Raw genomic sequence first — 112,543 nt, forward strand, 5'->3', positions numbered from 1 at the left:
ATGCGGGCATGCGCACGGTCGTCCTCCCGGCCTTCCTGCACAAGGAGGTGAAGCGGCACCTGTCTTGGTACGCGGAGAAGGGACCCGAAGGCCTGTTATTCGTGGGGGAGAAGGGTGCACCCTTCCGGCGTACCTCCTTCGGTCGGAAGTGGCGTCGGGCTCGCGCGGTCGTGGGTCTCCCGGAGGGCTTCCGCTTCTACGATCTCCGCCACACCGGACACACCCTGTCGACCCGCTCAGGCGCCACCCTCAAGGACACGATGGTGCGTGCCGGGCAGTCCTCCGAGAAGGCGGCGCTGATCTACCAGCACTCCGACGAGGAGCGGCAGCGGGAGGTGGCTGCCGGTCTCGACGACCTGGTGCGCGCCGAGCGTGCGAAGTGCCACACGGACGACCCCGCGCACCACAGCGAGGAGGCTGCCGAGAGCTAATGGTGCGCTTGTGGTGCGCGACCGGCTCACCGGTCTAGACAATAAAGAACCCCCGGGTCTCTGACCTGGGGGTTTCACATGGAGCGGGTGACGAGAATCGAACTCGCGCTCTCAGCTTGGGAAGCTGATGTTCTACCATTAAACTACACCCGCGTAAGACGCCGACCCGGTCGGTGTCCGAATGCTCGCTCACTGTACCTCATCTCAGGCCTCCGGCGTTTCGCGCCGTGAGGCCTGAGGGCGTCTCAGGGATGGGATGCGGCTGCGGGGGAACGGAGTTGGGGCGTACGGTGGAGGCGCGTAAGAGGGCCCGGGCGGGACCGGAGTGCCGCCTGTAAGGCCGTCCCTTTGATCCCGTACTGTGGCTTTTGTCGTCAGGCAAGCAACAGCCAGACGCGGCTCTTGGGGAAGGGACTCTTGGACTTGATGGAGCGCACCGTCGTCCGTTGTGCCGATGGGCACGTGTTCAGCACCGCTTCGTTCCCGATGCAGCAGGCCGATCGGCTCGGCCCCGGGCGGCTGCTTCGGTGCCCGCGATGTGCGCGGCTCCGGAGCGTGGTGCCCGTCAGCTATCAGAAGCGGTAGCGGCGGCAGCACCTGCGGCGGCGGCAGCCGTGGCGGCAGGTGACGGACACAGCAGACAGCAACAGGCACAAGGCGCGCGGAGACGTCCGGTTGTGGTCGCTCCGCGCGCCTTGCGTATCCTCGGGGCGTGCTTCTCTCAGACAAGGACATCCGGGCCGAGATCGACGCCGGACGGGTGCGGATCGATCCGTATGACGACGCGATGGTGCAGCCGTCGAGCATCGATGTGCGGCTGGACCGCTACTTCCGGGTGTTCGAGAATCACCGGTACCCGCACATCGACCCCGCCATCGAGCAGGCCGACCTGACCAGGCTCGTGGAGCCGGAGGGCGACGAGCCGTTCATCCTGCACCCTGGCGAGTTCGTCCTCGCCAGCACCTACGAGGTCATCACGCTGCCCGACGATCTCGCCTCCCGGCTGGAGGGCAAGAGTTCGCTGGGGCGGCTGGGGCTGGTCACGCACTCGACGGCCGGCTTCATCGACCCCGGCTTCAGCGGGCACGTGACCCTGGAGCTGTCCAACCTCGCCACCCTGCCCATCAAGCTCTGGCCGGGCATGAAGATCGGCCAGCTGTGCATGTTCAAGCTGAGCTCGCCCGCCGACTTCCCGTACGGCAGTGAGCGGTACGGGTCCCGGTACCAGGGGCAGCGCGGGCCGACCGCCTCCCGGTCGTTCCTCAACTTTCACCGGACCCAGGTGTGAGCGACCCGAACGTGAGTGACCCGAACGGGAGCGAAGCAGGCGTGAGCGAAGCAGGCATGAGTGACGTGCGGGAGAACCTGACCTACGAGAGGTTCGGCGTCGCCGTGCGCGAACTCGCGCAGACCGTCGCCGACGACGGCTACGAGCCCGACATAGTCCTCAGCATCGCCCGCGGCGGCGTCTTCGTGGCAGGAGGGCTCGCCTACGCCCTCGACTGCAAGAACATCCACCTGGTGAACGTGGAGTTCTACACCGGCGTGGGGACGACCCTCGAGATGCCGGTCATGCTCGCGCCCGTGCCGAACGTGATCGACTTCTCGCAGAAGAAGGTGCTGATCACCGACGACGTCGCCGACACCGGCAAGACGCTCAAGCTGGTCCGCGACTTCTGCCTCGACACCGTCGCCGAGGTGCGCAGCGCCGTCGTCTACGAGAAGTCGCAGTCGCTCGTGAAGTGCGAGTACGTGTGGAAGCGGACCGATCAGTGGATCAACTTCCCGTGGTCCGTCGAGAAGCCCGTGGTGCGGCGCGCCGGGCAGGTGCTGGACGCCTGATCGCAGGCAGCAGAAAAGGGGCTCCCCAGGGAGCCCCTTTCTCGTGCGCGCAGAGACTCAGACCGTGCCCAGCTTCACGATCGACAGCAGTGCGATCAGCTGGATCGCCGACGCGCCCAGCGCCTTCGGCCAGGGCAGGTCGTGGGAGCGGCCGACCATGAGGGTCAGCAGGACGCCGCCCGCGACCCAGGTGGCCCAGCCCAGCATCTGGACGAACGTCGCGTCGCCGCCCGCGAACATCGCGAAGACCAGGCGGGGCGCGTCCGTGAGGGACATGATCAGCATGGACAGGCCGACCGTGGGCTGCCAGGCGCCGTCACCGCCGAGCTGGCGGGCCAGGGTGTGGGTGACCACGCCCAGGACGAACGCGCTGAGCACCATCGCCACGGCCGTCGTCAGGACGATCGGCACCGCGTTCGACAGTGTGGCGTTTATCGCATCCGCGCGGGCGCCGTCGAAGCCGAAGACGGCGAGCAGGCCGTAAAAGAACGTGACGATGAGGGCCGGGCCCCACATCGAGTAGTCCCGCATCTGGAGGAACGTCTGGTTGGGGGCGAGGACGATCCCCCGGAGCAGGGCCTTCCAGTGCAGACGCGGGCCGACCGGGCCGGGCGCCGGGGCCGCCGAGCCGGCGCGGTAGGTGTCGCCCTGGGTGTAGGGGTCGTCGCCGACCGAGAAGGCCTGGGTGTGGCCCGGGTTGTTCGCGGCGTACGGGTCGGCCGGGCCCTGCGGGCCGGGCGGGTACGCGCCGTCGCCGAAGTACTCCGGCTCGCCCTGCCCGCCGTGGCCGCCGCCGTGTCCGGCGTTCGGCTGCGGCCACGTGGGGCCGCCGCCGTTGCCGTACGGCTGCTGCTGCGGGTACGGCTGCGGCGCCGGCGGGGAGCCGTACGGCGGTCCCTGCGGCGTCTGCTGCCCGTACGGAGGGTTGTGCGGTCGCGTCTGAGGAGCGCCGTTGTTACGGCCGCGTCCGATCCTGAATCCAGCCACGTCTTCGAACGTACCTGGTCCCCGGCGGTGGTGTGCCGGGCCCGGGCTTCCGGGCCCGGCTTTGCGGCCGAGCTGTGACATCCCTTAAGGGGAAGGGGCTTTGGGCGTCCGTGGGGTGTCGGGGTTCGGCCTTACGGGCCTCGCCCCGGGTCCGCGGGAGTCCGCGGGAGTGGGCCCGGCGGATTTCGCCCCCGGCCGAGTGGGCCCGGCGGAGTGGCCCGGCGGATCCGCCCGGCCCCGGCCGAGTAGCCCGGCGGATCCGCCCGGCGCCCCGGCCGAGTGGCCCCCGGCGAAGTGTTTCCCCGGCGGATTCGCCCGGGCCCGTTCGGCCGACGTCAGTCGGGAAGGGTGCCGCCCAGTTCCGGCAGGACGATCGCGCCGGTCTTCGTCGGGACCGTGCTCGTGCCGCGCATGAGCAGCCCGCCGCTCGCCGCGCCCACGGCCAGGTCCGCCTTGCCGTCGGCGGTCAGGTCGCGCAGGCGGACCGTGTAGCCGAAGACGGTGCCGGAGTCGGCCGGGCCCAGCACCGTCTGGGCGATCCACGAGGAGCGCGCGCCGACGAGGCCGCCGGAGCCGCCGCGGAAGACGTGGACGCCGCCCTGGTCCTGGTCGCCCGCGACGTCCTCGTGCGGAACGCCGACCGCGAGGTCCGCATAGCCGTCGCCGTTGGTGTCGGCGGCCGAGATCGCGTAGCCGAAGTTGTCGTCGGCCTCGGGGCTGCCGGAGACGCCGGAGGTGGCCTGGGTGAGGGTGACCGACGTGCCCGGCCCCGACGACGTGCCGCGCCAGATGGTGACCGCGCCCTTGCCGTTGTCCTTGTCGGGCACGCCGAGGGCGATGTCGCCGTAGCCGTTCTTGTCGAAGTCGCCGATCACGGGGCTCGGGTAGAGGCCCTCCTGCCGGTCGCTGAGGGTCCTGGAGGCTCCCGAGGCGAGACCGGAGGAGGTGCCCTTCAGGTACCAGGCACGCTCGCGGATCCGGCTGTCGTCGATCTCCGTGCCGATCACCACCAGGTCGGTCCTGCCGTCCCCGTCGACCTTTCCGGCCGCGAGGGCGGTGGAATACCAGCCGCCGGACCCCTTGTCGACCTTGCTGACCTTGCCGGTGGTGCCCGACTTGGTGAACGGGCCGCGGTACAGCCACGCCTCCTCGCCGCCGATCACGGCCAGGTCGGGGGAGCCGTCGCCGGTGAAGTCGCCGGTCGCCAGGTCGCGGCCGAAGTGGCCGCCCGCGCCGCCGGCGGGGGCGATGGTGGTGCCGCCGGACAGGCCGGACTTCGAACCCCACAGGACGGTGACGGTGCCGCGGTAGTCGTCGCTGCCCACGTGCTCGGTGGGGTTGCCGACGACGAGGTCCGCGTAGCCGTCCTTGTTGAGGTCCGCGCTCGCGAGGGACGCGCCGAACTGGTCGTCCTCCTCGCCGGCGCCGGGCACGCCGGCGCTGTCCTGGTGGAGGTACTTCGGGTGGGCGGTGTCGAGGCCGGTGGCGGTGCCGTACACGACGGTGATCGTGCCGCCCTCGCGGTCGACGTCGTTGTAGCCGCCGTAGGCGAGGTCGCGGCGGCCGTCGCCGTTGAAGTCGTCGTAGTGCTTGGCGACGGCCGCGGCGGCCGGGCCGGTGAGGAGCACGGGGGTGATGCCGGTCGCCAGCAGGGCGGCGACCAGGGCGGTCGTGGTGGATCTGCGCATGGGGATCTCCTGGTTCGTCAGCCGATGAGGCCGGCGCCGAACGCGCCGTAGGAGCGGGTCTGGGCGAGGCTGCCGGGGCCGAAGGTGCGGGCGCCGTCGGTGACGGGGCCGGTGGACGAGCCGCGCAGGGCCGTGATCGCGCCGATGCCCTCGTCCTCGAAAGTGGCGGTGACGGTGAACTCGGCGTGGCCGTCCTTGGAGACGTCCGCCAGCAGGGCGTCGGAGCCGAAGTAGTCGATGGCCTCGGCCGTGCCCGGGACGCCTGCGGTGTTCTGGGTGACGGTGCGGGCGCCGGTGCGCGAGACGCCGGTGGCCGAGCCGTTCATGAGGATCGCGGCGCCGGCGTCCTCGGTGGTGCCGAGGTCCTCGAAGGGGACGCCGATGGCGAGGTCGCCGTAGCCGTCGCCGTTGGTGTCACCGATGGACACGGAGCCGCCGAAGCCGTCGTTGGCCTCGTCGGCGCCGGGGACGCCCTCGGAGTCCTGGGTGAGCTGGGCCATGGGCGCGTCACCGTTGACGGGGCCGCCCTCGGAGCCGCGGATGACGACGACCTTGCCGCCGAGGCTGCCGGTGTGGTCGCTCCCCTTGCCGAAGACGTTGCCGAGGGCGATCTCGTCGTAGCCGTCGCCGTCGATGTCGCCGAGGGCGAGGGTGGTGCCGCCGTTCAGGGCGCGGGGGGCCGAGGTGTCCGGGCCGGTCGAGGAGCCGAGGTAGGCGACGCCCTTGGACCAGCTGCTCGCCTCCTCCCCGCTGGTGAAGACCCGGTAGGTGAGGACCAGGTCCGACCTGCCGTCGGCGTCGGTGTCGCCCGCGCCCAAGGCGTCGACGATCCACGCCGGCTCGGGGGTGGAGATCTTCTGTATGGCACCCGTGGTGCCGGTGGGGGTGAACGGGCCGCGGACGACGTAGACGTCGTCGGTGTCGGTGCCGACGGCCAGGTCCGCCTTGCCGTCGCCGTCGAAGTCGCCCGCGGTCAGCAGGTTGCCCCAGCTGTTGTGGGCGGAGACGGCCGGGTCCTTGACCGTCGTGCCGCTTCGCAGACCGTTCGCCGAGCCCCACAGGACGGTGACGGTGCCGCCGTCGGTGTCGGTGCCGTCGCGGTCGCCCGGAGCGCCGACCGCGAGGTCGGTGTAGCCGTCGCCGTTGAAGTCGGCCGTGGCGAGCGCGTGGCCGAAGGTGTCGTCGGCGCCGGCGTCGCCGGGCACACCGTCGGTGTTCTGGCTGACGACGGTGTGCTCGGCCGGGTCGAGGCCGGTGGCGCCGCCGTGGATCACGGCGACGTAGCCGGCCATGCCCCGGCCGTCGACCTTGGCGTAGGGGGCGGCGAAGGCGATGTCACCGTAGCCGTCGCCGTTGAAGTCGGCGGTCGGGCCGGTGGCGGGTGCGGCGGTGGCCGCCGTCGCGGGCAGGGCCGTGAGCAGGCCGGTGGTCAGGGCCGTGGCCAGGAGGAGGGTGCGCTTGCGCATCGGGATCCCCGTCGGGTCGTCGGGTCGTCGGGTGTTCGGTCATGAGGTCGCCGGTCGTCGCCGGTCGTCGCCGGTCGTCGCCAGTGGCCGTCGGTGGCCTTCGGGCCGCCGCCCGGTGGGTCGTCGTCGGGCGCCGGCCGTCGGGACGGACGTGGGGCGTGGTCAGGAGTTGAGCGCGGTGCCGTAGCCGGGCGTGCCGGACGTCGAGATGCCCGTCGTGCCGGGGCCGAAGCTCGTCGAGCCGGACGCCGTCGGGCCGGTCGTCGTGGAGCGCAGGGACCAGACGGCGCCGTCGCCGGCGTTCTCGCCCGGCGCGGAGACGGACAGGTCGGCGCGGCGGTCGCCGGTGTGGTCGGTGAGCGTGACGCGCTCGCCGAACCGGTCGCCGTTCTCCGAGGTGCCGGGGACCCCCGCTGTGTTCTGCGTGTACGACGTCGCGCCCTTGGTGGTCAGGCCGGACGCCGAGCCGTACAGCACGGTGACAGCGCCGGCGGAGCCGTTCTCGCCCGCGGTGCCGATCGCCAGGTCGGCGTATCCGTCGCCGTTGACATCGCCGAGCGAGACGTCGCTGCCGAAGCGGTCGCCCTTCTCGGAGGCCCCGGGCACACCGGCGGTGTCCTGGGTGAGGGCGAGCGGGGCGCGGCCCGGTGCCGGGCCCTCGGGCCCGCCGTAGACGACGGTGACCTTGCCGCCGAGGGCGCCCCCGGGGTCGGCGGACGCCTCCCGGTCGTTGCCGACGGCGATGTCGTCGTGGCCGTCGCCGTCGATGTCGCCGACGGCGGAGACGAACCCGGCGGGCAGCTTCTGCAGCCAGTCGTTGTAGTTGTCGATCTCCATGTCGGCCAGGGCGGTGGTGGCGGCGCCGTCGTGCGTGGTCCGGCCGTGCAGGACCACGCGGGGGTGGCCGTCGCCGGTGACGTCGCCGGCGGAGAGGTGGGTGACGCCGTTCGCGGTCGCCCACCCGTCGTTGCGCGAGCCCGAACCGCCGTTGGAGGCGCCGGCCCTGGTGATCGGGCCGTCCACGAGGGAGAGGGTGATGGGGCCGGTGGAGCCGACCGCGACGTCCACGTCCCCGTCGTTGTCGAAGTCGCCCGCGGCCAGGGCCTGGCCGTAGCGGTCGTAGTCGGTGCTGAAGAAGCTGAACAGCGTACGGGCCCCGGACAGGCCGGACACCGAGCCCCAGACGATGGTGACCGTGCCGTCGTTGCTGTCGCTGCCGTCCTCGCCGGGCGTGCCGATCAGCAGGTCGGCGTAGCCGTCGGTGTTCAGGTCGGCGGAGGCGAGGGCGGAACCGAAGGCGTCGTCGGCCTCGGCGGCCCCCGGCATCCCGGCCGTGTTCTGGGTCAGCAGGGTCCGCGTGGAGCTCTTCGGGCCGCTCGTACTGCCGTAGACCACCGACACGGCACCGGCCCGCGCCTGCCCGGCGACCGTGGCGCCCGGTGCGCCGATCGCCAGGTCGGTGCGGCCGTCGCCGTTGAAGTCGTAGGGGACGGCGGCCGGCGCTGCGTGCGCGGCGGGGGCGGTCAGGGTGAGGGCGAGCGGGGTCAGGGCCGCGGCGAGGACGGCGGCGGTGATACGGGTGTGCATGGGTGTACGTGCCTCACAGGGGAGTCGGCGGGGCGTCACTGGGCAACGGTCGAGCCGCATCACTGGGCCACGGTCGAGCCGAGGCCGACGGTGCCCTTGAGGGAGACGGCGGTGGTCGTGATGCCCTGCGCGCCGCTCGTGGTCAGTCCGGTGGCGGAACCGCGCAGGGTCCACAGGCCGCCGGTGGAGTTCTCGCCGTGGACGCCGATGACCAGGTCGGCCCTGCCGTCCTTGGTGACGTCGGTCAGGCCGACCGCGGAACCGAACCGGTCCCCGGCCTCGGCGGCCCCGGGCACCCCGGCGGTGTCCTGGGTGTACGACTTCACGCCGGTGCCGGTCCTCAGGCCGGAGGCGGAGCCGAACAGCACGGTCACCGAGCCCGCGTCCTCCGCCGAGCCGATGTCCTCACCCGGGGCGGAGACCACGACGTCGGCGTACCCGTCACCGTTGATGTCGCCGGTGCTCACCGCGCTGCCGAAGCTGTCCTCGGCCTCGGCGGCGCCGGGCACGCCCGCGGTGTCCTGGTGGACGACGGTCGGCTGCTGCGCCGGGTCGGGACCGTTCGGGCCGCCGTACCAGACGGTGATCTGGCCGCCCTTGTGGCCGCCGGGCTTGAGATCGTAGGGGTCCGTGGGGTCGCCGAGGACGAGGTCGCCGTAGCCGTCGTGGTTGATGTCGCCGATGGAACCGGGGTAGCCGTCCGCGTTCGGCAGATCGGCCATCTTGTACGTGGTGCCGGTCCACCGGAAGTAGTCGATCTCGCCGCCGGTGTCGCCGTCCACGTTGAAGGGGTAGACGCGCTCGGCCGCGCCGTCGCCGGTGAGATCGCCCGCGAACACCTCGAACGTGGTGCCGACCTCACCGACGCGGAGGTTGTTCAGCGGGCCGCCGGTGCGGGTGAAGGGGCCGTTGTAGATGCGGGTGTGGCTCTGGCCGGTGAGCGTGACGTCGGTGTCGCCGTCGCCGTCGAAGTCGCCGGTGGCGATGCCCCGGGAGAAGTTGCCGTACTCGGAGAGCGTCGACGGCTGCGGCAGGCCCTTGCCGCCGGACAGGCCTGACTTGCCGCCCCACAGGACGGTGCCGGAGCCGACACCGTCCCGGTCGCCGATGCTCTCGTTGGAGGCGCCGACGACGAGGTCGGAGTAGCCGTCCCGGTCCAGGTCTCCGGCGGCGAGGGCGGAGCCGAACAGGTCGCTCGACTCGGCGGTGCCGGGCACGCCCGCGGAGTTCTGGGTGATGACGGCCCTGCGTGCGGCCGAGACACCGGACGCCGAGCCGTACAGCACGACGACGGCACCGGCGCAGGAGGCAGAGCCGACGTCGGCGCACGCGGCGCCCGCCGCGATGTCCCGGTAACCGTCGCCGTTGAAGTCCCCGGCGAGACCGGAGGGGGCGGCGGTGGCCGGGGTGGCGGAGAGGAGGCCGGTGGTGAGGGCGGCGGCCAGCAGGAGGGTGCGCTTGCGCAAGGCGGGGCTCCGGGAGGGGAGGGGGCCGGACCTGGGAGGCCCGGTCTTGGAAGGGGTGCGGGGTGGATCGGCACTCCGCGGGGGTGGGTCGTTCGCCGGGGGCCTCAGCCGGCGGTGTTCGCGCCGACCGGCACGCGGGGGCGCGGGGACGGGTGTGCGGGCGCGGGACGGCGCCCGGCAGGGCGCTCGTGGTGCTGCATGCGGGGTCTCCTGCTGCACGCGGGGGATGCCTGGCGGACATCCACAGTCGATGGGCGGCCGGACTGTCCGTGTTCGCCGGGAGTTGTCCGGAGGTTCACGGCCGGTCGGCGATCAAGAGACCTGCGGAGGGGCGTAAGGGTTGTACGTGAGTTCGGTTAATTTCCGGGTTGCGCAGGTGCAGTACCCGGTCGGCCTGTACAGGGCATGCGGGTCGTCGGGCAGGTGCCGGGCGTCGACCGGCCGTACCAGTCGAAGGGGGGCCGGACGTCGTCGCCCGGGTCGGCGGTGAAGCCGTCGGCGGAGTCGACGCTGTGCAGGACGACGGTGGTCATGGGAGCTCCTGGGGCCCGGACCGCGAACGGCCTCGCTGGAGGGGAGACCCCTCGCCCCGGAACTCATCGCACGACCGTGTCCGGCGGGACGACGCCCCGCCGGACACGGTCGTGCTGTGGGCACAACGGCTGTTCGGTGCTCAGAACAGGTGAGGTGCCAGACCGGCGGTCGCGCCTCCGACGACGGGCACGAGCAGGACCGGCCAGCCGCGGGCGCTGCGCAGCGGCGACTCCTCCTGGCGGATGATCAGCGCCAGAGCCATGCCGGCCATGGCCGGGAGGACGATCCCGAGGATGGCGAGCACGAGCAGGTTGGGCACCTCGTGGCGGGTGACGGCCCACCCCGCGCCGAGGCTGAGCGCCGCGGCGGTGATCAGCTCGCCGGTCGGCTGGATGAGGCCCAGGCGGGGACGATCGGCCCCGGCGACCCGCGCCCGGGTGCGGACGACCGTGAGCATCCAGACGATGCCCGTGACGACCAGCAGGGTCTCGCAGGCGAAGACGATGTTCGCTGCCAGCATGTCGATGCCTCCGATCACTGTTAGTGGCAGGCTGCCTTGACGCCTTCGAGTCCCAGGAGCTGGGCGCCGACCCACTGGAGGTCGTTGGCGAGCGTGTGTCCCTTGCCCTTGCGGATGGCCTTGATCGCGCTCACGATCCGCTTGACCCCGACGCGCTTGGCCACCCTCACGATCTTCACCATCTTGGCGGCGGGCAGGAGGTTGGTCCCGATGGCGACGGCGACCGCGCCCATGCAGCCGAAGCTGGGCCAGCCGAAGCCGACCAGTGGCTGCCCCGGCTTCCGGTTCTGCTGCTGCTTGAGGTAGGCGGCGGTCGCCTCGTCGCCCTGCGCGAGCACGTCCTCGGGTACGGACAGCATCGAGTTGAGCAGGGCTTCCCACTGGGCGTCGTCGGCGGTTTCGTCGTCGGCGGTGGAGACCGGAGCGGTGATGCCGGCGGAGACCGGAGCGGTGGTGCGAGGGGTGGCCTCGGCGGCGTGCGCACCGGTGCTCGCGGTGAAGATCGCGCCCGCGGTGAGGGCGGATACGAGCATGGCGGTACCGCGCGTGAAGAGGGTCCGGTCGGTCGTTCTGGTGAACATCTGTCCCCGTTGTTTCTCAAGGGTGGTGCGCGCACGCGCAACTGCCCGCCCTGGCAAGGCGGGTGAGACGCGCGTGCGTGTGTGGTCGATATCAACAGAAGCAGACCGACATCGGGCAGGCTGTGATGGAAGCCATGATTCCGGCCCCGATGTCCGGTAATTGTGCGGATGTCACGCCCCGATAACCATCCGATCCCAGGCTCGGCACCGATGGAACCTTCAAAACTCAACTAGCGCTGCTACAGGGCGAGACCTGCCGTTCCGCCCGCCTCCGCCGAGCCGGGCTTGGGCAGCGCCGTCTTCGCCGTGTGCTGCCAGGTTCATGCTCACCCACCTATGGCCAGGGGCGGATCCGAAAGCCGCACACGAAACAGCCGCCCAGGCCTTCCGTCGCGACTCCTGCCAACTCCATGCGATAGAAAGGGTGTTCGCCTATGGAGGCGGCCTAGAAGCATTCCTGTGGGGGGACCATGTTCAGAACTCGGGCGGCTTCGGCCGCCATCGGTGTCGTGACGCTCCTGGCGACCGGCACTCCGGCGGCGAACGCCGCGGAGGCGCAGGCTCCGGATGTGCGGTACGCACACAGCGCCTCGGGCGATCTCGGCACCCTGGAGGTCGGCATCAGCTCCGACAGTGCCATCACCGGCATCAGGGCCCATCTCGTCTCCGCGGCCACCCAGCAGGAAGTCGCCGTCGTGGAGAACGATGCGTTCGACCTCGTCTCCGGCACCGCGGACAACGGCGTGTGGCGCACGACGAAGCCCCTCGACCTTCCCGACCTGGGCAGCTACGACGTCCGCATCGAGGCCACGGACGCCGACGGCGACCGCGGCACCGACAACAACGCGGGCACCCTCGCCTACTACGTCGCCGCGGTGTTCGAGGACGTACACCCTGACCGCACGGAGATCGACACCGACCACCGCCAGGTGCGCATCGACGGCACCCTGAAGGGTCGCTGGCCGGCGACCCGGGAGCTGAAGCCCCTGGCCGACCACCGGGTCGACCTCGACGTGGACAACTGGACGGAGAACACCGTCCGCACCGACGCGCAAGGCCACTTCTCCGGCACGGTCAGCGTGAACGACGCGGTGCCGATCCAGGCCGTCTTCAGGCACGACAACGCCAACCCGTACGTGCTGTACGGCGAGTCCGAGTCGACGCGGATCGACATCCGTCAGGTGGCCACCCGCTGGACCTTCCAGGCCCCGGCGGAAGCCCGGACGATCGATTACGGACAGGAGGTCACCGTCACAGCGACGCTCGAGCGCGAGACCCGGCAGGGCTGGGTCCCCTTCGAGGGCCAGAGCGGTGGCGTCCTCTACGAGGCCTCCTCAGGCAATGACTGGAACAGCGTCGGCTACTTCACCACCGACAAGGACGGCAGGTCCGCCACCTTCACCCACACCCCGGACCAGACCGGCACCTTCCGCGTGGCCTCGAACAGCGACGACCCGTTCATCGCCGAGGCCTCGGCGAACAGCCCCGAGATCACCGTTCTGCGCGCCTCGGTGTTCACCTCGTTCTCGGCCACCCGCACGCAGGACCGAGGCGTGCACGTCGAGGGCGCGATGGACTTCCCCGACGGCTGGACACCCGCGGACATCCCGGTGCACATCCAGTACTCGCGAGACGGCAAGCGCTGGACGGACCTGGTGACGGCGCAGGCCACCTGGTCCGGAGAGGGTCACGCCTTCTCGGCGGACATCGCCGAGGGTCGGCGGGGTCACTACCGCGCCCACTTCGACAAGACGGAATCGTTCCGCTCGGCGACGTCAGAGGTCGTGCGGCTGGGCCGCTGATGTCCATGGGGTGCCGGCACTCACAGCGTCGGCACTGCCCACTCAAGGCCGCTCGGCGACCGGCACCGGAAGGTTCACCTTGCGCGTGCCCCAATGGGTGGTGCGGGCCTGGGTCAGGGCCCAGTACATGGCAGGGCGGACTATGAGCAGGTTCAGCAAGGTGACGAGGGGCGTGAGGAAGATCCAGGCGATGACCTTCTGACGAGCCGACAGCTCAGGACGAAGTGCCGCGTACATTCCGGTCTGGGCGTAGGTCATGATCAGCCAGTAGCCGAGACCCTGCAGGAAGAGCAGCTTGTAGTCGGTGTGGTAGGGCAGCACGAACAGAACCCACACGTAGAGGATCGGCATCGTGGCGGTGACGACCAGGCCGTAAAGCCGGAAGAACAACGGGGCAGCCGAGAAGTTGGTGAGCTCCCAGCCGACGTAGCGCCAGTACGACTTGAACCATCGCACGCGCTGGGTGAACAGCTCGTTGATGTCGGTGGGCATGCTGCTGTAGACCCATGCCTCGTTCACGGCGACCACCTGGCCCCGCTGGAGCGCGTAGTGCGTCAAACGCCGGTCGTCTCCCGCCGTCCCGGAGGCGACGTAGTCGTCCAGGTTCTCCAGGACGAGCTCCTTGCGGTAGACGGCGAGGATGCCGGAGGTAGGCGCGACCGCGCCCACCTGCGAGCGGGCCATCCTGGTGACCAGACACCAGGTGACGATCTCGAGGTCGATCACGCGGGTGAGCAGGTTGTGGGCGTAGTTGGAGACCAGTGTCAGACCGGTGCAGGCCTGGACACGGACGTCCGACATGGCTTTCAGGCAGTGCCACAGCCCCATTCGGTGGACGACCGAATCGGAGTCGACGGTCATGATGAGGTCGTACGTCGACGGCTCGACGGTGCGCAGCACGTTCGCCTGCGCCTCACGCTTACCGGCGTTGTCCTGGCGGTGCCAGGTGACCAGCGGGTGGTCGAAGGGGACCACGGGGATCCTGGAACCATCATCGACGACGTGGATCGCATCGGGCGGACGCACCTGGTCGATGAGCGCCCACACGGTCTTGTGCAGAGCCTCGGCGGGTTCGTTGTACGCGGGGACGATGGCGAGTACCCGGCCCTCGTGGGCGGGCAGGTGGGCGAAGCTTCGGCCCTTGATCACCGCGGCCAGCGAGTAGATGAGGACGGCGGTGACGGCGCAGTAGAAGACCAGTGCGGTCCCCCAGGGCTGGGTGCTCCAGTAGAAGTGGTAGATGAGGGTCCAGGCAGTGGCCGCCAGAGTGGCGGCCACACAGACCCAGGTCTGCCACGGTGCCCGACGGCCCCGCTTGGACGTGCGGTTGGGCATATCAGGCACGCCCTCGCTGGCGGCGGGTGACTGCCCGGTAGGTGAAGGCGCCCAGCAGGACAAGTGTCACCGCGACGGCCAGGACCCAGTTGAGCGAGACGCTGGCGCCGAACAGGGTGAAGGCTCCTACGCCGGTTCTGGCGAGTGCTCCGTCGTCGTAACCCATGTCGTTCTTCCTTCCGGTGTTTTGGGCAGCGCGAAGCAGCCCGGTGGGTGTCGTGAGGTGGAGTCGTACGCGCCCGACGCGCTCGGTGTACGGCCCGTAGGCGTGGGGGGTGGGTTGCGCCGGGTGCTTTTTTAGAGGAGCTCGATGTGAGGAGCCGCTGCCATCACGCCTCGGGTGTCCAGTACGTAGCTCGCCTCCGCCGCGAGGCGTTCGAGGTCGAACTCGCCGTGCGGGGTGAGCAGTACGACCGCGTCGAAGTCGGCGACGCACGCACCCGTCCCCACCTCCGCTGCTTCCGCTGCGAAGGGGATGGTCAGGCTGCCGCCCTCGGGCAGGTAGGGGTCCACGACGGTGACGTCCGCCCCCATCTGCCGCAGCCGCTCGGTGACTTCGACGGCCGGTGACTGACGGGCGTCCGAGGTGCCCGGCTTGTAGGCCGCCCCGAGCGCGAGGATCCGCGCCCCGTGCACGCTCCGCCGGAACCGCCGGCTGAGGGCGTCCTGGAGGCGGCGTACGACGTAGTCCGGCTGGCTCTCGTTGATGTCCTGGGCCAGCTCGATGAGCCGGAAGGTCTGCCCGTGCCGCGCCTTGACGTGGTGGCTCAGGTAGACCGGGTCGATGGGCAGGCAGTGCCCGCCGACGCCGGGCCCGGGCAGGAACTTGGTGAACCCGAAGGGCTTGGTCGCGGCCAGTTCCAGCGTGTGCCAGACGTCCACGCCGAGCGTGTGCGCCATCCGCGACAGCTCGTTGACCAGCGCGATGTTGACGTGCCGGTAGGTGTTCTCGAACACCTTGGCCAGCTCGGCCTCTTCGAGCCCCGAGGCGGGCACGGTGACGTCGGTGACGGTGTCGTAGAAGGCCTTCACGCGCTCCAGACAGCCTTCGGTGAGCCCGGCGACGATCTTCGGTGTGTTCTCCAGGCGCCAGTCGGGGTTGCCGGGATCGATGCGTTCGGGGCTGAACCCGACGTGGAAGTCCCGCCCCGCGACGAGGCCGGAGCCCTCCTCCAGCAGCGGAATGAGGACGTCACGCGTGGTGCCGGGGTGGGTCGTCGACTCGAGTACGACGGTGGCGCCCGGCTCGATCCACCCGGCGAGCGCACGGCCGGCGGCCCTTACGCAACTCAGGTCCGGGGCACGCTCGGTGAGCGGCGTGGGCACGGTGATGACGGCGACGTCGAACCCCTTGAGGTCCTGCGGGTCGGAGGTCGCGTAGTAGGCGTCCGAGTCGAGCACCGCCCGGAGCCGCTCGTCGCCGATGTCCTCGACGTACGACGATCCGGCGGCCAGCGCCTCGCAACGCGCCCGGTCGGGCTCGTAGCCGGTGACGGCGTGCCCGGCCTCGGCGGCCCTCACGGCCAGGGGCAGGCCGACATAGCCCTGCCCCAGCACACATATGTGCATGGTGGATTCCTCACCCCTGAAGTACGGCCGTCTGTTCCTGAGGCAGGCGGCCGTGGCGTGGTACTGCGTGAAAGGCGGCGTGGGAACGGCACCACCGCCGCGTCACCGGACTGCCGGGCCCCCTTGCCCGACCGTGCGCAAAGCGCAACCGGTGATCTTCACAAACCCCCCTCATTTGTGGACTTTCATAGTTCAACAAAAATTCGCTGAACGGAACCCTCTTTACTGTTTCGATACGTGTGAAGTGCGCTACCAGGCACGGCTGTTGGGGGGTGACGCTCAGTCAATTGCTCGCCGGCAAGCTTGGCAAAGCTTTGTGATCTTCACATTCCGCGGCGAGGGTGGCCCCGCGAAGGGGCCGGGCAAGTGCAGTAGCGAATATCGCACGCCCCCGAGTGCGCCCCCCAGTACCACCGCATTGCACTGCTCCCGCACGGCTCCCGGTTACCCGCGGTCAGCCCAGGTGGCAAGGGCTCTTGAGTGCGCTGTGCGTCGTGTCAACCGCAGATGAGCTGAGCCACTGCCCGGTCGAAGTCGCCGGCCGCCAGTGCCTCGGCCGGGATGGTGAAGTACAGCGTCCCGGCGTCGCCCCAGCCCCACCCCAGTTCGGTGTCCTCGGCGAGCTGGAGCAGATGGACGGCCGGCGTGCCGCCGGCGTCCTTAACCGACACCGGCAGTGTGTGCGAGGTGTCCGGCCAGCCGAAGGCGCAGTGGCTGCCCGCGGTGTTGCCGTCGAGATCCGCCAGCTCGGTGAGGATCAGCGAGGACACCGCCCAGTGCTCGTCCCGGTCGAACTCCAGGTCGCCGTCCTCGACGTCCCAGCAGTCCGGGAGCATGGTCACCTCGACCGCGTGGACGGGCACCGCCGGGTAACTCCGTGCGGGCCGGGGGGCGGTGACCGCGACCGCCCGTGCCGGGTCGGCGGGAATGACGCGCCACACCCCGGGCTGGTACACGTCCAGCTTGCGGTACTCCTCGTACGGCAGGTCCGGATCCAGGTAGAAGAAGTTCAGCAGGCCCGGCCGCACGGGCAGTTCGGCACCCAGCCAGGGGGCGAGGGCGTCCGTGTCCAGAACGGCGTGCAGGGACAGCGGGACGCCGCTCAGTTCGGGCCAGGCCGTCCCGGGTTCGAGCAGAGCGGGACCGCCGAGCCGGCACTGACCCGTCGCCCGGGTCCCACCGGTCGCTCGGTTCTCATCGGCCGCTCGGGCCCCACCCATCGCGGAGACCAGCCGGAAGCCACGACGGGCCATGGCGGCGAACTGCCGACCGGTCTTCTCACCGAGCCGCTGTGTGCACACGTCGTCGAGGGCGCCGGGGTCGTCGAACTGCATGGAAGGATCCTGCCAATCGCACAGTCGCCCCGCCAGGCCGGTCCGCCCTCGTCGTGTGTGGGCCAGGACTGCGGGTGCGTTGTCTTCGGGTGCTCTGCGCCGGATGCCGACCCGGTCGTAGGGCACCTCTCTGTTGTCGCGCTGGTCAGGAAGGTGTCGTCGCCGTGGGTCCCAGCGCGCGGATCGCGACGTCGATCGCGGTGCTCAGGCGCCTGGGATCGAGGAACTCATCGACTGGCGCAGCGCTTTAGTCTCGATGAGCGCCTTGGCACTCATCGCGCTGGCCGTACTGCCGGCCGTGCTGTCGGCACTGGCCGCTTGTTCGCATGCGGCATGGCAGGCGTGATCGGCAACTTCGTCGCCGGTGCGGCGCTGGCGCGCAGGGTGCATCGGAGCGCGCTGATCATGGCCGTGTCCGTCGCGGTTACGATGCCGCTCTTCCTGCTGCTGAGCCGGATGACAGATGGCGACGCCATCGTGCTGATCGTCTGGCGGGCTGGTCGGCGGCTTCCTTGTCGACACGCTCGCCCTCCAGGGTCTCTGGCGGGTAGCTCGGGGTTGACTCCGGGCATTGCCAACGCCGCGCGGCAGAAGGGGCGTGCGGTCATGAGTGAGGCCTCGACGCGTCCGGTGAACTTCTGCCAACAAGCGAACGAGATGGGAACTCACTCGTGGCCGAAACTTTTCTGCGTCCTGCCGCCCATAGGGTGTGCTAGATTCCGTTCGATTCCGATCAGTCACGCTTCGCGCCCAATCAAGCCAACGTGAACGGAAGTGGACTGGGTCATTCTGACCAAGTGGCCCGGTCGATCGGAGTTGAGAAACGGGGGAGGAACAGTGCGTCTGGTTCGACGATTCCGCCAGGTGATCATTTCACGTTCTTCGTGAGGGATCCTCGGCTCACCGTGATGCGCAGAGTCGAGAATTTTGATGCCGCCGCAGCATTCAATGACTGCATTGATTTCTGCTCGACCGCCCGTGTCGGACGGGCGCTCTGTGGTGTCCTCCCCGAGCCAATTTGTCGTGCACCGGAAGACTAGGGGATCTTCGTGCGCATACGCACCCTGCTGACCATTGCGGCCATCGGGTCGGTGGCGCTGACCGGCGTCACCGTCGCTCCATCCATGGCTGCCGACGAACCGGGCCCGGGGCCCGAGATCGTGTCGGACGTCCTCACGCCCGAGGAAGAGGCACAGGTTCACGCCGCGGTGGACCCAGCCGACAAGGTCGACATGTACTACAAGGGCGAGAAGGTCGACCCGGCGTCCGACTGGAAGGGCGCGAACATGTGTGTTGAGGTGTCGGAGGACGGCACGATGCAGTGCTTCGGCAGCGACACCGAGGCCAACAAGTTCCTCGCTGCCCACGCACCCACGGCGGCGGCCCGGGCCGGAGCGAAGCGGGCACTGGCGGCCAAGCCGGCGGCGACGCAGAACGTGACCATGGTGGCCCCGCAGGAAGCGGCCATCCAGAGGTACCAGGACTGCCCCAGTAGCTACGTCTGCCTCTGGCAGAACTCGAACTATTCCGGCAGGCGCCTGCAGTGGCCCACGTACGACACTGCCAAGACTCGTCACCTCGACCAGTACTCGCCGTCGTTCCGGGACAAGGCCTCGTCCGCCTTCGTCAACCGACCGCAGCGGGGAGTCGAACTCTACGACTTCCGGAGCGGCATTCCCGACCCTCACCTGTTCCTGGGAGCCGGGTACAGCCTGTATTCCAATTTCACGAGCATCGACTACACATACGGTGGCAGCTGGAACGACAAAGCTGACGCCATCAAGTTCTGATTCAGTCAACTCGCCAGTACCGGCACACCTAACTCTGGGTGCCGGTACTCTGACATCTCGCATCCAGTCCAAGCATGCGACGGAGACCTCTGTGAAGCGCACCCCCCACACCGCTGCCGTTCTCACGCTCGGTGCCGTCCTGATCGCCGGAACTGCCGCTTGCAGCACCGACAGTGCCGCGAAGCCCGACAAGATCGGAGTCGTGGAAAAGCTTCCCGCGGATCCGAATAAGGCGAAGTCGAAGGAGAACGCCCAGGAGTTCCGTTCCTGGGTCAAAGCGCATGGAACCGCCCAGGAGAAGGAAGCGGTCGGACGGGTGCAGCGCATCATCGGCGAGTGGAACGAAAAGACCGGCAACGCCTACCTCTCGACCGACATCGAGGGCGGGAAGACTCAGGTCGAGGACCCTCAGGCGGCTGCCACCGCGATCGTGAAGGCATTCGGCGACTGGAAGGACTCGGACCAGGGGTATGCCTCGGTCTATGACGTCTTCGGCAACGCAATGATCACCAACTACAAGTTCTGAGCGAAGAGTCGGCCCGACTCCGGTTGCGCCCGGAGCGTTCGGAAGTGATCTGCACCGTCCACCCGCCTTCGGAGGGTGAGGCGCCTGGGAGCCGAACGGAACGCCCGTCTGCCGTAGTTGTCTCATGCTTCACCGACGACCGTGGGGGACGCCTGTCCCGTCTGGCCGACATCACCGAAGCGTCCCAGCTGGACATGGGGGCCGGACTCCTCGCCCACGCCGAGGGCCTGCTCCCCGACGCCGCTGAGGCGCGACTCCGCTTCCGGGCCGAGCGCCTCACCGAGGCCTTGCGGGACATCCTCCGCGTTGCTGAGAGCCGGGAGCAGAGGACTCGTGGGTGAACGCCGACGCCCCCCGTCCGATGAATCAGACGGGGGGCGTCGCAACAGTCGGACGAACCGCAGGGACCGCCTACTTCACCGGCTCCGGCTCCGGCGCGCTCGTAGAGTCCGATGTGCCGGCCGGCGGCTCGCCGTCGTCGTTGGAGTCGTCGCCCTCGTCCTCCGCCGGGACCGGCGTCTTCACCGAGTCCAGCAGCAGCTGGGCCACGTCCACCACCTGGATGGACTCCTTCGCCTTGCCGTCGTTCTTCTTGCCGTTGACCGAGTCGGTCAGCATCACGAGGCAGAAGGGGCAGGCCGTCGAGACGATGTCGGGGTTGACCGACAGTGCCTCGTCGACGCGCTCGTTGTTGATGCGCTTGCCGATGCGCTCTTCCATCCACATCCGTGCGCCACCCGCGCCGCAGCAGAAGCCCCGCTCCTTGTGGCGGTGCATCTCCTCGTTGCGGACGCCGGGGACGGCGGCGATGATCTCGCGCGGCGGCGTGTAGATCTTGTTGTGACGGCCCAGGTAGCACGGGTCGTGGTACGTGATGATGCCCTCGACCGGCGTGACCGGGATCAGCTTGCCCTCGTCGACGAGGTGCTGCAGCAGCTGCGTGTGGTGGATGACCTCGTAGTCACCGCCGAGCTGCGGGTACTCGTTGCCGAGCGTGTTGAGGCAGTGCGGGCAGGTGGCGACGATCTTCTTGGCCGACTTGGGCTTCGCCGACTCGGCGACGACCTTGCCCTCGTCGTCCATCTCCTCGCCGAACGCCATGTTCAGCGCCATGACGTTCTCCATGCCGAGCTCCTGGAACAGGGGCTCGTTGCCGAGACGCCGGGCGGAGTCACCCGTGCACTTCTCGTCGCCGCCCATGATCGCGAACTTGACGCCCGCGATGTGCAGCAGCTCCGCGAAGGCCTTCGTGGTCTTCTTCGCGCGGTCCTCCAGGGCGCCGGCGCAACCGACCCAGTAGAGGTACTCGACCTCGGACAGGTCCTCGATGTCCTTGCCGACGACCGGAACCTCGAAGTCGACCTCCTTGAGCCACTCCAGGCGCTGCTTCTTCGCCAGGCCCCAGGGGTTGCCCTTCTTCTCCAGGTTCTTGAGCATCGTGCCCGCCTCGGACGGGAACGACGACTCGATCATCACCTGGTAGCGGCGCATGTCGACGATGTGGTCGACGTGCTCGATGTCGACCGGGCACTGCTCGACACAGGCGCCGCAGGTGGTGCAGGACCACAGGACGTCCGGGTCGATGACGCCGTTCTCCTCGGCCGTGCCGACCAGCGGGCGCTCGGCCTCCGCGAGGGCCGCGGCGGGGACGTCCTTCAGGGCCTCCTCGGACGCCTTCTCCTCGCCCTCCATCGTCTTGCCGCCGCCGGCCAGCAGGTACGGCGCCTTGGCGTGCGCGTGGTCGCGCAGGGACATGATCAGCAGCTTGGGGGAGAGGGGCTTGCCCGTGTTCCAGGCGGGGCACTGCGACTGGCAGCGGCCGCACTCGGTGCAGGTGGAGAAGTCCAGCAGGCCCTTCCAGGAGTACTGCTCGACCTGGGAGACACCGAAGACGTCGTCGTCGCCCGGGTCGGTGAAGTCGATGGGCTTGCCACCGGACGTCATCGGCTGCAGGGCACCCAGCGCCGTGCCGCCGCTCGCCTCGCGCTTGAACCAGATGTTCGGGAAGGCGAGGAAGCGGTGCCAGGCGACACCCATGTTGGTGTTGAGCGACACCACGATCATCCAGATGAACGAGGTGCCGATCTTGATCATCGCGACCAGGTAGACGAGGTTCTGCAGCGCCGAGACGCTCAGCCCCTTGAACGCGAGCACCAGCGGGTACGACGCGAAGTACGACGCCTCGTAGTGGTCGACGTGGTGCAGCGCGCCCTCAAGGCCCCGCAGCACGTAGATCGCCAGGCCGATGGTGAGGATGACGTACTCGACGAAGTACGCCTGGCCGGCCTTGGAACCGGCGAAGCGGGACTTGCGGCCCGGGCGGCTCGGCAGGTTCAGCAGGCGGATCGCGATGAGCACCGCGATGCCCAGGATCGTCATCACGCCGATGAACTCGATGTACAGCTCGAACGGCAGGAACTCACCGATGACCGGCAGCACCCAGTCGGCCTGGAACAGCTGGCCGAAGGCCTGGGCGAGGGTCGGCGGGAGCGTCAGGAAGCCGACGGCGACGAACCAGTGCGCGACACCGACGATCCCCCACCGGTTCATGCGCGTGTGGCCGAGGAACTCCTTCACCAGGGTCACGCTGCGCTGGTAGGGGTTGTCGGTCCGGGTGCCGGCCGGGACCGGCTGGCCCAGCTTGAAATACCGGACGAACTGGCCGATCGCGCGTGCGAGCAGCGCGACGCCGACCACGGTCAGTACCAGCGACACGATGATCGCGGCGAGTTGCATGGGGGCTCCTCGGGCCTGCGAGGGGTTTCGTCGGGGTGACCTGTCGTTTTGCAGGTTCCCCGAAATTACTAAGCGGTAACTTATGCAGTCCGTCTGAGACTACCCTCATCCTCCGCCGCACTGTAGCCGGGTGGGCAGTGATCTGAATCGCTGAGGGTTGCCTCAGGGGTGGTGCCGATCCGGTCGCGATCCGTCATGCGTTCCTGCGTGTCGCCGTGCATCCCGCCGCGCTCCCGTCGTGCCTCCCTCCGCGATCCCGCCGCGCTCCCGTCGTGCATCCCGCCGCGAGTCCGGTCGTGCATCACGTTGCGAATCTCGTCGTGCATCCCGTCGTGTTATTCATACCGAAATGTCATAGTCCCGCCTAACTTGTATCCGTGCTCTACGGGATCACCGCCGCCGCCACCGCCCTCGTCCTCACCGCCGTGCTCGCCGCCGCCCTGCGGGTCCCCGCGCTGCGGCTGCGGCTGGTCGAGCGGCGCCGGCAGCGGGACGTACCGCTGTCCGGGGGCCTGGCCGTCGTGCTCGTCACCGGGCTGGTCGCGGGGGGCGGGGAGTGGCTGGGGGTCGCGCCCTCCGCCGACGGGACGCGGGGGGTGCTCTTCGCCGCGGGGGCCGTCGCCCTGCTCGGACTCGCCGGTGACGTGTGGCGGCTGCGGCGGCGGGTGCTGGCCGCCGGAACGGCCGTGGCGGCCGCGTGTGTCGTGCCGTACGGGGAGACGGGGGTGGGGACGGGGCTGCTGGCCGTCGTGTGGGTCGTGGTCGTGGTGTTCGGGTTCCGGGGCCTCGATCACGCCGACGGGCTGGCGGGTACGGTCGGGGTGGTCGCCGCCTTCGGGGCGGCGGCCTGTGCGGCCGTCGAGGTGATGGACGGGATCGCGGGGCTGATGAGCGTGCTGGCCGCCGCGCTGACCGGTTTCCTCCTCCACAACTGGCACCCCGCGCGGGTGGCGCTGGGCGGCTGCGGGTCCATGGCCGCGGGGTTCGTGATCGCCGTGGGGACCGTGTACGCCCGGGCCGGGTTCGGGGTCGGGGAGAGTGCGGGTGTCCTGTTCGCGCTGACCGCCGTGGTGGCCGCCGACGTCGTCCTCGTGCTGGCGTCGCGACGGCTGGGCGGACGCAGTGTCACGCGCAGCGGGCCCGACCACTTGGCGCACCGGCTGCGGCGGCTCGGGCTGACCGCGCCGGGGGCGAGTCTGCTGCTGGGGATCGGGGCGTTGTCCGGGATGCTCGTCGGGGTACTCGCGCATGCCGAGTGGATCGGGGCGAGCTCCCTGTGGTGGGTGGCGGGAGGGGCGCTCGTGGTGGTGTTCACTCTCTCGCGTGTCCCTGTGTACGGCCCTCGACGCAGTGTATCGACGCAGGTCAGAGCCCCATTGCGTGTAAGGAACGGATAAGAGTTGAGCCTGCCCGACTCAGCTCTGTTGACCGGTGGGGAGCCGTCGTGCACACTTGAGTCCGTTCCACTCAAGTCAGCTGGAGGAATCAACCATGGCACGTGCGGTCGGCATCGACCTGGGCACGACTAACTCCGTCGTCAGCGTTCTGGAGGGCGGCGAGCCCACCGTCATCACCAACGCCGAGGGCGCCAGGACCACGCCGTCCGTCGTCGCCTTCGCCAAGAACGGTGAGGTGCTCGTCGGAGAGGTGGCCAAGCGTCAGGCGGTCACGAACGTGGACCGGACCATCCGCTCCGTGAAGCGTCACATGGGCACCGACTGGAAGATCGAGCTCGACGGGAAGCCCTTCAACCCGCAGCAGATCAGCGCCTTCGTGCTCCAGAAGCTCAAGCGTGACGCCGAGTCCTACCTGGGCGAGAAGGTGACCGACGCGGTCATCACCGTCCCGGCGTACTTCAACGACTCCGAGCGTCAGGCCACGAAGGAGGCCGGCGAGATCGCCGGTCTGAACGTGCTGCGCATCGTCAACGAGCCCACCGCGGCCGCCCTGGCGTACGGCCTCGACAAGGACGACCAGACCATCCTGGTCTTCGACCTCGGTGGCGGTACGTTCGACGTCTCGCTGCTGGAGATCGGCGACGGCGTCGTCGAGGTGAAGGCCACCAACGGTGACAACCACCTCGGTGGTGACGACTGGGACCAGCGCGTCGTCGACTACCTGGTCCAGCAGTTCCAGTCCGGCCACGGCGTGGACCTGGGCAAGGACAAGATGGCCCTGCAGCGTCTGCGCGAGGCCGCCGAGAAGGCGAAGATCGAGCTGTCCTCGTCCACCGAGACCTCGATCAACCTGCCCTACATCACCGCCTCCGCCGAGGGCCCCCTGCACCTCGACGAGAAGCTCACCCGCGCCCAGTTCCAGCAGCTGACCGCGGACCTCCTGGAGCGCTGCAAGACGCCGTTCCACAACGTCATCAAGGACGCCGGCATCTCCATCAGCGAGATCGACCACGTCGTCCTGGTCGGCGGCTCCACCCGTATGCCCGCCGTCGCCGAGCTCGTCAAGGAGCTGACCGGAGGCAAGGACGCCAACAAGGGCGTCAACCCGGACGAGGTCGTCGCCATCGGCGCCGCCCTGCAGGCCGGTGTCCTCAAGGGCGAGGTCAAGGACGTCCTGCTCCTCGACGTCACCCCGCTGTCCCTCGGCATCGAGACCAAGGGCGGCATCATGACCAAGCTCATCGAGCGGAACACGACGATCCCGACCAAGCGGTCCGAGATCTTCACCACCGCCGAGGACAACCAGCCGTCCGTGCAGATCCAGGTCTACCAGGGCGAGCGCGAGATCGCGGCGTACAACAAGAAGCTCGGGATGTTCGAGCTGACCGGTCTGCCGCCGGCGCCCCGCGGCGTCCCGCAGATCGAGGTGTCCTTCGACATCGACGCCAACGGCATCATGCACGTGACCGCGAAGGACCTCGGCACGGGCAAGGAGCAGAAGATGACCGTCACCGGCGGCTCCTCGCTGCCGAAGGACGAGGTCGACCGCATGCGCCAGGAGGCCGAGCAGTACGCGGAGGAGGACCACAAGCGCCGCGAGGCCGCCGAGTCCCGCAACCAGGGCGAGCAGCTCGTCTACCAGACCGAGAAGTTCCTCAAGGACAACGAGGACAAGGTCCCGGGCGACATCAAGACCGAGGTCGAGGAGGCCGTCGCCGAGCTGAAGGAGAAGCTCAAGGGCGAGGACTCCACCGAGATCCGCACCGCCACGGAGAAGGTCGCGGCCGTCTCGCAGAAGCTCGGCCAGGCCATGTACGCGGACGCGGGTGCGGCCCAGGCCGCAGGTGACGCCGGTGACGCCGGCGCCGCCGGTGGTGCCAAGGCCGCTGACGACGACGTCGTCGACGCCGAGATCGTCGACGAGGACCGGAAGGACGGTGCCGCGTGACGGAGGAGACCCCGGGCTTCGACGAGCAGCAGCCCGACGTCCCTTCCGGCGCCACCTCCGAAGACGCCGAGCCGAAGGCCGCCTCCCCCTCCGCGGAGGAGGGGGCGGCCCCGGCCGGGGACACGGGCCAGGACGTGGCTCTGGTGGCCCAGCTGGACCAGGCCCGCACCGCGCTCGGTGAGCGCACGGCGGACCTCCAGCGCCTCCAGGCCGAGTTCCAGAACTACCGCCGCCGGGTCGAGCGCGACCGGATCGCGGTCAAGGAGATCGCCATCGCGAACCTCCTGACCGAGCTCCTGCCCGTGCTCGACGACATCGGCCGCGCGCGGGAGCACGGCGAACTGGTCGGCGGCTTCAAGTCCGTCGCCGAGTCGCTGGAGAGCACCGCGGCGAAGATGGGCCTGCAGCAGTTCGGCAAGGAGGGCGAGCCCTTCGACCCGACGATCCACGAAGCCCTGATGCACAGCTACGCGCCGGACGTCACCGAGACGACGTGCGTGGCGATCCTGCAGCCCGGGTACCGGATCGGCGAGCGCACCATCCGCCCCGCGCGGGTGGCCGTGGCCGAACCCCAGCCGGGGGCGCAGACGGTCAAGGCGGACGAGTCCGCCGACGCCGACGACAAGGAGAGCGGTGGCCCGGACGAGGGCTGACGTCATAGACGAAGGGAAGGAGGGGCGTCGAGGATGAGCACCAAGGACTTCATCGAGAAGGACTACTACAAGGTCCTCGGCGTCCCCAAGGACGCCACCGAGGCCGAGATCAAGAAGGCGTACCGGAAGCTCGCCCGCGAGAACCACCCGGACGCCAACAAGGGAAACGTCAAGGCAGAGGAGCGCTTCAAGGAGATCTCCGAGGCCAACGACATCCTCGGCGACCCCAAGAAGCGCAAGGAGTACGACGACGCGCGCGCCCTCTTCGGCAACGGCGGCTTCCGCCCGGGGCCGGGCGGCGCGGGCGGCTCCTTCAACTTCGACCTGGGCGACCTCTTCGGGGGCGGCGCCCAGGGTGGCGGCCAGGGGGCCGGCGGCTTCGGCGGCGGGCTCGGTGACGTTTTCGGGGGCCTGTTCAACCGCGGCGGCGCGGGCGGTCCGGGGACGCGTACGCACCCCCGGCGCGGCCAGGACATCGAGTCCGAGGTCACGCTCAGCTTCACGGAGGCGATCGAGGGCGCGACCGTCCCGCTGCGGATGTCGTCGCAGTCTCCCTGCAAGGCCTGTTCGGGCACCGGCGACAAGAACGGCACACCGCGTGTGTGCCCGACCTGCGTCGGCACCGGGCAGGTCGCCCGGGGCAGCGGTGGCGGCTTCTCCCTGACCGACCCCTGCCCGGACTGCAAGGGCCGCGGCCTGATCGCGGAGAACGCCTGCGAGGTCTGCAAGGGCAGCGGCCGGGCCAAGTCCTCGCGGACCATGCAGGTGCGCATCCCCGCGGGCGTCAGCGACGGTCAGCGGATCCGGCTGCGCGGCAAGGGAGCACCGGGCGAGCGCGGCGGGCCGGCGGGCGACCTCTACGTGGTCGTGCACGTCGACTCCCACCCGGTGTTCGGCCGCAAGGACGACAACCTCACGGTCACCGTCCCGGTGACCTTCGCCGAGGCGGCCCTCGGCGGCGAGGTACGGGTGCCCACCCTGGGCGGCCCGCCCGTCACGCTGAAGCTGCCGCCGGGCACGCCCAACGGGCGTACCATGCGCGCCCGGGGCAAGGGCGCGGTCCGCAAGGACGGCACCCGCGGCGACCTTCTGGTCACCGTGGAGGTGAGTGTTCCGAAGGACCTGTCGGGGAATGCTCGTGACGCACTCGAGGCGTACCGAGAGGCGACCGCGGGTGAGGATCCGCGGGCGGATCTGTTCCAGGCCGCGAAGGGAGCATGAGTCAGATGGACGGTCGTCGGCGCAATCCGTATGAACTGACCGAGGAAACCCCGGTCTATGTCATCTCGGTGGCGGCCCAGCTGTCCGGCCTGCACCCGCAGACCCTGCGCCAGTACGACCGGCTGGGTCTGGTCTCCCCGGACCGCACCGCCGGCCGGGGCCGCCGCTACTCGGCTCGTGACATCGAACTGCTGCGCACCGTCCAGCAGTTGTCGCAGGACGAGGGCATCAACCTGGCCGGTATCAAGCGCATCATCGAACTGGAGAACCAGGTCGCCGCGCTCCAGGCGAGGGTGGCCGAGATGCAGGACGCGCTCGACGGCGCGGCGGCGGCGATGCGCCAGCGCGAGGCCGCGGTGCACGCGTCGTACCGCCGCGACCTGGTGCCGTACCAGGAGGTGCAGCAGACCAGCGCGCTGGTGGTGTGGCGGCCGAAGCGGCAGCAGCAGTCCGACTGACGCGTGTACGCAGGTGAAGGGGCCGGGAGTTGATCCCGGCCCCTTTCGCGTGCTTTGCGGCTCTCGCCCTGGTTTCGCTGAGCCTCCCGTGGATGACCGGGTGGTGTGCGTCACTTGAAGACGATTCCGCAGAGTCTTCACAACGCTTGCGGAGCGTGGTGTTGCCATCTCGTTAAGTGGTTCCGCTTGACGCTGAGGGCGCGTCCGCGTTGGCTTTTGAGTCACATGGGCCACAAAGCTGTGCCCACGTCCGAATCACACGCGAAGTGAGCCCCCGCATGCGTCGTCGTATCTCCATATCCGTGGCCGCCGCCACGATGTCCGTCACGCTCGCCGGCTGCGGCGTGCTCAACGCGACGGGGAGCAGTGACGACGCGAGCCCGGCCAAGGGCAACGACATCACCGTGGGACTGCTGCTGCCGGAGAAGGCGAACACGCGCTACGAGAACTTCGACTACCCGATCATCAAGCGGAAGGTCGAGTCGCTCACGAACGACAAGGGCCGCGTCGAGTACGCCAACGCCGAGGCGAGCGCGGACAAGCAGGCGGGCCAGTTGCAGCAGATGGTCGACGACAAGGTCGACGTGATCCTGCTGGACGCCGTCGACGCGAAGGCCATCGCGAGCGGCGTGGAGAAGGCCAAGGAGGCCGGCATTCCGGTCATCGCCTACGACCGGCTGGCCGAGGGCCCGATCGACGCGTACATCTCCTTCGACAACGAGCTGGTCGGCGAGGTCCAGGGTCGCTCCCTGCTGGAGGCCATCGGCGAGAAGGCGAGCCTCTCCGACAAGATCGTCATGATGAACGGCTCGTCCACCGACCCGAACGCCAAGCAGTTCAAGGCGGGCGCGATGTCCGAGCTGAACGGCAAGGTGACGATCGCCCGGTCCTTCGACACCAAGGATTGGAAGCCGGAGAACGCCCAGGCCAACATGGCCGAGGCGATCCAGGAGATCGGCAAGGGCGACATCGCGGCGGTGTACTCCGCCAACGACGGCATGGCGGGCGGCATCGTCAAGGCGCTTGAGGCCGCGGGCGTGACCGAACTGCCGCCGATCACCGGGCAGGACGCGGAGCTGCCGGCGGTGCAGCGGATCATCAGCGGCGAGCAGTACATGAGCGTGTACAAGTCCTACCCGCAGGAGGCGGAGAACGCCGCGGAGATGGCGGTCGCCAAGGTCCAGGGCCGCGACATCCAGTTCGCCGCGCTCACCCGCGACAAGGTCGACAGCCCCACCGACAAGGGCATTCCCGCGCAGCTCGTGCCGGTGGTCGCGCTCACCAGGGAGAACATCAAGGACACGGTGGTCGCGGACGACATCTACAAGCTGTCGGACATCTGCACGGCCGAGTACAGGGCCGCGTGCCGGGCCATCGGCCTGAAGTAGCCGCGCCCCGAGCCTGGTTCACCACCCCTGGCCATGCCTTGCGAACCCCTGGCCATGCCCTGCGAACCCCTGGCCTGCGTCGCGAACCCCTGCCCTGCGTCGCGAACCCCTGCCCTGCGTCGCGAACCCCTGGCCCTGCGTTGCGACCAGACCCGCGACCGGATGAACCGAGCCCGGAGATACCGGCGCGTACCGGTGGTTTCCGGTGGTCGTCGCGCGGGGAGCCGTGTTGCGGAGCACGTCCGGGCCGCGCATAGTTGCGCTGCGGCAGGACGGCGAAACCGGGGGTGGGATGGGCGATGGCCGGGCACGGGGCGGATGAGCATCCCCATGGTGCCGACCGACTGTGCGGGGCCGGGGATCGCGTGTACTCCCGGGCCGTACGGCGCGGCCGGGTGCCGCGCCAGGACGCGGAGCCGGTGCCCTGCCTGCTGGAACTCGCCCTGCTGCACCCGGACCCCGACGACATGGACTGGCTGGTGCCGACCTCCCCGCAGGAGGTCATGACCCGGCTGCTGCGCGGGATGTACGACGAGGTCAGCGCGAGCGGGCGGCGGGTGGGTTCGGCCGTCGCGGCCGTCGAGTGGTACGCGGGGCTGGGCCACCGGGTGCGGCCGGCCGCGTCGGCGGCGGAGGGCCCGGCGATCCGGGTCCTGGACGGACTCGCCCGGATCCAGGCCGCGATGGACGAGGCGACCCAGGCGTGCACGGCCGAGGTCCTCACGGTGCAGCCCGGCGGCATCCGCCGCGAGGCGGAGCTCTCCGAGGGGCTGCACCGGGCGCTGGCGCTGCGCGGCCGGGGCGTGCGGATGCGGGACCTGTACACCCATGTCGCCCGGCACGGGCAGGGGTTGCTGAACTACCTGGAGCTGATGGGCGACGCGGTTCAGGCGCGCACGCTGGACGAGGTGATCGACCGGTTGATCCTCTTCGACCGGACGGTGGCGTTCATCCCCGCCAACTCCGACCGCACGATGGCCCTGGAACTACGGCATCCGGCGATCGTCGAGTACCTCGTCACGGTCTTCGAGCGGCTGTGGCGCCTCGCCATCCCCCTCACCGCCCCGCTCCCCGACACCGGCATCGAGGGCATCTCCCACCGGGAACAGTCGATCGCGGCGCTGCTGGCGGAGGGGCATCAGGACGCCGTCATCGCGGAGCGGCTGGGCATAAGCGTCCGGACGTGCCGGGCGCACATCGCGCGGCTCTCGGAGACGCTGGGGGCGGCGAGCCGTACGCAACTGGGCGTGCGCATCGCCCAGGCGGGCCTGGACGGACCACAGCGCTCCGCCACGCCCCTCAGCGTTCCTGGTCAAGAATCCCCGAGCGTCCGATGAGGAACCCGAGCTGCGCCCTGCTCTGACTGCCCAGCGTCGCGGCGAGCTTGGCGATGTGGACGCGGGCGGTACGGATGTTCATCCCCAGCCGGTCGGCGATGACCGCGTCGGTGTGGCCTTCGACGAGGAGGGCGGCTATGGCGTGCTGGCGGGGGGTGATGCCGTCGGGGGAGGGCCGGGGGGCGGATGTCGGGTGCATGGGGGTGGCGAGGCGCCACAGGCGGTCGAACGAGGTGACCAGGTGGCCCACCAGGGCCGGGTGACGGATCTCCAGGGCGAGTTTGCCGTCCTTGTCGGCCGGGATGAAGGCCACGGCGCGGTCGATGGCGATGAGGCGGTCGGGCACCTCGTCCAGTGAGCGCACCTCGATGTCGCCCTTCAGCCGCTCGCACCGGGCGGCGATGGTCGGGAAGTGGCGCAGCGTGTGCGGGTAGAGCGTGCGTATCCGGCAGCCCCGGTCCAGCGCGGCCTGGTCGCGGCCGAGCGAGGCGGCGTCGGCGGCCTGGCCGCGTGCCCCGGTGAGTCCGGCGCGGGGCTGGACGGTGACCAGTTCCCCGGAGGCCTCGGCCATGGCGTCGGTGATGGCCCGGTTGATCTGTTCCGTGCCGGTGTGCAGCCGGATCACGGGACTCTCGGTGGCCGTGGGTCCGTGACCGGCGATCCGCATGAGGGAGCCGAACGTCTCGGCCAGCCGTGCCTCACGCTGCCGTTCGTTCGCGATGCGCTCCCCGGAGCCGCGCAGCAGCCGGTGCAGCGCGACGACCGGGGCGACGGGCTCCAGACAGGCCGGGTCGTCGAGCGCGGGATGCAGCAGGCCGAGGTCGACGAGGCAAGGGGCCGAGTGGGCCTCCCCGGCCGGTAACCGCCCCTCGCGCAGTGCCCGTTCGTACAGGTCCGTGCCCGCGGAGCACAGGTCTTCCGTGCCGTGCTCCGGATGCGGTGCGCTCACTGGGGCGCACCCGCGCGTTCCAGGATGCCGGACTGGGCGATGAGGTAGCCGAGCTGGGCGCGGCTGCCGCTGCCCAGAGCCTGCGCGAGCTTGGCGATGTGGGCCCGGCAGGTGCGGACGTTCATGCCCAGGCGGCGGGCGATGGCCTCGTCGACATGGCCCTCGACCAGGAGCTTGGCGATGGAGTGCTGGAGCTCCGTGATGCCGTCGGGGGCGGTTTCGTAGGGGGCGCCGGCGCTCAGCGGGACGGCTCGGTCCCACATGAATTCGAACACCTTGATCAGGTAGCAGACGAGACCCGGATGACGGAGTTCCAGCGCGACCTTCTGGTCGTCGCGCGTGGGGATGAACGCGACCGTCTCGTCGCAGATGATGAGCCGTTCCATCAGCCCGTCGATGGTCCGGTGTTCCACCTTGCCGTCGGAGAACTGGCCCGCGTAGGCCAGTCTTTCGGGGTTGTGCCGCGCGGTGTGGGGATACAGCGTCCGTATGCGCACACCACGTTCGATCAGCGGCCGGTCGCGTTCCAGCCCCTGGATCAGGCTGCGTTCGGGCCGGTGACCGCTCGGCTGGATCGTGAGCATCTCGGTCTGGCACTGGGCCGTGGCCAGGTTGAGCGCGGCGTTGATGCGCTCGCTGCCCTCCAGCACGGTGATGGAGTCGCTGGACGTCGTGGTCTGTGCGCTGAGCGCCATGAAAGGGGCGAAGGTGTCGGACAGTTCGATCGACACGCGCCTGCGCTGGGTGATCTCGTTCTCGATGGGATTGAGCCGCTGCGCGAGTGCCACGGCCGGGGGGATGGGACGCAGCCAGTCCGGGTCGTCGGGGTCCGGGTGGAGAAGGGCGAACTCCATCAGGCAGGGAGCCGCTTCCACGTCCGCTCGCAGAACGCGTCCCGCACGCAGGGCGTTCGCGTAAAGTCGGCCACCTTCCTCGCACATCTCGGTCACCACATGGGGATGTGTCACCTTGGTCCGATTCGTTGTCAAATCTCCACCCCCCAGGGTCCTGAACATGCAGGAACATGATGCATCGATTCTGTGGCCATGACGTGCCCGAATGAGCCATCGTCGTATTCGACGGGGGAAGAGGGGACCTTCAAGTGAGGACGAAGCCGACTATGCGTAACAGAATGCTTCGCTTGGGGCTTGTCGCCGCCTTCTCTGCCGTCGTGGCCTTCGGAACCGTGAGTGGCCTGTCGGGCGCGAACGGCGATGACCGGGCGGACAGTGTCTGGCCGGCGGCCGCCAAGAGTCATGTTCTGGCCGACAGTGTGTGGCCGGCGGCGGCCCGGTCCGTGGTGGCCACTGCAGACGGAGCCGGGAGCTGACGTGACCACTCCACCCGACGACCGCTCCTTCCGGCGTGAAATGGCGACCGCCTACCGCTCCGGCTGGCACTTCATCGACCTGGTCACCGCCATCCCCCACAGCGGTGACTCGTTGATGGTGACCGTGTTCGGCGAGCCGGTGGTCGTCACGCGGGACGACGACGAGGACGTACGGGCTTACCGGTGTCTGCGGCGGCCTCGGGGGGCGCCGCAGCCAGTGCGATGTGCCGTACGGTACGGAATGATCTTTGTGAACCTGGACCAAAGGGACCACCGGCAGGTGGAGGCCGACGCTCCCGCCCCGAGGACCATCTCTGCCACCCCCCGCAGTGCCTGACGCGATTCCCCCGTCGTAACAGATCGCTCAGGTGCTTCCCCCCGCAGCGGCGTCACCGTGACCTGAACACGGTGACGCCGCTGCAGTTTTCCGGGATATTTCCGGGTATCGGCATGATCAGGCGGTGGCCGGATCCTGTCGATCACCGGTGTGGATTTTCACTTATGTCAACCCCGTCCCATCGCCCGCGTCAGGTGAATCTCGATCACCACGCGCGACGGGTTCGGTGAGGGGGTCCTGCCGTAGCGCTCCGCGTAGCGCCGCTCCGCCTCGGCGACCCGGTCCCGCTCCTCGTGGACGAAGGCCCTGCCCTCCAGCGTCGCCCACCGGCGGCCCTCCAGCTGGCAGACGGCCACGGCCGCCCCCTGCTCCCCGGCGGCCCGCACGTACCGCACCTTCGCGCTCGCCCGGTTCGTGATCACCCGAGCCAGACGGGCCTCGGGATCGTAGGTGACCCCGACGGGTACCAGATGCGGAGTGCCGTCCGGGCGGGGAGTCGTCAGGGTGCACAGGTGCCGTTCCCGCCAGAAGTCGAGATACGTCGGGTCGGGAGCGCCCGGGTCCACGGAGTACTTGGTCGCCATGCCCCGGAACTTAGACCCTCCTAGCCTCCCGGAACCGTCCTTGAGTGCACTAGACTCAACTTTGTGCAAGCCGTTCGGGTCAGTGCAAGGAGGAGAACGCGAACGTGGACGCCGAGCTGACCAACCGGAGCCGGGACGCGATCAACGCTGCCAGCAACCGGGCCGTGACCGAGGGACACGCCGACCTCACTCCGGCCCATCTGCTGCTCGCCCTGCTCCAGGGACAGGACAACGAGAACATCACCGACCTGCTCGCCGCGGTCGACGCCGACCAGGCCGCCGTGCGCTCCGGAGCCGAACGCGTGCTCGCCGGGCTGCCGAGCGTGACCGGGTCGACCGTCGCGCCGCCCCAGCCCAACCGCGAGATGCTGGCCGTCGTCGCCGACGCGCAGGCCCGCGCCAAGGACCTGGGCGACGAGTACCTCTCCACCGAGCACCTCCTCATCGCCCTCGCCGCGAAGGGCGGCGCGGCCGGCGAGGTGCTGTCCCGGCAGGGGGCCGACGCCAAGAAGCTCCAGGCCGCATTCCAGAAGACGCGAGGGCAGCGACGCGTGACCACGGCCGACCCCGAGGGGCAGTACAAGGCACTGGAGAAGTTCGGGACCGACTTCACCGCCGCCGCGCGCGAAGGCAAGCTCGACCCCGTCATCGGGCGGGACCAGGAGATCCGGCGCGTCGTGCAGGTGCTGTCCCGGCGGACCAAGAACAACCCCGTGCTCATCGGTGAGCCCGGCGTCGGCAAGACCGCCGTCGTCGAGGGGCTCGCCCAGCGGATCGTGAAGGGCGACGTGCCCGAGTCGCTGAAGGACAAGCGGCTCGTCGCGCTCGACCTGGGCGCCATGGTCGCGGGCGCCAAGTACCGGGGCGAGTTCGAGGAGCGGCTGAAGACCGTCCTCGCCGAGATCAAGGACTCCGACGGGCAGATCATCACCTTCATCGACGAACTGCACACCGTCGTCGGGGCCGGCGCCGGCGGCGACTCCGCCATGGACGCCGGGAACATGCTGAAGCCCATGCTCGCGCGCGGTGAGCTGCGCATGGTCGGGGCGACGACCCTCGACGAGTACCGCGAGCGGATCGAGAAGGACCCCGCCCTGGAGCGGCGCTTCCAGCAGGTGCTGGTCGCCGAGCCGACCGTCGAGGACTCCATCGCGATCCTGCGCGGGCTCAAGGGCCGCTACGAGGCCCACCACAAGGTCCAGATCGCCGACAGCGCGCTCGTCGCCGCCGCGTCGCTCTCCGACCGGTACATCACCTCCCGCTTCCTGCCCGACAAGGCCATCGACCTCGTCGACGAGGCGGCCTCCCGTCTCCGCATGGAGATCGACTCCTCGCCCGTCGAGATCGACGAACTCCAGCGCGCCGTCGACCGGCTCAAGATGGAGGAGCTGGCGATCGGCAAGGAGACCGACGCCGCCTCCCGCGAGCGCCTGGAGAAGCTGCGCCGCGACCTCGCCGACAAGGAGGAGGAGCTGCGCGGCCTCACCGCCCGCTGGGAGAAGGAGAAGCAGTCCCTCAACCGCGTCGGTGAGCTGAAGGAACGCCTCGACGAGATCCGCGGCCAGGCCGAACGCGCCCAGCGCGACGGCGACTTCGACACCGCCTCCAAGCTCCTCTACGGCGAGATCCCCGCCCTGGAGAAGGAGTTGGAGGCCGCCTCCGAGGCCGAGGAGGAGGTCGCCAAGGACACCATGGTCAAGGAAGAGGTCGGCTCCGACGACATCGCCGACGTCGTCGCCTCCTGGACCGGCATCCCGGCCGGGCGCCTGCTGGAGGGCGAGACGCAGAAGCTGCTGCGCATGGAGGACGAGCTCGGCAAGCGGCTCATCGGCCAGACGGAGGCCGTGCGCGCGGTGAGCGATGCCGTACGACGGTCCCGCGCCGGGATCGCCGACCCCGACCGGCCCACCGGGTCGTTCCTCTTCCTCGGCCCGACCGGCGTCGGCAAGACCGAACTGGCCAAGGCGCTCGCCGACTTCCTCTTCGACGACGAGCGGGCGATGGTCCGCATCGACATGTCGGAGTACAGCGAGAAGCACAGCGTGGCCCGTCTGGTCGGCGCCCCGCCCGGATACGTCGGCTACGAGGAGGGCGGCCAGCTCACCGAGGCCGTGCGCCGCCGCCCGTACTCCGTCGTCCTGCTGGACGAGGTGGAGAAGGCCCACCCCGAGGTCTTCGACATCCTGCTCCAGGTGCTGGACGACGGGCGCCTGACGGACGGCCAGGGCCGCACGGTCGACTTCCGCAACACGATCCTCGTCCTGACGTCGAACCTCGGAAGCCAGTTCCTCGTCGACCCGATCACCAGTGAGGAGGAGAAGAAGGAACAGGTGCTTGAGGTGGTCCGCACCTCCTTCAAGCCGGAGTTCCTCAACCGCCTGGACGACCTGGTGGTCTTCTCCGCGCTGACCAAGCCCGAGCTGGAGCGCATCGCGAAGCTCCAGCTGGAGCGCCTGGCCAAGCGGCTCGCCGAGCGGCGGCTCACCCTCGACATCACGCCCGAGGCGCTGGCCTGGCTCGCCGAGGAGGGCATGGACCCGGCGTACGGCGCCCGGCCGCTGCGACGGCTCGTGCAGTCCGCCATCGGCGACCGGCTCGCCAAGGAGATCCTGTCCGGGGAGATCAAGGACGGTGACACGGTCCGGGTGGACCGCTTCGAGGACGGGCTCCTGGTCGGACCGGCGACGGGCAAGACGCTGTAGGACCGTGCCCGGTCACATCGTGAACGCCGAGAAGCGCACCAGCGCCGTCTCGGCGTTCACGTGCTCCACCCTCACCTGCACCACATGCGCCTCCGCCGTGCCCGGAAGGCCGTTCTCGTGGGTCACGTCGAGGCAGAGTGCCCCGCAGGCGCCGCCGCCCGTGCGGGGCTCCGGGGCGCCCGGGTACGTCTCGCGCAGCCAGTCGCGGACGTCCTCGCGGGGCATCCGCAGCACCGCCGAGTACGAGGTGTCGATGCCCCGCTGCACGGTGCAGTCGTGGGCGCGGGCGTTCGCGGGGCGCTCGGCGGCGCCGAAGGCCAGGGCCTCGGTGCAGGGGACGGTCGCCGCCGCGCCCGTACGTTTGCCGCCGCGGGCCTCGTCGTCGTCCGACCAGGCCCACAGGAACAGGCCGATGATCAGGACGCCGAGCACCACCACCGGCAGTGCCAGGAACGGCAGGACGATGCCCCACCGGGTATGACCTCTGTTCGCTGCCTGCATGGGCACGGCCCCCCTTTGTCGGCTGCTCAGGAGGACGGTTGCGGGTACTCGGAGGTTGCGGCTGACCGGATCGTGTCAGCCCAGGGCTGACAGGGTCCGTCGGGGCTTGCCACCCCCCTCCCCGCATGGGGGAGGATGGCGGAATCCGTACGAAGGGAAATTCACGGTGACCATCGACCCGTCCTCGATTCCGAACTTCGGGGGCCAGCCCGAGCCGCAGCCCGGCGGCCCGGCCGGCCCCGTCGTCCCGGATCAGGACCTCGTGAAGCAGCTCCTCGACCAGATGGAGCTCAAGTACGTCGTCGACGACGAGGGAGACCTCGCGGCGCCGTGGGAGCAGTTCCGCACCTACTTCATGTTCCGGGGAGAGGGAGACCAGCAGGTCTTCTCCGTGCGGACGTTCTACGACCGGCCCCACGAGATCGAGGCCAAGCCGCAGATCCTCGAGTCGATCGACGACTGGAACCGCCGGACCCTGTGGCCCAAGGTCTACAGCCACACCCACGACGACGGCACGGTCCGCCTGATCGGCGAGGCCCAGATGCTGATCGGCATGGGTGTCAGCCTGGAGCACTTCGTCTCCTCGACGGTCAGCTGGGTGCGCGCGGCGATCGAGTTCGACAAGTGGCTCGTCGAGCAGCTCGGTCTCGAAGAGGAGATCAACGAGGCGGAGAAGCCCGAGGACGACGAGTAGGCCCCCCGCCGGGGCCCCTGCGGCGCGTCGGCGCGTACGAACAGGTACGCGCTGTACGCGCCGTCTGCTTTTTCCGGTGGCCGGCCCCCTATGGATCGCCCCTGTCGCCCCTGTCGCCCCTGTCGCCCCTCTCGCCCGGGTCGCCGTAGAGGGCCGGGGCGGGTGCGTTCGCGCTCCGGCCCCTCAGCTCAGCCGGCCTTTTGCGTGCGCGAGCAGCGCGGCCCGTACTCGGCTGTCAACGGCGGTCGGGACGGTCGGGGCGGTCGCGGGGCGGGGCGGAGCGAGAGGGCCGCTGCAGCTTGAGGACTCCACGGGTGCAGCAAGCTGCGCGCAGAGGACCTCGTGGCGCCGCCGACGGCGTCCGCTACGGCGTGGGCGCCGCTCTCGCGGTGGCGATCGCGGCGGTGGTCGCCCGGCTCGCCGGGAGCGGCGCCTGCGACTGATGGACTCCCGCACCGGCAGGCGGGTGCTCTCGTGCGCTTTCGGACGGAAGACGCAGCTCCGCCCACACCGTCTTGCCCACCGGGCGGCGAGGCGCCGACCCCCAGCGCGCGGCCAGGGCGTCCACCAGGAGCAGCCCCCGGCCGGACTCGCCTTCGGGATGCGAGGAGGGTGCCGCTGTGGGCAGCCGCTTCGCGGAGGCGGCGTCCGCGATCTCGATGCGCAGCAGGTCCGCAGCCCGGTCGAGGGCGAGCCGGAGACCGAAGTCCCGGCCGGGGACCCGGCCGTGCCGTACGGCGTTCGCCGCGAGTTCGCCGACGACGAGGGCGACCGCGCAGGTGGCGTCCGACGCCGGAGGATAGCCCCCTTGCTCCATCCATCGGACGGCGTGACGCCGGGCGAGCTGCGCACCATGCGGGGAGGAGGGGAACCGCAGGCTGAGCGGCTTGAGTTCCTGCTCGTCCCCCGGGGTGGCGGTTTCTGTCGGCACGGCCTGTTCGTCCCTTTCCGTGGAGCGAAGGTGTGTCGCGACGCACACGAGTCGTCACGTTCTGTGCTCAAGCATCGACGGATCGTCCTACGCTCGACAGGTGGTGCAGCCTTACTTTTGAGGCGGTAAGGAACGGAAGTGATGCCTTGGCCAACGGAATTGACCCCAGTGCGTCGATGGCCGCCCTGTTCGGTGCGCGGGTGCGCAGGCTCCGGACGGCTGCGGGACTGACCCAGGCCGAGCTGGGCGATCGAACGCATGTGGTGAGCACGCGGATCACCCAGGTCGAGCGGGCGTCCGGGGCGAAGCCGACACTGGATCTGGCGCGTGCGCTGGACGCGGCCCTCGGCGCGGACGAGTTGCTGGTGGAGCTGTGGCCGCACGTGTACCGGGAGGCGTTCCCGGACTGGTCGCGGAAGTTCATGGAGTACTCGGAGCGGGCGGTGGCCGTCCGCGAGTACGCGGCTCATGTGGTCCCCGGCTTGCTGCAGACCGGGGACTACGCGCGTGCGGTGCTGAGCGTCGGGCGGACGCTCGGCAGCGAGGAGCAGTTGGAGGAACGGGTCGCCCTTCGCCTGGGACGGCAGGAGCGTCTCGGCACGCCCGGTCGGCCCGAGCTGTGGGCGGTCCTCGACGAGGCGGTGCTCCGGCGACCGGTCGGCGGCCCGGCGGTGATGCGTGAGCAGTTGGAGCGACTGCTCGGGACCAGGGCGGAACGCCACATCGCCGTGCAGGTGCTGCCGTTCGACCAGGGCGAGCACGAGGTCATGGGCGGTTCGCTCACGGTGCTCACCATGCCGGACGGCTCGGAGGTCGCCTACACGGAAGGCGCGCACTACGGCCAACTCATCGAGGATCCGGACGAGGTCAGGGACTTCGCGCTGACTTACGATCGGCTGCGGGCGGCAGCTCTGCCCCCGCTCATGTCGCTCGACATGATCCGATCCGTGATGGAGGACAACCACCGTGGAGCGAACGTCCCGTCCCGATCTGAACGGCGCCGCCTGGCGCAAGAGCAGCTACAGCAATCAGGAGGGCGGCAACTGCGTGGAGGTGGCCGACGGGTTCCGGGCGGCCGTCGTCCCGGTCCGTGACAGCAAGGCCCCGCAGGGCCCGGCGCTGTGCTTCGGAGCAGCCTCCTGGGGCGCTTTCATAGGCGAGTTGAAGGCCGGGCGCGACCGTTCCTGAGGCAGCCGGATTCCGGTCGCCGTCCGCCTTCCGGGCTCACCGGGCCCTTGTCCACGAGGGTCCGGCGGGCCGCTGACCTCCTGAAAGAACCGGGGGAAAGAACTACCCGCCCACCCACCCTCCCCACGCCGGAAGGGCGGCGTCACCCGTCCGAGTGACCGGCTTGCAGCGACGGGTAACGGACCGTTACGTTCGCCGCGACAACCGCAAACAGATACGGCCCCCGGCCGGGACGGCAATCCCGATCGAGGGCCTGACCGATCAGGAAGAACGCACTTCCCGATGGATGACTCGCAGTCTAACGCGCGCCTGCGCGCCGACGCCGGAGTTCCGACCTCCGGCGTGATCCATGTACGCACCCGCCTCACCGCCGACTTCACGGTGATCTCCAACGCCCTCGCCCAGCGGCGCGGCAGCGCGGTCACGATCGGCGTCGCGGCGTACATCTCCTCCCTTCCCGACGGCTCCCCCGTGAGCATCGCCGCCCTGTGCGAGCACTTCAGCGAGGGCGAGATCCTCATCTCGCGCGCGCTCAGGGAACTCGAAGCGGCCGGATACCTGGAACGCCGCCGTGAACGGACGCCCACCGGGCAGGTCCGCACCCGGACGTACTTCTACGACGTGCCCGGCGGCGACGACCCCGCTCACCCGCCCGAGCCGCCGAAGCCGCGCCGGGCCCGGACCGCCGCCCAGGAGCCGCCCCGACGGGACACGGTGCTCGCTCCCGGCCTTGAGGAGCCCCCGAGCCCGGCGCCCGTGCTCGCCGACGCGGCGCCCGAGGCCGTCGCCGTACTGACGGCCCTGCGCCGGGTCGACCCGCGGCTCGTCCTCTCCGCACAGGAGGCCGCCCGACTGGCACCGGCCGTCGCCGAGTGGCTGGAGGCCGGTGTGGGGCCGCGGGAGATCACGGAGTTGCTGACCGTACGGCTCCCCGACCGCTTCCGGACCCGCCCGGCAAGCGTCCTGGCCTTCCGCCTCCGGGAAACCCCGCTGCCGGTGCCACCCCCTGCGCCACTTCCGCCGGACGTAGGGCGCCCCGTCGTGCTGCCGTTCCAGACCTGCGACGGCTGCGAGCGCGCCTTCCGCGCCGAGGAGCCCGGACACTGCCGAAGCTGCCGGGACCGTCTCATCGAGGAACATCTGCGTGCGGCCGGCTGAGCCGGTGAGCGGGTGTGCTGCCCGCTGCCGCGCAGTGCCGAGATGGTCGAACGGCTCGACGCCCAGCGAGTGCGGTCGGCCCGGGATTTTCCGGAGGTGGGAATTCCGGAGGCGCGTTGATATCAACGGTGCTGGAATCGTGCAGAGCCTCCCTGAGGAGAATCGTTGAGCGCGCGCATCCTGATCGCCGAAGACGACGAAAAACAATCTCGTCTCATCCGGCTTTATCTGGAACGGGAAGGCAACGCCGTGCAGGTCGTGGCCGACGGCCGGGCAGCGCTGGAACGGGCGCGTTCGACGGGGCCGGATCTCATCGTTCTCGATGTGATGCTGCCGCTCGTCGACGGACTCGACGTATGCCGCATCCTGCGTGCCGAGGGCTATGAGGTGCCGATTCTGCTGCTCACCGCGCGCAGCACCGAGGAGGACATGCTCCTCGGCCTCGACCTGGGGGCCGACGACTACCTCACCAAGCCGTACAGTCCCCGCGAACTCACCGCGCGGGTACGGGCGCTGCTGCGGCGCTCCAGGAAGGGCGGCGCGGCCGGGAGCGAGGTGCTGCGGGTCGGCGCGGTCGAACTGGACACCGCCCGCTTCGAGGTCCGGGTGGCGGGCCGTCCGGTGGCACTGACCTCCAAGGAGTTCTCGATCCTGGAGGCTCTGGCCCGCGAGCCGGGTCGGGTGTTCACCCGGGCCCAGATCATCGAACGCGCCTTCGGCTTCGACAGCGACGTACTCGAGCGCACGGTGGACGCCCATGTGCGCAACCTGCGCCGGAAGCTGGGGGACGACCCCGCCCGGCCGCGCCATCTGGAGACCGTGTACGGCCGGGGATACCGCCTGGTGGACGGCTCGGCGCCCACCCGCGCGGGGTCCTGACCGGGTCGATCAGCCGGCGTCGGCCGACGGCCCGGTCGTGGCGAGCGTGACGGTGAAGGTCGTGCCGACGCCCACGGTGCTCTGAACGGCGATCGTCCCCTGGTGGTCGGTCACGATCTGGCGGGCGATGGACAGCCCCAGGCCACTTCCTCCGGTGGCGCGGCCCCGTGCCGCGTCCGCCCGCCAGAAGCGGTCGAAGAGATGCGGCAGGTCCTCGGCGGGTATTCCCTTTCCGGTGTCCCGCACCTGAAGGAACGCGAGATCGCCGTGCCGGGCCAGGGCCAGTGTCACCGTGCCGCCCGGTGCCGTGGCCCTCAGCGCGTTACCGACCAGATTGCCGACGACCTGGCGCAGTCGGTCGGCGTCGGCGATGACGTCCACAGGCCGCGGCGCCTCCAGCCGCAGCGCGACACCTGCCGCGTCGGCCTGGGCACGGTGAGCCGTGCCGGCGGCTTCGAGGAGCTCGCGCAGGTCGACGCGCACCCGGTGGTAGGTGAGCGCACCGGCCTCGGCCAGCGCGAGATCCTGCAGGTCGTCGACGATTCGCTGCTGCAGCAGTGCCTCCTCGTGGAGGGAATCCAGCAGCTCCGGGGTCGGCTCGACGATCCCGTCCCGCAGGGCCTCCAGATAGCCGCGCAGATTGGCCAGCGGGGTGCGCAGCTCGTGGGCGATGTCACCGGTGAGCCGGCGCTGGCGTTCCTCGCCGGCCTGTATGGACTCCGCCATCCGGTTGAAGGCACGGCCGAGTTGGGCGATCTCGTCCCGGCCGGAGACGGGCACCCGCCGCCCCAGGTCTCCCTCGCCCAGCCCCCCGGCGGCCAGGGTCATGGCACGGACCGGGCGCAGCACCGCCCGGCTCAGGAGCAGGGCGCCGAGCACGGCGGCGAGGGCGACACCGGCTGCGACGGCCATCGTGGGTGCCGCGGCCAGGGTGGGCGGGGACTCGTCCCGGACGCCGAGACGGATCACCAGGCGTGGCGGGGCGGCGGAGCCCACGCGCTCGTTGAACACCCGCTGCAGGCAGGTGGTGAACTGCTGCTCCGACTCGCAGGTCCGGATCACCTCGAGGTCCTGCGGAGTCTGCGGGTCCGGTGCGCCTTTGGGCTCCTCGCACCGTTCCGACCGGCGCTCTGTGCTGATCCGCGGAACGCCGGTCTCGTCATGCCGGGCCGTCACGTCGGCCCCCGCCCGGGTCAGACAGGCCGCGTACACCGCTTCGGCGCGGTACTGGGCGATCGCGGTCGCCGTCAGCTTCATCGAGGTCCGCGGTAGCTGTCCCGCGGGGATCCGCAGGAGGGGACGCGGGTCGACCAGCACGGGCGGCTGGTTGCTCACCGGGCGGGGGGCGCGGCCCTCGAGCGCGTCGGAATCGGCGAGCAGGACGTCGTTCTCGGTGGCGACCCGGATGCGCTGGCCGGTGTCCTCGGCCAGGCGGCGCACCGTCGGCGAGAGGCCTTCCCAGGTGCCGTGCGCGAACCCGTAGGCGCGGAGGTCGCCGGTGATCCGGGAGACCTCCTGCCGTCCCGCGGTGACACTCTCCTGGACCTGGCGGTTCGCCTGACGCAGGGTCAACCAGCCGGTGGCGGCGGTGGCAGCCATCGCGACCAGCATCAGCAGGCCGAGTACCCGGAGCCGGAAGCTCATCGCGTGGTACCCCGCCCATCTGCCAGGACGTGTGTGCTCAACGGGACTCGGATGCTCGTCAAGGGGGCGCTTCCGGCCGAAACGACTGTGGAATGGCGCATTTCCTCTTCCGGTGTTTTCGGTCTCTCATGGGCAGTAATCGGACGCTTGAGGGCGGAAGGATTTCTTCAGCATCTTTTCGACTGTGATCGTACTGACGCCACTTGCGCACCGATTTGGTGCAGTGGTCGCTGTTTCGCTCAGGTGTCATCCAACGGCCTGGGCAAGCAGTGCCGACAGAGAACGCATTCATGGGGGTTCAAAGTGAAGCGTCGAATCGCAGCTGTCGTACCCGCCCTGGCGGCGGTGGCCATGGCCGTCCCGCTCGCCCTCTCCACCCCGGCCACCGCGGCCGCGTCCTGCGGCAGGACCGCCTCCGACATGGACAGCAGCGCCTGGAACAAGACGGCCAACGGCGCCAACGAGAGAAGCGGATCCAGCACCAACTGCGCCAGCAACGGCATCGCCTACAACACCCACCGCCTCGATTACCACTGTTACACGCGCATCGGCAACACCAACGAGACCTGGACGTACCTCCGGAACGACACCACCGGTACGTCCGGCTGGGTCCGCGACGACCTGCTGAGCGACGGCGGCAGCCTCGTCTACTGCGGCTTCTAGCACGCTCGCCGGCACTCCCGCAGGACTGCCGGGCAAGCAGGACTGATGGTGTGTCAGGGGCGGTCTCACCGAGGCCGCCCCTGACACGTACGGCCGCCCCCGACTCGTTCGACGGAGGGCCGCTCAGGAGCCGGACAGGGCCTCCGTCGGTGACAGCCGGCTCGCCCGTACCGCCGGGTACAGTCCGGCGATCATGCCGATGACCAGGGTGCAGCCGATCCCCGCCGCACTCGCCCACACCGGGACGACCGTCGGCCAGTCGCGGCTGAGGGCGTAGACCGCCGTGATCGCCGTCCCCAGCACCGTCCCGCCGAGGCCGCCGATGAGCGACAGCAGCAGCGACTCCGTCACGAACTGGGTCCGGATCTGGCCGCGGGTCGCCCCCAGCGCCCGGCGCAGGCCGATCTCGGGGCGCCGCTCCAGGACCGAGATGACCATCGTGTTGCCGACCCCGACGCCACCGACGAGCAGCGCCACGCCACCGAGGCCGAGCAGCAGCCCGGTCAGCGCCGACTCGGTGGCCTCGCGGGCGGCGAGCGCGTCGGAGGGCCGGGAGATCTGGACCTGTCCCGGTTTCTCGGGGTACGCCGTGGCCGGCAGCACGGCCCGTACCTCCGTGATCTGGCTGTCCTCGGCGCGGACGTAGACCGTCGACGGATGGCCGTCGAAGCGCAGGTACGTCCGGGCCGCCGGCCAGCCGACGAGCGCCGCGCTGTCGAGCTCCGGCGCGAGCGGTACGGGATCGAGGACGCCGACCAGGGAGAACCAGCGGTCGCCGAGCCAGACCCGGGTCCCCGGTGTGTACACGTCGAGCCGGCCCGCGGCCGTGGAGCCGAGCACGACCGCCGGGTACTGCTCGGTCGCGGAATCCAGCCAGCGGCCCCGGCGGACGTGGCCGCCGACGGCCGGGAGCAGGTGCCTGTCGGTCGCGAGGACCTCGAGGGAGCCGGTGCGTCCGATGGCGATGCGCTCATTGCGGTAGATGTGCGCGTCGGTCGCGCCGGTGGCGGCGACCTGCTGCACGGGCGGGATGCGGCGGATCATCGCGACGGCCTCGTGGGGCAGTTTGGCCTCGGTGCCGTCGAGTGAGTCGCCGGGGGCGACCCGCAGCAGGTTGGTGCCGAGCGCGTCGAGTCGGCGGTCCACCTCCGCCCGGCCGGATCCGGAGATTCCGACCACCGCGATCATGGCGGCGACGCCGATCGCGATCCCGAGCGCGGAGAGGAAGATCCGCAGGGGGCGAGTCCGCAGCCCGGTCCCGCCGAGCCGCACGATGTCCTGAGGACCGAGGCGGGCGGCCCGCAGTCGGCCGCCCGTGCCACCGACGTCATCGCTCGCTCGCCCGCGGCCACGTCCGCCGCCGCTGCGGGGGCCGGACGGCAGGGTCGGCGGGGCGTCGTCCATGGGCGGGCCGTTCGTCGTGACGTCGGTCATCGGACCGCCTCGTTCGGCGCGGTGCCGGTCGCGGTGTCGGCCGCGGTGTCGGTCGCGGTGTGGGTCGCGGTGTCCGCCACCACGCGGCCGTCGCGCATCTCGATACGGCGGGGCAGCCCGGCCGCGATCTCCCGGTCGTGGGTGATGATCACGACCGTGGTCCCGGCGGCGTTCAGCTCGCGCAGCAGACCGAGTACGGCCTCCCCGGAAGCGGAGTCCAGGTTGCCGGTCGGCTCGTCCGCCAGCAGGACCGCCGGTTCGCCGACCACCGCCCGGGCCACCGCCACCCGCTGGCGCTCGCCGCCGGACAACTGGTGCGGGAGGTGGTGGACGCGGTGGCTGAGGCCGACCCGTTCCAGCGCCGCCGCCGCGCCGGCCCGGCGGCGGCGCAGCGGTACTCCGGCGTACAGCAGCCCGTCGGCCACGGAGTCCAGGACCGGAACCCCTACCGCCAGATGGAACTGCTGGAAGACGAAGCCGATCCGGGTGGCCCGCAGCGCGGACACCTCACGGTCCGTCAGCTTCGCCACGTCGTGGCCGTCGACCAGCACCCGCCCGGCGGAGGGTCGATCGAGGCTGCCCATGAGGTTCAGCATGCTCGACTTGCCCGAGCCCGACGGGCCGACGACCGCGACGAGTTCGCCGCGCCCGATGCGTAAGGTCACGTCCCGTACCGCCGCCACACCACCGGGGTACGTCTTGGAGACCGCGTCGAACTCCACGACGGCCGATGCTCCGCTCACTCCGGGATCCTCACGTTCATGCCCTCGCGAACCGCGCTTCCGCTCACTTCCACCCGGCCGTCCGCGAAGAGCCCGGTCTTCACCGCGACGAACCGGCCGTCCGCGGTCTCCAGGCCGTGGCCGCCCTCGGCCAGGGCGACCAGCGCGGCGACCGGGACGGTGAGGACGTCCGCCCGTTCCCGCCCCACGTACTCGACGGTGACCGGCGCGCTCTCCAGCCGTCCCACGGATTTCTGGTCCTTGATGGTGATGGTCACCGGAACCGTCGGTGTTGCGGAGCCACCCTCCCCGCCTCCCTCCTCGGGCGCGGTCGCGCTCTTCCCCACCGAGGCCACCTCGCCCTTCACCGACTTCCCGTCGGGCAGCCCGACCGTGACGGCGGCGCCGCGCACGGCCCAGGAGTCCTCCGCAGCCGAGGCGTTGACGACGACCTTCCGGGACGTACCGGTGTACCTGAGGGCGTCATCGGTGGCCGGTGAGCCGAGCCGGACACCCGCGTGGCCGATCCGTACCTTGCCGGTGGAGTAGACGACGTCCCCGATGCCGACCGTGCCGGTCTGGGGGAGTCCGAGGGATTTCTGCCAGCGCTTGACCGCGCGGGCGGTGAGGTCGGTGAACTCCTCGTCGACGGTGAAGCCGGTGTAGCCGAGAGCGGCGAGATTGCTCTCGAACTGCAGGACGTCCATCCCGCGCAGCGTGCCCGCTGTCCCTCCGGCCCCGGCCCCGGCCCCGGCGCCGCCCGAGGGCGTCGGCGATCCGGAGGGGGCCGGAGCCCCGGAGGTCTCGTCCGTGCGGTCCGGTGCCCCGGAGGTCTCGTCCGTGCGGCCCTGGCCACCGGAGTCCCGGGTGTCCCTCTCGGCCCCGGTCTCCTGCTGGGCGTCCTGCCGGGTGCCTTGCCGGGCGCCCGCGGTCAGGCCCAGCTCCCGGTACATCGGCAGCGTCCCGTACAGCAGCACCACCGGCCGGTCGTCGACGCGCAGCAGAGTGCCGCCGCGCTTCACGGTCGTGCCCTCCGCGGGCAGCCAGGTCACGGTGCCCGTCGCCTTGACGGGCAGCGGTATCTCGGTGCCGTAGCCCAACTGGCCGTCCACCGTGGTGCGTTCGGTCAGTGTGGTCCGGGTGACCGGGACGGTGGAGTCTGAGCGGGGCGGGGCGGAGGAGCCCTCCTTCGCCCCGCCCCCGCCGAGGCCGAGCGCACCGACCACGGCGACTGCCGCCACGACGACCAGAGCCGAGGCCACCAGGACCGTGCGCCGTCCGCGCCGACCGCGCGGCGGCGGCGCGGGAGCCGCCCCGCGCTCGTGATCGGTCTGCACAACGGTCTCCGCCATCGTCAGCCCTTGCCCGCGGGCTGGTCCGCCGGGTCACCGATGATCGGAGCGCAGACACGGGTGGCACGCTTGGCTCCCGCCGACGTCTGGTTCCACTCGGAGCCCTGCGCGGTCCCGTCGGGGCCGGGATCGGGAAAGTCGGGCGCGCCGTTCTTCTGCATGCAGTCGGCGTAGTCCCGCTTGACCTTGATCTGCGCGGGGGTGAGCTTGGGCTGGTTGGCGTTCTCAAGGCCCTCGGGGACGGCCGCCTTGAGCGAGGCGCACTTCTCGGAGGCGTCCAGGAACTTCGTGTTCTTCTTCAGCGCCGCGTTGTCGCCGAAGTCGACCTGCCCCTTGGCGTCCGGGTCGGGGGCGTCGACCCCGTTCTCCCGCAGACACTTCACCCACTCGCGCTGGGCGCTCACATACGCGGCCACGTCGTCGCCGCCACTCGGCGCGGTCGCCTTGCCGGAGGCCTTGCCGGACGCCTCGTCGCCGCCCGCCGTCGGGACCTTCGGGGTGTCGCCCTCGCCCCCGCAGCCGGCCAGGGTGATCGCCATGACCGACGCCGTCACCACGGCCATCAGCACCCGGTTCGTCCTCATCGGTTCTCCCGCTTCCTGTCGCGCCCGACCGCGGGCGCGGAGGGCCTTTCGACCGTAGGCCGGAGGTGATGAAGAACCTTTGAAGAACCTGTCATCCGATCATGCGGCGCGCTTCGGACGGGACGCCACGGCAGCCGGCGACTCCCGCTCGACGCCTGGCGCGGAACAACCGCTCGCGAGCGCGCCGTGCCGGCACTGCCCGGTGCGGCAGGCCGACGGTCATGCGGAGCCCCGGCGGCCTGAGCTACGGCTTCAAGCGCTTCACGGCCTCCTGAAGTACCTTGGTCCGCTTGCAGAACGCGAACCGGACGTAGGGTGCCCCCATCTCCTTGTGGTCGTAGAACACGGCGTTCGGGATGGCCACCACGCCCGCCCGCTCGAGCAGCGCGCGGCAGAAGGCGAAGCCGTCGCTCTCGCCCAGGGGGCGGATGTCGGTGGTGACGAAGTACGTGCCCGCCGTGCGGAACACCCCGAAACCGGCGTCCGCGAGCCCCGCCGACAGCAATCATGGCCGCAGGCTCCGTCACCGGCGCGGTGCTCGGCGGATTGTCCGCGCCGAGGTGTTCGGCGGGCTTGGACGACGTGTACGAGGCAACGGCGCCGCGAGGGCGAGGGCCGCGAAGGCGAGGACCGCGGCCATCGTCCGGACGGCGTGGGCGATCTGCCAGCGGTCCCGTACGCCAATCCAGTCGGAGGGCGGGGACTGGGCGCTCCAGTGGAGCTGGTCGGAGTTGATGGGCAGGTTGACGGTGAGCGTGAGGCCGAGAACGACGACCAGGAGGGCGAGTGCGGCCACGGTCGGCCATCGGGTGTTTGTTCGGTAGGTCTGGTGGGCCAGTACCGCTGTGGCGATCAGGGCCGGCAGGAGTGTGGCGACGGCGAGTTTGTCGAGGGAGTTGAGTTCGACCAGCCGGACCTGGGTGTAGACGGTGCTGTCGAAGCCGCGCAGCGAGAGTTCCAGGACAAGGACCGACGTGAGGAATCCGGCGAACAGCCCCGCGCATACGAGGCTGATGAAACGGGCGTACTTCGTCATGAACGCGTCCTTTCGGGATGGGTGACCCGGGCGGCGAAGGGGCGGGCGGGACGGCCGAGGCATCTTCCTGACCTTGTTGGTCACCGTCGCGGGTCGTCGCCCGCTTTCTCACTCGCAGCCCGGGTCGTGTCCGTGGCGCGTCAGTTCGCGATTCCGACGACCTGCTCGATGGTGTCCGGCTGGTTCACCATGGCGAGCATGTGGTGGGCGACGTCGGCGCGTGGCACGGAGAACCCGCCTCGGATGTTGCGGTTCCACGCGGTCCGGTACCTGCCGGTCAGGGGCTTGTCGGTGAGCTTGGGCGGGCGCGACACCGTCCATTCCAGTCCGCTGTCGCGCAGGGTCCGCTCGGTGACGGCGAGGTCGGCGTAGTGCCGGCCGAACGTGGCCCGGGTCAACGGGACGCCCAGGTGACGCATGAAGAAGCCGTCGCCGGGATCGTGCCTGGGTGGCGTCGGCCGGCCAGGCACCGGCACCGGCCCGACGGGTGCGGCGCTGACGATGATGATCCGCCGGACGTGCTCGGCATGCATCGCCGTGACGATCGCGCGGGTGCCACGCGAGGTGATGCCCGCGTCCGCGCGCGGGTTTCGCGGGCCGAGCGCGGACAGTACGGCGTCGGCGCCGCGTACCGCCGCGGCGAGTGTCCGCATGTCGGGGCGGGTGAGGTCGACGGCGACCGTCCGGACGCCGCCCGGCAGTTCACGTGGGCGGCGGGCCACGGCGGTGACGTCGTGCCCGCCGGCCACCGCCTGCTCGACCAGGTGCCGTCCGATGCCGCCGGTGGCGGCCACGATCGTGAGTTTCATCGGGGTCCTCCTGTGGTGAAGGCGGCACGGTGGTCGTGCGCCCAGGTGGCGTACGTGAGTGCCGGGCGGCCCAGCAGCCGCCGCACGGTGTCGGTGGTGGGCCCGGCTGCGCGGGCGTAGTCGGCCAGCGAGCCGAGCAGCCGGTCGGGTACCTCGTCGGGCAGGCCGGCGGCGAGCATGCCGCGGCGGATCTCGTCCGGTGCGGCCTCGACGAACGACAGTGTCCGGTCGAGCGCCGCGCCGAGCGCGGCGACTTTCTCCGGCTGGCTCAGCGACTGTTCCCCGGTGAGCAGGTGCGTCTGACCGCGGTGCTGCGGGTGGGTCAGGGCGAGAGCGGCCACCGCGGCGATGTCACGCTCGTCGACGGTCGAGGTCCTGGCGTGCGGGTATGCCCCCCGTACGGTCCCGGTCGCCTGGATCTGCCCGGCCCAGGCCAGGGTGTTGGCGGCGAAATCGGCGCAGCGCAGGATCGTCCAGTCCAGGCCGCTCCCCTTGGCTGCGTCCTCGACCGCGTGGAACTGCTGCCGGAAGCGTGCGTGCCCAGCCGGGTACCCCACGGTCACGGAGGACAGTACGGCCACCCTCGCCGCGCCCGTCTCGCGGGCGCGTGCCAACAGGTCGACAGCAATGGTTCCGGCGGCACGCGGGCTGAGCAGGATGGCCTCCACGCCGTTGATGGTGGGAACCTTCGCGGGGTGGACGAGCTGTGTACCCGCGGGGAATTCGGCGTGCGGGTCGCGGGTGACAGCGGCGACTTTCGCTCCCCCCTCGACCAGGAGGCGGACGGTTTCCCGGCCGACGACGCCGGTGGCCCCGGTGATCAGGATCATGACTGAACCCCTTGTGGGTGTGTCGATAATCGATCTTGCGCGGTGGATGATCGCGGTTCGTGTCGCGGAAGACGTCACGGGCGAGCCGTGCGCCAGGATCATCGGCATGCGGCACTGAAACCCCCGGTCCTGCCCTGTCAGGCTGGTCGGGAGATCACTGGGCTTTACGGGTCTGCTTCACTTCCTGGTCGACGGCCCAGGCGTCGGCGACCGGGCCGAGGTGGCTGAGCTTGTCGGGGTTGATGACCGCGCGGATCGTCTGGATCTGCCCGTCGAGTGTGTCGAGGGCGAGGATGTGGAGGATTTTGCCGTCGCGGTCGCGGAAGAGAGCGCCCGGCTGGCCGTTGACCTCGTGCGGTTCGAACGTGATGCCGATCCGGGCCATGAGCGGGTAGACGGTGGCGAGCAGCCTGGCCACGTTCTCGGCGCCGGCGACGGCCCTGGCCAGCTGCGGTGCCTTGCCACCGCCGTCCCCGATGAGCTGGACGTCGGCGGACAGCAGATTCTGCAGTCCGTCCACGTCTCCCTGCGTCAGTGCTTCGAAGAACCGCCTCGCCAGCTCCTGCCGCTCCTGGCGGTCCGCTTCGAACCGGGGCCGTCCCTCGTGCATGTGGCGGCGTGCCCTTACGAGCAGCTGCCGGCACGCCGCCTCTGAGCGCCCCACCGCGGCGGCGATCTCGGCGAAGCCGAAGGCGAAGACCTCCCGCAGCACGAACACCGACCGCTCCAGCGGACTGAGCCGCTCCAGGAGCAGCAGCGCCGCTATTGACACCGAGTCGGCCAGCTCCGCCGCGCGGGCCGGGTCCTGGTACGGATCGTCCAGCAGCGGCTCGGGGAGCCACGGTCCGACGTACTCCTCCCGCCGCACCCGGGCGGAACGCAGCACGTCGATGGCAATCCGGGTCACCGTGGCTGACAAGAACGCCTTGGCCGACAGGGGCCGGGTGGTCGAGGCGTCGTAGCGGAGCCAGGTCTCCTGCACCGCGTCCTCCGCCTCGCCCACGCTGCCCAGGATCCGGTACGCGATCGAGAACAGCAGCGGCCGCAGTTCCTCGAACTCCTCGACCTTGCCCACGCCGACTCCCCCTTTGCGGTCTGTGTGCCCGGCCGGACCCGCGCCGGCGAGGCATCCTTCGAAGATCATTCGATGTGTGGGCGGAGCAGACAACGCTCGTGCCGCGACCGCCCTGCCCCCCCTTGATGACGGCGTCCTGGCCCCGGCTGGCCTGACCTGGGCCAGGGTGCGGTGGTGGTTCAGTGGAACTGGCCGACCTGGTAGTCGCCGGCCGGCTGCTGGGTGATGATGTTCAGCCGGTTCACCGTGTTCATGAAAGAGACCAGCAGCACGAGGGCCGTGAGCTGCTCCTCGTCGTAGTGCTGAGCGGCGCGGGCCCACACGTCGTCGCTGACGCCGGTGGCCGCGTCCGCGACCCGGGTTCCCTGCTCCGCCAGCTCCAGTGCGGCGCGCTCGGCCGCGGTGAAGACCGTCGCTTCCCGCCAGGCCGCGATCAGGTTCAGCCGCACCGGGGTCTCGCCGGCCGCGGCGGCTTCCTTGGTGTGCATGTCGATGCAGACCGCGCAGCCATTGATCTGGCTCACGCGCAGCGCCACCAACTCCTGCGTCGTGGCCGGCAGCGGCGATTCCTTCAGCTCCCGGCCGACCGCCATGAAGTACTTGAGGGCCTTGCCGGCGGCCGGGTTGGCGAAGTAGTTCAATCGCGCGTCCATCGTGTGCTCCTCCACGTTCGTCGATGCCTTCACCTCCAAGACGAGGCGGCCCTCACTCCTGTGACACGGAACGGTGTGACCCACGTCTCTCCGCTGTCTGGGTTCGGGCATGTCACAGGCCGAGTCGCTGCCTCGTCTCGGGTACGGAAGTCCTCGATGAGGGAGTTGATGATGAACGTCGCGCTGTGGATCATCGCTGGGGTGCTCGCCGCTGTCTGCCTGGTGGGCAGCTCCAAGATGTTCGTGCCGCAGGAGAAGCTGGCCGCGATGGGCTCCTCTGCGCGGTGGGTCCTGGAGTTCAGCCCCGGTGCTCTCAAGGCCATCGGCGCCGTCGAGCTGCTGGCTGCGGTCGGCCTGGTTCTGCCCGCGGTGCTCGACATCGCGCCGGTGCTGGTGCCGCTGGCCGCCACCGGACTCGTTCTGCTGTTTGCCTGCGCGGTCACCATGCGTCTGCGCCGTGGCGAGAAGGCCACGATCGTCGGCGACCTGATCTACCTCGCCCTGGCTGCCTTCGTCACATGGGGCCGTTTCGGCCCCGAGTCCTTCACCGGCTGACCACCGGCGCATATCAGTCGAGCGCCGAAGTGCCAGGCACACTCCAGGTGGTACCGATATACCTACCAGCCAACGGAGTTGGCTACGACGTCACTCTCTTCAGCAATGAACACCCGCCCGCCGGGCCCCGGGCGGAGCCCGCCACCAGCGGAACGCACCCGGGTACGCTCGTCCCTCCAAAGGAGCCACACCCATTTGACTTGGCGCAGATAAGCAACCAGGTGCGCAAGGGCCAGCTCCTCGACTTCGGCGCGCTGCGGGCCGAACTCTGCGGTGACCGGCCGCACCGCGCTGTCGTCCCCTGCCCAGAGCTGTCCGTTTCGACAGCTTCCGGGGCTACCTGCGCGCGACCGGCTGGAACATCTCCGCAGTCCTTTGGGGAAACGGCCCGGCTTCCCTGAGCGAGCGGATGCCGGGTCCCGCCGTCGCCGTTTTTGGACAGCTCCGCGCCCAGGGGGCGGATGTCCGTGGTGATGAAGTACGTGCCCGAGGGACGGAACACCTTGAAGCCCGCCTCCGTGAGCCCCGCCGACAGCAGGTCCCTCTTCGTGCGCATGTCCTCTCGGAACGCCTCGAAGTACGTGTCCGGGAGAGCCAGCGCCTTCGCCACCGCGTACTGGAACGGGCCGGATGCCACGTACGTCAGGAACTGCTTCGCCGAGCGGACGGCGGTGACCAGGTCGGGGGATCCCGTCACCCACCCGACTCCTCGTTCGTACACCTATTCGCGGGTCGCGCCGCGACCTGTCCGGACCGGCTCACAGCCGTACCGCCGGGCTCGGGACAGGGCACTGTCCGCCGTATCCTGACCACACACGGGAAGGAGCCGTCCATGAGCGTCGACGCGATCGTGCACACCGAGTTCCCCAAGGGATACACGGTCCTGTTCGGGGCGGACGGAAAGGTGATCATGACTCCGCAGAGCGAAGAGCACTCCAGCACCATCAGGTCGATGCAGATCGACTCCGCTGTCGCTCTCGGCCGTCACGCGAAGGTCACCTCCGATGTCTACATCGACTTCCCCGCCGACGAGAATTCCGCCCCCGACCTCGCGATCATGCGCGAGGACGCACGCAAGGAAGGCAAGCGCTATAGCTTCGAGGACGTCCTGCTGATCTCCGAGGTCGTCTCGACCTCCTCCGCACGCAAAGACTATGACGACTGCACCGCCAAATACGGCCGCTACGGCATCCCGATCTACCTGGTCGTCGACCCGTACGCCCAGGAAGTCGTCCTCCACACCCAGCCGACCGGCACCGGTTACATCGCGGCACACACGCACAAGTACGGCACGGGCAAGCTCCCCATCCCCCTGGCCGACGGCCGCACCTTCACCCTCGACCTCGACGAGCTCCCGCGCCCGGAGCCCGAGGCAGACGCCCGCTGACGAAGGACTCCCGTGGTGGCCGCCCGGTCAATGTCATCTCGACCCGGGCTCATCACGCGAGTGACGTTGCATATGTGGTTGGTGCCGCGGCGCGTGCCGCCACGCGAAAGCGCGCAACCTGATAGGACGGAGCAGGGCCAGGGGCCGCCCAGGTGCTGCGTTCGTTGCCGCGCGACACCGCCGCGTTCACCGACCGTGCCACGGAGCTGGAGCGGCTGGTGGGCTCGGTGCGGGCGTCACAGGAGCGTGGCGAGGGGCTGCCCGTTCACGTGATCGACGGCATGCCCGGTGTCGGGAAGACCACCTTCGCCGTGCACGCCGGCCACGTTCTCTCGGGGCGCTTCCCCGATGGACAGCTCGTCGTGAATCTCAACGGGCACACCCCGGGGCGTACCCCGGTGCAGGCCGGCGAGGCGCTCGCCTCGCTTCTCGACCAACCAGCTCTGGCACGTGTCCCCGACGCCAGGCGAATGTCAGCGGTTTTCGTCTCGCCTGGCCCGACCGACCGTGGATCGGCTGCCGCCCCAGGGCCGACGCGGAGACGCCGTCGACATGTGGCAGCAGTCCCGACCGGCTTCGTCCGGCTCTGCGGCGAAGGGGTGCGCCATGTGGCCGTCACGCCTGGTGGCGCTAGGCGGACAGAGCCTTCAAACGGGCTGCCGCCTCCTCCAGAACACCCATGCGCTTGCAGAACGCGAAGCGTACGAAGGGCGCGCCCTGCTCGCGGTGGTCGTAGAACACGGCGTTCGGGATGGCGACCACGCCCGCGCGCTTCGGCAGCGCGCGGCAGAAGGCGAAACCGTCGCTCTCACCTAGGGGCCGGATGTCGGTGGTGATGAAGTACGTGCCGGCCGGGCGGAAGACCTTGAAGCCCGCCCGCTCAAGGCCGCCCGCGAGCAGATCCCGCTTGGCCAGCATGTCCGCGCGGAAGTCCGCGAAGTATGAGTCGGGCAGGCGCAGGGCCTCGGCAACGGCGTACTGGAACGGCCCTGAGGCGACGTACGTCAGGTACTGCTTGGCCGAGCGGACGGCGGCGACGAGATCGGGGGCGCCGGTAACCCAGCCGACCTTCCAGCCGGTGAACGAGAACGTCTTGCCGCTGCTGGAGATGGTGACCGTGCGCTCCCGCATCCCGGGGAACGTCGCCAGCGGCACGTGCTCGGCCTCGTCGAAGACCAGGTGCTCGTACACCTCGTCCGTCACCACCAGCAGGTCCCGCTCCACCGCCAGCTCGGCGATCGCGGCCAGCTCCTCGCGGGTGAGGACCGTGCCGGTCGGGTTGTGCGGGGTGTTGATCAGCAGCAGCCGGGTGCGGTCGGTGACGGCGTCGCGCAGCTCGTCGAGGTCGAGACGGAAACGGCCCTCGTCCTCCTGCGCGCGCAGCGTGACCGGCACCCGGCGGCCGCCGGCCATCGCGATGCACGCGGCGTAGGAGTCGTAGTACGGCTCGAAGGCGATCACCTCGTCGCCGGGCTCCACCAGGGCCAGCAGGGCGGCGGCGATGGCCTCCGTGGCACCGGCGGTGACCAGGACCTCCGTGTCGGGGTCGTAGGCGAGGCCGTAGCGGCGCTGCTGGTGGGCGGTGACCGCGGTGCGCAGCTCGGGGACGCCGGGGCCCGGCGGGTACTGGTTGCCGCGGCCGTCCCGCAGGGCCCGTACGGCGGCCTCCCGGATCTCCTCGGGGCCGTCGGTGTCGGGGAAGCCCTGCCCGAGATTGATGGCGCCGGTGCTGAGGGCGAGGGCGGACATCTCGGCGAAGATCGTCGTCCCGAACTCGGCGAGCCGGCGGTTCAGGAGGGGGCGCGCGCTGGAGGTCATGCCGGTCATCCTGCGCCGAAGCTCTGGAGTTCCTCAACTCTGTGTTGGGCCGGGAGTGGGGAGGGCATCACCGCTTCACGCAAGAGCGAGGCGCCCACGGGGGGCCGCTTCGGGGGACATGGAAGGAGGGTGACGCCATGATCGTCGGCATCATCCTGGCGGTGGTCGGAGTCGTCCTGGTCGGGGCGCTGGTCTCCAAGGCCCGTGGGGGCGGTTCCCGGGGGAGGACGCGTCGCGGCGGGTGGGCGTCCACGTCCACCGGTTCGAGCAGCAGCAGCGCCGGCGGCGGCTGGTGGGCGGGCGGGGGAGACTCCGGCTCGTCCGGGGGCGGACACCACGGGGGACACTCCTGCGGCGGCGGCTCGTCCTGCGGAGGCGGGTCGTCCTGCGGAGGTGGTGGCTGCGGCGGCGGAGGCAGCTGACTGACGTCGGCCGTCCTCACGACAGGGGAGCCGCAATCCACCGAACGCGGGGTCCGCACCTGGGGCGGGCCCCGCGTCGCCGTGTCGGAGGGTCAGCGGGCCAGAGGGTCAGCGGGCCAGAGGGTCAGCGGGGCGGAGGGCCGGTGGGGCGGAGGGGCGGAGGGCCGGTGGGGCGGAGGGTCAGCGGGGCGGAGGGCCGGTGGGGCGGAGGGTCGGCGGGGCGGAGGGCCGGTGGGGCGGAGGGTCAGCGGGGCGGAGGGCCGGTGGGGCGGAGGGTCAGCGGGGCGGAGGGCTGGCCGGGCGTAGGGCCGGAGGCCAGTGGGCCAGGACGCCAGGAGGTCGCGGGGCAGGGGGCAGGGGGGCGGAGAGTCCCGGGCGGACGACCCGTCGAATGTCTGTCGGGCGACTTCGGATGGCTTCCCGCAACGTCCCATGTCTGTAGGACAACCCCCGCCCGGCGTGGTGCGCCCCGGGCAACTGCTCCCCCCGAACGGCCATTTCGGGATCTCGGCGGAATCCGGGCAGCCCCTGCGTCCCCGCTGCGGGCGTGGGCCACGGCGCACCGGCGCACGCCTCCCCGACACCGGCGCACGCCGTGGTTGAACAGTTGAGCTGGGGAGCCCTCTGAGGGATGGAAACCCTACGAACTTGGGTAAAAACGCTGTGGCGGTGCCACCGTTCATGATTCCCTCTTAGCCACCGACGCAGCCCCTCGGACGATCTGCGGACACCTTCCTGAAACCGGCCGACCGGGCTGCCCCGGGCCGACATCCCCCGGTGCCGTGCCACCGGGGCGCAGCGGACCCCACTCCCTCTCCTTGTGTGCTTGCGGAGCCGATCCATGCTCACGACCCTGAACACCTCCTACACCGACACGCGCGCGGCCGATCTCGCGTGGGCCCTGGGGCGCGAGCCGCTTCCCGCACTGGCCGTGCTCGACCTCGAACTGGCGGACACCAAACTGCAGTTGCGGCTCCTCGGCGCGTCCCACCAGGTCCTGCTGGAGGAGGAGCGGGGCATCTGCTCGGAGACGGTGGCGTGCATCGCGGGCAGCAGCACCCCGCTCCCGCTCGGCGTCGCCAAACGGGTGGACGACTGGGAGTACGAGTTCGCGGCCCGCGTCGAGGTCCTCTCGCCCGGCTCCTTCGCGGGCCGCGCCCAGGAGTTGCTGGCCCTCGTCTCCGACCACCCGCACGGCCTCGTCGGCGTCTTCCCCGGCAGCCCCTACGCCTTCACGGCCCTGCTCGCCCAGCACCACGAGGGCCAGGTGCACTGGCGGACCTGGCACGCCTACCCGCAGGACGGGCAGTTGGTGGCGACCCGCACGAGAGTGGGCGTGCGCGTGCCCGCGGCGGCGCTCGTCAACTGACCCTCGCGCGACGGCGACGTCGGCACCCCGGCCGCCCACCGCCGACGGTGGCTTCGGCACCCGGGCCGCCCGCCGCCGACGGTGGCTTCGGCACCCGGGCCGCCCGCCGCCGACCGTGACTTCGGCACCCCGGCCGCCCGCCGCCGCCCGGCCCGTGGAACCGCGTGCGGCGAACCGAACCTCGTGCCGATGTCCGGCCCCTGTAAACCAGCACCACACGTGTGGGTGACGAACCGCAGTCGAGGCGTGACGTAACGTCGCAGCGTGATCGAGCCGCACGCGCCCGCCCCGCCCGGTTGCCCGCCGCCCTGGAGCGCCCCGGGCGGCCCGGCCGGCCCGGCGCGACTGCCCGTGCGGCCCGGCACCGGACGGTTCCTGGTCCTCGCGGGCGTGTTCGTCTGCGCGGCCTGCGGACTCGTGTACGAACTGGAACTCGTCGCGCTCGCCTCGTACTTGATGGGTGACTCCGTCACCCAGGCGTCCGTCGTGCTCTCCGTCATGGTCTTCGCCATGGGCATCGGCTCCCTCGCCGCGAAACGGCTGCGCCCGCACGCCGCGGCCGGCTTCGGTGCCGTCGAGGCCGCCCTCGCGCTCGTCGGCGGGTGCAGCGCGATGGCCCTGTACGCGGTGTTCGCCTGGACCGGCGACTGGGGCGGGATGTGGGCCAACGGACCGCGCTGCCTGCTGGTCGCCTTCTCCCTGGCCACCGGGCTGCTCATCGGCGCCGAAGTCCCGCTGCTGATGGAGCTGATCCAGCGCATCCGCCGCCAGGACGCGGGCGGCGCGGTCGCCGACCTGTCCGCCGCCGACTACGTCGGCGCCCTCGTCGGCGGCCTCGCCTTTCCCTTCCTTCTGTTGCCGTTCCTCGGGCAGTTGACCGGCGCGCTGCTCACCGGCGCGGTCAACGCGGTCGTCGGCGGTGCCCTGGTGCTCGGCCTGTTCCGACGGGACCTGACCCGGCGCGCCCGCTGGCTGCTGCTGGTCGGCAACGCCCTCGTCCTCGCGGTCCTCGCCTCGGCCGCCGTCCTCGTCGACGACTTCGAACGGGCCGCGCGGCAGGCCGTCTACGGCGACGACGTCCGCGTGGCGCTCCGGACCGAGGTGCAGGAGGTCGTCCTCACCGGCGGCACGCACGGACGGCCCCTCGACCTGTTCCTCGACGGCCGGCTGCGGGTCGGCGGACGCGACGAACTGCGCTATCACGAGGCCCTCGTCCACCCCGCGATGAGCGGGCCGCACGCGCGCGTGCTCATCCTCGGCGGCGGGGACGGCCTGGCCACCCGCGAGGTGCTGCACCATCCCGGAGTGGACCGGGTCGACGTCGTCGAACTCGACGCCGAGGTGATCCGCCTGGCCCGCACCGACCCCGCCCTGTCCGCGCTCAACCGGCACGCGTTCGGCGACCCGCGGGTGCACGTGTCGACCGAGGACGCCTTCGGCTGGCTGCGCGGAGCGAATCCGGCGACGTACGACGTGGTCGTCTCGGACCTGCCGGACCCGGGGATCACGGCGAGCACGAAGCTGTACTCGCAGGAGTTCTACGGCCTCGCGCGGCGCGTGCTGGCCCCCGGCGGACGGCTCGTGGTGCACGCCGGGCCGGTCGCGGCCGGCCCCCGGGCGTACTGGACGGTCGAGGCGACCCTGCGCGCGGCCGGTTTCCGCACCGCCCCGTACGGCACGGGCGGCCGCCACACCGGTTTCGCCGCCGGGCCCGACCGCACCCCCGCCGATCGCTCCCGGGCGCCCCGCGACTGGGGTTTCGTCCTGGCCGCCCGCACGGAACCGCGGCTGCGGCTCGACCCGGACGGCCCGCGGCCCCGTGTCCTCACGGAGGCGTCCCTGGCCGCGGGGGAACGGGCGGCGCGCAGGACGCGGATCGCGGGGCTGCCGGCGTCGACGCTGGTGCACCCGCGCTACTGAGGGGCGCCCGCTACTGAGAGGCGAGCCCGCTCCTGAGGGGCGCGCCTGCTCCTGAGGGGCGCGCCTGCTACTGAGAGGCGGGGGCGCTACTGCGGGGCGGGGCGCTACTGAGAGGCGGGGGCGCTACTGCGGGGCGGGGCCCTCCTCGCGGGGCCGAATTCGCAGCGCCCTCCCGGCTGGGCCCTCCCTGCTGAGGCGTCCTCGCTGAGCCCTCCACGCTGAGGCGTCCTCGCTGGGCCGTCCTCGCGGGGCCCTCTTCGCGGAACCCGTCCGGCGCCCCGGGAGGATACGCCTGGTGGGTGTGGATCGGGGGGCGAATCCCTCAGCCGGAGGTGCGTTCCGCGCTGTGCTGGGTAGAGTCCGTCGACATGGAGCACGAGGTGTTCGTTCCGGTTCCGGCCGAGCGGCTGAGGGAGGTGCTGGACGACCCCGCGCGGGTCGCCCGGGCCGTTCCCGGGCTCCAGCAGGACGCCGGCGCCGAGCCCGTCGCCGGGCGGCTGAAGATCCGCGTCGGCAGCCACTCCGTCACCTACCGGGGTGCCCTGCGGGTGTCCCGGCGCGAGGGCGCCTACTCCGTCGAAGGCGAGGCGGAGGAGTCGCGCGGCAGCGGCTCGGTCAAGCTCGCCCTGCGGATCGCCCTGCGCGAGGCGGAGCACGGCTGCACCGTCGTGTACGACGGCACGGCCACCGCGGACGGGCGGATCAGGGACCTCCCGACGGACGCCGTGGAGGGGGCGGTCACCCGGCTGCTGAACCGTTTCGCGGAGCACTTGGCCGCAGCGGCTCCGGAGACCACCACACCCCCAGCCACGCAGGACTTCGAACCGCGCGCGACGACGGACCTCGAGACGACGCCGGGCGCGGACGACGAGGCACCACCGCCCCCGCCCGGGGCCGACGGGAACGCTAAGGCACCCTCCGACCCCGGTCTCACCGAGGAACCCCCGGCCCCCGAGCGTCCCTCCGGCCTCGGCGCCGACGCCCCGCCCTCCTCTCCGGGACCCGTGGACCACGAGGACGACGACATCGACGAGGACGACGACATCGCCGAGGCGGCGCACGCGCGACGGACCATGATCGGACGCAGTGCCGAGGAGGTCGACCACGCCCCGCCGCGCGGCCGGTACGCCCCCGTGCCCGCGCCCCAGACCGTGACGACCCCGGCCCCGCTGCGCTGGGCGGCCCCCGCGGCGGCCCTGGCCCTGGCGTCGGCCATCGTGGCGGTCCGGGCCCTGCGCAGACGCCGCTGAACCACGTGGCGGTCCCGGCCGTGTGCAGACGCCGACAACGACGTGGCGGCCGTACCGGACCGTCCTGCCCCGGCACACGGGGCCGAAGCGGCGCGCGACCGGTGAGGCCCTCTTGATCACCGCAGTAGGGTCGTCCCGTGAGTGACGAAGACATCACGCTGACCGCGGGTGACGCGGAGGTGACCGTGCAGCCGGGCAACGGCGGCCGGGTCGGAGGACTGCGGATCGGTGGCGTCGAACTGCTGCGCCAGGGCGAGCGCTTCGGCTGCTTCCCGATGGTGCCCTGGTGCGGCCGGACCCGCGACGGACGGTTCCTGGACGGTGCCGAGGTGCGGCAGCTGCCGCTGAACGCCCCGCCCCACGCCATCCACGGCACCGTCCGCGACAGGGTCTGGCGCACCGCCCGGACCAGCGCGGACGAGGCCGTCCTCACCTGCGAGCTGGTCGACCCCTGGCCCTACCCGGGCCGCGTCACCCAGATCATCGCCCTCGCCGAGGACGCGCTGACGCTCACCATGTCCGTCGAGACGTACGACTCGTCCTTCCCGGCGCAGATCGGCTGGCACCCGTGGTTCAACCGGAACCTCGGCGGCGAGGACGTCACCCTCGGCTTCGACCCCGCCTGGCAGGAGGAGCGCGGCGACGACCACCTGCCCACCGGCAACCGCATCGATCCGAAGCCCGGACCCTGGGACGACTGCTTCGGCATGCCCGGCGGCGTCGAGGCCACCCTGACCTGGCCCGGTCAACTGGAGCTCAAGGTGACCAGCGGCGAGGAGTGGGTCGTCGTCTACGACGAGCAGCAGGAGGCCGTGTGCGTGGAGCCGCAGACCGGCCCGCCCAACGGCCTCAACACCCTGCCGCACCTGGTCACGCCCCTGGAGCCGCTGGAGGCCTCGACGACCTGGAGCTGGCGCCGCCTCTAAGCTGGGCGGCATGACGGACACACGCGGCGCGCTGCTGCAGCAGATCAAGGACAAGGCCGTGGTGCACGGCAAGGTGACCCTGTCGTCGGGTCTCGAGGCCGACTACTACGTCGACCTCCGGCGCGTCACCCTCGACGGTGAGGCCGCCCCGCTGGTCGGGCAGGTGCTGCTGGACCTGACCGCCGACCTGGAGTTCGACGCGGTCGGCGGGCTCACCATGGGCGCCGACCCGGTGGCCGCCGCCATGCTGCACGCGGCCGCCGCGCGCGGGAAGCGCCTGGACGCCTTCGTCGTGCGCAAGGCCGCCAAGGCGCACGGCCTGCAGCGGCGCGTCGAGGGCCCGGACATCGCGGGCCGCCGCGTGCTGGTCGTCGAGGACACCTCCACCACCGGCGGCTCCCCGCTGACCGCAGTCGAGGCCGTGCGCGAGGCCGGGGCCGAGGTCGTCGCCGTCGCGACCATCGTCGACCGGGCGACCGGCGCCGCGGAGAAGATCCAGGAGGGGGCCGGGGTGCCGTACCTCTTCGCCTTCTCCAAGGACGAGCTGGGCCTCGACTGACCGGGGACTGACCAGGGCGTGGACGGTGGCCTGGACCTTCCGGCCAAGTCTGGAAAGATGGGGCCGACGATGACGTCGCACCCCAAGGTCTAGGTCAGGGCCGTTAGACACAGCAGTACGTCAACCCGCAGATACAAGGAGCGGACGCATGCCCATCGCAACTCCCGAGGTCTACAACGAGATGCTGGACCGGGCGAAGGCAGGAAAGTTCGCCTACCCGGCCATCAACGTGACCTCCACCCAGACCCTGCACGCGGCCCTGCGTGGTTTCGCTGAGGCGGAGAGCGACGGCATCGTCCAGATCTCCACGGGTGGCGCCGAGTTCCTGGGCGGTCAGTACAGCAAGGACATGGTGACCGGCGCGGTCGCCCTGGCCGAGTTCGCGCACATCGTCGCCGAGAAGTACCCGGTGAACATCGCGCTGCACACCGACCACTGCCCCAAGGACAAGCTCGACGGGTACGTACGTCCGCTCCTGGCGCTCTCCCAGAAGCGTGTCGAGGCCGGTCTGAACCCGCTGTTCCAGTCGCACATGTGGGACGGCTCCGCCGAGACCCTCGCCGACAACCTCTCCATCGCGCAGGAGCTGCTGGAGCAGGCCCGTGCCGCGAAGATCATCCTCGAGGTGGAGATCACGCCGACCGGTGGCGAGGAGGACGGCGTCACCCACGAGATCAACGACTCCCTCTACACCACGGTCGACGACGCGATCCGCACCGCCGAGGCCCTCGGCCTCGGTGAGAAGGGCCGCTACCTGCTCGCCGCCTCCTTCGGCAACGTGCACGGCGTGTACAAGCCGGGCAACGTCGTCCTGCGTCCCGAGCTGCTGAAGGAGCTGAACGAGGGCGTCGCCGCCCAGTACGGCAAGGCGTCCCCGTTCGACTTCGTCTTCCACGGCGGTTCCGGCTCCACGGAGGAGGAGATCCGCACCGCGCTGGAGAACGGCGTCGTGAAGATGAACATCGACACCGACACCCAGTACGCGTTCACGCGCCCGGTCGCGGACCACATGTTCCGCAACTACGACGGTGTCCTGAAGGTCGACGGCGAGGTCGGCAACAAGAAGACCTACGACCCGCGCACCTGGGGCAAGCTCGCCGAGGCGTCCATGTCCGCGCGCGTCGTCGAGGCCTGCGGCAACCTGCGCTCGACCGGCACGAAGATCAAGTAGGCCCGGTTCGCGCCGGTTAGCGCCGGTTCGCGCCGGCTTGCATCCGGTTCGCGTCGGCTCGCACCGGCTCGCACCGGCTTGCATCCGGTTCGCGTCGGTCCGCACCGGCTTGCATCCGGTTCGCGTCGGCTCGCATCCGGCTCGCATCCGGTTCGCACCGGCTCGATCCGGTTCGCTCGTGTGGAGCCCGGCACCTCCTGAGGTGCCGGGCTCTTCCGTATGCTCCCTGCATGCCCGATGTCCGGTTGGCCTCCCCGCAGGGCAAGTGGGTCCTGCTCACCACCGTCCTCGGCTCCAGCATGGCGATGCTGGACTCGACCGTCGTCAACGTCGCCCTGCCGCGCATCGGGCGCGACCTCGACGCGAGCCTGTCCGCCCTGCAGTGGACGGTGAACGCGTACATGGTCACGCTGGCCGGGCTGATCCTGCTCGGCGGGGCGCTGGGGGACCGGTTCGGGCGGCGGAAGGTCTTCGTCGTCGGCGTGGTGTGGTTCGCGCTGGCGTCGCTGCTGTGCGGGATCGCGCCGAACGCGGGCGTGCTGATCGCCGCGCGGGCCCTGCAGGGGGTCGGCGGCGCGCTGCTCACCCCCGGGTCACTGGCACTGATCCAGGCGTCCTTCCACCCCGACGACCGGGGGCGGGCGGTGGGCCTGTGGTCCGGCTTCGGCGGGATCGGGGCGGCGGTCGGGCCGTTCGTCGGCGGCTGGCTGGTGGACGGGCCGGGCTGGCGGTGGGTGTTCCTGCTGAACGTGCCGGTGGCCCTGGTGTGCGTGCCGGCCGCGCTGCGGCACGTGCCCGAGTCGGGGGACGGTTCGGCCCACGGGCGGTTCGATGTGCTCGGGGCCGTGCTGGGGGCGCTGGCGCTCGCACTGGTGACGTACGCGCTGATCGAGGCCGGTGAGGGCGGTCTCGTGGTGGCGGTCTCGGCGGTGGCCGGGCTGGCCGCGGCCGTCGCCTTCGTGGTCGTCGAGCGGCGCCGGCCCGATCCGATGATGCCGCCGGACATCTTCGCGTCCCGGCAGTTCACGGCCGTCAACCTGGTCACGCTGTGCGTGTACGCGGCGCTCGGCGGGTTCTTCTTCCTCGCCGCGCTCCAGCTCCAGGTGGTCGTGGGCTACTCGGCCCTCGCCGCCGGTACGGCGCTGCTGCCGACGACCGTGCTGATGCTGCTGCTGTCCGCCCGCTCCGGCGAGCTGGCCGACCGCATCGGGCCGCGGATCCCGCTGACCGTCGGGCCGCTGCTGTGCGCGGCCGGGATGCTGCTGATGCTGCGGGTCGGGCCGGGGGCGTCCTACCTCGCCGATGTGCTTCCGGCGCTGCTGGTGCTCGGGCTGGGCCTGGTCACGCTGGTGGCACCGCTGACGGCGACCGTGCTGGGCTCGGTGAGCGTGGTGCGCGCCGGGCTGGCCAGCGGCATCAACAACGCGGCGGCCCGGGCGGCGGGCCTGATGGCGGTGGCGGCGCTGCCGCTGCTGGCGGGCATGGGGGAGGAGGCGTACCGGGAGCCGGCCGCCTTCGACACGGCGTTCGGAAAGGCCATGGGGTGGTGCGCGGGGGCGCTGGTGGTCGGCGCGGTGATCGCGGCCGCGGTGGTCCGCAGGCCCCCGCCGGACTGCAAGCGGCCGGAGTGCCTGCGGCACGGAGGTGTCACGGCACCACCGCTGGAGGGGGAGCCGGTGCGGAAACGGTTGGGGTAGGCGGGGCGCTCAGGCCGAGACTGAGCCGGACCGGTGCCCGCGGCCGAGTGGGATGGCGCAGACTTGGGGCATGTCCATTCACGAGAACCTTCTCGGGGGTCCGCCCCCGACCCATCTCCCCGACGACCCCGGGCCGCGGGAAATGCTCGCGGCGGGTGCCGCGTCCGTCGAGGTCGCCGGTGCGCACCCCACCTCCTCGCTCGCCTGGGCCCAGCTCGCCGACGAGGCGTTCGAGCGGGGCGCGACCGTGGAGTCCTACGCGTACGCCCGCACGGGCTACCACCGCGGCCTGGACGCGCTGCGGCGCAGCGGCTGGAAGGGCCACGGCCCGGTGCCGTGGGAGCACGAGCCGAACCGCGGCTTCCTGCGTGCCCTGCACGCCCTCGCCCGCGCCGCGCAGGCGATCGGCGAGCAGGAGGAGTACGAGCGCTGCTCCCAGTTTCTGAAGGACTCCTCGCCGACGGCGGCGCAGGTCCTGGGCTGAGACCCGGTCGGAGTCGGAGTACGCGAGGCCCGTCCGTGGAAGGCGGGCCTTGCGGTTTCGGGGGACGATTGCGTTTCGCAGGACGATTGCGCAAGATGCCCTCGGGGACCGGGGCCCCCGTGTCGGATTCGGCAGGGGCGGACCGCTACCCGGAGTAATACGCAGGAGACAGCGATGTCCCACGAGGCTCACGAGCCCGAGACCCCGCATCTCGACTTCCACGGCACGACGCCGTACGAGGACTACGTCAAGGCGGACGTACTCACCCACCTCCAGCACACCCTCTCCGACGATCCCGGAGAGATGGTCTTCCTGGTGACGACCCAGGTGATGGAGCTGTGGTTCACCGTCATCGTCCACGAGTGGGAGACGGCGGCGGGCGCGCTCAGGGGTGACGACATCCCCACCGCCATCGCCGCGCTCAAGAGGTCCGTCCGCGAGCTGGAGGCGCTCAACCACTCCTGGAAGCCGCTCGCCCAGCTCACGCCGGCCCAGTTCAACTCGTACCGCAGCGCTCTCGGCGAGGGCTCCGGCTTCCAGTCGGCGATGTACCGGCGCATGGAGTTCCTGCTCGGGGACAAGTCCGCATCCATGCTCGTCCCCCACCGGGGCGCACCGCGTGTGCACGCCGAGCTGGAGAAGGCGCTGCACGAGCCGAGCCTGTACGACGAGGTCGTCCGGCTGCTGGCGCGGCGCGGGCACGACATCCCGGAGGCGGTGCTGCGGCGCGACGTCTCGCGGCGCTACGAGCCGTCGCCGGAGGTGGAGGCGGCCTGGACGGCCGTCTACTCGGGTGACGAGAGCGACGAGGTCGCCCGGCTGGGCGAGGCGCTGAGCGACGTCGCCGAGCTGGTGTGGCGCTGGCGCAACGACCATCTGGTCGCCACCCGCCGCGCGATGGGCGCCAAGACCGGCACGGGCGGCTCCGCCGGGGTGGCCTGGCTGGAGAAGCGCGCGCAGAAGAACGTCTTCCCCGAGCTGTGGACGGCGCGGTCCTATGTCTGAACTGGCGGAACGCGCGCACAAGCTGGACGCCGTCGACGAACTGCGCGGCAAGCGCGAGGAGTTCGTCCTGGACGAGGTCGTCTACCTCGACGGCAACTCCCTCGGCGCGCTGCCGGCCGTGGTCCCCGGCCGGGTCGAGGACGTCGTACGCCGGCAGTGGGGCGAGCTGCGCATCCGGTCCTGGGAGGAGAGCGGCTGGTGGACGGCGCCCGAGCGGATCGGCGACCGGATCGCCCCGCTGGTCGGAGCGGCGCCCGGGCAGATCGTCGTGGGCGACTCCACCAGCGTCAACGTCCTCAAGGCACTCGTGGGCGCGGTGCGGATGGCCGGGGAGGGCCGTGACGAGCTCCTCGTCGACGCGACGACCTTCCCCACCGACGGGTACATCGCCGAGTCCGCCGCCCGCATGACCGGCTGCACCCTGCGGCCCGTGGCACCCGCGGACGTGCCGGGCGCGCTGGGCGGGCGCACCGCCGCCGTCCTGCTCAACCACGTCGACTACCGCACCGGCCGGCTGCACGACCTGCCCGGCCTGACGGCCGCCGCGCACGAGGCCGGGGCGGTCGCCGTCTGGGACCTGTGCCACAGCGCGGGCGCGCTGCCGGTCGGGCTGGACGCGCACGGCGTGGACCTCGCGGTCGGCTGCACCTACAAGTACCTGAACGGCGGGCCCGGTTCACCGGCGTACCTGTATGTGCGGCGGGAACTGCAGGACCGTTTCGACTCGCCGCTGCCCGGCTGGAACTCGCACGCCGAGCCGTTCGGGATGCGCACCGGCTACGAACCGGCCCCCGGCGCCCTGCGCGGCCGGGTCGGCACGCCCGACATCCTCTCCATGCTCGCCCTGGAGGCGGCCCTGGAGGTCTGGGACGGGGTGCCGGTCGAGGCGGTGCGGGCCAAGTCCCTGGCACTGACGGACTTCTTCCTGGAGTGCGTGGCGGCGTATGTGCCCGAGGGCAGGGTGGAGTGCGTGACGCCGGTGGCGCACGCGGAGCGGGGCAGCCAGATCGCGCTGCGCTGTTCCCCCGAGCTCTCAACTTCGTTCGAGCAGGGAGGTGCCCCCATCGCCGGTGACGTGATGAAGCGGCTGATCGAGCAGGGTGTGGTCGGCGACTTCAGGGCGCCGGACGTGCTGCGCTTCGGCTTCACGCCGCTCTACGTCGGATTCGCCGACGTGGAACGGGCGGCGCGGGTGCTGGCGCAGACGCTGGCCTGAGGCGGCCTGAGGCGGCCTGAGGCGGCCTGAGGCGGCTTGAGACGGTGAGGCGGCCTGAGACGGTGAGGCGGCCTGAGCGGTGGCCCCGGCCCGGGCGGCGGCGGGGCCGGGGCGCCCGGTGGTGTCCCGGCCCCGCGGTGTCCGTCCGCTCTTCACCCAGCGTGACATCTGCATGTCCGCGCATGTCACGCGCCTGGTACCGTCCCGGCCAACGGCTGACCCCCTCAACTGGTCCGCCGCGTACGGTTCATCGCTGGAGGGTTGGAGCATGACGGACGACGTCGCAGCAGCACGGGCCGCTGCCGAGGAGGAGTCGGCCTTCTCCCACGCGCCCGTCGACCCCGACGCCACCGCGGCCTACGGCGACCACCCGGACCAGGTGATCGACTTCTTCGCGCCGCGCCGGGCGGGCGGCCCCGGGCCGGCCCCGGTCGTCGTCGTGCTGCACGGCGGTGCCTGGCGGGCGCCGTACGACCGGCGTCACATCAGCCCCTTCGCGGACTTCCTCGCCCGCCGCGGGTTCGCCGTGGCCAGCGTCGAGTACCGGCGCGGTGGCGAGGGCGACGTTGTCGCGGGCCGCTGGCCCGACACCTTCGACGACGTCGCCGCCGCGCTGGACGCCCTTCCCGCGCAGGTGCGGGAGGTGCTGCCGCAGGCCGACCCGCGCCGTACGGTCCTCACCGGCCACTCGGCGGGCGGGCATCTCGCCCTGTGGGGTGCCGCCCGGCACGTCCTGCCGGCCGACTCGCCCTGGCGCGGCGGCAGCCCGGTCTCGCTGCGCGGCGTCGTCGCCCTCGCCCCGATCGCGGACCTCGCGGTCGCCGACAAGCTGGACGTGTGCGGCGGTGCCGCACGTCAACTCCTGGGCGGGGACGAGTACTTCGCCGAGCGGCAGCCGTACGCCGACCCGGCGCTGCTGCTGCCCACCGGGATCGCCACCACCCTCGTCCAGGGCCGTGCGGATCTGGACGTGCCGCATGCGGTCGCCGAGTCGTACGCGGAAGCGGCGGCGAAGGCCGGCGAGATGGTGGGGGTGACGCTGCTGGAGGACGTGGGGCACTTCCCGCTGATCGACCCGGCGGCGGACGCGTGCGCGGTCGTCGTGGAGGAGATCGCGCAGCTGGCCTGGTGAACGGTGCGCTGCGCGGCTTCGTGACAGCGTCCTGCGACGGTCCGTGAGGCCCGTAGACCCGTAGACCCGTAGGATCCTAGGTCCCGTAGGAGCGGTCCCCGGGTCGTACCCGTAGTACCTGAGAGCTACGCCGCAGGTGAGTTCCCGGGCGGGACGCGGTCGAGGTCTCCTGCTCCGTAACTTCCCTTTCATGCAGACCCGATGGCCGGGTGCGCTGGAGGGGACGACCATGGGGCCCGCACCGAAGTACCGCCGTGCCGACGGCCGTGACCACGGCCGTGGTGGGGGCATGCGCAGTGCCGACGGCGGTGGTGGCGGCATGCGCCGCGTCGGCGGATGGCCCCGCGTCAACGGATGGCCCCGCGTCGGCGGATGGCCCCGCGTCGGCGGATGGCCCCGCGTCGGCGGATGGCCCCGCGTCGGCGGATGGCCCCGCGTCGGCGGATGGCCCCGCGTCGGCGGATGGCCCCGCGTCGGCGGATGGCCCCGCGTCGGCGGATGGCCCCGCGTCGGCGGATGGCCCCGCGTCGGCGGATGGCCCCGCGTCGGCGGATGGCCCCGCGTCGGCGGATGGCCCCGCGTCGGCGGATGGCCCCGCGTCGGCGGATGGCCCCGCGTCGGCGGATGGCCCCGCGTCGGCGGATGGCCCCGCGTCGGCGGATGGCCCCGCGTCGGCGGATGGCCCCGCGTCGGCGGATGGCCCCGCGTCGGCGGATGGCCCCGCGTCGGCGGATGGCCCCGCGTCGGCGGATGGCCCCGCGTCGGCGGATGGCCCCGCGTCGGCGGATGGCCCCGCGTCGGCGGATGGCCCCGCGTCGGCGGATGGCCCCGCGTCGGCGGATGGCCCCGCGTCGGCGGATGGCCCCGCGTCGGCGGATGGCCCCGCGTCGGCGGATGGCCCCGCGTCGGCGGATGGCCCCGCGTCGGCGGATGGCCCCGCGTCGGCGGATGGCCCCGCGTCGGCGGATGGCCCCGCGTCGGCGGATGGCCCCGCGTCGGCGGATGGCCCCGCGTCGGCGGATGGCCCCGCGTCGGCGGATGGCCCCGCGTCGGCGGATGGCCCCGCGTCGGCGGATGGCCCCGCGTCGGCGGATGGCCCCGCGTCGGCGGATGGCCCCGCGTCGGCGGATGGCCCCGCGTCGGCGGATGGCCCCGCGTCGGCGGATGGCCCCGCGTCGGCGGATGGCCCCGCGTCGGCGGATGGCCCCGCGTCGGCGGATGGCCCCGCGTCGGCGGATGGCCCCGCGTCGGCGGATGGTTCCGTGTCGGCGGATGGCGGAGTGCCGGCCGCTCGCCGGGTGTTGGCCGATGGTGCCGTGCCACGCTCGCCGCGCTGGTGACGGGTTCGGTGGTGCTCCCCCTCTCCGCGGCCGTACGGCCACCGACCCCCGCCCCGGCCCCCGCGCTGCTCGCTTCCCTCCACGCGTCGACGCTCGGCGAGGCCTACGCGGCCAACCGGGCCAACGCCGCCGAGGCGGCCCGCATGGCGGCGGCCCATCACGACCGGGACCGCGCCGCGACGGACCGTCATCTCGCCTCTCCCGAAAGGCACTTGCTGCACTTCGACGGCCGCGGCTCCGGTCAGGTGACGGAGGTCCTCGGCGACCTCGCCCGGGCCGACCGCATCGCCGTCCTGGTCCCCGGCTCCGACACGAGCCTCGACACCTACGGCCGGTTCCACGCGGCGGCCGCCGCCCTGCACCGGCAGCTCGCCCGGCAGGCCCCGGCGGGCACCCGTACCGCGGTCGTGGCATGGCTGGGCTACGAGACGCCCGGCACGGTCAGCACGACGGTCACCACGACCGGCAGGGCGGAGCAGGCGGCCCCGCACCTGCGGGCGCTCGTCGCCGACCTGCGGGCCATCGCGGGCCCCGGACCCCGTATCTCGCTGCTGTGCCACTCGTACGGCTCGGTCGTCTGCGGCCGATCCGCCGCCGGGCTCGCCGTCGACGACATCGCGCTCGTCGGCAGCCCCGGCACCGGCGCGGACTCCGTCGCCGGCCTGCACACCCGGGCCCGTGTCTGGGCCGCCCGGGGCGGTGACGACTGGGTGGAGCACGTGCCGCATCTCAGCGTGGACCTGTTCGGCACCAGCGTCGGCTTCGGCACCGACCCCGTGACCCCGGCCTTCGGCGCCCGGGTGTTCGCGGCGGGCGACGTCGGCCACAGCACGTACTTCAGCCCCGGCACGACCTCCCTGACCAACCTGGCCCGGATCGTCCTGGGCGAGACCAAGGCGGTGACCCATGACTGACATCGGCGTACACGCCGTCCGGCAGCGAGTGCGCCGAGGCGCCGGACGCATCGGCGCGGCCACCCCGCCCGGCCGCGACCGGGCCGTCGACGCCCTGCGCGCCGCCGCCGTCCTCGGTGTCGTCCTCGGGCACTGGCTCGTCACGGCCCTGGTGTCCGACGGCCGCACCCTGCGCACGGCGAGCCCGCTGCATCACATGCCGTGGCTGGCACCCGTCTCCTGGACGTTCCAGACACTCGCCGTGTTCTTCCTGATCGGCGGCCATGTCGCCACCCGCGGCCATGCCTCGGCGCGGGCCCGTGGAGTCCCGTACCGCCAGTGGCTGACGGCCCGGCTGTCCCGGCTGTTCAAGCCGGTCGCCGCCGTCCTCACCCTGTGGACGGTCGCCGCCGTCGCGCTGCTGCTGTCGGGCACCGAGTACGGCACGGTCCGCACGCTGGTGAAACTGGCCCTGTCCCCCCTGTGGTTCCTCCTGGTGTTCGCCGGCCTGACGGCGGCCACCCCGCTGCTCGCCCGGCTCAACCCGCTCTGGCCGCTGGCCGTCGTACTGCATGTGGACCTGCTGCGCTTCGGCCTCGGCGGCCCCGCCTGGCTCGGCTGGGTGAACGTGGCGGCCGGCTGGGCGGTGCCCTACACCCTGGGCGCGGCCTGGACCCGCGGGGAGCTGGAGCGCCGCCGCGCGGGCTGGATCCTGCTCGTCGGCGGTGCGGCGGCGACGGCGGGACTCGTCGCATGGGCGGGCTATCCGGCCTCGATGGTCGGCGTCCCGGGCCAGGGCGTCTCCAACCTGTATCCGCCGACACTGGCCGTCGTCACGTTCGGCCTGGCCCAGTGCGGTGGCGCCCTGCTGCTGCGCGAGCGGCTGCGGCGCGCGATGCGCCGGCCCGTGGCGTGGGCGGCGGTGGCGCTTGTCAACCTGACGGCGATGACCGTCTTCCTCTGGCACCAGACGGCCCTCATGGCGAGCACCGCCACGGGCCTGCTCGCGGGCCGGCTGCCCGGACTGCACACACCGCCCGACGGCCTGGCCTGGGTGGGGGACCGGCTGCTGTGGCTGCCCGTGTTCGTGCTGGTCCTCACGGTCTGCTGCGCCGCCTTCCGCTCCTTCGAGGGCAGCGGCGGCGGGCGGCTGAGCGGCGGCGAGCGGAGCGGTGAGGGGCTGGGCGGCGAGGGCCGGGGCCGGGGTTCGCGGGTGGTGCGGGCGCACCGTCCGTCCGACCGGGGCGCGGCGAAGGCGGCGCGTCATGTCTAGGCTGGGCCGCGTGACGGACACGGGGGTGGGCCGCGCGCCGCGGGCGCGCGTCAAGGGCTGGCTGCGGGGCCTGCGCGAGGATCTGTGGACCGTCCGGGCCGATCCGCTGCCGCCCTCCACCTGGCTGCGCTGGCTGCCGCACGGGCTGGTGTGCCTGGCCGCCTTCGGCGTCACGCTCGGCGGCACGGGCGACATGAACGACAACGGCCATCTGGTCCCCGCCCTCGCTCTCCTGATCGCGGGCGGGCAGGGCGGCGCCATGGTGCTGGGGCTGTGGCGGCCGGTGCCGGCCTGGTGGCTGTCCCTGGGACTGTTCGCCCTGGGCGCCGCCACGGTGCGCACCCGGATGGGCTTCGACCTGGAGACCTACACCTGGCCCTGGACCGCGGCCGGGATCATCGCCGAGCTGTTCGTGCTGCTGCTGCTCGCGCTGCGGGTGCCGACCCGCGCGGCGGTGGCGGCCCTGGCGGTGACCTGGCTCGTCACCTACGTCCTGGAGAGCCTGGGGGCCGAGGAGCCCTACGACACCACGAGTGTGCTCGCGGTCTGCCTGTTCACCGTCGTCGTGATACTCGGCACCGCCCTGCGCGGCCGCCGGGAGGCCCGCGCGCAGCTCGTCGAGCAGACCACCCTCACCGCCGAGGAACGCACCCGCCGCACGCTGCTGGAGGAGCGCAGCCGCATCGCGCGGGAGCTGCACGACGTGGTCGCCCACCACATGTCGGTCATCTCCATCCAGGCGCAGGTCGCCCCGCACCTCGTGGAGAACCCGCCCGACGAGCTCAGGGAGAACCTCGCGGGCATCCGGCAGAACGCCCTGGAGGCCCTGATCGAACTGCGCCGCGTGCTGGGCGTGCTGCGCTCGGAGCACCCCGGGCCGGGGGAGCCGTTCGCCGACGCGGGCGACGAGAGCACACCGCACGCCCCGCAGCCCACGCTCGACCGGCTCGACTCGCTGGTGGAGAACACCCGGGCCGTCGGCCGCGAGGTCGTCACCGACATCAGGGGCGAGCGGCGCCCGCTGCCGCCCGGCGTGGAGCTGTCGGCGTACAGGATCGTGCAGGAGGCGCTGAGCAACGCCCTGCGGCACGCGCCCGGCGCGAGGATCACGGTCCGTCTCGCCTACGAGCCGGACGGCCTGGAGGTGGAGATCGTCAACGGCCGCCCCACCGGGCCGCCCCCGCCGTCGACCGGCGCGGGACACGGCCTGCTCGGCATGCGGGAGCGGGTCGCGATGCTCGGCGGCACGATGACGGCCCACCCGTGGCACTGGGACGGCTTCAAGGTCACGGCCTTCCTCCCGGACACCCCGCCCGCCGGCACCGCGGGCACCCACCCACCCACCGCCCCCCGGAAAAGGACCTCATGACGAGCGGTACCGGCGAACCCATCCGGGTTCTGATCGTCGACGACCAGGCGATGGTCCGGCAGGGCTTCACCGTGCTGCTCGGCATCCAGCCCGACATGGAGGTCGTCGGCGACGCGAAGAACGGTGAGGGCGGCGTCGCCCTGGCCGCGGAGCTCGCCCCGGACGTCGTCCTGATGGACATCCGCATGCCCGGCATCGGCGGCATCGAGGCGACCGAGCGCATCATCGCCGCCCACCCGGAGATCAGGGTGCTGGTCCTCACCACCTTCGACCTCGACGAGTACGTGTACGACGCGCTGCGCGCCGGAGCCTCCGGGTTCCTGCTGAAGGACGCCTCGTCCGAGCAGCTCGCCGAGGCGGTCCGGGTGGTGGCGGCCGGGGAGGCGCTGCTCGCCCCGGTCATCACCCGCAAGCTGATCGCCGAGTTCTCCCGGCTCGACGGCAAGCCCCGCGCCCCGCTGAAGGAACGCGTCGGCGATCTGACCGAGCGGGAGACGGAGGTGCTCTCGCTGATCGCGCAGGGCCTGTCGAACGCGGAGATCGCCCGGCACCTGTTCGTGGCCGAGCAGACGGTGAAGACCCACGTCGGCAGGATCCTGGTGAAGCTGGGCCTCAGGGACCGCACCCAGGCGGCGGTGTTCGCGTACGAGTCGGGGCTGGTGCGGCCGTCGGGGTACTGAGGGGCGGCGCGGCGACTGCCCCGTAGTACCTGAGGGGGACCCTGTGGAACCCCTCTCACTGGGGACGACCGGGACCCGGGACGCGCTTACCGTTCTGTACGTGACCGAGACGACTCACCCACAGACCACGCCACCGGGGGGCGGGGCCGTGCCGCGCAGCCCGGAGTACCGGGTGGCGGTGGACTCCCTGCGCGGACTGCGACAGGACCTGATCCATGACGCCTTCGCCTACCGGCCGCTGCCGGGCCGGCGCACGGACGGGCGGTTCGCCCGGCGGCTGCCGGGACGGCTGCGGGAGTACGCGGCCTGGATACCGCACGCCCTGATCGTCACGGCGGCCCTGATCTCCGTGGCTCTCGCCACCGTCGACTCCGGTGGGCCCGCCGCGCTGATGGGTCTGTTCTGCGCGATCCCGGTGCTGCTGACCATGGTGCGGCCGGTGGGGGCGTTCTGGGCGTCCATGGTCTCCACCCCGGTCGTGGCCGTGCTCGGCAGCCGCTGGTTCGAATGGCCGTGGGCGGCCGGCAGCTTCGTCAGCCACCTGGCCGTCCTGACGGTGGTGGCGATACGCACCAGGCCGCGCACGGCCGGGTGGATGTGGGTCCTGACGGCGCTGTACGCCATCGTCGCGGACAGCGGCATCGGCCCGACCTCCATGTACGGCAGCAACTCCGGCGCCATGCTGATCCTCTCGGCGCTGATCCTGCTCAGCGTCACCGTCTGGCACATCCGCCGCCACGCCGAGCAGGAGGTCACCGCCCAGCAGACGGTCACCGCGCACGAGCGCTCCCGCCGCACCCTGCTGGAGGAACGCACGACGATCGCCCGCGAGCTGCACGACGTGGTCGCCCACCACATGTCGGTCGTCGCCATCCAGGCGGAGGCCGCGCCCTACCGGGTGGACAACCCGCCGCCGGAGCTGGAGAAGGCGTTCGCCACGATCCGGGAGAACGCGGTGGCGGCACTGACCGAACTGCGCCGCGTCCTCGGTGTCGTCCGCGCCGAGGACTACGAGGCCCCGGACGCCCCGCAGCCGACGCTCGCCGACCTGGAGGGGCTGCTGGCCAACGTGCGGGAGGCCGGGCTGGGCGTCGACAAGGTGGTGACCGGCGCGGTGCGCGAACTGCCGCAGGGCGTGGAGCTGTCGGCGTACCGGATCGTGCAGGAGGCCCTGAGCAACTCCCTGCGGCACGCGCCGGGCGCGACCGCCCGGGTGGAGATCGGGTACGTGCTCGGCGGGCTGGGTCTGCGCGTCGTCAACGGCCCGCCGCCGAACCCGAGCCTGATCAAGCCCTCGCCCGGCGCGGGGCACGGCATCACGGGCATGCGGGAGCGGGTGTCGATGCTGGACGGCGAGATGACGGCGGGCCGTACGGACGAGGGGGGCTACGAGGTGGCGGTGTTCCTGCCGGTCGCCCTGCCGGACGAGGACGGCTCATGACCATCCGGGTGCTGATCGCGGACGACCAGATGATGGTGCGCGAGGGCTTCTCGGTCCTGCTGAACGCGATGCCGGACATCGAGGTCGTCGGCGAGGCGGTGAACGGCCGGGAGGCCGTCGCCAAGGTCCGCGAGCTCGCCCCGGACGTGGTGCTGATGGACATCCGCATGCCCGAGCTGAACGGCATCGAGGCGACCCGCGAGATCGTCGCCGCCGACGGCGCCGCCAAGGTGCTGGTGCTCACCACCTTCGACCTCGACGAGTACGTGTACCAGGCGCTGCGCGCGGGAGCCTCCGGTTTCCTCCTCAAGGACGCCTCGGCCCGTCAGCTCGCCGACGGGGTGCGTGTGGTGGCGTCGGGGGAGGCGCTGCTGGCGCCGTCGGTGACCCGGCGGCTGATCACCGAGTTCTCCAAGCTCTCCGAGAAGCCGCCCCTGATGCCCTCCGCGCAGGCGGCCTACGGGGATCTCACCGACCGGGAGACGGAGGTGCTGGTGCTCATCGCGCAGGGGCTGTCGAACTCGGAGATCGCGGAGCGGCTGGTGGTCGCCGAGTCGACGATCAAGACGCACGTCAGCCGGATCCTGGTGAAGCTGGGCCTCAGGGACCGGACACAGGCGGCGGTGTTCGCCTACGAGGCGCGGCTGGTGACCCCGGGGTGACCGGGGGCGGCGCCCCTGGTCAGAGTGGGGGGTGCCGGGCTAGCGTCCGTCCATGGCAGCTGTTTTCGACCTCGGGTTCGACCCGTGGGACCCGGCGTTCCTCGCCGACCCGTACCCCGCCTACGCCGACCTGCGTGCCCGGGGCCGCGTGCACTGGTTCGAGCCCACGAACCAGTGGCTCGTCCCGCACCACGCGGACGTCTCGGCCCTGCTGCGCGACCGGCGCCTCGGGCGGACGTACCAGCACCGGTTCACGCACGAGGAGTTCGGCCGCACGGCGCCCCCGCCGGAGCAGGAGCCGTTCCACACCCTCAACGACCACGGGATGCTCGACCTGGAGCCGCCGGACCACACCCGGATCCGCCGCCTGGTGTCGAAGGCGTTCACGCCGCGCACGGTGGAGCGGCTGAAGCCGTACGTGCGGGACCTGGCCGACGACCTGGTGTCCGGGCTCGTCGCGGCGGGCGGCGGCGACCTGCTGAAGGACGTCGCCGAGCCCCTCCCGGTCGCGGTGATCGCCGAGATGCTCGGCATCCCGGAGTCCGACCGGGGCCCGCTGCGCCCCTGGTCGGCGGACATCTGCGGGATGTACGAGCTGAACCCGTCCGAGGACACCGCGGCCAGGGCCGTCCGCGCGTCGGTGGAGTTCTCCGACTATCTGCGCGAGCTGATCGCGGCGCGCCGCAAGGAACCCGGCGACGACCTCGTCTCCGGACTCATCGAGGCCCACGACGAGGGCGACCGGCTCACCGAGCAGGAGATGATCTCCACCTGCGTCCTGCTGCTCAACGCCGGTCACGAGGCCACGGTGAACGCCACGGTCAACGGCTGGTACGCGCTGTTCCGCAACGAGGCGCAGCTGGAGCTGCTGCGGGCGGACCACACGCTGATCCCGTCCGCGATCGAGGAGCTGATGCGCTACGACACCCCGCTCCAGCTCTTCGAGCGCTGGGTCCTGGACGAGATCGAGATCGACGGCACGACGATTCCACGAGGCGCGGAGATCGCGATGCTGTTCGGCTCCGCGAACCACGACCCGGCGGTGTTCCGGAACCCCTCCGCCCTCGACCTCACCCGCACCGACAACCCCCACATCTCCTTCAGCGCCGGCATCCACTACTGCATCGGCGCACCGCTGGCCCGTATCGAACTGGCGGCGTCGATGGGGGCGCTGCTGGAGCGGGCCCCGACGCTGCGCCTCGCCGAGGAGCCGGAGCGGAAGCCGAACTTCGTGATCCGGGGTCTCGAGGGGCTCAGCGTCGTGGTCTGAGCCGCCGGAGCAGGGCCCAGGCCGCCAGGGCGGCGGCGGCCCCGCCGAGGACCGCCAGCGGCAGTTCGGCGTAGAGCACGCTCCAGTCCGGGGCCGCCTCGAACCGCCGGAACCGCCCCCGGGCACCCACGGCCCACACCGCGAGTCCCGCGCCCGCCCCGAGCGCGGTGGTCAGACATCCCGCCGCGGCCTGCGTACGTTGTCCCATGCCCGGCAGGGACGTACGCGGGCCGCTGCCGGTTCCGGCCGCTGCTCAGGTCGACATGTCGCGGCGGCGCAACCCCGCCAGGCCGGCAGCCACCAGCACCACCGCCGCCCCGGTCAGCACGGACACCGGCCCCCACTCCATGGACCCGCCCGGCAGCTTCGGCAGGTGCCCGAACGGTGAGACGTCCAGCACGACCTGCGGTACGTCCAGCGCGGGTCCGACCCAGCCGATCAGCAGCACCGCCCCGGCGACCCCCCACGCCGCCATGGCCGCCCGGGGCAGGGCCCCGTGCAGCAGCACCGCCACCCCGCCGACCACCCACACCGCCGGAAGCTGCACCAGGCACGCCCCCAGGATCGGGCCGGTCTCCCTGCCGTAGCCGACGGCGAAGCCCAGCCCGGCCAGCAGCATGATCAGGGCGGCGCCGCCGAAGGCGATCACCAGATGCCCGGTGGCCCACCGCAGCCTCCCCACCGCGTGTCCCAGCACCGGTTCCGCCCGGCCGGAGGTCTCCTCGCCGTGCAGGCGCAGCACCGAGGAAACGATGTACAGCGCCGCGACCAGGCCGAGCATGCCGATCATGGACGCCAGGAACGCGTCCGTCAGGCCGGACTGTCCGCCCATCCGCTCGATGATCCGCCGGGCGCCCTCGTTGTCGCCGACCAGATCCGCCGCGCCCTCGGTCATACCGCCGTAGACGACGCCGGCCAGGAAGAATCCGATGCTCCAGCCCAGCATCGCGCCCCGCTGCAGCCGCCAGGCCAGGGCGCCCGCGCTGCCCAGGCGTCCGGAAGCCGGGCCCGGCCGGGTCGGCAGGAAGCTCATGCCGAGGTCCCGGCGGGAGGCCAGGGCGTAGGCGGCCCCTCCTTGGAGGGCCACCGCCCCGGCGAGGAGCGCCAGCACCCACCAGCGCTCGTGGGCGTAGGGCCGCAGGTTCTCCAGCCAGCCGAGCGGCGACAGCCAGGTCGGAACCGACGAGCCTCCCCCAGTGCCGAAAGCCTGGGAGGTGCCCCCATCCGTCCCCGAGTCGCCCGCCGCGCGCAGGACGAACGCGGCTGCGAGCACCGCCGCCGTCAGGCCGCGGGCCAGACGCGCGCTCTCCGTCAGCTGCGCGACGATCGCCGCCATCGTGGCGAAGACCATCCCGACGGCGGCGATCCCGAGCCCGAGGGCCAGGGCGCCGGTCGTACCCTGCCCCGCCAGCCCGGCCGTCACCAGCAGCGCCAGGACCCCGTTCGCGACCGCAGCCGCGAGCAGGGCCGCCGTCAGGGAGGCCCGGCGGCCCACCATCCCGGACGCCACCAGCTCCTGACGGCCGCTCTCCTCCTCGTCCCGGGTGTGCCGTACGACGACGAGCAGGCTCATCACGGCCGCCAGGGCGCCCGCGTAGACACCGACGCGCCAGGCCGTCAGGGCGCCCAGCGAGTCGCCGAAGACCGGGCCGACCATCGCGCGCAGCGAGGAGTTGGTCTCCACCTGCCGGATCAGGTCGGCGCGTTCGGCAGGGGTGCCGTACAGACCCTCCAGCGTGCCCGGCATGGAGAGGACCATCAGCGCGTTCACCGCGATCCACACCGGGATCATCAGCCGGTCGCGGCGCAGGGCGAATCGCAGCAGCGTGCCGGTGCCGGCCAGGTGGCGTGAACCGCCCGGTCGTACCGCGAACATCGTCATCGGGCCACCGCCCGGTCCGACTCGGCCGCCTCGCCCTGGTAGTGCCGCAGGAACAGTTCCTCCAGCGTGGGCGGGGTCGACGTCAGCGACCGCACGCCCGACTCGGTCAGCGACCGCAGGACGGCGTCCAGCCGGTCGGTGTCGACCTGGAGCCGGACGCGGTGCCCCCGCACGTCCAGGTCGTGGACGCCCGGCAGCGCCGACAACCCGTCGGGCGGGCCCGCGAGCTCGGCGACGAGGCTGGTGCGGGTCAGGTGGCGCAGGTCGGCGAGCGAACCGCTCTCGACCGTACGGCCGCTGCGGATGATGCTCACGCGGTCGCACAGCTCCTCGACCTCGCTGAGGATGTGGGAGGAGAGCAGGACGGTGCGGCCCCGGTCGCGCTCCTCCTCGACGCAGGCCTGGAAGACCTCCTCCATCAGCGGGTCCAGGCCCGAGGTCGGTTCGTCCAGGATCAGCAGGTCCACGTCCGAGGCGAACGCGGCGACCAGGGCGACCTTCTGCCGGTTGCCCTTGGAGTACGTGCGGCCCTTCTTGGTGGGGTCGAGTTCGAAGCGCTCGACCAGCTCCGCGCGTCGCCTCGTGTCGAGCCCGCCGCGCAGCCGGCCGTAGAGGTCGATGACCTCGCCGCCGGACAGGTTGCGCCACAGCGTGACGTCCCCGGGGACGTAGGCGATCCGGCGGTGCACCTCCACGGCGTCCGTCCACGGGTCGCGGCCGAGGACCTGCACGGCGCCCGAGTCGGCGCGCAGCAGGCCGAGCAGGACCCGGATGGTGGTGGACTTCCCGGCGCCGTTGGGGCCGAGGAAGCCGTGGACCTCGCCTGCGGCGACCTCCAGGTCGAGTCCGTCGAGAGCATGCGTCCGCCCGAAGGACTTGTGCAGTCCGGAGACGGTGATGGCCTTCGTCATGCTTCGGAACGTACGCTTCTTTCAGAATTTTGTGAAGTTAAGGAACAGTGTGAAGCACGGATAGACTGAGTCCCATGAACGAGTCAGCCGGAAGCGGCCAGGACGCGCAGGCCGTGTCGAGGTTCGTGGAGTCCTTCGCGGCGCAGCTCGTCGAGGCGGGGATGACGCGCATGCCCGCCCGGGTCTTCGCCGCGCTCCTGTCGTCGGACGAGGGCTCGATGACCTCCGCCGAGCTGGGGGAGCAGCTGCGGATCAGCCCCGCGGCGGTGTCCGGGGCGGTGCGCTACCTGGCCCAGACGCACATGGTCTCGCGCGAGCGGGAACCGGGTTCGCGCCGGGAGCGCTACCGGGTGCACGGCGACCAGTGGTACGAGGCCCTGGCCAACCGCGAGAACGTTCTGAAGCGCTGGGAAAGCGCCCTGCGCGAGGGTGTCACCAGCCTCGGTCCCGACACCCCGGCCGGCCGCCGCCTGGGCGAGACGCTCGCGTTCTTCGAGTTCTTCGAGGGGGAACTCGCCGCGCTGATGGAGCGCTGGCGGGCGCACCGGGACAAGACGTTCGGGTCCGGCTGAGTGTCCGGCCTGGCTCACCGCCCCGCCGGCACCGTGAGCCCCCACGCGTCCTCCCGCACCACCCACGTCCGGGTCCGCACCGGACCCGACACCACCGTGTCCGCGCGGTAGCGGAAGTGCGCCCCGGACACCGTCACCGTCCGGCCCCGGGCCAGCAGCGGTGAGGCCTCCGCGCCCACCGACACCGGTCTGACCTCCACCGACGCGACCCCCGCCGCGGCCGGTGCCACCGACACCGCCTCCACCGGCTGGTCCAGATCGACGAGGGTCTCCCCGTCCACCTCGACCCGCAGCCGGGACGGGCCCGGCTCGGGCGCGGCGGCGAGCCGGGACGGGCGGCCCGCCGGAACCAGCGTCCGGACCAGGTACTGGCAGGTCCGCAGCCAGGGGCGGCCCGGCACGTCGTCCGGATCCTGCGCGGCCTCGGGGCCCGGCCCGGCCGGGGCGGGCCGCAGCGGCGGTATGCGCAGCGCGCCGAGCACCACCCCGTCGCTGTCGTCGACCATCAGGTCCATGCGCCGCTCGACCCCGTCGAGCACCGCCCGCGCCGCCGCCACCGTCCCCGTGGGCACCCCCAGCGACCGGGCCAGGGACAGCGCGCCCCCGACCGGCACCACCGACAGCGCGCATCCGGCCAGCTCCCGGTGCCGGTGCAGCAGCGCCACCGCGCGGATCAGCGCCCGGTCGTCGCCGACCACCACCGGCCGCCGCGAGCCCCGCCGGGCCAGCGCCCGGGCGAACTCCTCCGGACCGTCCGGCAGGCACAGCTTCATGCCCGCACCCGCTCCGAGCACGTCTTTCGCGATCCGGACGGACTCGCCGTCCGACCTACGGGCGACCGGGTCGACCACCACCAACAGCTGCTCGGACGTCGCGGAAGTCGCCACCTCGGCCATGCCTCGCTTCCTCGGGTAGCATCTTTGTGCAAGAGCCCCTTGCGCTATTGCGCCAGGGGCTTCGTCTATTCCGGGGCATCCGGTCCGACGGTTGGCGGCCAACGGCGGTCGCGGTGCACGCGGCTGCGATTATCCGCGTTCGCCCTCGACCATGGACATGCCCCGCCCGGAAGGGGTGTACGCGCGTGCCCGCACTTGTGCTGCTCGGTGCTCAGTGGGGTGACGAAGGCAAGGGAAAGGCCACCGACCTTCTCGGTGGCTCCGTGGACTATGTAGTGCGCTACCAGGGCGGCAACAACGCCGGCCACACGGTGGTCGTAGGTGACCAGAAGTACGCACTGCACCTCCTCCCTTCCGGAATCCTGTCTCCCGGCTGTACGCCGGTCATCGGTAACGGCGTCGTCGTCGACCCGTCGGTCCTGCTCTCCGAGCTGAGCGGTCTGAACGAGCGTGGCGTCGACACGTCCAAGCTCCTCCTCAGCGGAAACGCGCACATCATCACGCCGTACAACGTGACGATGGACAAGGTGACCGAGCGCTTCCTCGGCAAGCGGAAGATCGGCACGACCGGGCGCGGCATCGGCCCGACCTACGCCGACAAGATCAACCGTGTCGGCATCCGCGTGCAGGACCTGTACGACGAGTCGATCCTCACGCAGAAGGTCGAGGCGGCTCTCGACGTCAAGAACCAGGTCCTCACCAAGCTCTTCAACCGGCGCGCGATCGCCGTGGACCAGGTGGTCGAGGAGCTGCTGGCCTACGCCGACAAGCTCGCGCCGTACGTCTGTGACACCGTCCTGGTGCTCAACCAGGCGCTGGAGGAGGACAAGGTCGTCCTGTTCGAGGGCGGCCAGGGCACGCTCCTCGACATCGATCACGGCACGTACCCCTTCGTCACCTCGTCGAACCCGACCGCGGGCGGCGCCTGCACCGGCGCCGGCGTGGGCCCGACGAAGATCAGCCGGGTCATCGGCATCCTCAAGGCGTACACGACCCGCGTCGGCGCCGGACCGTTTCCGACGGAGCTGTTCGACGAGGACGGCGAGGCGCTGCGCCGGATCGGCGGGGAGCGCGGTGTCACCACCGGCCGTGACCGCCGCTGCGGCTGGTTCGACGCGGTCATCGCCCGCTACGCGACCCGCGTGAACGGCCTGACCGACTTCTTCCTCACCAAGCTCGACGTCCTCACCGGCTGGGAGCAGATCCCGGTCTGCGTGGCGTACGAGATCGACGGCAAGCGCGTCGAGGAGCTGCCCTACTCGCAGACCGACTTCCACCACGCGAAGCCGGTCTACGAGATGCTGCCGGGCTGGAACGAGGACATCTCCAAGGCGAAGTCCTTCGGTGACCTGCCGAAGAACGCCCAGGCGTACGTGAAGGCGCTGGAGGAGATGTCCGGCGCCCCGATCTCCGCGATCGGCGTGGGCCCGGGCCGGGACGAGACGATCGAGATCAACTCGTTCCTCTGACCGGTCCCGACGTCCGCGGGCCGCTCCTCGTGCACACGGGGGGCGGCCCGCTTTCTGTCGCCGGGAGAGTTCCCGGGAACGGGCATACGCTGAAGCCATACCCTCACGTGCGTCGGCCAGGAGAAGGTGAGTGCGATGCGCGTACTGCTCAAGGCGTCCATGGACACGGAGAAGGCCAACGAGGCCATCCGGAACGGCACCCTGACGAAGCTGATCCAGGAGTCGATGGAACAGATCAAGCCCGAAGCCGCCTACTTCACCACCGACCACGGCAAGCGCACCGCCTACGTGGTCTTCGACATGCAGGACAGCTGGCAGATGCCGGTCATCAGCGAGCCCTTCTTCCTCCAGCTGGACGCGGAGATCTCCTATACCCCGGTGATGAACATGGAGGACGTGCAGAAGGGCCTCTCCCAGCTGGGACGGTGAGCCGCGGGCTCAGCTGAAGACGATCATCGACCCCTGGGCGAGACTGCGGGTCACCGCCGCGTGCAGCCCGAGCCAGACGTGCCGTTCGCGGGCGAACGGGCTCGGGTCGTACGGGGCGGGAACGGCGGGTTCCTCCAGTTCCGTCGGGGCGAGCGGCGGCTGGGGCGCCGCCGGTGGGTTGGCCGGGTCGATCCCGATGGCCGGGGCGACCACCTCCAGCTCCCGCAGCAGGGCGTGCGAGGAGCCCAGCGGGCCGCCGCCCGCGAGGAGATCGTCGTCGGCGAGCGGCCCGGGGAAGTCGACGGGGACGTACGCGCCCGCGTGGTCGTAGTGCCAGACCAGGTGCGACTGCTGGGCCGTCGACTCGAACATCTCCAGCAACTGCTCGTAGTCGCCGCCCAGCTCGTCCACGGGCGTCACCGGCAGGCCGCACACCTGGAGCAGATAGGCGCGGCGCAGGAAGTGCAGCGCGTCGTAGTCGAAGCCCGCCACCGGGGCGACCTCGCCGGACAGTCCCGGCATGTACTGGTACACCGGCACCGGCGGCAGACCGGCCTCGGCGAGCACCTTGTTGTATTGCGCGAGTTCCTCGGCGAAGGGATTGTCCGGCGTGTGGCACAACACGTCGACGAGCGGTACCAGCCACAGGTCACAGGCCAAAGAAGGCTCCTCGCTCAGCGCGGTCGTCGGGTAGCACGGTGGTCAAGAAGGGTAGCGGTGCGCCGCGGTCACGGCTCCCGCCGTGCATGTCCCATACCCATACGGACAGCGGCGACGCGGGTCATCCGGCGGCGAGCCGCTCGATCAGGGTGAGCGAGTGCGCGTTGTACGCGGCGATGATCGCCCGGGCGGCGTCGTTGTCGCGGTCGATCAGGGCGTCGACCAGCTGGGTGTGACCGGCCCACAGCTCGCCGCGCAGATCGGTGAGCCGGCGCAGGTGCTGCACCGCGCAGACCCAGGTCTGCACGCGCAGCCGGTTGAGGAAGTCGGCGAGGTAGGGATTGCCGAAGCAGGCGCCGAGCTCGCGCCAGAAGCGCAGGTCGTAGCCTATGAGGACGCTGAGATCACCGGCCGCGGCGGCCCGCTGCGCCTCCTCGCCGCGCCTGCGGACCCCGGCGACCACGGCGGCGGACCGGGGATCGTCGGGCCGCACCGCGTTCGGCCGCCCCTCGGTGAGCGCGAGGAACATGCCCTCGATGACCAGCCCGCGCGCCTCGATCATGCCGCGGAAGTCGTCGACCGAGTACTCGTGGACCCGGAAGCCGCGGTGCTGGTCGGCGTCGAGGAGCCCCTGCGCGGAGAGGTCGACGAGCGCCTCGCGCACCGGCGTCGCCGACACCCCGTACTGCTCGGCGATCTCCTTGACCGTGAACTCCTGCCCCGGCTGGAGCCGCCCGGCCAGCACCTCGTCACGAAGCGCGTCGGCGATCTGCTGTCGCAGGGTGCTGCGCGTCACGGCGCCGTTGCCGGAGCTGGCGGGCATGGTCAGGGCGTCTCCCTCGTCGCGTTCGGGTGGCGTGCGCGTACATGGATGTCTACGAGCACGCCACCTTACGCGTTCGAATGAGGCGCGAGGATGTCGGTTACTGACGGGTTTACAGGTGTTTACCGCGGGTGTCCGGTCCACCGCGGGTGTCCGGTCCACCGCGGGTGTCCGGTCCACCGCGGGTGTCCGGTCCACCGCGGGTGTCCGGTCCACCGCGGGTGTCCGGTCCACCGCGGGTGTCCGGTCCACCGCGGGTGTCCGGTCCACCGCGGGTGTCCGGTCCACCGCGGGTGTCCGGTCCACCGCGGGTGTCCGGTCCACCGCGGGTGTCCGGTCCACCGCGGGTGTCCGGTCCACCGCGGGTGTCCGGTCCACCGCGGGTGTCCGGTCCACCGCGGGTGTCCGGTCCACCGCGGGTGTCCGGTCCACCGCGGGTGTCCGGTCCACCGCGGGTGTCCGGTCCACCGCGGGTGTCCGGTCCACCGCGGGTGTCCGGTCCACCGCGGGTGTCCGGTCCACCGCGGGTGTCCGGTCCACCGCGGGTGTCCGGTCCACCGCGGGTGTCCGGTCCACCGCGGGTGTCCGGTCCACCGCGGGTGTCCGGTCCACCGCGGGTGTCCGGTCCACCGCGGGTGTCCGGTCCACCGCGGGTGTCCGGTCCACCGCGGGTGTCCGGTCCACCGCGGGTGTCCGGTCCACCGCGGGTGTCCGGTCCACCGCGGGTGTCCGGTCCACCGCGGGTGTCCGGTCCACCGCGGGTGTCCGGTCCACCGCGGGTGTCCGGTCCACCGCGGGTGTCCGGTCCACCGCGGGTGTCCGGTCCACCGCGGGTGTCCGGTCCACCGCGGGTGTCCGGTCCACCGCGGGTGTCCGGTCCACCGCGGGTGTCCGGTCCACCGCGGGTGTCCGGTCCACCGCGGGTGTCCGGTCCACCGCGGGTGTCCGGTCCACCGCGGGTGTCCGGTCCACCGCGGGTGTCCGGTCCACCGCGGGTGTCCGGTCCACCGCGGGTGTCCGGTCCACCGCGGGTGTCCGGTCCACCGCGGGTGTCCGGTCCACCGCGGGTGTCCGGTCCACCGCGGGTGTCCGGTCCACCGCGGGTGTCCGGTCCACCGCGGGTGTCCGGTCCACCGCGGGTGCCCGGTGTCCACCGCGGGTACCTGGTGTCCACCGGCGGGTGCCCGGTCGCCACCGACGTGTGCTCGGTGTCTACCGCGTGTGCTCGTCCGCCACCGAGAGCGCCGCGTCCAGTAGCGCCAGGCCTTCCTTGAGCTCGGCCTCGCTGATGTTGCAGGGCGGCACGACGTGCGTCCGGTTCATGTTCACGAAGGGCCACAGCCCGCCCTTCTTCGCGGCGGCGGCGAAGGCGGCCATGGGGGCGTTCGCCTCACCGGCCGCGTTGTACGGCACCAGCGGCTCCCGCGTCTCACGGTCGCGCACCAGCTCCAGCGCCCAGAACATGCCCGTGCCGCGCACCTCGCCGACGCTCGGGTGCCGCTCGGCGAGCGCCCGCAGTTCCGGCCCGACGACGTCGGCGCCCAGCCGGGCCGCGTTCTCGACGACGCCCTCCTCCGCCATGACGTTGATCGTCGCCACCGCGGCAGCGCACGCCAGCGGGTGTCCGGAGTACGTCAGACCGCCGGGGTAGGGCCGCTTCCCGAACGTCTCCGCTATCGCCCCGGAGATCGCGACACCGCCCAGCGGCACATAGCCGCTGTTCACGCCCTTGGCGAAGGTCAGCAGGTCGGGCGTGACGTCGAACAGGTCCGCCGCGAACCACTCGCCGGTCCGTCCGAAGCCGGCCATGACCTCGTCCAGGACGAAGACGATCCCGTGCCGGTCGCAGATCTCCCGCACCCCGGCGAGGTAGCCGGGCGGCGGGACCATGATCCCGGCCGTGCCCGGGATGGTCTCCAGGATGATCGCCGCGACGGTCGAGGGCCCCTCGAAGCGAATCGTCGTCTCCAGGTGCTCCAGCGCCCGCGCGCACTCCTGCTCCTCGGTCTCCGCGTAGAAGCGGGAGCGGTACAGGTAGGGCGCCCAGAAGTGCACGACCCCGGCCGAGCCGCTGTCGGAGGCCCAGCGGCGCGGGTCGCCGGTGATGTTCACGGCCTGCTGCGTACCGCCGTGGTACGAGCGGTACGCCGAGAGCACCTTCGGGCGGCCGGTGTGCAGCCGGGCCATCCGGATCGCGTGCTCGACGGCGTCGGCGCCGCCGTTGGTGAAGAAGATCTTGTCCAGGTCGCCCGGGGTCCGCTCGGCGATCAGCCGGGCCGCCTCCGAGCGCGCCTCGATGGCGAAGGCGGGCGCGAAGGTCGTCATCTTCGCCGCCTGCTCCTGGATCGCGGCGACGATCTTCGGGTGCTGGTAGCCGACGTTCGTGTAGACGAGCCCGCTGGAGAAGTCGAGGTAGCGGCGGCCGTCGTAGTCCCAGAAGTACGACCCCTCGGCACCGGCGACGGCGAGCGGGTCGATGAGCTCCTGGGCGGACCAGGAATGGAACACGTGGTCACGGTCGGCGGCCTTGACGGCGGCGCCGGCTTCGGGGTTCGGCTGAGGGGTCATGCGGGCGAGCGTAGGCATGGGGGGCGGGGGCGGGAAATCGGCGTCGTGTGTGAGGTCTGGGGGTTTCCGCGACAGGTTGTCGACGGGAAGGTGTCGAGCGATGGACCTCTTGACAATATGCTGTCTATTGGACAGCATGTTGTCATGCAGGGAAGCAGAGGAGGAGCCATGAGCCGCAAGCCCGTCCATCTCGCCGTCTACGACACCCTCGCCGACTGGGAGACCGGCCACGCCACGGCCCATCTCGCCCGCGCCGGCCACGAGATCCGCACCGTCGGCCCGTCCACGTCCCCGGTGCGGAGCATCGGCGGACTGCGCGTCCAGCCCGACCTGGCGCTCGAGGATCTGCGCCCCGAGGACAGCGCGCTGCTGATCCTCCCGGGCGCCGACCTCTGGGACACCTCGGACGACCTCGCCCCCTTCGCCCGCACCGCCCGGGCCTTCCTCGACGCGGGCGTCCCGGTCGCCGCGATCTGCGGCGCCACCGCCGGACTCGCCCGCGAGGGCCTGCTCGACGACCGCGACCACACCGGCGCCGTCTCCTTCTACCTGGCCGCGACCGGCTACGCGGGCGGCGGACGCTACGTCGAGGCCGACGCCGTCACCGACGCCGGCCTGGTCACCGCGGGCCCCACCGAACCCGTCGCCTTCGCCCGGGAGATCCTCCGGCTGCTCGGCGTCCACGAGGGCGAGGTGCTGGACGCCTGGTACCGGCTGTTCCACGACTCCGACGCGGCGGCCTACGGGGTGCTGGAGAAGGCCGGCGCACTGTGAGCCGCGAGCGTCAGGACCTGCTCAGCGGCAGCGCGCTCGGGGTGTTCCGGCTCAACGGCCAGTTCCTCGCCGTCGCGGAGGAACTGGCCCGGCCCGCGGGGCTCACCGCAGCCTGGTGGCAGGTGCTCGGTGCGGTCCTCGGGGAGCCGCTGCCGGTCTCCGGCATCGCCCGCGCCATGGGCATCACACGGCAGAGCGTCCAGCGCATCGCCGACCTGCTCGTCGACAAGGGGCTCGCCGAGTACCGGCCGAACCCGGCGCACCGCCGCGCCAAGCTCCTCACGCCGACGGCCCAGGGGCGTGCGGCGATCGCCCGGATCGACCCCGGGCACACGGCGTTCGCCGACCGGCTGGCCGAGGCGTTCGGTCAGGCGGAGCTGGCGGAGGCCGTGCGGGTGCTGGAACGACTGTCGACGGTGCTCGACCAGGTGGGGACGCCCGGCACACCGCCTCCGCCTGTTACGGAACCGTAGACCGCGCCCAGGTCACCCGGCCCCCGCCCCGCACTATTCTCGGTCTGTTGCTCGCGTGTGGGGGGAAGGCGGCTGAGCGATGGAGAAGCTGGGGTCCGGGGATCCGCAGCAGATCGGTTCGTACCGGTTGCTGGCGCGGCTCGGCGCGGGGGGCATGGGGCACGTGTACCTGGCCCGCTCCGAGCGGGGCCGTACGGTCGCCGTGAAGCTGGTCCGCGAGGAGCTCGCCGCGCAGGAGGAGTTCCGGGAGCGGTTCCGGCAGGAGGTGCAGGCCGCACGCAGGGTCGGCGGGTACTGGACGGCGCCGGTGCTGGACGCCGACACCGAGGCGGCCGTGCCGTGGGTCGCCACCGGGTATGTCGCCGGGCCGAGCCTGCAACAGGTCGTCGGACACGACCACGGTGCCCTGCCCGAGCGGACGGTCCGCATCCTCGCGGCCGGGCTCGCGCACGCGCTCAAGGACATCCACGCGGCCGGCATCGTCCACCGCGACCTCAAGCCGTCCAACGTGCTGGTCACCATCGACGGCCCGCGCGTCATCGACTTCGGCATCGCACGCGCCCTGGAGACCGTGACGGACGGCGGGCTCACCCGCACCGGCGCGCTCGTCGGGTCGCCCGGCTTCATGGCGCCCGAGCAGGTGCGGGGCGACCGCATCACCCCGGCGTGCGACGTATTCTGCCTCGGCTCGGTCCTCGCCTACGCCGCCACCGGCGCCCTGCCGTTCGGCACCGCCAACAGCGGCGTGCACGCCCTGATGTTCCGCATCGCCCAGGAGGAGCCGGACCTGGAGGGCGTCCCCGAGGGCATCGCCGACCTCGTCCGGGACTGCCTGCGCAAGGACCCCGCCGCCCGGCCCTCCCTCGACCGCATCCTGCAGCGCACGGGCGCCGACGACACCGTCTCCGACGGCCGCGCCCTCGACCCGTGGCTGCCGAGCGCACTGGTGGCCCAACTGGGGCGGCACGCGGTGCGGCTGCTGGACACGGAGGATCCGGAGGGGGAGGCGGGGCAGGCCCGGCCCGCCGCCCGAGGGGTGCGGGGCCGTGACACGGGCGGCTCCGCCGCGCGGGCGCGACCGGCCCTCACCGGCCCGCAGCCGGAAAGCGACGCCGCGCAGCGGCCGGGTCCGGTCCCTGCGGACGAGTCCGGCCCCGGCCCCGGCCCCGCCCCCGAACACGCACCCGCCGCCGACGAGTCGTCACCGCGCCCGGCGTTGCCCCCGGCCCCCGCGACCGCGCCGGCGGCGACCCCCGGCCCGCCCCCGCCGGGCCTGCCGGGGCCGCAGGGCGGCGGGCCGTCGGTGAACCATCTGCCCACCATGGCCGCCGGGCAGAGCGCGCCCCCGGCACCTCACCACCTGCCGGGCCCGGGCGCCCCGCCCCACCCGCAGCCCCAGCCACAGGCACCCCCGTATCCGGCGTACGGCTACCCCCAGCAGCACCCGCAGCCCGGCACCCCGGGCGTTCCCCCGCCGCACCCCGCCTACGGCGGCCTCGGCTCCACCCCGCCCTACGGCCCGCCGCCCTACGGCACGACCCCGCCGTACGGCCCCCCGCAGCCCCAGCCGGCGCGCGGGGACGGCCGTTCCACCGCGCTGCTCGTCGTGATCGCCCTGGTCGTCGCCCTCGCCGCGGGCGGGTCGGTGTACGCGCTGATGCAGGGCGGCGACGACGGGGCCGACGACGGCCGTGGTGGCACGCAGAGCACCGGCCCGGCCCCGACCACCCCGGGCCCTTCCCCGACGACCTCGCAGCCGGACACCTCACCCTCCCCGGCGGACGGCACGATCCCCGCCGGGTACCTCGGCACCTGGACCACGACCATCGACAACGCCGACGGCGAGCACAGCCGTTCGCTCACCTTCCGGCAGGGCGAATTGGGCGACACGGTCCTGTCCCTCGTGGCCGACGGCCCGACCAAGGGCGGCGGCACCTACCACTGCGTCTTCGAGGGGCGGTTGACCGCGGAACCCGGCACCGACGGCGCGCTGCAGATCGGCCCGTCCACCGTCAAGGTCGGGCAGCCGCGCACCGCCTGCACCCCGGGTGCGGCCACCGAGGTGACCCTCCTCCCGAACGGCACGCTGGAACGCGTGAACACGAGCAGCGGGGAACGGCTGACGTACACGAAGCAGTGACCAACCCCCCTTGCTCACGTGTTTGTTGAACGTCGGGCGAATTCCGGCCGACGAAGACCGGGTGGGCGCTCGTGCAGCCGTACGGTGACCGGACGATCGAATCGGCCGGGCGGCGGCGGGGGCACCCACCATGGAGTGGTTGAGCGCGGAGAACCTCGTGGCCGTGGCCACGGCCTTTCTGGGCATCGTCGCCTCGGGCGTGATGGTCTGGTACGAACGCCGGGTACCGCGCCGTAAACGCCTCGGCTACCGCGTGCAGATGGACAACCCCATCGGTGACGACGTGCGTTCAGGCCGCGCCAACCGCCGCCTCGGCCTGTTCGACGAGGCTCCTGACATGTCCGACGCGACGCTGGTCCTGTTGCGCATCGAGAACGACGGCTCGCAGGGCATCGACCGGGACGACTACACCGGTCCCGAACTGCACGGCCTGACAGCGGTGTTCACCGGTCGCACCGTCCGCGGTGTATCGGTCACCCAGCCGTCGGACACCGACCACCTCATGGACCACTTCACCGCCGGCCGCGGCTTCGCCTACGATGGGCACACCCTGCGCATCCCGCGTGTCCCGCTCAACCGCGGTGACCACTTCAAGCTGCTCGTCCTCCTCTCCGGCGGTGACGTGGGCGACGAGATTCGGCTGGTGGGCGGCCTGCGTGACGGTGAGGTGCACCCCAACCGCAGTGCCACGCCGGACGAGAAGCCGCCGCTGTTCAGCCGGGCCGCGCGGCTGATCACCATCGCCCTCACGGCGAGTGTGGTCACCCTGGCGGTGATCGTCGTCGCCCAGGACGACACCCCTCCCCCGATCGGCTGCGCGAGCGGCACCCTCACCCTCACCGGCTCGACCGCGTTCGCGCCCGTCCTGCGCGAGGTGGCCGACAAGTACCAGCGGGACTGCGGCGGCGACCCCGTCATCGACGTGGACGCGCACGGCTCGACGGCCGGGATCCGGGAACTCACGGCCGCCGGTGCCCGGGCGAGACGGGACTCGGGGGGCACCCCGGCGGTGGTGGCCCTGTCGGACGGACCCAAGCCCGCCGGCCTGCCCGACCTGCGGGAGAACCGGGTGGCGGTGTCCGTCTTCGCGCTCGTGGTCAACGACGACGTGCACCTGACGAACCTGTCCACCGGTGACCTCCGGCGCCTCTACCGGGGCGAGATCCGCAACTGGCGGCAGCTCGGCGGCCCCGACCTGCCCGTGCACCTGGTCAGCCGGGACGCCAACTCCGGGACACGGCAGGTCTTCCAGCGCCGGGTGCTGGGCCGGGGCGAGATCGCCAACTCCTCCGTCGACTGCGTTCACAAGGACGACCCCACGGCAGCCGTCATCCGCTGCGAACTCGACTCGACCGAACAGGTCCTGGCGACGGTCGCCGGCCTCCCCGGCGCCATCGGCTACAGCGAACTCAACCTCGCCGGTCGCGTGAAGGGCCTGCACGCGCTCCGTCTGGACGGCGACCCCGCCTCGGTCGACGCCATCGAACACGGCGTGAGCGACTACCCGTACCGGGAGATCGAATACGCCTACACCTACGGCAGGCCCCCCGCCGACTCCCTGGCGTCGAGTTTCCTGACGTATCTGGCCCGCGGCAACGGCCAGGACATCATCCGCACCCACGGGCACCTGCCGTGCTGGACCCCGGAGGGGCTCACCCTGTGCGCGCAGGACAACGGGGGGCCGCCTGACTAGGCCGTTTCCTCAGTCGTAGGGGAAGTCGACGAACTTCCGGGCGTGGCCCTCCCCCCATGCCCCAAGATGGGTAGCGCTCTGTCAGAGCTGGGCGCATATCGGGGTGTTGTGACAGATCTTGTCGTGATGACCGTTGCCGACGGCGAGGGCAACGCCGTCTTCGAGGTCCAGTCCGACCTGGCGGGGCCGGACCTCGATCTGGCGGCAGACGGCGATGTGGTGGGCCGAGCGGAGACGACACTGCGGGAAGCTCCGGCACGGGTCCAGCCCGCGCTGGAGTGACGCCCGGCGTCCTCACCTCGGCTCCGGCGGCCGCTGGCGGGGCATGTTCGGTCGCGTCCCGCCGTGCGGCGGCACCGTGAACCGTCCGTTCACCCCCACCTCGGACCCGCGCCCCGGCGCCGGGAACGCCACGGCCTGCAACCCAGCCGGCGCGGCACACCCCGACCGGAACTCCCCCATCCAGTCCGCCGTCTCCACCCGCACCAGCTCCGTCACGTCCTCGGAGAACCTCCGCAGCACCCCGAGGCACCGCTCGGCGGCCTCGCCGGCCGTCCCCTCCGCGGGCCCCAGCACCTCCCGCACGCTCTCCGCCGCCCAGTCGAACTGCAGCGCCTGCAGTCGTCGCTGCACGGCCTGCGCGGTGGCCACGTCCCGCATCCACCCGGACGTCACCCCGAAGTACCGGTCGACGGCCACGCACGCCGCCCCCAGCAACAGCGCCAGGCACCCCCAGGGGGCGATCCCGCCCGCGACCCCGGTCAGATCCAGCAGCGGCAGCGCGACCCCGGTGACCGCCCCCACCGCGGCCCCGCAGCGCAGCACCCGCGCGCACCGCCGCTTCGACACCCGGTCGGCGAGATACCAGGCCGCCGTCCGCAGCGCCCCGCGCTCCACCCACCGGTACAGCTCGTCCAGCCGGACCGCCGGCTCGCCCCAGTCCCCGAGCGGGAAGACCCGCCCGGTCAGATCGCCCGGCCGCAGCCCGGCCGCCGCCTGCTCGCCCCGCCCGTCCTGAGGCGGCCCCTCGGGCTGCATCTCCGGCTGACCCACCCGGCACTCCTCACTGACCACGAATGACCACGTACGGTTCACCCACCGATCACGCTGCGCGATGGACGAAAGTCCGCATCCGGAACGCGCCCGACCCTTCCTACCCCCCAATGGGTGGCGAAGACGTAGCTTTCGCCTCTTTTCCGCCCGGAAGTATTCCTTGATCAGGTATAGGGCGCGAGGGGGACTCACTCGAAAGAGTGCCGGGGCGACGGCAGCCCCGACCACGTAGGCTCGTGCCGAACGGGAAAACCTGTACCGAGCAAGGAGCTGATCGTGATCCCCGGTGGTGGCCAGCCCAATATGCAGCAGCTGCTCCAGCAGGCCCAGAAGATGCAACAGGACCTGGCACAGGCGCAGGAGGAACTGGCGCAGACGGAGGTCGACGGGCAGGCGGGCGGCGGTCTGGTGACGGCCACCGTCACCGGCGCCGGCGAGCTGCGCGCCCTGAAGATCGACCCGAAGGCGGTGGATCCGGACTCCGCGTCCGCCGAAGAGACGGCCGAGACCCTCGCCGACCTGGTCGTGGCGGCCGTCCAGGCGGCCAACGAGAACGCGCAGACGCTCCAGCAGCAGAAGCTGGGCCCGCTCGCACAGGGTCTGGGCGGCGGCGGCATCCCCGGCCTGCCGTTCTGACCCGGCGCACCGCCTTCCTCGGACAGGCGGCAGACAACTACGGTACGTACGGGACGGTACGCACCGACCCCGAAGACCCAGGAAGGGCAGTCCGTTGTACGAAGGCGTGGTCCAGGACCTGATCGACGAGCTGGGGCGGCTGCCCGGCGTCGGTCCGAAGAGCGCCCAGCGGATCGCCTTCCACATCCTGCAGGCCGAGCCGACGGACGTACGGCGTCTCGCACAGGCCCTGATGGAGGTCAAGGCGAAGGTCCGCTTCTGCGCGACCTGCGGCAACGTCGCACAGGAGGAGCTGTGCAACATCTGCCGCGACGCCCGCCGCGACCCGGCCGTCATCTGTGTGGTCGAGGAGCCGAAGGACGTCGTGGCGATCGAGCGCACGCGTGAGTTCCGGGGCCGCTATCACGTCCTGGGCGGCGCGATCAGCCCGATCGACGGGGTGGGCCCCGACGACCTGCGCATCCGGGAGCTCCTGGCCCGGCTCGCCGACGGCACGGTCACCGAGCTGATCCTCGCCACGGACCCGAACCTGGAGGGCGAGGCGACGGCGACGTACCTCGCCCGCATGATCAAGCCCATGGGCCTGAAGGTCACCCGCCTGGCCAGCGGCCTCCCGGTGGGTGGGGACCTGGAATACGCGGACGAGGTCACCCTCGGACGCGCCTTCGAGGGGAGACGACTCCTAGATGTCTGACGCCACGCTGCACGCGACCGACCAGAACCCGGACGATTTCGCGGTCCAGATCGCGGACCAGATCGAGAGCTTCCTGGTCGCCGTCACAGAGGTAGCCAAGGGCGACGAGCCGGAATCGGCCGTGCCCTTCCTCCTCCTGGAGGTGTCCCAGCTCCTGCTGGCCGGCGGCAGGCTCGGCGCGCACGAGGACATCGTGCCCGACGAGCGCTACGAACCCGACACGGGCCCCGAGGCGGACGTCGACGAGCTCCGCGAGAACCTGGCCCGCCTGCTGGACCCGATCGACGTCTACTCCGAGGTCTTCGACCCCTACGAGCCGCGCAAGGCCCCGGTGCCGGCCCGGATCTCCGACGACCTCACGGACGTCATCACGGACCTGCGTCACGGCATGTCCCACTACCGGGCGGGCCGCACCACGGAGGCCCTGTGGTGGTGGCAGTTCTCCTACTTCTCCAACTGGGGCTCCACCGCCTCGGCGAGCCTGCGGGCCCTGCAGTCGGTCCTCGCCCACGTCCGCCTCAACCAGCCCCTCGCCGAACTCGACGGCCTGGACACGGACCAGGGCATGGGCGACGACACGCTGGAGATCGAGGCGGGCCGGGTGATGGTGGAGGAGATCGCGGAGCCACTGGGGCTGCGCCGGGCCAAGTAGCGGGCCTCACCGGCCCACGGCGATGGTCAGCGCGTCGGGGTCGACGTACGGAGCGGTCGGCGTCGGCTCGCTGTACCACCTGAGCGGCCAGGTGTTGCCCTCCAGTGCGGGGATCCCGATGTACGTGACCGTGACCGTATGCGGGTCGCGACCGCCCAACTGCTGTACTCCCAGGGGCCAGTCCCGTCCGCGCACCACCCCGGGTGCCAGCAGGAAGTACACCCACCGTGGCCCGCTCGCCTCGCACACGACCGGCCCCGCGTCCCCGTCCGCCGCCTCGATCAGCCGCTCGGCCGCCAGCTCGCCCCGCACACCCTCGACCCGGACGGCGTCGAAATGCACGCCTGCCACGTGGAGTTGATGTCCTGCCGCCGGAACCCACTCGGGGCGGTGAATCGCGTGCCGAACCGGGGGCTGTCAGTCGCGCCACTGAGCGGCCAAGCATGATCCGTACGCAGGCTCTCAGTACCGCTGAGTCGGCCCGTTTCGTCGAGCGGATGGTGGATCAGACATGAGTGACCAACTGCGCTGGGTCAAGTCGAGCCACAGCGACTCCGAGGGCGGCGCCTGCGTCGAAGTCGCCCTGTCCACCCATGTCCACGTCCGTGACTCCAAGACCCCGGCGGGCCCCGAGCTCCAGGTCGCGCCCTCGGTCTGGGCGGCGTTCCTCTCCGCTGTTCACCGCTGAGGCCGCCCACCGGACCTTTCAGAGCCGTACGGCCGTCCCCGTCACGCCGATGCCCGTGTCCGGTTCCGCCGGTACCGTCACGGTGATCGTGCTGGGGCGTCCCAGGTCCACGCCCTGGTGAATCGTCAGGGTGGCAGGGGTCGGTACGAGGCCGAACTCACGCAGGTAGCCGCCGAACGCGGCGGCCGCCGCCCCCGTGGCCGGGTCCTCGACCACACCGCCGGGCGGGAACGGGTTGCGGGCGTGGAAGACGGTGGGTGACTCCCGCCAGACCAGGTCGATCGTGGTCCAGTCCCGGCGGGCCATGAGGGCGGTGAGCGCGGCCATGTCGTAGTCCAGGTCCGCCAGCCGCTCGCGGCTCGCGGCGGCGATGACCGGGTGCCAGGCCCCGGCGAAGGCGACCCGGGGCGGCAGCGCCGGGTCCAGGTCGCCGGCGGACCAGCCCAGGATCGTCAGCAGCTCGGCGAGGTCGCCCTCCTCGAGCGGGACGCTGCGCGGCGCGACGCTCACCAGCGTCGCCACGAGGCTGCCGTCCGCCGCCCGGTCGGTGGTGACGGTGACCGGGCCCGCGGGGGTGCGCAGCAGCAGCCGTCCGGTGCCGTGCCGCTCCGCGTGCGCCACGGCCGTGGCGATCGTCGCGTGGCCGCAGAACGGCACCTCGGCGAGCGGGCTGAAGTACCGCACGTCCAGGGGGCCTTCGCCGGAGTCCACCACGAACGCGGTTTCCGAGTAGCCGACTTCGGCCGCTGTCGCCAGCATCGCCGCGCCGTCGGCGCCGCTCGCGTCGAGCACCACCCCCGCGGGGTTGCCGCCCTCGGGATCCGTGCTGAACGCCACGTAACGCAAGATCTCCATGCCCCGACCGTAGCGCCCAACGCCCGCTCACGCAGCGTGATTTGGAGGCTCCTTGTACGTCTGCTGTACGCGGGCTGCACGGGCCCTGACCGGTGGAACGCGAGGCTGGAGTCACTTCCACCGCGCAGAACGCGGAGGGAGGCAGACTCCCCTCGATCCCACTGGAGACGTCATGGACCGCCGCCCCGCCCGCCGGCGCACCGCCATAGCCGCCACCGCCGCCGCAGTCCTGGCCGCCGGCACCTTCGCTTTCGGAGCCGGGGTCGCCGGAGCGGACGCGCAGAGCAAGAGCAGGAAGCACGCCGAGCCGGTGACCAAGGCGCAGGTGCTCGGGCTGTTCGACGACTGGAACGCCGCGCTGCAGACCGGTGACCCGAAGAAGGTCGCCGACCTGTACGCCAAGGACGCGGTGCTGCTGCCGACGGTCTCGAACCAGGTCCGCACCGACAGAGCCGGGATCGTCGACTACTTCGAGCACTTCCTGCAGAACAAGCCCGTCGGCACGAAGGTCGAGTCCGTCGTCGACGTCCTCGACCGCGACACCGTCATCGACACCGGCGTCTACGAGTTCACGCTCACCGACCACGAGACGGGCGAGAAGAGCACGGTCGAGGCCCGCTACACCTACGCCTACGAGAGGCAGCCGGGCGGCAAGTGGCTGATCGTGAACCACCACTCCTCGAAGATGCCGCAGGGCTGAGCCCGGTCAGCCGCCCCGGTGGGACGCCCGTAGCGTGATCGTCACGCACAGGCCGTCGCCGCCCGGCACGTCCGTCAGCGCCACCGTCCCGCCGTCGTCCGTCACCAGCTGTCTGACGACGGCGAGACCGAGGCCGGAGCCGGACTTCCCGGTCAGGCCCTGGCCCCGCCAGAACCGGTCGAAGGCGCGGGACTTCTCGGCGTCCGACATGCCGGGCCCCTCGTCCAGGACCCGTACCTCCACGACCTCGCCCCGGGGTTCCACCCGCACGGTGATCGTCCCGCCGTCGGGCGAGACCTCCAGGGCGTTGGAGAGCACGTTGTCCAGCATCTGGTCCAGATGACCGGGGCTGGACAACACAGACGGCCGGCCGTCGGTACTCCCCCTGAGCGCGATGGTGACACCGCGTTCGTCGGCGGCCGGCCTCCACACGGCGAGCCGCTCCCGCACGATGTCCAGCAGCGGGAGCGGCTCGGCCGCCGTCACCCTCGCCTCGGCCCGGGCCAGTACCAGCAGCCCGCTGACCAGCCGGCTCATCCGCACGACCTCCGCCGTCGCCTGCTCCACGTCCTCCCGCACGAACTCGTCGTCCACGCCGTCGGCGATGTTGTCCAGGGACAGCCGCAACGCCGTGAGCGGGGTGCGCAGTTGGTGGGAGGCGTCCGCGACGAAGATGCGCTGGGCCGCGATGAGCGTGTCCAGGCGTTCGGCGCCCTGGTTGAGGGTGCGTGCCAGGGTCTGGGTCTCGGGCGGGCCCGTCACGGGGGAGCGGGCGGTCAGATCGCCGTCGCTGAACTTGCTGGCCATGTCGTTGAGCTGGCGCAGCGGCCGGGTGAGGCGCCGGGCCACCCCGACGCCGAGCAGGGCGGCCACCCCGAGGACGAGCACGGCGAGGACCGCCCGGAAGCCCCAGATCTGCCACAGCCGGCTGGTCATCTCGCCGGTCGAGTACACGATGCGTACCGCGCCGACGACCCGGTCCGTGCCGGCCGCCCGGGCGGGCACGGTGATCACCAGCTCGGGGCCCCAGATGAAGGAGGAGCCCCAGTCCGTCGTGGGGGTGCCGTCCTTCAGGGCCTTGGCCAGGGCCGCGTCCGGGGTGGGCCGCGGCAGGTCCGCGGGGCAGTTCGCCGTGCGGGTCACCTGGATCTCGTCGTCGTAGGCCCTGGCCATCTCCTCCAGGGCCTGGCAGGAGGCGGCACGGCCGTCGCCGAGCAGCAGGGCCATGGCGTCGGCCTCGCGCGTGACGGCCGACCTGGTGTCGTCGCGCAGCTGATCCGTGAGCGTGAACGCCACCGGCACGGTGAACAGTGCGATGGCGACCGCGACGAGCAGGACGTAGCTGCGGACGAGCTGACGGATCATGAGACGCCGCCGCTCCCGTCCGGTACGCCGCCTCGGCCGGAGCTGCCGCGTGTGCCCGGCCCGCCGTCCCCGCCCGACCCGCCGCTTGAGCCCAGTCCGCCGCCTGGGCTGCTGCTAGGGCCCGGTCCGTTGCTCGTGCCTGGGCTGCTGCTTGCGTCCGGTCCGCTGCGCGTGCGTGGGCTGTTGCTTGCGTCCGGTCCGTTGCTCGTGCCTGGGCTGCTGCTCGCGTCCGGTCCGCCGCCGGTGCCTGAGCCGCCGTTTCCGCCCGGTTCGGCGCTGGTGTCCGCGCTGCCGCCTCCGCCACTCCCGCCGCGCCCGTCCGCCTCGGTACCCCCGGTGATCTCCAGCCGGAAGCCGACCCCGCGGACCGCCTCGATGGTGATCGCGCCCGCGAGTTTGCGGCGCAGCGCCGCCACGTGCACGTCCAGCGTCTTCGTCGGGCCGAACCAGTTCGCGTCCCAGACCGCTTCCATGATCTGCTCGCGCGACATCAGCGCCCCGGGCTCCTCGGTGAGGAAGGTCAGCAGGTCGTACTCCTTGGGCGCGAGGGCGACCTCCGCGCCGTCCAGGCGCACCCGGGCGCCCCTGCGGTCGATCGTCAGACGGGTGCCGTAGCGGTCGGGGCCCGCGTCGGGCGTCCCCGTGGGGGTGCGGGACAGGGTGCGGCGCATGACCGCCCTGATCCGCGCGATGACCTCCCGGACGCCGAACGGCTTGGAGACGTAGTCGTCCGCGCCGAGCTCCAGCCCGACCACCCGGTCCGTCTCGTCGCTGCGCGCGCTGATCACGATGATCGGGACGTCGCCCCGCTCGCGCAGCGCCTTGCAGACGTCCAGGCCGTCGGTGTCGGGCAGGCCGAGGTCCAGCAGGACGACGTCGTAGGGACCCTCGTGTTTCAGGGCCGCCCCGCCCGTGGTGACCCACTCGACCTCGAAGCCGTAGCGCCTGAGGCCACGGCGCAGGGACTCGGCGACCGGTTCATCGTCTTCCACCAGGAGTACGCGCACAGCCGAACCCTAGTGCTTGAAAGTTGGGCGACCGAGGCCGTGGCTCGTGCGATTGTGACGCCGGGCACTTTCCCGAGTGGCCCGTGCCCAGATGGGCATGAGCGACTCTGGACGGGCGGCCCGAGATCTCACCATGCGATATCGCGGAGGGGTTTTTCGGACGCTCGTTAGACTGAGCCGACCGCGGTACGAATGCGTATGAGCGGATAGAGACGGATTGAGCGAGGAGCGCACGTGGGCCTTGTCGTGCAGAAGTACGGAGGCTCCTCCGTAGCCGATGCCGAGGGCATCAAGCGCGTCGCCAAGCGGATCGTGGAAGCGAAGCAGAACGGCAACCAGGTGGTTGCCGTGGTTTCCGCGATGGGCGACACGACGGACGAGCTGATCGATCTCGCCGAGCAGGTTTCCCCGATGCCTGCCGGGCGCGAGCTCGACATGCTGCTGACCGCCGGAGAGCGGATCTCCATGGCCCTGCTGGCCATGGCGATCAAAAAGCTGGGCCACGAGGCCCAGTCGTTCACCGGCAGCCAGGCGGGTGTCATCACCGACTCGGTCCACAACAAGGCCCGGATCATCGACGTCACGCCGGGCCGGATCAAGACCTCGGTGGACGAGGGCAACATCGCGATCGTGGCCGGTTTCCAGGGCGTCTCCCAGGACACCAAGGACATCACCACGCTCGGCCGCGGCGGCTCCGACACCACCGCGGTGGCCCTCGCCGCCGCCCTCGACGCCGACGTCTGCGAGATCTACACCGACGTCGACGGCGTGTTCACCGCCGACCCGCGCGTGGTGAAGAAGGCCCGGAAGATCGACTGGATCTCCTTCGAGGACATGCTCGAACTGGCCGCCTCCGGGTCGAAGGTGCTGCTCCACCGCTGTGTGGAGTACGCCCGCCGGTACAACATCCCGATCCACGTCCGGTCCAGCTTCAGCGGACTTCAGGGCACATGGGTCAGCAGCGAGCCGATTACGCAAGGGGACAAGCAGGTGGAGCAGGCTCTCATCTCCGGTGTCGCGCACGACACCTCCGAGGCCAAGGTCACGGTCGTCGGCGTGCCGGACAAGCCGGGCGAGGCGGCTTCGATCTTCCGCACGATCGCCGACGCCGAGATCAACATCGACATGGTCGTGCAGAACGTGTCCGCCGCCTCCACGGGCCTGACGGACATCTCCTTCACGCTGCCGAAGACCGAGGGCCGCAAGGCCATCGACGCGCTGGAGAAGAACAAGGCCGGCATCGGCTTCGACTCGCTGCGCTACGACGACCAGATCGGCAAGATCTCCCTCGTCGGCGCCGGCATGAAGACCAACCCGGGCGTCACGGCCGACTTCTTCACGGCCCTGTCCGACGCGGGCGTCAACATCGAGCTGATCTCGACCTCCGAGATCCGCATCTCGGTCGTGACCCGCGCCGACGACGTGCCCGAGGCCGTCCGCGCCGTGCACTCCGCGTTCGGGCTCGACTCCGACAGCGACGAGGCCGTCGTCTACGGGGGCACCGGCCGCTGATGGCCGACCTCCGACTGGACGCCCGGACCGTACGGTCCGGGCGTCCGACGCTTGCCGTGGTGGGGGCGACCGGAGCCGTCGGCACGGTCATGCTCCGGATCCTGTCCCAGCGGGCCGACGTCTGGGGCGAGATCCGGCTGATCGCCTCCCCGCGCTCGGCCGGCCGCAAGCTGACCGTGCGCGGCGAGGAGACCGAGGTCCTCGCGCTCACCGAGGAGGCCTTCGACGGGGTGGACGTCGCCATGTTCGACGTCCCCGACGAGGTCGCCGAGCGGTGGGCGCCCGTCGCCGCCGCCAAGGGCGCGGTGGTCGTCGACAACTCCGGCGTGTTCCGGATGGACCCGGACGTGCCGCTCGTGGTGCCCGAGGTCAACCCGCACGCCGTGCGGATGCGCCCGCGCGGGATCATCGCCAACCCCAGCTGCACGACGCTCTCCATGATCGTCGCCCTGGGCGCGCTGCACGCCGAGTTCGGGCTGCGTGAGCTGGTCGCCTCCTCGTACCAGGCCGTCAGCGGCGCCGGGCGCGCCGGGGTGGAGACCCTGCGCCGGCAGCTGTCCCTGGTCGCGGGCACGGAGCTGGGCGTGCACCCCGGTGACGTGCGCCGGGCCCTCGGCGACGACACCGGGCCCTTCCCCGAGCCGGTCGCGCTGAACGTCGTGCCCTGGACCGGTACGGCGTGCGAGGACGGCTGGTCGTCGGAGGAGCTGAAGGTGCGCAACGAGGCCCGCAAGATCCTCGGTCTTCCCGGCCTTCCCGTGGCCGTCACCTGTGTACGGGTGCCGGTGATCACCACGCACTCGGTGACCGTGCACGCCCGCTTCGAGGGCGAGGTCACCGTCGACAAGGCCCGCGAAATTCTCGCCACGGCGCCCGGGGTGGTGCTGTTCGACAACCCCGACGCGGGGGAGTTCCCGACCCCCGCCGACGTGGTCGGCACGGACCCGACCTGGGTCGGGCGGGTCCGGCGTGCGCTGGACGACCCCACGGCGCTCGAACTGTTCGTGTGCGGGGACAACCTGCGCAAGGGCTCCGCGCTCAACACCGCCCAGATCGCCGAGGTGGTCGCGGCCGAGCTGTCCTGACGGTGTGAGCCGGCGAACAGCGCGACCGTCCCCGGCCGCAGGTCGCCCGGTGTCGTCGCGTTCCGGCCCGCGTAATCCCCCGGCCGATGTCAGAGGTGGTTTGTAGGATCTGTGCACGACATGTGAGCCGATCGATGATCCGGACCACTTGTCGGTGGCGCTTCGGCATCAGAGGATTTACCTCCCCGCTCTCCGCAACCGCGCGAAGGGCGGGGAGCGTCTTTGCGGTCGCCCTTCGGCCGTGGGAGCGCTTACAGGCGTGGGGACGCCTGGAACCGGGCGTGGGGACGTCCGTTCACATTTGGATATAAGGGAAGAGCGGGACGCATGAGGGCCATGAACGCACCATCGACTGTGCTGCCTGACGCGGGTAGACCGGCAACGGCGACGGTCGGCGTGAAAGTGATGCCCGGCACGTACAACCCTCACGGGGGTCAGCGTGTCCAACAGGCGTGGCAGCAGAAGTACTCGACTTCAGTGCGGCGCGCGGCACGGTCCTTCGACCGCCCCGCCCGGCGGCTCTTCGACCCCGCATGGCCGGTACGCCCGGTGGCATGCCGGTGATCGCGCCCGTGCCCGCAGCGCGGCCGGCCCGCATACCCAACCAGCGTGATGGCGCAGAGGACGGCGTGGCGGCCGGCACCTCCGTCGACCACCTCACCGAGACCTACCGCGCGCACTACCGCTCGCTGCTGGGTCTCGCCGCTCTGCTCCTCGACGACACCGCCTCCTGCGAGGACGTCGTCCAGGAGGCGTTCATCCGTGTCCACTCCGCCCGCAAGCGCGTCCGGGACCCCGAGAAGACCCTGGCGTACCTGCGCCAGACCGTCGTCAACCTCTCGCGTTCCGCGCTGCGCCGCCGCATCCTCGGCCTGAAGCTGCTGTCGAAGCCCATGCCCGACATGGCCAGCGCCGAGGAAGGTGCCTACGACCAGCTGGAGCGCGACTCCCTCATCAAGGCGATGAAGGGGCTGCAGCGCCGCCAGCGCGAGGTGCTGGTGCTGCGCTACTTCGCGGACATGACCGAGGCGCAGGTCGCCGAGACGCTCGGCATATCACTCGGCTCCGTCAAGGCCTACGGATCGCGCGGTATCGCGGCGCTCCGGCTGGCCATGGAGGAGCCGGTATGAGTGACCGCAACGGCACGGGCGCCAACGGGCGCGACCGCCCCGAGCCGGTCGAGCGCCTGGGAGAGTGGCAGGCGCCGACAAGGCGGTACAGGCAAGATCCGAAGCAATCGCACGCTGGGAACGGAACTGTGAACCACGGCCCCGACGACCAGAGCCCCGACGGGTTCGGCTCGGACGAGCTGGACCTGCGCTCGATGCTGCACCAGGTGGTGCAGGAGGTGGAACCGCGCGACGGCACCCTGGACTACCTGCGCAAGGCGGTGCCGCAGCGGCGGGCCCGCAAGCGGCAGGCCGTCGTCGGCATGGCGGCCGCCGCGCTCTTCATCGGCACCGCCGTCCCCGCCCTCGTGCACGTCTCCAACGCCACCGGCTCCGAGGCCAACCCGGCCGCCATCGGCCACACCTCGCAGGCCCAGGGCGGTGCGAGCCAGGGCAAGGGCCCCGACGGCGGCGAGAGCACCGCGGGCGGCTCCTCCGGCAAGGCCGAGGAAAAGGAGAAGGGCGAGAAGAAGGAGAAGGGCAAGGGCAAGGGATCCGGCGCCTCCACCGGCGCGACCCAGGGCGCCGCCCCCTCCTCCACCGTCGCCGCCGGCATCCCGGCGTGCACCGCCGCCCAGCTCGGCCCCGCCTCCGCGAGCAGCAACGCCCCCGACTCCACGGGCGCGGTCTCCGGCTCCTTCCGTGTCACCAACGTCTCCGGCGCGGCCTGCACCGTCACCGGCCCCGGCTCGGTCAGCGCGCTGCCGCAGGGCGCGGCCGACGCAGGCAAGGTCGGTTCGACCCGGCACACCGCGGGCGACGCGGCGGCCGGTCTGCTGCCCGACCCGTCCCTCGAGGCCGCCCAGCTGGTGCTCCAGCCGGGCGTCGGCTACGACGTGAAGTTCGCCTGGGTCCCCTCCGAGACCTGCCCCACCCCCGGCGGCAGCGTCGGCGGCCCCGACCCCAGCCCGGACCCGACCCCCTCGGAGGAGGACCCGACAACCACGGCCGGCACCTCGACCGGCGGCGACACGGGTACGGCCCCCCAGCTGGTCAGGGAGGACGGCACGGTCGACGGCAGTGTGGCGGTGACGTACACCCCGGTCACCGGCTCGGGCGCAAGCTCGGTCACGGTGTCCAACGCGTGCGCGGGCACGGTGTACTGGACGGGCGTGCTGGCGGGATCGTAGGCGGAGGCGCGGCCCGTCAGGGGCTGCCGACCCACCCGGCGCGGGCGAAGGCGCCGCTCACTTCACAGCGACGTCCGCGGTGACGGGCTCCTCGTCCGCGACCAGACCCAGCTCCGCGTCCCGCGCGAACTCCACCTCGCGCCGCAGCAACCGGAACCACATGAAGATCACGAACCCCACGAAGGCGAACCACTCGGCGGTGTAGCCCAGGTTCTGGAACGCCTTCAGGTCCAGACCCGAGTCCGGCGGCGCGGCAGCCGGCACCGCCTTCATCCCCGCGTCACCCTTCGACAGGGTGACCCACGCGTCGTACACGTCGTACGGCACCAGGTTGACCAGGGACGCCGCGCTGATCGCCGCGGTCTGTCCGGCCGGCAGGCCGCCCTGCGCACTGACCCCGTTGTCCCCGGGCGTCTCCGACGCCTGCAGCGCCCCGGTGACCGTGACCTCACCGGACGGCGGGGCCGGGACCTTCGCCGTGGCGGTGGCCCCGGGCAGCCATCCGCGCACCACCGGCAGCGCCTCGCCCGAGGCGGTCCGCAGCAGCGTCAGCACGTAGAAGCCCTGCTTGCCGTCGAGCTCCCGCCCGGGCACCAGCAGCTGCTTGCCGTACCGGCCGCTCGCGGTGACCAGCTTCCCGGAGGTCGCCTTGTCCACCGGCAGCATGTCCTTCAGCGGCCGGGGCGCCTCGTGCCGGGCCTCGGAGACCTGCTCGGTCGCGGTGCGATGATCTTGCACCCGGTCCTCGAACCGGCTCAGCTGCCAGGACCCCATGAAGATGCAGAAGGGGATGGACAACAGCACGAAGACGTTGATCCCCCACCATCGGGGCGTCAGCAGAAACCGGTACACACCCCCACGGTACGGGGGTGTCGGGCGGCCCCGGCCCGCGGGGTCGGCAACGGAGCGGGCCCGCCGGCCGGTTCCGGACGGCCGTGAAGCCCCCCGAGGTCAGTCCTTGCGCGCCCGGATCGAGTACATCAGCGGAATCCGCGGCCGGCCCTCGGGGAAGCGGAAGTAGCCGTCCCGGCGCTCGAAGTTCCCGAACCGCCGGAACAGCGACACATCGTGCTCGTGCAGGAACTCGATCCGCAGCCCGGCCGCCGCGAGCGCCGAGACGACCTCGCCGACCGGATGCTGCCACTCCACCCGCCGGCCGTGGGTGAACTCGGCGCCCTCGGCCGCGTACGACCCCGCCCTCTCCTCGATCCAGGCGTCGCGGGCGAAGTAGTCGTGCACGATCCGCGAACCGGTCGCGTCGTCGAGGACATCGGTGAGCGGGTGGAACTCGGCGAGGTAGAGGAACCCGCCGGGCGCCACCAGCGCCGCCGCGGTCCGAGCCCAGCGCCCGATGTCGGGCAGCCAGCACAACGCGCCACCGCCGGTGTACACGATGTCGTACGACGGGTCCGGGACCGCGGCCGCCGCGTCGTACACGTCCGCCGCCACGAACGCCGCCCGGTCCGGGCCGAGACCCAGGTCGTGGGCGAGACCGCGGGCCAGGTCGACCGCTGGTTCGGAGAAGTCCAGGCCGACGACGCGGGCGGCGCCGTGCCGGGCCCAGGACAGCGTGTCGAGGCCTATGTGGCACTGCAGATGCAGCAGAGAGCGGTTGCCGACCTCGCCCACCTCGGCGAGCTCGAAGTCGCGCAAGGGGTCCTGACCGGCCCTAAAGGCGTCCAGGTCGTAGAAGTCACCGGCTACGTGCAGCGGAACGCGCTCGTCCCAGTGGGCGCGGTTGGCCTCGTTCCAGTCGGCGGGGGTGGGGGAGTACATGGGCTGGGTCTCCTGACCTGCTCGGAGGGGGGACCGGTGGAGGTTATCCACAGGCTGGGGACCTCGCGAGCGAATTGTCGGCCGGGGCGGGCAGTATGGGGCCATGACTGAGAGCAACGGGTCCGACGAGCGGGATCAGCGGGACCAGCACGAGCAAGCGGCACAGGCGGGGCGGCAGGAGCGGATGCCGGACTGGGAGAAGCGCTTTCGGGCGCCCCGGGTGTCCTTGCCCGACTGGGCGGAGGACGCGCCGGACCGCTCCCTTTTCGTCTCGAACGCCACGGGCACGTACGAGCTGTACGCCTGGGACCGGTCGACCGGCGAGCAGCGCCAGGTGACGGACCGGCCCAACGGCACGACGGACGGCGTGCTGTCCCCGGACGGCGCGTGGATCTGGTGGTTCGACGACAAGGACGGCGACGAGTTCGGCGTGTGGCGCCGCCAGCCCTTCGAGGGCGGCGCGGACGAACCGGCCGCCGCGGGCCTGGAGCCCTCCTACCCGGCGGGTCTCGCCCTCGGCCGCGACGGGCGTACGGCGGTCGTCGGCCGCTCCACCGACGAGGACGGCACGACCATCCACCTCGTCCGCACCGGCGAGGAGCCGGTGGAGATCTACCGCCACCGCGAGTCGGCCGGTGTCGGCGACCTCTCCCATGACGGCTCGCTCATCGCCGTCGAGCACACCGAGCACGGCGACGCGATGCACTCGGCGCTGCGCGTCCTGCGCCCCGACGGCACGGCGGTCGCCGACCTCGACGACACCGAGGGCGGCACCCGCGAGCTGGGCCTGGAGGTCCTCGGCTTCGCCCCCGTCGACGGCGACACCCGCCTGCTCATCGGCCACCAGCGCCGCGGCCGCTGGGAGCCCCTGGTGTGGGACGTGGCCACCGGCGAGGAGACGGACCTGGCGCTGGAGCTGCCGGGCGACGTCAGCGCCGAGTGGTACCCGGACGGCAGCGGTCTGCTCATCGCCCACAGCTTCGAGGCCCGCAGCGAGCTGTTCCGCTACGACCTGTCCGGCCGCGCCCTCACCGAGCTGCCGGGCGACGTCAGCGCCGAGTGGTACCCGGACGGCAGCGGTCTGCTCATCGCCCACAGCTTCGAGGCCCGCAGCGAGCTGTTCCGCTACGACCTGTCCGGCCGCGCCCTCACCGAGATCCCGACCCCGCCGGGCACGGTCTCCGGCGCGACGGCCCGGCCCGACGGCAGCGTGGAGTACCTGTGGTCCTCGGCGGCCGAGCCGTCGGCGGTCCGCTCCACGGCGGGCGCTGTGGTGCTCGACCCGCCCGGCATGAAGTCGCCCGGTTCGGTGCCGGTGCAGGACGTGTGGGTGGAGGGGCCGGGGGGCCGCATCCACGCCCTCGTCCAGAAGCCGGAGGGCAGCACCGGACCGCTCCCCACGGTCTTCGACATCCACGGCGGCCCCACCTGGCACGACAGCGATTCCTTCGCGGCGGGCCCCGCGGCCTGGGTGGACCACGGCTACGCGGTGATCCGTGTCAACTACCGCGGCTCCACGGGCTACGGCCGTGCCTGGACGGACGCCCTGAAGCACCGCGTCGGCCTCATCGAACTGGAGGACATCGCCGCGGTCCGCGAGTGGGCCGTCAGCTCCGGTATCGCCGACCCCGACCGCCTCGTCCTCACCGGCGGCTCCTGGGGCGGCTACCTCACCCTCCTCGGCCTCGGCGTCCAGCCCGACGCGTGGACCCTCGGCATCGCGGCGGTGCCCGTCGCCGACTACGTCACGGCGTACCACGACGAGATGGAAGCGCTGAAGGCGATGGACCGCACGCTCCTGGGCGGCACGCCGGAGGAGGTGCCCGACCGCTTCGAGGCCTCGTCCCCGCTCACGTACGTCGACCAGGTCAAGGCGCCGGTCTACATCTCGGCCGGCGTCAACGACCCCCGCTGCCCGATCCGGCAGATCGAGAACTACGTCAAGCGTCTGGAGGCGCGGGGCGCGGTGCACGAGGTGTACCGCTACGACGCCGGGCACGGGTCGCTGGTGGTGGACGAACGGATCAAGCAGGTGCGGCTGGAGCTGGAGTTCGCGGAGCGGTACCTGAAGGGGGTGCCCGGCGCCCAGTAGTTCGGGGGGGGGGAGTGGTTCGGCGGGTGCGGGCGGGGTGTGGCCGGTCGCGCAGTTCCCCGCGCCCCTCGAGTCGCTCCGCGACCCTGGGGCGCCCGGCGTCACGCCCCCGCCCGCTCCCGCCGTCTCCGCCCCAGCAGCTCCGCGAGCCCCCGTCGGGTCGCCGCCAGCACCACCCGGTCCCCGGGCCCCAGCACATACGCAGGAGGCAGATCCCACACCAGGCCCGAAGCCGGTACCCGCTCCTCGCCCGGCGGCCCGGCCTCTCCCCGCCGCCCCCCGGGAGGTGACGTGTTGAGCGCCAGCACCCGCCAGGCCCCGGCCCGGAACGCCTCGCCGGCCGTCCGTCCCTCCAGCTGCGGATGCCCGGCCACATCCACCTCCGCGAACAGCAGCACCCGCCGCTCCACCGGAATCGCCCCCAGGATCTGCCGCCCCATCATGGCCCCGGCGAACGCGGGCGCGGCCAGATGCGACACACTCCGGCTCCGCGTCGGGGCATTCGGGTGCGCGGCCCGCAGTGTGCGGTACACGGCCGTCGCGAAGTCGTCGTCGTACAGCCGCAGCACGACCCGCAGGTCGGGCCGTACGGACCGCGCGTACAGCGACGCCTCCAGATTCGTCGTGTCCGCGCTGGTCAGCGCCAGCAGCGCGTGGGCGCGGTGGATCTTCGCGGCCTCCAGCACGCCCTCCTGCGTGACGTCCCCGAGCACCACCGGCACCCGCAGCCGCCGCGCCGTGGCCAGTCCCCGCGCGTCCGGATCGGACTCCACGCACACCACGGGGATGTTCAGTTCCCGCAGCCGCGTCAGCACGCGCGTCCCGATCTTGCCGAGCCCGAGCAGCACCACGTGCCCGCCGAGCCCCCGGGGCGGCTTGCGCAGCGCGGACGCGCTGCGGAACGTGCCGAGCGCTTCCAGCACCGCCGCCAGCAGCACCGGCAGCAACAGCAACCCCACCAGGCCGGACAGCAGTTGCAGCACCTGCCGGGCGGTCGACTGGTGGAGCGCGGGATCGTTGATGCCGAAGAGATCGAGCAGCGTGATGTACGTCGCGTACAGCGGATGCTCGTCGGTCACGATCATCAACCCGACGGCGAGCGCCAGCACACAGCCCACCAACCCGGCGAGCGACCACCGCAGCCGCCGCGAGAACAGTGAGGCGAACGGCGGCACACCGCCCCGGCCCGCGGGCAGGGACGGCCCCGAGTACGACACCTGTTCCAGGACGACGGTCCCGCGCCCGGTCGCCGACGCCACCGCCGCCTCGTCCGGCAGCAGGTGCGGGCCGTGCTCCCCGCTGCCCTCGGAACCGTCCGCGCCGGCCGGGTCGTTGCTCGTCGCGGACAGCAGCGCCAGGGTGCACAGCCCTGGGTCGGCCACCTCGCCCGGCCGCGGCTGCCGTTCCACCGCCCGCAGCACGAGCCCTTCCGTCTGGACGACCTTGCTGGTGCCGGCGAGAGCGGTGGCGGCCAGTGCGGGCGCGGCCGTGTCGGCGTCGGACAGCACGGTCGTCGACGCGTCGAGGCCCTCTCCCTGACCGTCCCCGGCGGCGACGGCGGCGGTCTGGTCCAGCAGTTCCTCGATGTGCTGCCCCAACCGCCGGTTGTAGAGCCGCAGTACGAGGCGAATGCGGGGGTTGAGCCGACGGGCCGTGAGCGCGGCGCGGATGTTGGTCTCGTCGTCGTCGAAGACGAGAGCGAGCGCCGCCGCCCGGTCGGCGCCCACCTCGGTGAGCACCGCCTCGGTGATCTCCGGTGCCTCCACGACCTGTTCGCTCGCGGCCGGTTCGCCGCTCGCGCCGGTCCGGTTGACGGCCGCGTTCACGACCCGGTCCAGCAGCGCGGCCGAGGCGGCCCGGGCCCGTCCGACCACGGGCTGCCGCACCCGTCTCACGGAGGGCGGCACGACCAGCGTGACCTGCTCTGCGTAGACGCCGCGGAGTTCGGCGGCCAGCCGGTGCGCGAGGCCGTCGTCACCGCACACGATCATGTGCGTGACCGGATCACTCGGCTGACCTTGGTTCGGAACGCTCCCCACGAGGAGAAGACTGCCTCACCGGGAGGACCGATTCCAGAAGGGGACGGTGTGGCGTGAACGCCCGGCCGTCGCCGCCCGTACGAAAGGGGAGGGAATGGGAACTGCCCTCGCGCACCACCGGAGGTACCGGGCCCGTGGCCATCACGAACAGAGCCCCGCAGCACAGCGGTGAGCGCGGCGACGCCGGGGAGGGCACGGGCACCGGGGAGGGTACGGGCACCGGGACGGGCCCGGGCGGGAACGCCGGTACGGACCCGGGCGGGGACGCCGGGACGGGCCCGGGCGGGGACGCCGGGACGGGCCCGGGCGG

Annotated in this window: 105 protein-coding genes, 1 tRNA gene and 3 pseudogenes (1 of these 109 only partly in view); 60 read left to right on the top strand and 49 right to left on the bottom strand. The window is 71.6% G+C overall.

Going from position 1 to position 112,543, the window contains the following annotated elements; all coding sequences use genetic code 11:
* Positions 1-431 carry the 3' end of a tyrosine-type recombinase/integrase gene (locus FDO69_RS27970; protein ID WP_104783038.1) on the top strand. The gene continues 736 nt to the left of window position 1, outside the view, so only the last 431 of its 1,167 coding nucleotides appear in the window; the start codon falls outside the window, past its left edge; the stop codon is at positions 429-431.
* Between the two features lie 79 nt (positions 432-510).
* Here the strand turns inward: FDO69_RS27970 and FDO69_RS27975 are convergent.
* Positions 511-584: transfer RNA gene (locus FDO69_RS27975), tRNA-Gly, on the bottom strand.
* 559 nt (positions 585-1,143) lie between these two features.
* Between FDO69_RS27975 and dcd the strand changes: the two genes are divergently transcribed.
* Positions 1,144-1,719: a dCTP deaminase gene (dcd, locus tag FDO69_RS27980; protein WP_053670409.1), complete on the top strand. Its 576-nt coding sequence runs from the start codon at positions 1,144-1,146 to the stop codon at positions 1,717-1,719.
* Positions 1,720-1,775: 56 nt separating this feature from the next.
* The gene (locus FDO69_RS27985) at positions 1,776-2,273 is read left to right on the top strand and encodes a phosphoribosyltransferase (RefSeq protein WP_104783041.1); all 498 of its coding nucleotides are present in this window, start codon (positions 1,776-1,778) and stop codon (positions 2,271-2,273) included.
* A gap of 57 nt (positions 2,274-2,330) precedes the next feature.
* On the opposite strand, the gene FDO69_RS27990 is transcribed toward FDO69_RS27985, so the two are convergent.
* The 8 genes from FDO69_RS27990 to FDO69_RS28025 form a co-directional block, all read right to left on the bottom strand.
* The gene (locus FDO69_RS27990; RefSeq protein WP_104783043.1) at positions 2,331-3,341 is read right to left on the bottom strand and encodes a Yip1 family protein; all 1,011 of its coding nucleotides are present in this window, start codon (positions 3,339-3,341) and stop codon (positions 2,331-2,333) included.
* A gap of 254 nt (positions 3,342-3,595) precedes the next feature.
* Positions 3,596-4,948: an FG-GAP and VCBS repeat-containing protein gene (locus FDO69_RS27995; protein ID WP_104783046.1), complete on the bottom strand. Its 1,353-nt coding sequence runs from the start codon at positions 4,946-4,948 to the stop codon at positions 3,596-3,598.
* 17 nt (positions 4,949-4,965) lie between these two features.
* The gene (locus FDO69_RS28000; protein ID WP_104783049.1) at positions 4,966-6,414 is read right to left on the bottom strand and encodes an FG-GAP-like repeat-containing protein; all 1,449 of its coding nucleotides are present in this window, start codon (positions 6,412-6,414) and stop codon (positions 4,966-4,968) included.
* Between the two features lie 162 nt (positions 6,415-6,576).
* The gene (locus FDO69_RS28005; protein WP_104783052.1) at positions 6,577-8,001 is read right to left on the bottom strand and encodes an FG-GAP-like repeat-containing protein; all 1,425 of its coding nucleotides are present in this window, start codon (positions 7,999-8,001) and stop codon (positions 6,577-6,579) included.
* Between the two features lie 59 nt (positions 8,002-8,060).
* The gene (locus FDO69_RS28010) at positions 8,061-9,467 is read right to left on the bottom strand and encodes an FG-GAP repeat protein (protein ID WP_104783055.1); all 1,407 of its coding nucleotides are present in this window, start codon (positions 9,465-9,467) and stop codon (positions 8,061-8,063) included.
* A gap of 356 nt (positions 9,468-9,823) precedes the next feature.
* The gene (locus FDO69_RS28015) at positions 9,824-10,000 is read right to left on the bottom strand and encodes a thaumatin family protein (protein WP_145475628.1); all 177 of its coding nucleotides are present in this window, start codon (positions 9,998-10,000) and stop codon (positions 9,824-9,826) included.
* A 140-nt stretch (positions 10,001-10,140) separates the two neighbouring features.
* Complete coding sequence (locus FDO69_RS28020; protein ID WP_138430203.1) at positions 10,141-10,521, bottom strand: hypothetical protein; 381 nt, start codon at positions 10,519-10,521, stop codon at positions 10,141-10,143.
* A gap of 20 nt (positions 10,522-10,541) precedes the next feature.
* Entirely contained in the window at positions 10,542-11,102 is a 561-nt protein-coding gene (locus tag FDO69_RS28025; protein WP_104783062.1) for a hypothetical protein, read from the bottom strand.
* Between the two features lie 470 nt (positions 11,103-11,572).
* Here FDO69_RS28025 and FDO69_RS28030 point away from each other — a divergent pair, with 470 nt between their 5' ends.
* Entirely contained in the window at positions 11,573-12,904 is a 1,332-nt protein-coding gene (locus tag FDO69_RS28030; protein WP_104783064.1) for a hypothetical protein, read from the top strand.
* Positions 12,905-12,946: 42 nt separating this feature from the next.
* On the opposite strand, the gene FDO69_RS28035 is transcribed toward FDO69_RS28030, so the two are convergent.
* From FDO69_RS28035 to FDO69_RS28050, 5 genes are all read right to left on the bottom strand, one after another.
* Positions 12,947-14,239, bottom strand: coding sequence for a glycosyltransferase family 2 protein (locus FDO69_RS28035; RefSeq protein WP_104783067.1), 1,293 nt, complete (start codon positions 14,237-14,239; stop codon positions 12,947-12,949).
* Between the two features lies 1 nt (position 14,240).
* Positions 14,241-14,405 (bottom strand): hypothetical protein, encoded by a 165-nt coding sequence (locus FDO69_RS41350; RefSeq protein WP_159030657.1) that lies wholly within the window; start codon positions 14,403-14,405, stop codon positions 14,241-14,243.
* A 131-nt stretch (positions 14,406-14,536) separates the two neighbouring features.
* Complete coding sequence (locus FDO69_RS28040) at positions 14,537-15,808, bottom strand: nucleotide sugar dehydrogenase (protein ID WP_104783069.1); 1,272 nt, start codon at positions 15,806-15,808, stop codon at positions 14,537-14,539.
* A 497-nt stretch (positions 15,809-16,305) separates the two neighbouring features.
* Entirely contained in the window at positions 16,306-17,142 is an 837-nt protein-coding gene (locus tag FDO69_RS28045) for a DUF1963 domain-containing protein (protein WP_104783072.1), read from the bottom strand.
* 204 nt (positions 17,143-17,346) lie between these two features.
* Entirely contained in the window at positions 17,347-17,664 is a 318-nt protein-coding gene (locus FDO69_RS28050; RefSeq protein ID WP_138430205.1) for a hypothetical protein, read from the bottom strand.
* 527 nt (positions 17,665-18,191) lie between these two features.
* Between FDO69_RS28050 and FDO69_RS28055 the strand changes: the two genes are divergently transcribed.
* Complete coding sequence (locus FDO69_RS28055) at positions 18,192-18,932, top strand: peptidase inhibitor family I36 protein (RefSeq protein WP_104783075.1); 741 nt, start codon at positions 18,192-18,194, stop codon at positions 18,930-18,932.
* A 91-nt stretch (positions 18,933-19,023) separates the two neighbouring features.
* Entirely contained in the window at positions 19,024-19,458 is a 435-nt protein-coding gene (locus tag FDO69_RS28060) for a hypothetical protein (RefSeq protein ID WP_104783078.1), read from the top strand.
* A 411-nt stretch (positions 19,459-19,869) separates the two neighbouring features.
* Here the strand turns inward: FDO69_RS28060 and FDO69_RS28070 are convergent, their stop codons facing one another.
* Positions 19,870-22,194 carry a (Fe-S)-binding protein gene (locus FDO69_RS28070; protein ID WP_104783081.1) on the bottom strand — a complete coding sequence of 775 codons (2,325 nt, stop codon included), beginning with the start codon at positions 22,192-22,194 and terminating at the stop codon, positions 19,870-19,872.
* A 377-nt stretch (positions 22,195-22,571) separates the two neighbouring features.
* Here FDO69_RS28070 and FDO69_RS28075 point away from each other — a divergent pair, with 377 nt between their 5' ends.
* From FDO69_RS28075 to FDO69_RS28105, 7 genes are all read left to right on the top strand, one after another.
* The gene (locus FDO69_RS28075; RefSeq protein ID WP_104783084.1) at positions 22,572-23,591 is read left to right on the top strand and encodes an MraY family glycosyltransferase; all 1,020 of its coding nucleotides are present in this window, start codon (positions 22,572-22,574) and stop codon (positions 23,589-23,591) included.
* Between the two features lie 94 nt (positions 23,592-23,685).
* Entirely contained in the window at positions 23,686-25,539 is a 1,854-nt protein-coding gene (gene dnaK, locus FDO69_RS28080; protein WP_104783086.1) for a molecular chaperone DnaK, read from the top strand.
* Positions 25,536-26,192 carry a nucleotide exchange factor GrpE gene (grpE, locus tag FDO69_RS28085; protein ID WP_104783088.1) on the top strand — a complete coding sequence of 219 codons (657 nt, stop codon included), beginning with the start codon at positions 25,536-25,538 and terminating at the stop codon, positions 26,190-26,192. The genes dnaK and grpE overlap by 4 nt, the downstream gene beginning before the upstream one ends.
* Before the next feature lie 33 nt (positions 26,193-26,225).
* Positions 26,226-27,413 (top strand): molecular chaperone DnaJ, encoded by a 1,188-nt coding sequence (gene dnaJ, locus FDO69_RS28090; RefSeq protein WP_104783091.1) that lies wholly within the window; start codon positions 26,226-26,228, stop codon positions 27,411-27,413.
* Between the two features lie 5 nt (positions 27,414-27,418).
* Positions 27,419-27,871 (top strand): heat shock protein transcriptional repressor HspR, encoded by a 453-nt coding sequence (locus FDO69_RS28095; protein ID WP_033310108.1) that lies wholly within the window; start codon positions 27,419-27,421, stop codon positions 27,869-27,871.
* A gap of 278 nt (positions 27,872-28,149) precedes the next feature.
* Positions 28,150-29,259 (top strand): sugar ABC transporter substrate-binding protein, encoded by a 1,110-nt coding sequence (locus FDO69_RS28100; RefSeq protein ID WP_420878551.1) that lies wholly within the window; start codon positions 28,150-28,152, stop codon positions 29,257-29,259.
* 299 nt (positions 29,260-29,558) lie between these two features.
* On the top strand, positions 29,559-30,596 hold the full coding sequence (locus FDO69_RS28105) for a helix-turn-helix transcriptional regulator (protein WP_104783097.1): 1,038 nt from the start codon (positions 29,559-29,561) through the stop codon (positions 30,594-30,596).
* Here the strand turns inward: FDO69_RS28105 and FDO69_RS28110 are convergent.
* Positions 30,559-31,545, bottom strand: coding sequence for a helix-turn-helix transcriptional regulator (locus FDO69_RS28110; protein ID WP_104783100.1), 987 nt, complete (start codon positions 31,543-31,545; stop codon positions 30,559-30,561). The two genes, FDO69_RS28105 and FDO69_RS28110, sit on opposite strands and share 38 nt — an antisense overlap.
* Complete coding sequence (locus tag FDO69_RS28115) at positions 31,542-32,561, bottom strand: helix-turn-helix domain-containing protein (RefSeq protein WP_167526694.1); 1,020 nt, start codon at positions 32,559-32,561, stop codon at positions 31,542-31,544. Before FDO69_RS28115 ends, FDO69_RS28110 begins: the two co-directional genes overlap by 4 nt.
* Positions 32,562-32,915: 354 nt before the next feature.
* Between FDO69_RS28115 and FDO69_RS28125 the strand changes: the two genes are divergently transcribed.
* Entirely contained in the window at positions 32,916-33,212 is a 297-nt protein-coding gene (locus FDO69_RS28125) for a Rieske (2Fe-2S) protein (RefSeq protein ID WP_078955969.1), read from the top strand.
* A gap of 167 nt (positions 33,213-33,379) precedes the next feature.
* On the opposite strand, the gene FDO69_RS28130 is transcribed toward FDO69_RS28125, so the two are convergent.
* The gene (locus FDO69_RS28130) at positions 33,380-33,796 is read right to left on the bottom strand and encodes a pyridoxamine 5'-phosphate oxidase family protein (protein WP_104783109.1); all 417 of its coding nucleotides are present in this window, start codon (positions 33,794-33,796) and stop codon (positions 33,380-33,382) included.
* Positions 33,797-33,900: 104 nt separating this feature from the next.
* Here FDO69_RS28130 and clpB point away from each other — a divergent pair, with 104 nt between their 5' ends.
* The gene (gene clpB / locus FDO69_RS28135) at positions 33,901-36,498 is read left to right on the top strand and encodes an ATP-dependent chaperone ClpB (protein ID WP_104783112.1); all 2,598 of its coding nucleotides are present in this window, start codon (positions 33,901-33,903) and stop codon (positions 36,496-36,498) included.
* A 12-nt stretch (positions 36,499-36,510) separates the two neighbouring features.
* Here clpB and FDO69_RS28140 read toward each other — a convergent pair whose 3' ends face one another.
* Positions 36,511-36,999 (bottom strand): hypothetical protein, encoded by a 489-nt coding sequence (locus FDO69_RS28140; RefSeq protein ID WP_104783115.1) that lies wholly within the window; start codon positions 36,997-36,999, stop codon positions 36,511-36,513.
* 166 nt (positions 37,000-37,165) lie between these two features.
* Here FDO69_RS28140 and FDO69_RS28145 point away from each other — a divergent pair, with 166 nt between their 5' ends.
* Positions 37,166-37,693 (top strand): YbjN domain-containing protein, encoded by a 528-nt coding sequence (locus FDO69_RS28145; RefSeq protein ID WP_053670429.1) that lies wholly within the window; start codon positions 37,166-37,168, stop codon positions 37,691-37,693.
* Positions 37,694-38,057: 364 nt separating this feature from the next.
* Here FDO69_RS28145 and FDO69_RS28150 read toward each other — a convergent pair whose 3' ends face one another.
* Positions 38,058-38,624 carry an ATP-binding protein gene (locus FDO69_RS28150; RefSeq protein WP_104783118.1) on the bottom strand — a complete coding sequence of 189 codons (567 nt, stop codon included), beginning with the start codon at positions 38,622-38,624 and terminating at the stop codon, positions 38,058-38,060.
* 176 nt (positions 38,625-38,800) lie between these two features.
* On the opposite strand from FDO69_RS28150, the gene FDO69_RS28155 reads away from it, so the two are divergent.
* From FDO69_RS28155 to FDO69_RS28170, 4 genes are all read left to right on the top strand, one after another.
* Positions 38,801-39,718, top strand: coding sequence for a helix-turn-helix domain-containing protein (locus FDO69_RS28155; RefSeq protein ID WP_104783121.1), 918 nt, complete (start codon positions 38,801-38,803; stop codon positions 39,716-39,718).
* A complete protein-coding gene (locus tag FDO69_RS42330) occupies positions 39,678-39,812 on the top strand; it encodes a DUF397 domain-containing protein (RefSeq protein WP_234388154.1) in 135 nt (44 codons plus the stop codon). The genes FDO69_RS28155 and FDO69_RS42330 overlap by 41 nt, the downstream gene beginning before the upstream one ends.
* A gap of 282 nt (positions 39,813-40,094) precedes the next feature.
* Complete coding sequence (locus FDO69_RS28165) at positions 40,095-40,970, top strand: hypothetical protein (RefSeq protein ID WP_104783125.1); 876 nt, start codon at positions 40,095-40,097, stop codon at positions 40,968-40,970.
* A gap of 165 nt (positions 40,971-41,135) precedes the next feature.
* Positions 41,136-41,849 (top strand): response regulator transcription factor, encoded by a 714-nt coding sequence (locus FDO69_RS28170; RefSeq protein ID WP_104783128.1) that lies wholly within the window; start codon positions 41,136-41,138, stop codon positions 41,847-41,849.
* A 9-nt stretch (positions 41,850-41,858) separates the two neighbouring features.
* On the opposite strand, the gene FDO69_RS28175 is transcribed toward FDO69_RS28170, so the two are convergent.
* Positions 41,859-43,493 (bottom strand): ATP-binding protein, encoded by a 1,635-nt coding sequence (locus FDO69_RS28175; protein ID WP_104783131.1) that lies wholly within the window; start codon positions 43,491-43,493, stop codon positions 41,859-41,861.
* Positions 43,494-43,796: 303 nt separating this feature from the next.
* On the opposite strand from FDO69_RS28175, the gene FDO69_RS28180 reads away from it, so the two are divergent.
* Positions 43,797-44,156, top strand: coding sequence for a hypothetical protein (locus FDO69_RS28180; protein WP_104783134.1), 360 nt, complete (start codon positions 43,797-43,799; stop codon positions 44,154-44,156).
* Positions 44,157-44,279: 123 nt separating this feature from the next.
* Here FDO69_RS28180 and FDO69_RS28185 read toward each other — a convergent pair whose 3' ends face one another.
* From FDO69_RS28185 to FDO69_RS28230, 10 genes and pseudogenes are all read right to left on the bottom strand, one after another.
* Entirely contained in the window at positions 44,280-45,590 is a 1,311-nt protein-coding gene (locus FDO69_RS28185) for an ABC transporter permease (RefSeq protein ID WP_234388147.1), read from the bottom strand.
* A complete protein-coding gene (locus tag FDO69_RS28190) occupies positions 45,587-46,333 on the bottom strand; it encodes an ABC transporter ATP-binding protein (RefSeq protein ID WP_170320956.1) in 747 nt (248 codons plus the stop codon). Before FDO69_RS28190 ends, FDO69_RS28185 begins: the two co-directional genes overlap by 4 nt.
* Positions 46,330-47,664, bottom strand: coding sequence for a peptidoglycan-binding domain-containing protein (locus FDO69_RS28195; RefSeq protein WP_104783137.1), 1,335 nt, complete (start codon positions 47,662-47,664; stop codon positions 46,330-46,332). The genes FDO69_RS28190 and FDO69_RS28195 overlap by 4 nt, the downstream gene beginning before the upstream one ends.
* 2 nt (positions 47,665-47,666) lie before the next feature.
* A complete protein-coding gene (locus FDO69_RS28200; protein WP_104783139.1) occupies positions 47,667-48,248 on the bottom strand; it encodes a hypothetical protein in 582 nt (193 codons plus the stop codon).
* A gap of 244 nt (positions 48,249-48,492) precedes the next feature.
* Positions 48,493-48,753, bottom strand: a pseudogene (locus FDO69_RS28205) (aminotransferase class I/II-fold pyridoxal phosphate-dependent enzyme); the annotation flags it as partial.
* A gap of 18 nt (positions 48,754-48,771) precedes the next feature.
* Positions 48,772-49,284 (bottom strand): anthrone oxygenase family protein, encoded by a 513-nt coding sequence (locus FDO69_RS28210; protein WP_104783142.1) that lies wholly within the window; start codon positions 49,282-49,284, stop codon positions 48,772-48,774.
* A 140-nt stretch (positions 49,285-49,424) separates the two neighbouring features.
* Entirely contained in the window at positions 49,425-50,093 is a 669-nt protein-coding gene (locus tag FDO69_RS28215; RefSeq protein WP_104783144.1) for an NAD(P)-dependent oxidoreductase, read from the bottom strand.
* Positions 50,090-50,923, bottom strand: a complete 834-nt coding sequence (locus tag FDO69_RS28220; RefSeq protein ID WP_104783147.1) for an NAD(P)H-binding protein — start codon at positions 50,921-50,923, stop codon at positions 50,090-50,092. The genes FDO69_RS28215 and FDO69_RS28220 overlap by 4 nt, the downstream gene beginning before the upstream one ends.
* 154 nt (positions 50,924-51,077) lie before the next feature.
* Positions 51,078-51,998, bottom strand: a complete 921-nt coding sequence (locus FDO69_RS28225) for an RNA polymerase sigma-70 factor (RefSeq protein WP_104783150.1) — start codon at positions 51,996-51,998, stop codon at positions 51,078-51,080.
* Positions 51,999-52,177: 179 nt separating this feature from the next.
* Positions 52,178-52,651 (bottom strand): carboxymuconolactone decarboxylase family protein, encoded by a 474-nt coding sequence (locus FDO69_RS28230; RefSeq protein ID WP_104783309.1) that lies wholly within the window; start codon positions 52,649-52,651, stop codon positions 52,178-52,180.
* 171 nt (positions 52,652-52,822) lie between these two features.
* On the opposite strand from FDO69_RS28230, the gene FDO69_RS28235 reads away from it, so the two are divergent.
* Positions 52,823-53,206: a DoxX family protein gene (locus FDO69_RS28235; RefSeq protein ID WP_104783311.1), complete on the top strand. Its 384-nt coding sequence runs from the start codon at positions 52,823-52,825 to the stop codon at positions 53,204-53,206.
* 448 nt (positions 53,207-53,654) lie between these two features.
* Here FDO69_RS28235 and FDO69_RS28240 read toward each other — a convergent pair.
* A pseudogene (locus tag FDO69_RS28240) lies at positions 53,655-53,912 on the bottom strand (aminotransferase class I/II-fold pyridoxal phosphate-dependent enzyme); the annotation flags it as partial.
* Between the two features lie 126 nt (positions 53,913-54,038).
* Between FDO69_RS28240 and FDO69_RS28245 the strand changes: the two are divergent.
* Positions 54,039-54,593, top strand: coding sequence for a Uma2 family endonuclease (locus tag FDO69_RS28245; RefSeq protein ID WP_104783153.1), 555 nt, complete (start codon positions 54,039-54,041; stop codon positions 54,591-54,593).
* 236 nt (positions 54,594-54,829) lie between these two features.
* On the opposite strand, the gene FDO69_RS41355 is transcribed toward FDO69_RS28245, so the two are convergent.
* Together FDO69_RS41355 and FDO69_RS28255 are read right to left on the bottom strand one after the other, a co-directional pair.
* On the bottom strand, positions 54,830-54,973 hold the full coding sequence (locus tag FDO69_RS41355) for a hypothetical protein (RefSeq protein WP_170320957.1): 144 nt from the start codon (positions 54,971-54,973) through the stop codon (positions 54,830-54,832).
* Between the two features lie 250 nt (positions 54,974-55,223).
* Positions 55,224-56,420, bottom strand: a complete 1,197-nt coding sequence (locus FDO69_RS28255) for a pyridoxal phosphate-dependent aminotransferase (RefSeq protein ID WP_104783156.1) — start codon at positions 56,418-56,420, stop codon at positions 55,224-55,226.
* Positions 56,421-56,548: 128 nt separating this feature from the next.
* Between FDO69_RS28255 and FDO69_RS28260 the strand changes: the two genes are divergently transcribed.
* From FDO69_RS28260 to FDO69_RS28355, 19 genes are all read left to right on the top strand, one after another.
* Entirely contained in the window at positions 56,549-56,833 is a 285-nt protein-coding gene (locus FDO69_RS28260; protein ID WP_104783158.1) for a hypothetical protein, read from the top strand.
* 841 nt (positions 56,834-57,674) lie between these two features.
* Positions 57,675-58,202: a DUF2617 family protein gene (locus FDO69_RS28270; RefSeq protein WP_167526695.1), complete on the top strand. Its 528-nt coding sequence runs from the start codon at positions 57,675-57,677 to the stop codon at positions 58,200-58,202.
* Between the two features lie 264 nt (positions 58,203-58,466).
* On the top strand, positions 58,467-60,122 hold the full coding sequence (locus FDO69_RS28275; protein WP_104783166.1) for a polyamine aminopropyltransferase: 1,656 nt from the start codon (positions 58,467-58,469) through the stop codon (positions 60,120-60,122).
* Positions 60,123-60,490: 368 nt separating this feature from the next.
* Positions 60,491-61,372: an SRPBCC family protein gene (locus tag FDO69_RS28280; RefSeq protein WP_104783168.1), complete on the top strand. Its 882-nt coding sequence runs from the start codon at positions 60,491-60,493 to the stop codon at positions 61,370-61,372.
* 137 nt (positions 61,373-61,509) lie between these two features.
* On the top strand, positions 61,510-62,298 hold the full coding sequence (locus tag FDO69_RS28285; protein ID WP_104783171.1) for an aldose epimerase family protein: 789 nt from the start codon (positions 61,510-61,512) through the stop codon (positions 62,296-62,298).
* Between the two features lie 10 nt (positions 62,299-62,308).
* On the top strand, positions 62,309-62,857 hold the full coding sequence (gene pyrE, locus FDO69_RS28290; protein WP_104783174.1) for an orotate phosphoribosyltransferase: 549 nt from the start codon (positions 62,309-62,311) through the stop codon (positions 62,855-62,857).
* Between the two features lie 148 nt (positions 62,858-63,005).
* Positions 63,006-64,028, top strand: coding sequence for a class II fructose-bisphosphate aldolase (gene fbaA, locus FDO69_RS28295; protein WP_104783177.1), 1,023 nt, complete (start codon positions 63,006-63,008; stop codon positions 64,026-64,028).
* A 230-nt stretch (positions 64,029-64,258) separates the two neighbouring features.
* On the top strand, positions 64,259-65,725 hold the full coding sequence (locus FDO69_RS28300; protein WP_104783180.1) for an MFS transporter: 1,467 nt from the start codon (positions 64,259-64,261) through the stop codon (positions 65,723-65,725).
* A gap of 70 nt (positions 65,726-65,795) precedes the next feature.
* Positions 65,796-66,209: a DUF3151 domain-containing protein gene (locus FDO69_RS28305; protein ID WP_104783314.1), complete on the top strand. Its 414-nt coding sequence runs from the start codon at positions 65,796-65,798 to the stop codon at positions 66,207-66,209.
* A 174-nt stretch (positions 66,210-66,383) separates the two neighbouring features.
* Complete coding sequence (locus FDO69_RS28310; RefSeq protein WP_104783183.1) at positions 66,384-67,214, top strand: tryptophan 2,3-dioxygenase family protein; 831 nt, start codon at positions 66,384-66,386, stop codon at positions 67,212-67,214.
* Positions 67,207-68,430 carry a kynureninase gene (gene kynU / locus FDO69_RS28315; protein WP_104783186.1) on the top strand — a complete coding sequence of 408 codons (1,224 nt, stop codon included), beginning with the start codon at positions 67,207-67,209 and terminating at the stop codon, positions 68,428-68,430. Before FDO69_RS28310 ends, kynU begins: the two co-directional genes overlap by 8 nt.
* Positions 68,431-68,698: 268 nt before the next feature.
* Positions 68,699-69,562, top strand: a complete 864-nt coding sequence (locus FDO69_RS28320; RefSeq protein WP_104783187.1) for an alpha/beta hydrolase — start codon at positions 68,699-68,701, stop codon at positions 69,560-69,562.
* A 1,336-nt stretch (positions 69,563-70,898) separates the two neighbouring features.
* Positions 70,899-71,816: an alpha/beta hydrolase gene (locus FDO69_RS28325; protein WP_420878553.1), complete on the top strand. Its 918-nt coding sequence runs from the start codon at positions 70,899-70,901 to the stop codon at positions 71,814-71,816.
* On the top strand, positions 71,809-73,068 hold the full coding sequence (locus tag FDO69_RS28330; RefSeq protein ID WP_104783190.1) for an acyltransferase family protein: 1,260 nt from the start codon (positions 71,809-71,811) through the stop codon (positions 73,066-73,068). The genes FDO69_RS28325 and FDO69_RS28330 overlap by 8 nt, the downstream gene beginning before the upstream one ends.
* Positions 73,061-74,437: a sensor histidine kinase gene (locus FDO69_RS28335; RefSeq protein ID WP_104783193.1), complete on the top strand. Its 1,377-nt coding sequence runs from the start codon at positions 73,061-73,063 to the stop codon at positions 74,435-74,437. The genes FDO69_RS28330 and FDO69_RS28335 overlap by 8 nt, the downstream gene beginning before the upstream one ends.
* Complete coding sequence (locus FDO69_RS28340) at positions 74,434-75,117, top strand: response regulator (protein WP_104783196.1); 684 nt, start codon at positions 74,434-74,436, stop codon at positions 75,115-75,117. The genes FDO69_RS28335 and FDO69_RS28340 overlap by 4 nt, the downstream gene beginning before the upstream one ends.
* Before the next feature lie 100 nt (positions 75,118-75,217).
* Positions 75,218-76,558 (top strand): sensor histidine kinase, encoded by a 1,341-nt coding sequence (locus FDO69_RS28345; protein WP_234388148.1) that lies wholly within the window; start codon positions 75,218-75,220, stop codon positions 76,556-76,558.
* A complete protein-coding gene (locus FDO69_RS28350) occupies positions 76,555-77,220 on the top strand; it encodes a response regulator (RefSeq protein ID WP_104783198.1) in 666 nt (221 codons plus the stop codon). The genes FDO69_RS28345 and FDO69_RS28350 overlap by 4 nt, the downstream gene beginning before the upstream one ends.
* 52 nt (positions 77,221-77,272) lie before the next feature.
* Positions 77,273-78,490: a cytochrome P450 gene (locus FDO69_RS28355; protein WP_104783201.1), complete on the top strand. Its 1,218-nt coding sequence runs from the start codon at positions 77,273-77,275 to the stop codon at positions 78,488-78,490.
* Here FDO69_RS28355 and FDO69_RS28360 read toward each other — a convergent pair.
* From FDO69_RS28360 to FDO69_RS28370, 3 genes are read right to left on the bottom strand one after another with little or no spacing between them, the layout of a single operon-like run.
* Entirely contained in the window at positions 78,474-78,698 is a 225-nt protein-coding gene (locus FDO69_RS28360) for a hypothetical protein (RefSeq protein ID WP_104783204.1), read from the bottom strand. The genes FDO69_RS28355 and FDO69_RS28360 overlap by 17 nt on opposite strands.
* A 45-nt stretch (positions 78,699-78,743) precedes the next feature.
* Complete coding sequence (locus FDO69_RS28365) at positions 78,744-80,372, bottom strand: ABC transporter permease (protein ID WP_104783206.1); 1,629 nt, start codon at positions 80,370-80,372, stop codon at positions 78,744-78,746.
* Positions 80,369-81,283: an ABC transporter ATP-binding protein gene (locus FDO69_RS28370; RefSeq protein ID WP_104783209.1), complete on the bottom strand. Its 915-nt coding sequence runs from the start codon at positions 81,281-81,283 to the stop codon at positions 80,369-80,371. Before FDO69_RS28370 ends, FDO69_RS28365 begins: the two co-directional genes overlap by 4 nt.
* Positions 81,284-81,357: 74 nt before the next feature.
* Here FDO69_RS28370 and FDO69_RS28375 point away from each other — a divergent pair, with 74 nt between their 5' ends.
* The gene (locus FDO69_RS28375) at positions 81,358-81,855 is read left to right on the top strand and encodes a GbsR/MarR family transcriptional regulator (RefSeq protein WP_104783212.1); all 498 of its coding nucleotides are present in this window, start codon (positions 81,358-81,360) and stop codon (positions 81,853-81,855) included.
* 14 nt (positions 81,856-81,869) lie between these two features.
* Here the strand turns inward: FDO69_RS28375 and FDO69_RS28380 are convergent, their stop codons facing one another.
* The gene (locus FDO69_RS28380; protein ID WP_104783214.1) at positions 81,870-82,751 is read right to left on the bottom strand and encodes a diacylglycerol kinase family protein; all 882 of its coding nucleotides are present in this window, start codon (positions 82,749-82,751) and stop codon (positions 81,870-81,872) included.
* A gap of 185 nt (positions 82,752-82,936) precedes the next feature.
* Between FDO69_RS28380 and FDO69_RS28385 the strand changes: the two genes are divergently transcribed.
* Both FDO69_RS28385 and FDO69_RS28390 read left to right on the top strand, forming a co-directional pair.
* Positions 82,937-84,220 carry an adenylosuccinate synthase gene (locus FDO69_RS28385; protein ID WP_104783217.1) on the top strand — a complete coding sequence of 428 codons (1,284 nt, stop codon included), beginning with the start codon at positions 82,937-82,939 and terminating at the stop codon, positions 84,218-84,220.
* A gap of 135 nt (positions 84,221-84,355) precedes the next feature.
* Complete coding sequence (locus FDO69_RS28390) at positions 84,356-84,649, top strand: hypothetical protein (RefSeq protein WP_104783220.1); 294 nt, start codon at positions 84,356-84,358, stop codon at positions 84,647-84,649.
* A 9-nt stretch (positions 84,650-84,658) separates the two neighbouring features.
* Here the strand turns inward: FDO69_RS28390 and FDO69_RS28395 are convergent, their stop codons facing one another.
* The 3 genes from FDO69_RS28395 to FDO69_RS28405 form a co-directional block, all read right to left on the bottom strand.
* On the bottom strand, positions 84,659-85,309 hold the full coding sequence (locus FDO69_RS28395; RefSeq protein ID WP_104783223.1) for a hypothetical protein: 651 nt from the start codon (positions 85,307-85,309) through the stop codon (positions 84,659-84,661).
* Between the two features lie 121 nt (positions 85,310-85,430).
* Entirely contained in the window at positions 85,431-86,132 is a 702-nt protein-coding gene (locus FDO69_RS28400) for a GntR family transcriptional regulator (RefSeq protein WP_104783226.1), read from the bottom strand.
* A gap of 1,212 nt (positions 86,133-87,344) precedes the next feature.
* Positions 87,345-88,700: an aspartate aminotransferase family protein gene (locus FDO69_RS28405; RefSeq protein ID WP_104783323.1), complete on the bottom strand. Its 1,356-nt coding sequence runs from the start codon at positions 88,698-88,700 to the stop codon at positions 87,345-87,347.
* A 168-nt stretch (positions 88,701-88,868) separates the two neighbouring features.
* Here FDO69_RS28405 and FDO69_RS28410 point away from each other — a divergent pair, with 168 nt between their 5' ends.
* The 5 genes from FDO69_RS28410 (at position 88,869) to FDO69_RS41360 (ending at position 94,062) form a co-directional block, all read left to right on the top strand.
* Positions 88,869-89,474 carry a type 1 glutamine amidotransferase family protein gene (locus tag FDO69_RS28410; protein WP_104783232.1) on the top strand — a complete coding sequence of 202 codons (606 nt, stop codon included), beginning with the start codon at positions 88,869-88,871 and terminating at the stop codon, positions 89,472-89,474.
* Positions 89,471-89,947, top strand: coding sequence for a MarR family winged helix-turn-helix transcriptional regulator (locus FDO69_RS28415; RefSeq protein ID WP_104783234.1), 477 nt, complete (start codon positions 89,471-89,473; stop codon positions 89,945-89,947). Before FDO69_RS28410 ends, FDO69_RS28415 begins: the two co-directional genes overlap by 4 nt.
* Positions 89,948-90,026: 79 nt before the next feature.
* A complete protein-coding gene (locus FDO69_RS28420) occupies positions 90,027-92,087 on the top strand; it encodes a serine/threonine-protein kinase (RefSeq protein ID WP_104783237.1) in 2,061 nt (686 codons plus the stop codon).
* 130 nt (positions 92,088-92,217) lie between these two features.
* Complete coding sequence (locus FDO69_RS28425) at positions 92,218-93,780, top strand: substrate-binding domain-containing protein (RefSeq protein ID WP_104783240.1); 1,563 nt, start codon at positions 92,218-92,220, stop codon at positions 93,778-93,780.
* 126 nt (positions 93,781-93,906) lie between these two features.
* Positions 93,907-94,062 carry a hypothetical protein gene (locus FDO69_RS41360; protein WP_159030658.1) on the top strand — a complete coding sequence of 52 codons (156 nt, stop codon included), beginning with the start codon at positions 93,907-93,909 and terminating at the stop codon, positions 94,060-94,062.
* A gap of 12 nt (positions 94,063-94,074) precedes the next feature.
* Here FDO69_RS41360 and FDO69_RS28430 read toward each other — a convergent pair whose 3' ends face one another.
* Positions 94,075-94,833 carry an SLATT domain-containing protein gene (locus tag FDO69_RS28430; protein WP_104783243.1) on the bottom strand — a complete coding sequence of 253 codons (759 nt, stop codon included), beginning with the start codon at positions 94,831-94,833 and terminating at the stop codon, positions 94,075-94,077.
* Between the two features lie 276 nt (positions 94,834-95,109).
* Here FDO69_RS28430 and FDO69_RS28435 point away from each other — a divergent pair, with 276 nt between their 5' ends.
* The 3 genes from FDO69_RS28435 (at position 95,110) to FDO69_RS28445 (ending at position 96,815) form a co-directional block, all read left to right on the top strand.
* A complete protein-coding gene (locus FDO69_RS28435) occupies positions 95,110-95,469 on the top strand; it encodes a YbaB/EbfC family nucleoid-associated protein (RefSeq protein WP_104783246.1) in 360 nt (119 codons plus the stop codon).
* A gap of 94 nt (positions 95,470-95,563) precedes the next feature.
* A complete protein-coding gene (recR, locus tag FDO69_RS28440) occupies positions 95,564-96,163 on the top strand; it encodes a recombination mediator RecR (protein WP_030897911.1) in 600 nt (199 codons plus the stop codon).
* Complete coding sequence (locus tag FDO69_RS28445; protein ID WP_104783249.1) at positions 96,156-96,815, top strand: DUF5063 domain-containing protein; 660 nt, start codon at positions 96,156-96,158, stop codon at positions 96,813-96,815. Before recR ends, FDO69_RS28445 begins: the two co-directional genes overlap by 8 nt.
* Positions 96,816-96,821: 6 nt before the next feature.
* On the opposite strand, the gene FDO69_RS28450 is transcribed toward FDO69_RS28445, so the two are convergent.
* Positions 96,822-97,166 (bottom strand): hypothetical protein, encoded by a 345-nt coding sequence (locus tag FDO69_RS28450; protein ID WP_234388149.1) that lies wholly within the window; start codon positions 97,164-97,166, stop codon positions 96,822-96,824.
* Between the two features lie 160 nt (positions 97,167-97,326).
* Between FDO69_RS28450 and FDO69_RS28460 the strand changes: the two genes are divergently transcribed.
* On the top strand, positions 97,327-97,503 hold the full coding sequence (locus FDO69_RS28460; protein WP_104783255.1) for a DUF397 domain-containing protein: 177 nt from the start codon (positions 97,327-97,329) through the stop codon (positions 97,501-97,503).
* Positions 97,504-97,521: 18 nt separating this feature from the next.
* On the opposite strand, the gene FDO69_RS28465 is transcribed toward FDO69_RS28460, so the two are convergent.
* A complete protein-coding gene (locus FDO69_RS28465) occupies positions 97,522-98,358 on the bottom strand; it encodes a PhzF family phenazine biosynthesis protein (RefSeq protein ID WP_104783258.1) in 837 nt (278 codons plus the stop codon).
* A gap of 172 nt (positions 98,359-98,530) precedes the next feature.
* Here FDO69_RS28465 and FDO69_RS28470 point away from each other — a divergent pair, with 172 nt between their 5' ends.
* Positions 98,531-99,058 (top strand): SgcJ/EcaC family oxidoreductase, encoded by a 528-nt coding sequence (locus FDO69_RS28470; protein ID WP_104783261.1) that lies wholly within the window; start codon positions 98,531-98,533, stop codon positions 99,056-99,058.
* 6 nt (positions 99,059-99,064) lie between these two features.
* On the opposite strand, the gene FDO69_RS28475 is transcribed toward FDO69_RS28470, so the two are convergent.
* Both FDO69_RS28475 and FDO69_RS28480 read right to left on the bottom strand, forming a co-directional pair.
* The gene (locus tag FDO69_RS28475; protein ID WP_104783263.1) at positions 99,065-100,423 is read right to left on the bottom strand and encodes a sensor histidine kinase; all 1,359 of its coding nucleotides are present in this window, start codon (positions 100,421-100,423) and stop codon (positions 99,065-99,067) included.
* A gap of 317 nt (positions 100,424-100,740) precedes the next feature.
* Positions 100,741-101,430, bottom strand: a pseudogene (locus FDO69_RS28480) (response regulator transcription factor); the annotation flags it as partial.
* 234 nt (positions 101,431-101,664) lie between these two features.
* Between FDO69_RS28480 and FDO69_RS28485 the strand changes: the two are divergent.
* The 4 genes from FDO69_RS28485 to FDO69_RS28500 all read left to right on the top strand — a co-directional run bounded on the left by FDO69_RS28485 (position 101,665) and on the right by FDO69_RS28500 (position 106,326).
* A complete protein-coding gene (locus FDO69_RS28485) occupies positions 101,665-102,942 on the top strand; it encodes an aspartate kinase (protein ID WP_031140483.1) in 1,278 nt (425 codons plus the stop codon).
* On the top strand, positions 102,942-104,027 hold the full coding sequence (locus tag FDO69_RS28490; protein WP_104783266.1) for an aspartate-semialdehyde dehydrogenase: 1,086 nt from the start codon (positions 102,942-102,944) through the stop codon (positions 104,025-104,027). Before FDO69_RS28485 ends, FDO69_RS28490 begins: the two co-directional genes overlap by 1 nt.
* Before the next feature lie 554 nt (positions 104,028-104,581).
* A complete protein-coding gene (locus FDO69_RS28495) occupies positions 104,582-105,157 on the top strand; it encodes a SigE family RNA polymerase sigma factor (RefSeq protein ID WP_104783269.1) in 576 nt (191 codons plus the stop codon).
* A gap of 128 nt (positions 105,158-105,285) precedes the next feature.
* Complete coding sequence (locus FDO69_RS28500; protein ID WP_104783272.1) at positions 105,286-106,326, top strand: hypothetical protein; 1,041 nt, start codon at positions 105,286-105,288, stop codon at positions 106,324-106,326.
* A gap of 57 nt (positions 106,327-106,383) precedes the next feature.
* Here FDO69_RS28500 and FDO69_RS28505 read toward each other — a convergent pair whose 3' ends face one another.
* Positions 106,384-107,178 (bottom strand): SURF1 family protein, encoded by a 795-nt coding sequence (locus FDO69_RS28505; RefSeq protein ID WP_104783273.1) that lies wholly within the window; start codon positions 107,176-107,178, stop codon positions 106,384-106,386.
* A 99-nt stretch (positions 107,179-107,277) separates the two neighbouring features.
* Positions 107,278-108,102 carry a class I SAM-dependent methyltransferase gene (locus FDO69_RS28510; RefSeq protein ID WP_104783275.1) on the bottom strand — a complete coding sequence of 275 codons (825 nt, stop codon included), beginning with the start codon at positions 108,100-108,102 and terminating at the stop codon, positions 107,278-107,280.
* 103 nt (positions 108,103-108,205) lie between these two features.
* Here FDO69_RS28510 and FDO69_RS28515 point away from each other — a divergent pair, with 103 nt between their 5' ends.
* A complete protein-coding gene (locus FDO69_RS28515) occupies positions 108,206-110,194 on the top strand; it encodes a S9 family peptidase (RefSeq protein WP_138430208.1) in 1,989 nt (662 codons plus the stop codon).
* 101 nt (positions 110,195-110,295) lie between these two features.
* Here the strand turns inward: FDO69_RS28515 and FDO69_RS28520 are convergent, their stop codons facing one another.
* The gene (locus tag FDO69_RS28520) at positions 110,296-112,185 is read right to left on the bottom strand and encodes a potassium channel family protein (protein ID WP_104783278.1); all 1,890 of its coding nucleotides are present in this window, start codon (positions 112,183-112,185) and stop codon (positions 110,296-110,298) included.
* Between the last annotated feature and the right edge of the window lie 358 nt (positions 112,186-112,543).

It is taken from the genome of Streptomyces tibetensis, assembly GCF_007655005.1.
Lineage (GTDB): Bacteria > Actinomycetota > Actinomycetes > Streptomycetales > Streptomycetaceae > Streptomyces > Streptomyces tibetensis.

What these genes read in the sequence shown, in the direction of transcription:
- pyrE (WP_104783174.1), top strand. Translation starts at nt 62,309, where the DNA reads ATGACGGACACACGCGGCGCGCTGCTGCAGCAGATCAAGGACAAGGCC.
- FDO69_RS28235 (WP_104783311.1), top strand. Translation starts at nt 52,823, where the DNA reads ATGAACGTCGCGCTGTGGATCATCGCTGGGGTGCTCGCCGCTGTCTGC.
- FDO69_RS28400 (WP_104783226.1), bottom strand. Translation starts at nt 86,132, where the DNA reads ATGCCCGCCAGCTCCGGCAACGGCGCCGTGACGCGCAGCACCCTGCGA.
- fbaA (WP_104783177.1), top strand. Translation starts at nt 63,006, where the DNA reads ATGCCCATCGCAACTCCCGAGGTCTACAACGAGATGCTGGACCGGGCG.
- FDO69_RS28015 (WP_145475628.1), bottom strand. Translation starts at nt 10,000, where the DNA reads ATGACCACCGTCGTCCTGCACAGCGTCGACTCCGCCGACGGCTTCACC.
- FDO69_RS28045 (WP_104783072.1), bottom strand. Translation starts at nt 17,142, where the DNA reads ATGCAGTTCGACGACCCCGGCGCCCTCGACGACGTGTGCACACAGCGG.
- FDO69_RS28270 (WP_167526695.1), top strand. Translation starts at nt 57,675, where the DNA reads ATGCTCACGACCCTGAACACCTCCTACACCGACACGCGCGCGGCCGAT.
- FDO69_RS28030 (WP_104783064.1), top strand. Translation starts at nt 11,573, where the DNA reads ATGTTCAGAACTCGGGCGGCTTCGGCCGCCATCGGTGTCGTGACGCTC.
- FDO69_RS41360 (WP_159030658.1), top strand. Translation starts at nt 93,907, where the DNA reads ATGACCGTTGCCGACGGCGAGGGCAACGCCGTCTTCGAGGTCCAGTCC.
- FDO69_RS28350 (WP_104783198.1), top strand. Translation starts at nt 76,555, where the DNA reads ATGACCATCCGGGTGCTGATCGCGGACGACCAGATGATGGTGCGCGAG.
- FDO69_RS28165 (WP_104783125.1), top strand. Translation starts at nt 40,095, where the DNA reads ATGGATGACTCGCAGTCTAACGCGCGCCTGCGCGCCGACGCCGGAGTT.
- FDO69_RS28520 (WP_104783278.1), bottom strand. Translation starts at nt 112,185, where the DNA reads ATGATCGTGTGCGGTGACGACGGCCTCGCGCACCGGCTGGCCGCCGAA.
- FDO69_RS28200 (WP_104783139.1), bottom strand. Translation starts at nt 48,248, where the DNA reads ATGAGGACGAACCGGGTGCTGATGGCCGTGGTGACGGCGTCGGTCATG.
- FDO69_RS28320 (WP_104783187.1), top strand. Translation starts at nt 68,699, where the DNA reads ATGACGGACGACGTCGCAGCAGCACGGGCCGCTGCCGAGGAGGAGTCG.
- kynU (WP_104783186.1), top strand. Translation starts at nt 67,207, where the DNA reads ATGTCTGAACTGGCGGAACGCGCGCACAAGCTGGACGCCGTCGACGAA.
- FDO69_RS28195 (WP_104783137.1), bottom strand. Translation starts at nt 47,664, where the DNA reads ATGGCGGAGACCGTTGTGCAGACCGATCACGAGCGCGGGGCGGCTCCC.
- FDO69_RS28310 (WP_104783183.1), top strand. Translation starts at nt 66,384, where the DNA reads ATGTCCCACGAGGCTCACGAGCCCGAGACCCCGCATCTCGACTTCCAC.
- FDO69_RS28220 (WP_104783147.1), bottom strand. Translation starts at nt 50,923, where the DNA reads ATGATCCTGATCACCGGGGCCACCGGCGTCGTCGGCCGGGAAACCGTC.
- FDO69_RS28020 (WP_138430203.1), bottom strand. Translation starts at nt 10,521, where the DNA reads ATGCTGGCAGCGAACATCGTCTTCGCCTGCGAGACCCTGCTGGTCGTC.
- FDO69_RS41350 (WP_159030657.1), bottom strand. Translation starts at nt 14,405, where the DNA reads ATGGGTTACGACGACGGAGCACTCGCCAGAACCGGCGTAGGAGCCTTC.
- FDO69_RS28100 (WP_420878551.1), top strand. Translation starts at nt 28,150, where the DNA reads ATGCGTCGTCGTATCTCCATATCCGTGGCCGCCGCCACGATGTCCGTC.
- FDO69_RS28405 (WP_104783323.1), bottom strand. Translation starts at nt 88,700, where the DNA reads ATGACCCCTCAGCCGAACCCCGAAGCCGGCGCCGCCGTCAAGGCCGCC.
- FDO69_RS28515 (WP_138430208.1), top strand. Translation starts at nt 108,206, where the DNA reads ATGACTGAGAGCAACGGGTCCGACGAGCGGGATCAGCGGGACCAGCAC.
- FDO69_RS28335 (WP_104783193.1), top strand. Translation starts at nt 73,061, where the DNA reads ATGTCTAGGCTGGGCCGCGTGACGGACACGGGGGTGGGCCGCGCGCCG.
- FDO69_RS27985 (WP_104783041.1), top strand. Translation starts at nt 1,776, where the DNA reads ATGAGTGACGTGCGGGAGAACCTGACCTACGAGAGGTTCGGCGTCGCC.
- FDO69_RS28460 (WP_104783255.1), top strand. Translation starts at nt 97,327, where the DNA reads ATGAGTGACCAACTGCGCTGGGTCAAGTCGAGCCACAGCGACTCCGAG.
- FDO69_RS28300 (WP_104783180.1), top strand. Translation starts at nt 64,259, where the DNA reads ATGCCCGATGTCCGGTTGGCCTCCCCGCAGGGCAAGTGGGTCCTGCTC.
- FDO69_RS28380 (WP_104783214.1), bottom strand. Translation starts at nt 82,751, where the DNA reads ATGGCCGAGGTGGCGACTTCCGCGACGTCCGAGCAGCTGTTGGTGGTG.
- FDO69_RS28470 (WP_104783261.1), top strand. Translation starts at nt 98,531, where the DNA reads ATGGACCGCCGCCCCGCCCGCCGGCGCACCGCCATAGCCGCCACCGCC.
- dnaK (WP_104783086.1), top strand. Translation starts at nt 23,686, where the DNA reads ATGGCACGTGCGGTCGGCATCGACCTGGGCACGACTAACTCCGTCGTC.
- FDO69_RS28230 (WP_104783309.1), bottom strand. Translation starts at nt 52,651, where the DNA reads ATGGACGCGCGATTGAACTACTTCGCCAACCCGGCCGCCGGCAAGGCC.
- FDO69_RS28495 (WP_104783269.1), top strand. Translation starts at nt 104,582, where the DNA reads ATGCCGGTGATCGCGCCCGTGCCCGCAGCGCGGCCGGCCCGCATACCC.
- FDO69_RS28340 (WP_104783196.1), top strand. Translation starts at nt 74,434, where the DNA reads ATGACGAGCGGTACCGGCGAACCCATCCGGGTTCTGATCGTCGACGAC.
- FDO69_RS28130 (WP_104783109.1), bottom strand. Translation starts at nt 33,796, where the DNA reads ATGGCGACCAAGTACTCCGTGGACCCGGGCGCTCCCGACCCGACGTAT.
- FDO69_RS28280 (WP_104783168.1), top strand. Translation starts at nt 60,491, where the DNA reads ATGGAGCACGAGGTGTTCGTTCCGGTTCCGGCCGAGCGGCTGAGGGAG.
- FDO69_RS28070 (WP_104783081.1), bottom strand. Translation starts at nt 22,194, where the DNA reads ATGCAACTCGCCGCGATCATCGTGTCGCTGGTACTGACCGTGGTCGGC.
- FDO69_RS28125 (WP_078955969.1), top strand. Translation starts at nt 32,916, where the DNA reads ATGGCGACCGCCTACCGCTCCGGCTGGCACTTCATCGACCTGGTCACC.
- FDO69_RS28360 (WP_104783204.1), bottom strand. Translation starts at nt 78,698, where the DNA reads ATGGGACAACGTACGCAGGCCGCGGCGGGATGTCTGACCACCGCGCTC.
- FDO69_RS28490 (WP_104783266.1), top strand. Translation starts at nt 102,942, where the DNA reads ATGGCCGACCTCCGACTGGACGCCCGGACCGTACGGTCCGGGCGTCCG.
- FDO69_RS28155 (WP_104783121.1), top strand. Translation starts at nt 38,801, where the DNA reads ATGGCCGCCCTGTTCGGTGCGCGGGTGCGCAGGCTCCGGACGGCTGCG.
- FDO69_RS28005 (WP_104783052.1), bottom strand. Translation starts at nt 8,001, where the DNA reads ATGCACACCCGTATCACCGCCGCCGTCCTCGCCGCGGCCCTGACCCCG.
- FDO69_RS28305 (WP_104783314.1), top strand. Translation starts at nt 65,796, where the DNA reads ATGTCCATTCACGAGAACCTTCTCGGGGGTCCGCCCCCGACCCATCTC.
- FDO69_RS28175 (WP_104783131.1), bottom strand. Translation starts at nt 43,493, where the DNA reads ATGAGCTTCCGGCTCCGGGTACTCGGCCTGCTGATGCTGGTCGCGATG.
- FDO69_RS27995 (WP_104783046.1), bottom strand. Translation starts at nt 4,948, where the DNA reads ATGCGCAGATCCACCACGACCGCCCTGGTCGCCGCCCTGCTGGCGACC.
- FDO69_RS28260 (WP_104783158.1), top strand. Translation starts at nt 56,549, where the DNA reads ATGATCGTCGGCATCATCCTGGCGGTGGTCGGAGTCGTCCTGGTCGGG.
- FDO69_RS28035 (WP_104783067.1), bottom strand. Translation starts at nt 14,239, where the DNA reads ATGCCCAACCGCACGTCCAAGCGGGGCCGTCGGGCACCGTGGCAGACC.
- FDO69_RS27990 (WP_104783043.1), bottom strand. Translation starts at nt 3,341, where the DNA reads ATGTCACAGCTCGGCCGCAAAGCCGGGCCCGGAAGCCCGGGCCCGGCA.
- FDO69_RS28185 (WP_234388147.1), bottom strand. Translation starts at nt 45,590, where the DNA reads ATGACCGACGTCACGACGAACGGCCCGCCCATGGACGACGCCCCGCCG.
- FDO69_RS28140 (WP_104783115.1), bottom strand. Translation starts at nt 36,999, where the DNA reads ATGCAGGCAGCGAACAGAGGTCATACCCGGTGGGGCATCGTCCTGCCG.
- FDO69_RS28000 (WP_104783049.1), bottom strand. Translation starts at nt 6,414, where the DNA reads ATGCGCAAGCGCACCCTCCTCCTGGCCACGGCCCTGACCACCGGCCTG.
- FDO69_RS28465 (WP_104783258.1), bottom strand. Translation starts at nt 98,358, where the DNA reads ATGGAGATCTTGCGTTACGTGGCGTTCAGCACGGATCCCGAGGGCGGC.
- FDO69_RS28245 (WP_104783153.1), top strand. Translation starts at nt 54,039, where the DNA reads ATGAGCGTCGACGCGATCGTGCACACCGAGTTCCCCAAGGGATACACG.
- FDO69_RS28390 (WP_104783220.1), top strand. Translation starts at nt 84,356, where the DNA reads ATGCGCGTACTGCTCAAGGCGTCCATGGACACGGAGAAGGCCAACGAG.
- FDO69_RS28025 (WP_104783062.1), bottom strand. Translation starts at nt 11,102, where the DNA reads ATGTTCACCAGAACGACCGACCGGACCCTCTTCACGCGCGGTACCGCC.
- FDO69_RS28510 (WP_104783275.1), bottom strand. Translation starts at nt 108,102, where the DNA reads ATGTACTCCCCCACCCCCGCCGACTGGAACGAGGCCAACCGCGCCCAC.
- FDO69_RS28255 (WP_104783156.1), bottom strand. Translation starts at nt 56,420, where the DNA reads ATGACCGGCATGACCTCCAGCGCGCGCCCCCTCCTGAACCGCCGGCTC.
- FDO69_RS28425 (WP_104783240.1), top strand. Translation starts at nt 92,218, where the DNA reads ATGGAGTGGTTGAGCGCGGAGAACCTCGTGGCCGTGGCCACGGCCTTT.
- dnaJ (WP_104783091.1), top strand. Translation starts at nt 26,226, where the DNA reads ATGAGCACCAAGGACTTCATCGAGAAGGACTACTACAAGGTCCTCGGC.
- FDO69_RS28355 (WP_104783201.1), top strand. Translation starts at nt 77,273, where the DNA reads ATGGCAGCTGTTTTCGACCTCGGGTTCGACCCGTGGGACCCGGCGTTC.
- FDO69_RS28365 (WP_104783206.1), bottom strand. Translation starts at nt 80,372, where the DNA reads ATGACGATGTTCGCGGTACGACCGGGCGGTTCACGCCACCTGGCCGGC.
- FDO69_RS28330 (WP_104783190.1), top strand. Translation starts at nt 71,809, where the DNA reads ATGACTGACATCGGCGTACACGCCGTCCGGCAGCGAGTGCGCCGAGGC.
- FDO69_RS28410 (WP_104783232.1), top strand. Translation starts at nt 88,869, where the DNA reads ATGAGCCGCAAGCCCGTCCATCTCGCCGTCTACGACACCCTCGCCGAC.
- FDO69_RS28370 (WP_104783209.1), bottom strand. Translation starts at nt 81,283, where the DNA reads ATGACGAAGGCCATCACCGTCTCCGGACTGCACAAGTCCTTCGGGCGG.
- FDO69_RS28040 (WP_104783069.1), bottom strand. Translation starts at nt 15,808, where the DNA reads ATGCACATATGTGTGCTGGGGCAGGGCTATGTCGGCCTGCCCCTGGCC.
- FDO69_RS28375 (WP_104783212.1), top strand. Translation starts at nt 81,358, where the DNA reads ATGAACGAGTCAGCCGGAAGCGGCCAGGACGCGCAGGCCGTGTCGAGG.
- FDO69_RS28475 (WP_104783263.1), bottom strand. Translation starts at nt 100,423, where the DNA reads ATGATCCGTCAGCTCGTCCGCAGCTACGTCCTGCTCGTCGCGGTCGCC.
- FDO69_RS28105 (WP_104783097.1), top strand. Translation starts at nt 29,559, where the DNA reads ATGGCCGGGCACGGGGCGGATGAGCATCCCCATGGTGCCGACCGACTG.
- FDO69_RS28115 (WP_167526694.1), bottom strand. Translation starts at nt 32,561, where the DNA reads ATGTTCAGGACCCTGGGGGGTGGAGATTTGACAACGAATCGGACCAAG.
- FDO69_RS28215 (WP_104783144.1), bottom strand. Translation starts at nt 50,093, where the DNA reads ATGAAACTCACGATCGTGGCCGCCACCGGCGGCATCGGACGGCACCTG.
- FDO69_RS28445 (WP_104783249.1), top strand. Translation starts at nt 96,156, where the DNA reads ATGTCTGACGCCACGCTGCACGCGACCGACCAGAACCCGGACGATTTC.
- FDO69_RS28420 (WP_104783237.1), top strand. Translation starts at nt 90,027, where the DNA reads ATGGAGAAGCTGGGGTCCGGGGATCCGCAGCAGATCGGTTCGTACCGG.
- FDO69_RS28095 (WP_033310108.1), top strand. Translation starts at nt 27,419, where the DNA reads ATGGACGGTCGTCGGCGCAATCCGTATGAACTGACCGAGGAAACCCCG.
- FDO69_RS28210 (WP_104783142.1), bottom strand. Translation starts at nt 49,284, where the DNA reads ATGACGAAGTACGCCCGTTTCATCAGCCTCGTATGCGCGGGGCTGTTC.